Origin of the sequence: Streptomyces odontomachicola (genome assembly GCF_039605595.1) — a bacterium.
In the GTDB taxonomy this organism is placed as follows: domain Bacteria; phylum Actinomycetota; class Actinomycetes; order Streptomycetales; family Streptomycetaceae; genus Streptomyces.
On record NZ_JBCFOK010000002.1, the window covers coordinates 225040 to 335405 of the forward strand.

The following is a 110366-nucleotide window of genomic DNA, read 5'->3' on the forward strand; positions in this document are numbered from 1 at the left end:
CCCACCCCTTCGCGGGTCAGGCGTCGGTGAGCCTGGACCAGCTCCGGCGCGAACCGCTGATCGTGGCCGCGGGGGAGGACGAGCCCGCGGCCAGGGCCGGGCTGCGTACGCTGCTGGGCGAGGAGTCCGCCGCGCTGGACGGCGCGACCGTCGCGAGGGACGTGCACACGATCATCGGCCTGGCCGCCTGCGGGGTCGGCGTGGGCCTGGGCCCCTCGCGCATGCTGGCGGCCCCGCGCCCGAGCGTCCGCTTCTGCGAGGTGACGCCGCGCACGCCGCTGCCCGACCTCATCCTGTCCTTCGCTGACCAGGACCCGTCGCCGCCGCTGGGCGCGTTCCTCGACGTCGTACGCGAGAACTGCCCCGATGTGGGCGCCAGGCTCGACCGGCTCGATCGCGGCGCGGCGGACCGGGGTGCGTGAGCTCCCGCGCCCTCACGCTGCACCCGGGACTGCCGCGCCGCGGTGAGCTCCCGCGCCCTCACGCTGCTCGGCTGGCTCCCTCGCGGCGCGGCAGACCAGGGCGCATGAACTCCCGCCCAGGGCGCATGAACCCCCGCGCCCTCACGCCGAGTTCCCCACCTCCGCCACACCCGGCGTGAGCCGCGCGCGGATGTCGGCGGCCGCCTGCTGGGCCCGGTCGCCCAGGTCAGGGAAGCGTGACTCGGGGACGCGGTCCCTCGGGCCCCAGACGCTGACGACCGCGATGGGGTGCGCGTTCGGGTCGAGTACGGGCGCGGCCACCCCGTAGAGCTGGGGCTCCAGCTCGCCGACGCTCACGCTGTAGCCCTGCGCGCGCACCTTGGCCAGCTCGGCGTGCAGGGCCTCGCGGTCGGTGCGGGTCGTCTCGGTGTACTCGGCGAGCGGCCCCGACAGCAGCGCGTCCACCTCCTCCGCCGACTGCCACGCCAGCAGCGCCTTGCCGGCCGAGGTCGCGTGGATCGGCACCTGGCGGCCCAGCCAGCGCGCGCTGAGCACGGCCGGCGGGACGACCTCGTCGACGTACGTGAGCCCGAGCCGCTGCGCGACGGCGAGGTTGGCGGTCTCGCCGGTGTCCTCGCACAGCCGCTGGAGCACGTCGTGCGAGCGGCGGATGAGGCCCTCGACGCCCGCGGTCGAGGCCATGCGGCTGATCGCGGAGCCGATCGTGTAGCGGTTGCCGACCGGGTCGCGCTCGACCAGCGCGTGGTGCTCCAGGGTGGCGAGGAGCCGCCAGGCCGTGGCCCTGTTCAGGCCGCAGTCCGTGGCGAGTTCGGCGACCGGACGGCCCTCGGGCGCGCTCGCCGAGACCGCGTTCAGGAGCGCGATCGCGCGCTCGAGCGACTGCACCCGGCCCCCGCTCTGCCGCGCCTCGGGGCGCGTCTCCGCCTGCGTGCCCGTGGCTGTGTCCGGGGCGTGTGCCGCGTCCATGTCCGTTGCCTCCTGCCGTTGTGCTGCGCACCTCGCAGCGTAGTCCGCCGCAGGTCCGGGCCGGTGCGCGCCTTGACGGGCGTGAGCCGCCGCTCGTAGCGTCGCATCATGTGAACGGGCGCCGCACATTGTGCGACGCCCACGAAAGGTGGCGACGGCGTCTCCGAGGGAGAGCAGATGGCAGAGCAGACGGCAGCGGGCGCGACGGCCGGCATGGGCGGCGGTGATGCGGACGGGCCGGGCCGCGTGGTCACCCCGTACGAGGGCACAGGACACCGCACATGGGACGACGAGGCGCCCGTACCGGCGCCGCTCGCGCTGCACTCCACCCCGGTGCGGCCCGAGTGGGTCGACTACAACGGGCACATGAGCGAGTCCTGCTACTTGCTCGTCTTCGGCGACAACTCCGACGCCTTCTTCCGCTACCTCGGCATCGGCGAGGAGTACCGCGCGGACGGCGGCTCGCTCTACACGGTCGAGACCCACATCCACAACAAGCGCGAGGCGGCCGAGGGCGCGCCGCTCGCGCTGACGCTGCGCGTGCTCGACCACGACGCGAAGCGCGTGCACCTCTTCCACGAGATGCGGCACGGCGCCGACGGCACCCTGCTGGCCACCGCCGAACAGATGCTGCTGCACGTGGACATGGCCGAGGGCCGCGCGCGCCCGCTCCCCGAGGAGCTGCTGCGCCGCCTCGGGGCGATCCAGGCCGCGCACGACGCGCTGCCGGTCCCCGAGAGCGTCGGCCGCCCTATGGGCATCCGCCGCGACGGCTCCCGCAGCACCCACCGCACCCAGGAGGCGTGACCCCCATGGACTTCCGGCTCACCGACGAACAGCGCATGATCGTGGACACGGTCGCCGCCTTCGTGTCCGCCGAGCTCGACCCGCACGCCGACGAGGTGGAGCACCTCGACGACGTACCGCCCGAACTCGCCGCCTCGATACGCGAGAAGGCGATATCCGCAGGTCTGTACGCGGCGAACATGCCCGAGGAGATCGGCGGCGGCGGGCTCGACGCCGTCTCCATGACCCTCGTCGAACGCGAACTGGGCAAGACGAGCTTCGCGCTGCAGATGCTCGTCGCCCGCCCCAGCAACATCCTCCAGGCGTGCGAAGGCGAGCAGCGCACCCGCTACCTGCTGCCCACGGTGCGCGGCGAGCGGCACGACTGCCTCGCCATGACCGAGCCGGGCGCCGGTTCCGACATCCGCTCGATGCGGACGCGCGCCGTACGCGACGGGGACGGCGACGGGGCCGACTACGTGCTCGACGGCACCAAGCACTTCATCTCGCACGCCGACATGGCGGACTTCGCGATCGTCTTCGCGGCGACGGGAAGCGAGGAGCCGCCACGCGGAGAGGCACGGCGCGGCACGAAGAACCTGATCACCGCCTTCCTCGTGGACCTCGACGCACCGGGCGTCGAGGTGCGCCGCGGCTCGGCCTGCGTCTCGCACCGCGGCTACCACCAGTGCGAACTCACCTTCACCGGCTGCCGCGTCCCCGCAGCCCAGCGCCTCGGCGAGGAGGGCAAGGGCTTCGAGCTGATGGGGGAGTGGCTGGGCGCGAGCCGCCTCCAGGTGGCCGCCACCAGTGTGGGCCGGGCTCGCCGCGTACTCGACATGACCCTGCAATGGGCAGCCGAGCGCGAGCAGTTCGGGCAGCCCGTCGGCCGCTTCCAGGGCGTGAGCTTCCCGCTCGCCGACATGGCCACCGAGCTGGAGGCCGCCGAGCTCCTCACGCTGCGCGCCGCGTGGAAGCAGGACCAGGGCACGATGACCGACAGGGACGCCGCGATGGCCAAGCTGTACGCGTCCGAGGCGCTGGGCCGCATCACCGACCAGGCGCTCCAGACCTTCGGCGGCATGGGCCTGATGGCCGAGCTGCCGATCGAGCGCTACTGGCGCGACGCCCGCGTGGAGCGCATCTGGGACGGCACGAGCGAGATCCAGCGGCACATCATCTCCCGCTCCCTGCTGCGCCCGCTGGGGTCCTGATGAGCGCCCCGGACCAGCAGCGGGACCGGTCCCCCGACCACCGGGACGACCCAGCGGGCGACCAGCGCCTGCGCCGCCTCCTCGCCCCCCGCCACATCGCCGTGTACGGAGGCGAGGCGGCCGCCGAGGCAGTGCGCCAGTGCCGGGCCGTCGGCTACGAGGGCGAGATCTGGCCGGTCAACCCCCGCCGCGAGCAGGTGGAGGGGCTGCCCTGTCACGCGGACACCGCCGCCCTCCCCGAAGCACCGGACGCCGCCTTCCTCGCCGCTCCCGCCGCGGCCGCCCCCGGACTCCTCGCCGAACTGTCCGCGCGCGGCGCGGGCGGCGCCGTGTGCTACGCCGCCGGCTTCGCCGAGGAGGGCCCCGAGGGAGCGCGCCGCGAGGAGCGGCTGCGCGAGGCAGCGGGCGACATGCCCGTGATCGGCCCGAACTGCATCGGCGTCCTCAACTACCTGGACGGCGCCGCGCTCTGGGCCGACCAGCACGGCGGCGCGCGTACGGACAGCGGCGTCGCCGTGATCACCCAGAGCGGCAACATCGGCCAGAACCTCACCATGCAGCGCCGCGGCCTCCCCCTCGCCTACCTGGTCACCGCGGGGAACGGCGCGGTGACCGGCGTGCCCCGGCTCATCGAGGCGCTGCTCGACGACCCCCGCGTCACCGCGATCGGGCTGCACCTCGAAGGGATCGCGGACGCGGCGGAGTTCTGCCGCGCCGCGCTGGCGGCCCTGCGCCGCGGGGTGCCGCTGGTCGCGCTCAAGACCGGGGCCTCCGAGCTCGGCGCCCGCGCCAACCTCAGCCACACCAGCAGCCTCGCGGGCGACGACACGCTGTGCGACGCGCTGTTCCGGCGTACGGGGGTGGCGCGGGTGCACGAGGTGGGCACGTTCGTCGAGACGCTGAAGCTCCTGCATGTGCACGGCGCGCTGCACGGGGCCGACGACCCCGCGGCCCCCGCGCGCATCACCTCCGCCAGTTGCTCCGGCGGCGAGGCGGCGCTGATGGCCGACACAGCGCACCGGCACGGCGTCGAACTCCCGCCGCTGAGCGAGGAGTCGGCGGCGCGGCTCCGCGAGGTGCTGGGCGAGCGGGTCCACGTACGCAATCCGCTGGACTACCACACGTTCATCTGGGGCGACGCGGACGCACAGCGCGCCTGCTTCACCGCGCTGCTCGGCCAAGGCGCCGGGGCCGTGGACATGAACGTGCTGCTCCTCGACCTCCCGCGCACCGACCGCTGCGCCGACCGGCTCTGGACGGTGACGCTGGACGCGTACGCCGCGGCGCAGCGCGCCACCGGAGCGCCGGCCTGCGTGGTCGGTTCGCTGCCCGAGGGCATGCCGGAGGACACGGCGCGGGACCTGCTCGCGGCGGGCCTCGCGCCGATGCAGGGCATGGCCGACTGCGTACGCGCCATCGCGGCCGCCCGCGAGATCGGCGCGGCGCAGGCGGCCCCGCAACGGCCGCTCCCCCTGGAGGAAGCGCCCCCACAACAGGCCCCCGACCAGGGCGAGCTGCTGGACGAACACGCCGGGAAGCGGGAGCTGGCCTCGTACGGGGTGACCGTGCCCGAGGGTGTGGTGGCCGCACCCGGCGAGGCCGCGCAGGCCGCGGCGGAGATCGGCTTCCCGGTCGTGGTCAAGGCGCTCTCCGCGTCCCTCGCGCACAAGAGCGAGGCGGGCGGCGTACGGGTGGGGCTCGCCGACGGCGCCGCGGTCGATGCGGCCGTCGAGGACATGGCCGGGCTCGCCGACCGCTTCCTCGTGGAGCGGATGGTGCCGGACGCCGTCGCCGAACTCCTCGTCGGCGTACGCCGCGACCCCGTCTTCGGCCCGGCGCTGACCCTCGGTGCCGGCGGCGTGCTGGTCGAACTCGTCCGCGACAGCGCCACATTGCTGCTGCCCGCCACCACCGCCGAGATCGAAGCCGCGCTCGCCTCGCTGCGCGTGTGGCCGGTGCTGCGCGGCTTCCGCGGGGGAGCGGCGGGCGATGTCGCGGCCGCCGTGGAGGCGGTGCGGAGCGTGGCCGCCTATGTGCGCGACCACCCAGAGGTGGCCGAACTGGATGTGAACCCGCTGCTCGTACGCCCCGAAGGCGGGGGAGCGGTGGCGGCCGACGTACTGGTGCGGCGCGGCACGCCCGGCCGCACCGAGGACTGAGAGGACCCAGGACTTCATGGAATCCGAGCACGACCCCGTACGCCTCGACGTGCACGACGGCGGCGTACTGGAGATCACCCTCGACCGGCCCAAGGCCAACGCGATCGACACCGCCACCAGCCGCGGCCTGCACGCGGCCTTCGACCGCCTCCAGCGGGACGAAGCGCTGCGCGCCGCGGTGCTGACCGGTGCGGGCGAGCGGTTCTTCTCCGCCGGCTGGGACCTGAAGGCCGCCAACGAGGGCGAGGCCATCGACGCCGACCACGGGCCCGGCGGCTTCGCCGGGCTCACCGAGCTGTTCGGCCTGGACAAGCCGGTGATCGCCGCGGTCAACGGGCTCGCCGTGGGCGGCGGCTTCGAACTCGCCCTGGCTGCCGACCTGATCGTGGCCGACGCGCACGCCGAGTTCGGCCTGCCCGAGGTGCGGATCGGCATGATCCCCGACTCCGGCGGCGTACTGCGGCTGCCCCGTCGGGTGCCGCGCGCCGTGGCGAGCGAACTGCTGCTCACCGGGCGGCGCATGGACGCGGCCGAGGCGGCCCGGTGGGGGCTGGTCAACGAGGTGGCCGAGGCACCGGGCACCGCCAGGGCGCGCGCGCTCTCCCTGGCCGCGACTCTCACCGAGAGCGCGCCCCTGGCCGTGGCCGCGGTCAAGGAGGTGCTCCGCGAGACCGAGGCGCTGTCGGTGCCGGACGCCTACGCGCGCATGCGCGGCGAGGGGATGCCCCGCTATCGCGCGATGCTCACCTCGGCCGACGCGGAGGAGGGCCCCCGCGCGTTCGCCGAGAAGCGGGCGCCGCAGTGGAAGGGCGCGTAGGAGCACGGACGCGCAGCAGCACGGACGCGGGGCCCGGGGCGTGATCGCGCGCCCGGGCCCCGTACCTCCTCGCTCCCCTCAACTCCCGCTGGCGACCGCCTCCTTGCGGTGCCGCGCCGCATACCCCAGCGCGGCGACCGCGAGCAGGATCGCGACCGTGCCCAGGGTGAAGGACTCGAAGGTGAGGCGGGAGACGCCCCACGTGCCGTGGAAGTCGTAGGGCACGCCCAGCAGTCCCTCCAGCGTGCCGGGGAAGAGCGCCGACCAGGAGCCGATGAGGATCCAGGCGTAGACGAGCCCGGCGCTCAGGTGGAACCCCGCGCGGCCGAACGGCACCCGGTACGGCCGCACCGTCGTACGGTCCCGGCGCCGGAGCGCCACCAGCGCGGGCACGACCACGAGGTAGGACAGCAGCAGTGTCGTGACCGCGACGGTGAGCACCACGCCGAAGACGGCCGCCGTGTCCCCGCTGCCCGTCAGGTTCATGGCGGCGAGCATGAAGACGGTGGCGGTGACCCCGGAGAGCAGGTTCATGCGCACCGGCGTGCCCAGGCGTGGGTGGAAGGCGCCCAACGCGCGGGCGAAGAAGCCCCCTTCGGCCGCCACCATCGCCTGCATGCGGTCGCTGACGATCATCCACGCGCTGCCCTGGGTGAGCAGCGCGAAGACGAACAGCACCGCCGCCGTGACCAGCAGCGGGCCGCGCCATGCCCCGTACACGGCGAACACCTGCGAGGCCGCCTCCATGAAGCCGCCGATCCCGGTGACCTTCGAGGGCGGGGTGACGGCGAGGATCGCGAAGACCGGCAGCAGATAGCAGCAGGCGGCGACCAGCGCGGAGATGCCCACCGAGACGGGCACGTCGCGCTGCGGGTCGTGCATCTCCTCACCGGCCGCGTTCGGCGCCTCGAAGCCGACCAGCGCGAAGAGCAGCACGGGTACGAGGGCGAGGAACCCGGCGAGCGAGGGGGAGAAGCGCGCGCCGTCAAGACCCGCGAAGCCGTGCTGGACCCCGTACGCCAGGGCCGTGCCGGTGAAGGCCGCCATGGAGCCGACCTTCACCAGGGCTCCGGCCGTGGTGATCCACTTTCCGCGGCGCAGCGAGACCACGGCGGTGAGGATCGAGGCCCAGATGAAGACGAGCTTGAACGCGTAGTCCGCGACCGTCCCGTGCCCCAGCGGCGACACGAAGCCGTCCCAGGTCTCGGCGGCCAGGAACACCAGCGAACCGCCGAGCCACACCGGGTTGGTCACCCAGTAGAAGAGCGTGGTGAGCGCGGCGGCGAACCGGCCGAACGCCAGCCGCACCCACACATAGGGCCCGCCCTCCTGCGGATAGGCGGCGCCGGTCTCGGCGAACAGCAGCGCGTAGGGCAGCAGGAACAGCAGCGCGAGCACGGCGGTCCAGGTCACGGCCTCCCCGCCGCCGGTGGCGAGCTGCCCCAGCACGTCGAAGGAGATCACGGCGGCCACGCCCATCGCCATGATGTCGAACCGGCGCAGGCTGCGCCGCAGTTGGGGCACGGGGGCCGCGGGGTCGGGACGCTGATCGGCGGCCGGGGCTTCGGCCGGTGGTGCGGCGGGATGGGTGGACATGGGCGTCCTCCTGACCGGTCAGCGGCGGATCTCGCCGGTGGGCAGGGTGCGTACGAGGACCGAGCGCAGCGCCGCGGCGATCTCAGCGGCCTCCGCCTCGCCGAGTACCAGCGGAGGCGAGAGCACCAGGCTGTGCGCCGCGTCCCGGACGATCACGCCGGACTCCTCGCGGATCACGTCGTGCGGCATCCGCTCCGGCCGCACCGGCAGCGGTGCGCGGGTCTCCCTGTCGGCCACCAGCTCCACGGCGAGCATCATCCCGGCCGACCTGATCTCGCCGACCACCGGCAGGTCCCCGAGCTGCGCCTCCAGTTCGCTGTGCAGCGCGGCGCCCCCGGACACCGCCCGCGCGAGCAGCCCCTCGCGCTCGATCACGTCCAGGTTGGCGAGCGCGACGGCGGCGGCCACGGGGTGCCCGTTGTAGGTGAAGCCCATCGGGAAGCCGTCCTCCGCGAGCAGCCGCTCGGCCACGTGGTCGCCCACCATGAGCGCGCCCAGGGGCACGTACCCGGAGGTGATGCCCTTCGCGGTGACGATGATGTCCGGGGTCACCCCGAAGCGCTTCGCCGCGAACCACTCGCCGGCCCGCCCGTACGCGGTCACCACCTCGTCGAAGATCAGCAGGATGCCGTGCCGGTCCAGCACCTCGCGCACCCGCCGCCAGTAGTCGTCAGGCGGCACGAGCATGCCGCCCACGCCCATGATCGGTTCGCCGATCATCGCCGCGATGTTGCCGGGGCCGATCTCCGCGATGCGCTCCTCCAGTTCGCGGATGAGGAAGTCGGTGGGGTCGGCGCCCCCGTACAGCGCGCTGCGGTAAGGCCAGGGCGGCGTCAGGTGGCTGACGTGCGGCATCATCGGCGCGAAGCCCTCGTGGTAGACCGGGAACCCGGTCGCCGTGCCGCCGCCGTAGCCCACGCCGTGGTACGCGTTCCGGCGGGCCAGGATCCAGGTGCGGTCCGGCTCCCCGCGCCGGTGGTGGTAGTAGCGGGCCATCTTGATCGCGGCCTCGTTGCCCTCCGAACCGCCGGAGGTGAAGTACACGTGCCCCAGGCCCTCGGGCGCCAGCCCGGTCAGCCGGGTGGCCAGCTCGATGGCGCGCTCGTTGGAGAACTCCCAGAAGCTGGTGAAGTATTCGAGCTCCCGCATCTGCTCGTACGCGGCCCGGGCGATCTCCTCGCGGCCGTGCCCGATCTGCGCGAGCCACAGCCCGCCGGTGGCGTCCAGGTACGAGCGCCCCTCGGCGTCCGTCAGCCGGCAGCCCGAACCCCCGGTCATCACGACCCGCTCCTGCGCGGAGCCGGGCAGATAGGGGTGGATGATCCGGGCGCGGTCCTCGGCGGCGAGCTGTTCGGCCCGCGAGGTGGCGGCGGTGGGTGCGGTCATGGGTGAACTCCCTGTCGTCGCGGGGTCGCTGAGTGCGTGGCGTGCTGTCTGCGCGTTCAGTAGCTGATCCAGGTCGTCTTGAGGCCCGTGTACTTGTCGAAGGAGTGCGCCGAGAGGTCCCGTCCGTAGCCGGACTGCTTGAAGCCGCCGAACGGCGTGCGCGGGTCGAGCGCGTCCACGGTGTTCACCGAGACGGTCCCCGCGTGCAGCGCGTCCGCGAGGCGGTGGGCGCGGGAGATGTCGCGGGTCCACACCGAGGCGGCCAGCCCGTACGCGGAGTCGTTGGCCAGCCGCACCGCCTCCGCCTCGTCCGCGAAGGGCAGCACGGTGAGCACCGGACCGAACAGCTCGTGCTGCGCCATCCGGTCCCCGGGGCCCAGCCCCGTGACCACGGCGGGCTCCATGTAGGCACCGGTGCGCTCCGGGCGCGCGCCGCCGTGCACGGTGCCGCCCCGCTGCCGCGCGCCCTCCAGCTCCTCGGCCAGGCGGACGACCTGGGCCTCGTCCACGAGGGGGCCGTACGCCGTGGCCGGGTCGAGGGGGTCGCCGGGGGAGAGGGCCGCGGCATGCCGTACGACCTCGGCCGTGAACTCCTCCGCAATCGAAGCCTCCACCAGCAGCCGGGTGTTGGCCGAGCAGATCTGCCCGCCGTTGTAGGTGAAACCCCAGGCGGCGCGCTCGGCGGCGGCTTCGAGGTCGGCGTCGGCGAACACCACGTTCGGGCTCTTGCCGCCGCACTCGGGCCACACCTGCTTGAGGTTGGACTCACCGGCGTACCGCAGGAACTGCTTGCCCACCGCCGTCGAACCGGTGAAGGCGAGCACGTCCACGTCCGGGTGCAGGCCCAGGGCGCGGCCCGCGGTCTCGCCGTGGCCCGGCACGACGTTGAGCACGCCCTCCGGTATGCCCGCCTCCAGGGCGAGCGCGGCCAGCCGCAGCGCGGAGAGCGGGGACTGCTCGGCGGGCTTGAGGACCACGCTGTTGCCCGCGGCGAGCGCGGGGGCGAGCTTCCACGAGGCCATGTCCAGCGGGAAGTTCCAGGGCACGACGGCGCCGACCACGCCGAGCGGCACCCGCCGCACGAGGGCGAGTTCGCCGGGCGGGAGCGGTGCCGTCTGCCCGTACATCTGGTCGGCAGCCTCCGCGTGCCACGCGAAGCACCCGGCCGCGCCCGGCACATCGGCCCCGAGCGTCTCCGCGATCGGCTTGCCCATGTCGAGGGTGTCCAGCAGGGCCAGTTCGGCGCCGTGCTCCTCGATGAGCGCGGCCAGCCGCAGCAGCCGCGCCTTGCGCTCGGCCGGGGCCAGCCGCGACCACCGGCCGTCCTCGAACGCGGCCCGCGCCGAGCGCACCGCGGCGTCCACGTCGGCCGCGTCGCACTCCGCGACCTCGGCCGTGACCGCGCCGGTCGCCGGATCGACGGTCGGGAAGCGGCGCCCGGACGCCGCCTCGCGCTCCTTCCCGTCGATGAACGCGCCCGTACGGGGCCGCAGTCGGGCGGCCAGCTTCCGCCAGTCGGCGTGTGTACGGGGAGCGGCGAAGGGTGTCTCGGGCTCGGGCTCGGACGGGGTGCTGAGGGGCATGCGGCGGCTCCTGTTTCCTGTACGGGGGAGGGGCCTGTTCTTTGATGTGGGATTCAAACAACGGCCCACGGGAGCGTCAACGCCCTTCACATGCAGGAATCCGATCGCTTGCATCAGCTGAACCGCGTACCAGAGAATCGAGCGCCATGGGACGACCGAAGAACCAGGGGGCGCGCCGCGAGGCGCTGGTGGACGCGGCGGGACGGGCCATCTCCGAGCGCGGTCTCGCCGGGCTGAGGATCAAGGACATCGCGGCCGAGGCGGGGGTGTCGGCGGGCTCGGTGCTCTACTACTACCCCGAGCTGGACGAACTGGTGCTGGAGGTCCACCGCGGCGCGGTCGACCGCTTCCTCGCCGGGCGCCACGCGGAGACCGACGGGGTGGCCGACCCGGTCAGGCGGCTGCGCGCCGCGATCGCCTCCGGCATACCGGACGGCCCGGACGACGCGGTGCACGCGCTCCTGTACGAGCTGCACGGCCGCGCCGGGCGCAGCGCGGGGCACGCGGCGCTGATGTCCTCGCTCTTCGAACGTGAGGCGGCGCTGTACGTGACGGTGCTCGAAGTGGGCGCGGCCACCGGCGCGTTCACCCTCACGGCGCCGCCCGCAGAGCTGGCCCGCAACCTCGTGGCCCTGGAGGACGGCTACGGCCTGCACATCCTCAGCCGCAACCCGGCCGTCCCGCCCGAGACGGCCCGCACGCTGGTCAGGGGGTACGCGCGGGAGGTCACGGGGTGCGGGGAGCTGTGAGGGTGCGCGCGGAAACCGGTTGAGCGAAAACCGGTTGAGCGGGGTCTTCTGCGGTCGTACGGTGGCCCGTTCCCCAGTCGCAGGAGGTGAGGTCGTGAAGCTCCGAACCTGGCCGCCCGCCCGGAGGGTCCGGGAGCACGGGCGGCGGTTCCGGAAGGAACGACATGTCCCGCACGGACAAGACCAAGCCGCTGTGGGTGCGCTGCGCCGAACACGCGTCGCACGCTGAGCACGACCACCGCTTCGGCCCCTGCGACCTGCCGCCGCGCCCGTCCCGTGGTGATGGGGAAACGCGCTGCCGCTGGTCCTACGCGTGGTTCGGGGAGACCTGCTGCTCGGGTGCGCACGGCCGGGCCGCGAAGAAGGAGTGGGGCCGCTGGCGCAGGGCCGCCAACCGGAGGGACCGGTACGCGGCGCGTGAGGAGGCGCGGCGCGCGGCACGTGGCTGAGCGCTTTCGCGGCGATTAGGTCCGTTTCGTTGCGCCCCACAACCCTTTGTGGCCCTCGCGTGTCTTCTGTGTGCCCGCCACGGTGGCGGGCGACAACTGCACAGGAGACGTTGAATGGTGAGGCGCATCAGTGTCGCCGTGGCGGTGGTGGGGCTGGCCTGCGCGGTGGTGGCCCCTTCGCCCTCGTACGCGGATCCGCTGCCGGTACGGGGGTGGGGCTGGAAGCTCACCTCGCAGCTCGGGGTCACCTCGCTGAGCCCGTCGCGGCAGTACACGGTCACCTTCGCCACGGCGGCGATGAAGAAGCGCTACACCCCGTATCTCACCGCCGCCGTGGCCCAGGTCAACGCGGCGGGCGTCCATTTGGAGATCGGCGGGGTCGAGCGGGTCGACGTCACCCGCTGCGGCCCCGTGGGCCACATCCAGCTCACCGAGGCCTACCGCCCCCTCGACGGCAAGCCGGGCTACAGCCGCGGCGCCCCCTGCCCGCGCCCCGCGAGGGGCGTCGGCGCGGGCGGCGCCGTGGCGGTCGACTCCGAATACTGGGACGGCACCTGGCACATAGAGAACCACAAGCTCCGCAACACCATCGTCCACGAGCTGCTCCACGCCCTCGGCCTGGACCACCCCAACACCGACCTGGACGGCAACGGCAGGACCACCCGCTACGAGTGCCCGAAGACCCCAGAGGGCGACCACCCCGTGATGTGCAGCCCCAACGGCGGCCACAGAACCCCTCTCGAAGCGGGCCGCCTGCTGCCGTACGACATCAAGGCCCTCAAGACATTGGTGGCCAACGCGAAGAGGCAGGGCATCGAGTAGGCGGCCCGCCGTGCCCATTAATCGCGTGCGGGCCGGCCTTTCGCTGCGTAATCTCCCCGTTCGTGGAACCGCTCAGTGAGAAACAGATCCGTGCTTCGTTTGTGAACTGCACCAAGGGGGATGCCAAGCGGCTTCGGTTGCCTGGGGAAATCGGGGAGACCGTCTGGGAGGAGCTGGACTTTCTCGGGTGGATTGATCCGGGGGCCCCGCTGCGGGGATATGTGGTGGTGCCTCGTGCGGACGGGCCCGTGGGGCTCGCGTTGCGGGTTCCGGCGGCCGGGCGGAGCGGTAGTGCGGTGAAGTCCAGTCTGTGCCAGATCTGTCTGACCGGGCACGCGTCGTCGGGAGTGAGCCTGTTCGCGGCCCCGTTGGCGGGGGCGCGCGGGCGGGAGGGCAATACCGCAGGGGTGTATATCTGCGCCGATCTCGCCTGCCCGCTGTATCTGCGCGGCAAGCGGCAGCCCAAGTTGCGCGGGATACGTCAGGAGGAGTCGCTGACGTTGGAGCAGCGCATCGAGCGAATGACGGGCAATCTGCACGCGTTCGTGGACAAGGTGGTCGCGGGATAGTCAGTCGGATGCCGGGGCCACCCCATGTCGGGATGCCCCGTGCGGGCCTCACTCCGCCAAGCCGGCCAGCGCGTCCACCAATTCGGACTTTTCCCTGGGCCCGATATGCGAGGCGGCGGGGAAATCGCGTACCCGGAAACGATTGCGCCCCGTCGCCGCGTCCGCCTCGGCGATCATGCGGTCCTGGAGCTCGGGCGCGATCGTACGGTCCCTGCCGAAGCGGAGATAGGTGCGCGGCACCCGGCCCCAGCGGCCGGCGCTGCCCACGGCCGCCCCCGCGTACACGGTCGTCGACTCGTCGGTCTGCATCGTGGAGAGGAGCTGCCTGAAGGCGTTGTCGTCCACGTTCGCGCAGATCATCGCCTTGAAGAAGGCGAGCGTCTCCGCCTTGCCCGTACGGAAGTCGAGCCGCAGCACGCCCAGCCGATCCGGATCGCCGACCACGTACGGGCCCGGGTTGAGGGCCCGCTGCCCCTCCGGGCTCGCGGTGCAGGCGTCGGCCGACGGCATCCGGCGGCTGGGGCAGAAGGCGGCCATGTAGCCGATGTGGTGCAGCAGTTCCGGCACCGCCTCGGCGACCCGGCTGACCGAGAGCCCGCCGAGGCTGTGCCCGACCAGGACGACCCGCCCGCCGCGTGCGGTACGCGCGGCCCGGCGCACGGTCTCGGTCACGCGCCGCTCGAAGTCGTCGAGCGTGAGCCGGGCGACGGGCGAGCGCTCCGTGGCCAGCGCCCGCAGGTCCTGGGTCTGATACGCGACCGGCACGAACGCCGCCGCCCCGTGCAGCGGCTGGTCCACCGCGATCGTGCGGTGCCCGCGCAGCGCCAACTCCCGTGCCAGGGGCTCCCAGTAGGCGCCCGCGCTGTGCGTGCCGTGCACGAGCACGAAGGTCGCACCGTGCCCGGAATGTCCCGCCGCGGATGCCGCCTGCGCGCCGCCCGCCACCCCCAGCACCCCGCCCGCCGCGAGCCCCAGACCGCCGCCCAGCACCCGCCGCCGCGAGGCCGCCGCCTGCTCCTTCTCCGTACGCCGTGTCGTCATGAGCAGGACGCTACGAGGCCCCGCACCGCGCCGACATGGGCCTGGACACCCGCCCGGGGTGCGCCCACCTCCACCCCGAGGCGGGGGAGCGCACCCTTCCGGCCACCGCGTTCTCATGCGGCCTTACGCGGCAGCGTCCCCCTCCCACAGCCCGCTCCCGCTCCGCGCGCCGACGACCGCGCTCACCCGCGCCAGGAACTCGCCGGTGGGCAGTGGCGCCAGACGCCGCCCGTCGCGCAGCCGCACGGACACGGACTGCCGCGCGCACTCCTCGGCCCCGATGACGGCCTGGTACGGGACCAGCCTCGCCTCCCGTACGCGCGCCCCAAGGCTCCCGCGTTCCGGCCCGGCGAGCTCGGCGCGCAACCCCCGCGCGGCAGCGTCCCGTACCAGCTCTGCGGCCTGCGGAACGTGCGCCTCCGCGACCGGCAGCACCGCCAGTTGTACGGGGGCGAGCCAGGCGGGCAGGGCGCCGCCGTGGTGTTCGAGGAGCTGCGCGACGGCGCGCTCCAGGCTTCCGAGGACGCTGCGGTGGACCATCACGGGCCGGTGCCGCGCGCCGTCCGCGCCGACGTAGCTCAGCCCGAACCGTTCGGGCTGGTGGAAGTCGACCTGCACGGTGGACAGGGTGGACTCCCTCCCCGCCGCGTCCGCCACCTGCACATCGATCTTCGGCCCGTAGAACGCGGCCTCCCCCTCGGCCCGTTCGTACTCCAGCCCGGCGCGGCCGAGGGCGCCGCGCAGCAGCTCGGCGGAGCGCCGCCACATGGCCGCGCCTGCCACGTACTTCCCAGCAGGTTTCCCCGCAGGCTTATGCGCCGGCTTTCTCGCGGACTTCTCCCCCGGCTTCCTCGCCGGACCCGCTCCGGAACCGGGGCCTGAGTCGGGGAGGGAGAGGCGGTAGCGGGCCGGCTCGATGCCCAGCGCGCGGTACGCGTCGCGGATCATTCGCAGTGCCGCGTCGAGCTCCCCGGCGACCTGCTCCGGCGCGCAGAAGAGGTGCGCGTCGTTGAGGTGGACGGCCCGTACGCGGGACAGGCCGCCCAGTGAGCCGGAGGGCTCGGAGCGGTACATGCCGCCCAGCTCCGCGAGGCGCAGTGGCAGGTCGCGGTGGCTGCGGGAGCGCGAACGGTAGATCAGCGCATGGTGCGGGCACAGGCTCGGGCGGAGCACGACCTGTTCGCCGCCCAGGTCCATCGCGGGGAACATGTCCTCCCCGTAATGCGCCCAGTGCCCGGAGATCTCGTACAGCTCGCGCTTGCCGAGGACGGGCGAGTGCACGTGCCGGTAGCCCGCGCGCAGTTCGGCCTCGCGTACGTACTCCTCCAGCGCGTGCCGCACGGTCGCCCCGTCGGGCAGCCAGTACGGCAGCCCCGCGCCGATCAGCGGGTCGGTGTCGAACAGGCTCAGCGCGCGGCCGAGTCGGCGGTGGTCGGACATGAGGTCTCCTCGCGGTGAGTGCCGGTGACCGGCAGTGCCGGTGATCGCCTGTGCCAGTGATGGGCAGCGACTGCCGGTGGGTGGCGTCTGCCGGTGGGTGGCGGTGAGGAGGCGAGCGGCCGCACGGCGAAGCCCCGGGACACTCGCCCCGGGGCTTGGGATCAGGACATCCGGTCAGGACATCGGTGAGCGCGCCGGGACGTGGTCCGGCGTCGTCGTCCGCTGGGACTGCAGGTGGGACCGCTGGGCGCGCTGCATGCGCCGAAGGTAGCAAGGGGGTACGGGGCGGCGCGCGGCAATTTCGGGGCGCTGCGTGAGGGGGCTCGGCGCACGGCGGTCGACGGCCGGCGCTCGGTGTTCGACGCTTGGCGGCCAGCGGCCGGTGTTCGGCGCATGGAGGTCGGCGGTCAGCGCTCGATGCCCGGCGTTCGGCGGCCGGCGCGTCGCGCTCGGTGCTCGGTGGGGAGCCGGAGCGGCGGGGACGGGCTGGCTGCCGCACCGCTCCGGCGGTGCACGGTCGCGCCCGTCGGGCCTCCGCCATCGCGGGGCTCCGACCGCCGTGGCGGCTGGAGACCCCGCCCTCGCTGGGCGGCCCGCCGAACGCGGCTCTTCTCCGTGCGGGCTGAACAACGGGCGGAGCGCAGAAAGGTTACGTCAAGATCGATGAGACGGACTCAGGCGTCCTCGACGCGCTTCAGCTCCTCGCGAGCGGCGACCAGTTCGGGGCCGCTGAGGGTGGCCCAGTACGGGTGGGAGTAGAGGGCGGCGGAGAGCTCGGCGACCTGGGCTTCGAGGGCGCGGGTGCGGACGTACTGTTCCGCGTCCGCTTCCCCCGCGTACGCCTCCTCGGCTTCCGTTTCCGGCGCGGCGGGCAACGCGGCGTAGTGCAGCGCGAGTTCGCGGCGCGCCTCGTGGAGGGCGCGCTGTGCCGCGACCAGGTCGTCGGGGAAGGGGGAGGAGGCGCCGTTCACGTGAATAGAATACGTGTTCGAGCGCATGTCTGGCGAGCGGTGCTCCCTCCGTCCGCCGCCCGTCTACCGCCTCACCACTCCCGCTGCACGCTCGCCTTGCCGCCGGTCACCAGGCTCGCCGCCGGAACGTCCTCGGCCACGACCGCGCCCGCGGCCACCACGGCGTCCCGTCCGATGCTGACGCCGGGCAGGATCGTGGCGCCCGCGCCGATCCACACGTTCTCCGCGACGTCGATGGGCCCGCCGGTCAGATACAGCCGCCGCTCCTCGGGGTCGACCGGATGCCCACTGGTGATGAACGTGGCCTTCGGCCCGACCATCACCCGTTCCCCGAGCCGGATCCCGGCGTAGTCCAGGAACGTGCAGTTCTGATTGATGAAAACCCGCTCGGCGAGGTCGAGATGGAGCCCGTGGTCCGTGTAGAAGGGCGGATAGATCGTGGTCCTGGCCGGGACGGGTCTCCCGAGGATCTGCTCCAGGAGCGCCGCCTTGCCGTCTTCGTCATCGAAGGGCAGCGCATTGAGCCGCGAGGTGAGCGCGGTGACTTCGAGAACACGGTCCGCCATGGCCTGGAATTCGGGACCGTGAATGCGCATGAGGCGAGTGCTGGGCATGGGGGCCTTTCTGAGGTGTGCGGTACGGCTTCACGATCTCACCGACGTACGCCGGAGCCGACGGGATGTACGGCGATCTTGCCTCTGCCGTTGCCCTCGTCGCCGGCGCCTGGGGCTGTTCCGATCCGCCGTCGTTCCGGCCGCGGCGGTGACGATGCAGGCCGTGGCGAGCCACTGTGGCCAGGCGAGGGTCTGGCCGAGAAGGGCGAGGCCCAGGAGGGCGGCGGCGACGGGTTCCAGGCTGACGAGGATGCCGAAGGTCGCGGGGGAGATGCGGCGCAGTGCGGCGGGTTCGAGGGACTTGGCCAGCACGGTGCTGAGGAGGGCCACGGCCACAGCTCCGTACGACGGCTCGTCCTCGCCGCCTGCAACGGCGCGGGTTTCACTCCCGACATCGCCCACCAGGCGCGCGAGTGGAGCGTCGTCGCGAGCCTGGTCGCGCACGGGCTCGGCATCGCCCTCGTACCGGCGACGGCGGACCTGCCGCCCCAAGCCGGGCTGGTCCGTACGCCGTTGGCCGGGAGCCCCGCGCCCTCTCGGCGGTTCCTGCGGGTCCTCCGCAGCGGAAGCGCGGAACATCCCGCCATCGCCGAGGCCGTCTCCCTCCTCGACGGCCTCGCGAAGGATCGCCGCCGCAGCCTGGAGTGTCCGCCGTCCGCCCAGCTCCGCCAGGCGGATTCGCAGAGGCCGCAGCGGCGGGATGTTGGCGTGGGGCAAGCGCAGGGGCGCCCCAGGAAACGTCCGCCGAACCCGTCCTGACCTCGCAGCCCGCCCCGACCGCTCCCGCCCCTCCCGTACGGCGTGGTCGGACGCGGCGAACTGCCAGGCCACCGCGGCGGCCATGGTCAGCAGCAGCCCTTCTCGTCGGCGGCCGGGCAGGTACGGCCGGTCTTCACGGCCAGCACGGCGGTACGCAGGTCGACGAGCGCGTGCCCGAGGCGCTCGTCGGCGCCGCCGCAGGGCCCGCCATGCCCCTCCCCATGTCCGGCTGTTGAGACGCGAAGAGCGGGGTGGTGCACGTGCGTTTTGCTGTGGGGCGACGCGGGGCAGGTGCCGCTTGGCATGTGCCCCTTCACACCCGGGTCCGGCCCCGCTGCCGGGGGCGGAAGCCCGGGGTGTGAATCTGTACGACCGGAAAGTGCTCGTCGTGACCGGCGGGCCGCGTGTGTCCGCTGAGAAAGAGAGGCCCAGTTCGTGGAGGCCACAGAACACATCGAGGCGATCTATACGGAGATCTGCCGACGCAACCCGGGCGAGCCCGAGTTCCACCAGGCCGCTGCCGAAGTGCTGCACAGCCTGGCCCCGGCGCTGGCCCGGCACCCGGAGTTCGAGGAAGCGGGGATCGTCGAGCGGCTCGTGGAGCCCGAGCGGCAGCTCATCTTCCGCGTGCCGTGGATGGACGACAAGGGCGCGGTGCGCGTCAACCGCGGTTTCCGGGTCGAGTTCAACAGCGCGCTCGGCCCGTACAAGGGAGGTCTGCGCTTCCACCCGAGCGTCGACCTGAGCACCGTGAAGTTCCTCGGCTTCGAGCAGATCTTCAAGAACGCGCTGACCGGCATGGCGATCGGCGGTGGCAAGGGCGGGTCCGACTTCGACCCCAAGGGCAGGTCGGACGCGGAGGTCATGAGGTTCTGCCAGTCCTTCATGACCGAGCTGCACCGGCACCTGGGCGAGCACACCGACGTGCCCGCCGGTGACATCGGCGTCGGCGGCCGCGAGGTGGGCTACCTCTTCGGCCAGTACAAGCGGCTCACCAACCGCTTCGAGGCGGGCGTGCTCACGGGCAAGCCGGTCGGCTGGGGCGGCTCGCACGTGCGCTCCGAGGCGACCGGGTACGGCACCGTGTTCTTCGCGCAGGAGATGCTCGCCACCCGCGGCCAGAGCTTCGACGGGCGCCGCGTGGTCGTCTCGGGCTCGGGCAACGTCGCCGTGTACGCGATCGAGAAGGTGCACGCGCTCGGCGGCACCGTCGTGGCGTGCTCGGACTCCTCCGGCTACGTCGTCGACGAGGACGGCATCGACCTCGAACTCCTCAAGGACGTCAAGGAGGTGCGGCGCCAGCGGCTCTCGGCGTACGGGGAGGCGAAGCCGGGCGCGGTGTTCGCCGCGAACGGCTCGGTCTTCGACGTGCCGTGCGAGGTCGCGCTGCCCTGCGCCACCCAGAACGAGCTGGGCAGGGAGGAGGCGCTCTCCCTCGTCAAGAACAAGGTGCTGGCCGTGGCCGAGGGCGCCAACATGCCCTGCACGCCCGAGGCGGTGGAGGCGTTCCAGGAGGCCGAGGTGCTGTTCGGCCCCGGCAAGGCGGCCAACGCGGGCGGCGTCGCCACCTCCGCGCTGGAGATGCAGCAGAACGCCACCCGCGACACCTGGACGTTCGAGCGCACCGAGGACCGGCTGGCCGCGGTGATGCGCAACATCCACACCCAGTGCCGCTCGACCGCGGCGACCTACGGCGGCGCACCCGACGACTACGTGCTCGGCGCCAACATCGCGGGCTTCCTGCGGGTCGCCGAGGCGATGAAGGCGCAGGGCGTGGTGTGACCCGCGTGAGCCCTCGGGCCTGAGGCCGGCCCGTGAGGGGTCACCCGCTCAACCGTCCGTGAGCGGGCGGCCCTCGGCGTCGGCGGCCGAGCGCCCTCGACCCCCTGGAGCCGAGCGCCCCCGACCCGCTAGACCAGCCACTCTCCGTCCCGCATCAGGAACCGCTCCCGGTTCTCGGCGACCGTTCCCCACGCCTGCACCTCGTACGGGGTCACCTCGAACCACACGTACGACGAGTGATCCTTGCGCGGGTCCCAGCCGTCCTTCGCGGTGAAGGCGTCGCCCACTCCCTCGGGCAGCTCCTCGCGGGTGAGCATGCGCGCGGTGCCGTGCATCAGGACCACATCGCGCGTCTCCCCGAAGCAGAGCCTGGCCTTGCCAGAGGCCCGCAGATTCCTCCCGGTGGGATTGGTGTCCCGCGTCGCCAGCCACACCGCCCTGCCGTCCCACCAGTAGGCGAGCGGTACGAGGCACGGCTCGCCCCGCCCGTCGGCCGTCGCCACCCATACGTCGACGTCCCGGTCGAGCCGTTCCAGTGCTTCGCGCTTGCGCTGCCGCGGGCTGCGCGGCCCGCTGGGATGAGAGTCGCCTGTCGTCATGCGCCGAGGCTAGAGCGGAGAGCGGCGGGCGCAGAACCGGCGCCGGACGTAGGTCTGGAGGCGGAGCCGGCCTCCGCCCCTACGGCCTGCCTCGCGTGTGGCGTGACCCGATCCGATCGGGCACAGGATGTCGGGTCCCGGCGGGTGCGCGCCGCCTAGCTTTGCGGGCGTCAGGAAGGAAGGAGGCCGGGAGTGCTGGACCGGCTCAACGAGGCCATGGAGCACATCGACCGCCGCCTCGGCGGGGAGATCGACGTCGCGGCGCTCGCGCGCGGCGCGGCCACTTCGGAGTACCACCTGCGCCGGATGTTCTCCGCGCTCGCCGGGATGCCGCTGTCGGAGTACGTGCGCCGGCGCCGGCTCACCGTGGCGGGCGCCGAGGTCCTGGACGGGAGCGCACCGCTGCTGGAGATCGCGGTGCGGTACGGCTACGGCTCGGGCGAGGCGTTCGCGCGGGCGTTCCGCGCGATGCACGGGGTGGGTCCCGGGGAGGCGCGGCGCACCGGTGCCCCGCTGGTGTCCCAGCCCAAGGTCTCCTTCCGCCTCACCGTCGAAGGGAGCAGCAGCATGCGCTACCGCATCGTGGACAAGGCGGCGTTCACCGTCACCGGCCTCAAGACCCGGGTGCCGCTGGTGCATTCGGGCCCGAACCAGGCGATCGTCGATTTCGTACGCGGCATCCCGCGGCCGGCCCTGGAGCGCCTGGAGGCCCTGTCCGACCAGGAGCCGTACGGGATCGTCGCGGTCAGCGACGACCTGGACCCGAGCCGCGCCGAGGGCACGGAACTGGACTACTACCACGGGGTGATCGCCTCGGAAGAGCACGCCGGCGACGCCCCGGAGGGCGCCGCCGTGCTGCCCGTCCCCGCAGGCCAGTGGGCGGTCTTCAGCACGTCGGGCCCGGCACCCCGCGCCATCCAGGAGATGTGGCGGGACGTGTTCACCGAGTGGTTCCCCTCCAACCCGTACCGCAGCCGCCCCGGCCCGGAGATCCTGCGCACGCGACTGTCGGAGGACGGCGGGGAGGCCGACGCGGAACTGTGGCTGCCGGTGGAGAGGGAAGGGGAGCGGTAGGCGGGGGATCAAGTCCATTGCGCCACCGGTGAGTTGGTGAGCGGCCGCCCCGTGCCCCTCCGTCGCGCGGGGCGGCCGCGGTTGTGGCGGGCCCCGTCAATCCGGGCGCGGGCCCGCGTCGCGTACCACCGCGCGGAGCAAGGGGCGGGTCGTGGCGCTTGCGGTGGTCATGCCGGTGAAGCCCACGGCCAGGCAGGCGGCCAGGAGCGCGGCGCCCTGGCCGTCCAACTGGGGCGCGCCGCCCGCGAGGGTCAGCGGGGCCGCGCAGAACACGCCGGTCAAGACCGAGACGCCGGTGAGGACCACGGCGGGCAGGACCGTCTCGGTGCGGCGGGCCGCGTTCAGCACCCGGAGCGGGGTGCCCGCCAGGTGCAGCAGGCCGTAGGTGCGGCGCCGGTCCAGCACGCCGCCGGCCGCCGTGATGCCCGCCGAGGCGACGGCCACGGCGAAGCCCGCGCCGAGCACGCCCAGCGTGGCGGTGCGGAAGTCCCCGGCGAACTGCCGCTGCTGCCAGTCCACTTCGTCGCCGGTGACCGGGTACTGCCCCGGCACCAGCCCGGTCAGCGCCGTACGGGCCGCGTCCAGCCGTGCCGGGTCCGCGACCGTCGCCGTCACCTGGCGCTCGTCGCGGCCGCCGCCGACCGCGACCCAATCGTCGTCCGCGCCGACGGCGGCCTCGACGCCTGCGGCGCGCAGCCGCTCAGCGGCCTCCTGCCGTACGGGGGCGACCTGCTCCTTCGGTACGGCCAGGGCCAGCCTGTCCGCGCCGCCCCAGGGAGAGTCGCCGCCGAGGCTGAAGAGCGCGAAGAAGCCCGCGACGAAACCGGCCAGGGCCAGCCCGGAGACCGCGCGCCAGGCCGACTTGGGGTCGTCGAGCAGGCGGCGCCCGGCCAGCAGCGCCGCGGGCCGCCGGGCGCAGGCGGTGACCACGCGGCCGAGCGTTCCCGTCGCCCAGGGGCCCAGGAAGGAGAGCGCGGCGGAGACGGCGGCGAAGAAGTACACGATCATGTCGACGCTCACCTCCCCGTCACGGGACATCAGCCAGTAGCCGACGAGCACGCCGAGGAAGAGCGCGGCGCGGACCAGGCTCATGCGCGGAGTGCGGGAGCGGCGTACGACGCCGAGCGGGCCGACCACCACCTGCCGCAGCCCCGCCAGCGCGCTGACCGTGGTCATCAGCACCACGCCGCCCAGCACCGCGAGCAGCAGGGGCACGCCGACCCAGAGGTCGGCTGCGTACCAACTCCCGCCCGCCATCGGCACCTTCGCGGCCAGCGGCAGCAGCGCCGCATAGCCCGCTGCCCCGACCAGAGCTCCCACCGCGCCCGTCACGGCGGACTCGGCGGCCGTCATCCCCGTGACGCGCCCCGGGGCGGCGCCGAGCAGCCGCAGCGTGGCCAGCCGCGCGTCGCGCCGGGCGACGGAGAGCCGGGCCGAGGAGGCGCCCAGCACCAGCAGAGGCACCGCGACCAGCACCGTCGCGATCTTCATCAGGTCCTGGTACTGCGCCCCGAAGCCGTCCGCGGCCCGCGCGCCCGTGAAGTCGGCGACCGGCGTGGGCGTCACGGTGTCACCCGGGCGGCGCGGGTCGGCGCCGCGCCGTTCGCGCACCTCGGGATCGCTGGGCGCATGCCCGACCACGGCCACCTTCTCGCCGGGGCGGGTCAGCGCCGCGCGGCCGAGCGTCCCCGCGGTCTGCGCGCCGGGCAGCGAACCCAGCGCGGGGGAGGCCCACACCTCGCCGGGGGCGGGGAGGCGGGGCATGCCCGGGGGAGCGGGCGCCGACGTGCCCTTCTTGAGCGCTGCGATGTCCACGACGGTCACCGGTTCGCCGTCCCTGAACGTGGTGCCCACCGCCTGTACGGCCACCGCGTCCTGGGCGCGCGCCGGCACGGGGGAGCGCCAGTCGGCGTGTGCGGCGCGCTGCCCGAAGCCGAGGTTGGCGCCCAGGCACAGGAGCAGCAGCGCCGTGCACACGGCGGAAGCGGCGACCGACAGCCCGAGCCCGAGTAGGCCGTGCCGCCCGCCGCCGCGCAGCAACCGCCAGGTCAGCGCCCAGGTGGTGCGGTCCAGCGCCCGTACGGGGCCGACGGCCCTCATCGCGGGGCTCCGGTCTCGGGCACCGGGTGCGCGCTGTCCGTCGCCGAGCGCGCGGAGCTCGGCGCGTCCTCCCGTACGAGAGTCCCTTTCCGTACGACATCTGGCTCCCGTACGAGATCCCGTTCCCGTGCGAGATCTCCGTCCCGTACGAGCCGCCCGTCCCGCACCTCCACCGCCCGGTCGCACCAGCGGGCCACCGCCGGGTCGTGGGTGACCACCACCAGGGCCGCGCGCTGGGCCGCGGTGACCTCGGTGAGCAGGCGGATCACGTCCTGGCCCGTGGCCTGGTCCAGCGCTCCGGTCGGCTCGTCGGCGAAGACCACCCGGGGCTCGCCGACCAGCGCACGCGCGAGCGCCACCCGCTGGGCCTGGCCGCCGGACAGCGCGCCGGGCCTGCTGTCCTCCTTGCCGGCCAGGCCCAGCGGCCCGAACCACTCCCTCGCGCGCCGCACCGCGGTCCGGCGGTCCGTGCCGCCCAGCATCAGCGGCAGCGCCACGTTCTCCACCGCGGGCAGCTCGGGCAGCAACTGGCCGAACTGGAACACGAAACCGAAGCGTGTCCGCCGCAGCTCACTGCGCTCCGGCTCGCCCAGCGCGTCGATGCGCGCGCCGTCCAGCAGCACCCGCCCGGAGTCGGGGCGCTCGATGGCGGCCAGGCAGTGCAGCAGCGTCGACTTGCCGGAGCCCGAGGGGCCCATGACGGCCAGCGACTCGCCCTCGGACACGGCCAGTTCCGCGTCGGCGAGGGCGCGGGTGGCGCCGAAGGACTTGCTCAGCCCGGTGCCGTACAGCACGGGCTCGGGCGATGCGGGTGGCACGGGCGCGGGAGGCGCGGGGAGGCTCATGCGCCCACCGTCACCGCCCGGGCCCGCCCGCCGCCTCGGTCCGGCGGCCGGTACGCGCCGCGCCGCGTCGTCCTTTCGGCCGGTCCGCGCACCGGCGCGGCTTCGTAGGCTGCGGGGGTGCACGATTCACGGGATGAGCCGGAGACGGCGGCGACACACACGGCGACACACACGGGGGCGGACGCGGCGGAGGCCGGCACCCGCGCCGGGGCCCACGGTCCGGTCCACGACCAGCCCCACGACCAGACCCGCGGCCTGCGGCTCTCCCGCCGCACCGGGCTCACGGCGCTCTGGACGGGCATGGCGCTGCTCTGGGTCGCCGACGTGCTCAGCGCCCAGGCGGACTTCGGTCTCCAGGGCCCGGGCGTGTGGTGGCGCGTGGTGCCGGGAGTGGTCGCGGCCCTCGCCCTGCTGCTGCCCGACGAGCGCGTCGCGCTGCCCTGGCGCGCGGTCGCGGCGGCCGCGGCGTCCGGGGCGCTGACGGCGACGCACCTCGTCGCGGTCAGGACGGAGTGGAACGACTGGGGTCTGCTGGAGACGCTGTGCCTGCTCCTGCTGCTGGCCCGGGTCACACGCGAGGTGACCGGTCCCTGGTCGGCCGCAGGGCTTGCCGCGCTGCTCGCGCTCGCGGTGATCGCCGCGCCGCTGCGGCTCCGGCACGAGGACGGCATCCTCTTCTCGTACCTGCTCACCTTCCTCGCGGGCGGCATCGTCGGCCTCGGCTGCTATCTGCGCGCGCTCGACGGCCGCAGGCTGCGCGCCGTCGCCGCCGTGCGGCAGAGCGAACGCCTCGCGCTGGCACGCGAGTTGCACGACACCGTGGCCCACCACGTCACCGGCATCGTCGTGCAGGCGCAGGCGGCGCGCACCATCCGCTCCACGGCGCCCGAACAGGTCGACCAGCTCCTGACCGGCATCGAGCAGGCGGGCTCCGAGACGCTGGAGTCGATGCGCAAGCTGGTACGCGTCCTGCGCGAGGACGGCGGGGGAGCGGTGCGCCCGGGCGAGCTGTTCGCCGAACTCTCCGAGCTGGTCGCGGCGTTCTCCCAGCGCGACGCGCCCGCCACCCTCGAATTCGGCGCCGAGGCCCGCCGGATGCGCCCCGACCCCGAGGTGGAGACCACCGTGCGCAACGTCGTACGGGAGGCCCTGACCAACGTCCGCCGCCACGCCCCGGGAGCGCCCTCGGTCACCGTGCGGGTCGGCGTCACCGAGCCCACCGCCGGCGGCACCGCGCGCCGCCTCCAGGTCGAGGTGCACAACGCGCCCCCGCCCCGGCACCCCGCGCCGCACGCCGAACCCCTGGGCGGGCGCGGCGGGTTGGGCCTGGTCGGGCTGGCCGAGCGCACCGAGGCGGTGGGCGGCACGCTGGACGCGCGCCGCGCCCCCGACAGCGGCTGGACCGTGACAGCGGCCTTCCCCGTACGCGAGGCTGTGACAGGATCACGATCATGACCGGCACGAACACCGCTGACCCCGTACGGGTCCTGATCGCCGACGACCAGGAGATGGTGCGCACCGGATTCCGGCTGATCCTCCAGGCGCAGCCCGGAATGGAGGTCGTCGGCGAGGCCGCCGACGGCGCCGAGTGCGTCGAACTGGCCCGCCGGCTGCGCCCCGACGTGTGCCTCGTCGACGTCCGCATGCCGAAGCTGGACGGCCTGGAGGTGACCCGGCTGCTCGCCGGGCCCAAGGCTGTCGACCCGCTGCGCGTGGTCGTCGTGACGACCTTCGACCAGGACGACTACGTGTACGGGGCGCTGACCGGCGGCGCCTGCGGGTTCCTGCTCAAGGACGCGGGCCCGGGGCTGCTGGTGGAGGCGGTGCGGGCGGCGGCACGGGGCGACGCGCTGGTCTCACCCGCCGTCACGGTGCGGCTCCTGGAGCGCATCGGGCAGCAGCCCGAGGCGGGCGGCCAGGACGGCGCTGCGGGACCGCTCACCGAGCGGGAGCTGGAGGTCGTGCGCCTGGTCGCGGTGGGCCGCACCAACCAGGAGCTCTGCGCCGAGCTGCACGTCTCGCTCTCCACAGTGAAGAGCCATCTCGCGAGCATCCAGACCAAGTTGGAGCTGCGGAACCGGGTGGAGATCGCCGCCTGGGCCTGGCGCAGCGGCGTGGTGCGCGACGGCTGAGCCGCCGCGCACCGGGGCCCGCACGGGGTTCAGGGCCTGTCCTTCTCCACCACGCCGTAGTCGAAGCTCACCCGGTCGCCGTGCACCCCGGTCACGGAGATGATCATGGGCTTGCGTTCGCCGCCGAACACGGCCTGGCACGTCACGTGGTCGAACTTGGCCGGGCGCAGCCCGCGCGGGCAGCTCACCGACTCGGGCGCGTCCTCCCAGGGCCGGGCGAAGTTCTGCTGCGCCAGCCTGGCGACCTCGGCGCTCGGCACCATGCCCCGGCCGTCCGTCTCGGCCACGGACTCGTTGTCCAGCACGTTCCACGCCGTGACGGCGCAGACGGCCAGCACGACGGCCGCTGCCAGGGCGATGACGATGCGCTTCATGCGGTGCTCCTCGGTTACCGTTCCGGCCGGTTCCCCGCCGGCCTGTCTCCCCGAGCCTCCCGCGCCGCGCGGTCCAGCGGCCTCGGCCCCGCGGCCGGTCGCACGCCCGGTGACCCGGCCAAAGGTACGAGATCCGGCGCGGCCCCCGTGTGCGAGGGCGCGCCCGTCGTCCTCGCGGCGGCCGGGGTCTCGCGCGCAGTCAGGATGCGTTCAGGCTGCGGGCGTCGAGGTCGGGAAGCTGCCCGAGGCCACGCCGGCGTTCTGGATCACGAAGGTCGCGGCGACGACCCTGGGCGGGACGGCGGGGGACCTGTTCGGACGGCCGGCCGCTGAACCGGCCCTTCCGGGGACTTTCTCGTCGCAAACGCCCGCCCCGCGGCGGGACTTCGGTCACCATCGGAGGGGGTGCGCCGCGGGGCCGCCGGGCGTCGGTAGAAAGGTAAACTTTCCCGTGGGTAATGCCGCGGGCCTGCGGGGATGTCCTGTCGAGTCCGGCGCCGGTGTACGCGGCCCCGAGCAGCGGCAGCACACTCTCCCTGGGACGGCTCATCTGTGACTGACGAACCCGTCGGCGGCCCCGACACGGCCGGCACTCCGAGGGTGCTGTGCGACACCGCCTCGCTGGCCTCGGGCGTGCCCCGGGCCACCGGCGCCCTGTGGCGGCTGGACGAGCCGGGGCGGCAGCTGGACGCCAACCTCGTCCACGTACCGCCGCGGGAACGCATCGCCTCGCACACCGAACCCGACCTCGACGCGCTGCTGCTGGTCGTCTCGGGCGAGGGCACGCTGGAGACGGCGGAGGGTTCGCAGTCCTTCGCTCCGGGCGCCCTGGTGTGGCTCCCGCACGGCACGGCCCGCAGCCTCGCCGCGGGCCGGGACGGGATGACGTACCTGACCGTCCACCGCCGACGCGCCGGCATGCAGATCCGTACGCGGCGGCCCGCGGACTGAAATTCGCTGGCGCCCCGTCCACGCCCGCGGTGAGACTGCCGCCGTGCCGTCCCTTCACGCGAACGAGATTCCCGTCGACGAGCCGCTGGTGCGGGCACTGCTCGCGGAGCAGTGCCCGGAGTGGGCGGGGCTGCCCTTGGCGCTCGCGGGTGGTGGTACCGAGAACACCATGTACCGGCTGGGCGAGGATCTGCTCGTGCGCCTTCCCCGTACCCCCGACGCCGACGGGGCGCTGCGCAAGGAGCGGGAGTGGCTGCCGCGTCTGGGGCCGCAGCTCGGCTGCGCGGTCCCCGAGCCGGTGCACGCGGGGACGCCGGCCGCGGCACCCGGCGCGGCCTTCCCGCTGGCCTGGTCGGTCTACCGGTGGATCGACGGCGCCGAGGCCGGCCCCGACACCGTCGGCGACTGGGAGGGCTTCGGCGCCGATCTGGCCGCCGTCGTACGGGAATTCCAGGCGCTCGACCTGATGGGGGCGGTCCGGGGCGACGGCCTCGACAGCTATCGCGGCGGCAGCCTGGAGTCCTGCGACCGGTGGGCCGGGGACTCCCTGGAGCAGTGCCGGCCGATCGTGGGCGGCGAGCTGGACATCGACACGCTGCGGGAGTTGTGGGACTCCGCGCTCGCGCTGCCGGAGACCGCAGGGTCCCCGGTGTGGCTGCACAGCGACCTCAAGCCGAGCAACCTCCTGGTCAGGGAGGGCAAGCTGCACGCGGTCATCGACTTCGGCGGGCTCTCGGTCGGCCGCCCCGACGCCGAGCACGCCACGGTCTGGGACCTGCCGCCCCGCGCGCGGCACGCCTACTGGGAAGCGGTCGGCATCGACGAGCCGACCTGGGTACGCGCGCGTGCCTGGGCACTCGCCGTGGCGGCCAGCGGAATCGCGTACTACTGGGACACCTTCCCCGCCTTCGTCGCAGAGTGCCGAGCGCGCCTTGAAGCGATCCTCGCGGATGCGGCGGCGCGCTGAGGGCGCGGCTCCGGGGCGTTCAGGTCTGAACGGCCCCAGCCCTGCTCAGTCTCAGTCCGCTGTGAGGAGCCGCCAAGCGGTGAGCCCCAGTTGGGCGCGCAGCACCCCGGAGGGCTCGGTGAGGTCGAAGCCCAGGGTGCGGCCGATCTGTTCGAGGCGGCGGGACACGCTGCTGTGGTGCAGGTGCAGCAGGTCGGCGGCGCGGCGCAGGGAACCGGTGGCGCAGTACGCCTCCAGCGTCTCCACCTCCTCCGGGGAGCGGGCGAGGCGGGCGATGGCGGCGACGTCCGGGTTCTCCCGCGCGGTCTCCTCGGGTATCTCGGTGAGCAGCGCCAGCGCGCCGAGGTCGGCGTGTTCGAGTACGGGGCGGTGCGCGGTCGTGAAGCGCAGCGCGGTGCGCGCCTGTTGCCAGGAGCGGTCGGGGCTCGTGGCGGCGCCGACGCCCGCGCGTACCCCGGCGGGAAACCTCTCGCGCTGCACCGCGGGAGCCAGGATGACGCCCTCGGTGGCCAGCGGCGCGGCCTTCACCGGGCCACGGGACGGGCACACGAGCGCGCCGATCTCCCCTAGCGAGGCGGTCGGAGCGTTCCCGGTGGTGGCCTGAGTGGTCCCATTGGCACTCGGCGCCGGCGGACGTACGGCGATGACGTGCAGCGGCACCTCGGCCGCGAATCCGAGCAGGCGCAGCGCCCGTGCCCGCGCCGCCTCGTCGGCCTCGCCGCTGATCGCCAGCTCGACCAGGGCCGGGTCGGCCAGGGAGGTGCGCGCGGGCTCGTACCGTTCCAGTACGGCAGCGGCGGCCAACGCGAGCCGTTCCAGCAGCAGTTGGTCCAGCGAGCGCGGCGGCGTGTCCGCGCGCTCCAGCCACACCACGCCGGCCTCTTCGTCGTCCAGCGTGACCGGCGCCGTGGAGGAGGCCGGCGCCGGAGGGGCCTGGGACTGCCTGCCGTCCGGCGCCATGCGGGTCGACCAGCCCGTGCCGTGCAGCCGGATCCCGGCCACGCACTCGGCCAGCCCCGCCGAGGCGCGGGCGAGCGCGGGCAGGTCCACCCTGCGGCGCATCAGCGTGTCGTAGAACATCACCACGCGCAGCGCGCCCTCGACCTGGGTGTCCAGTTGGGACAGCCGTACGACCAAAGCCTCCATCCCGGGAGGATAGGCGGCTTCCGGCGCGCCGGACGTCGCGCGATCCGGACCCGATGCGCGACGCATGGCGGATGAGCCGCCGCGCGACTGCGGCGAGGATGGCCGCAATGGATCCCGAACTCGAAGCATTCGTCCCGCTGTTCCCCAAGGTCGACCTGGCCGACCCGCTGGTAGAGCGCAAGCACTTCGCCGCGCTGGCCGCCTCGATACCCCCGCCGGACACCACCGGCATGGAGATCGAGGAGCGCACGGTGCCCGCCGAGCCGATGGTGCCCGTACGCGTCTACCGCCCGCACCACGCGCAGGGTGCCATGGGTGACCTGGGCGCTCTGGTGTGGCTGCACGGCGGCGGGTTCGTCATGGGCGACCTGGACACCGAGCACCACTGGGCGGCGCGGCTCGCCGAGGGTTCGGGCGCGGTGGTGATCTCGGTGGGCTACCGGCTGGCCCCGGAGCACCCCTTCCCCGCCGCGCTGGACGACGCGTACGCCGTACTGGACTGGACGGCGCGGCACGCGGCCGAACTCGGCGCAGGAGCCGACCGCATCGCCGTCGGCGGGCACAGCGCGGGCGGCGGGCTCGCTGCGGCGCTGGCGCTGCGCGCACGCGACGAGCAGGGGCCGCCGATCCGCTTCCAGCTCCTCAACCAGCCGGGCCTGGACGACCGGCAACAGACCTGGTCGGCACGGGAGTTCACGGACACGCCGTGGATGAACCGCGACAAGATCGCCGCCTCCTGGCGCCACTACCTGGGCGGCGCCCCCGCCACCCCGTACGCCGCGCCCGCGCGGGCCGAGGACCTGAGAGGACTGCCGCCCGCCTACATCGCCACCGCCGAACTGTGCCCCAGCCGCGACGAGGACATCGCGTACGCGCTGCGGCTGCTCCAGTCCGGGGTGTCCGTCGAACTGCACCAGTGGCCCGGCACCTTCCACGGCTCGCAGGCGATCCTCTCCGCCGAGGTCTCGCAGCGCCAGATCGCCGAACTCGGCGCGGTGCTGCGCCGCGCGCTGGCCGCCTGAGCCGGGCCGCACGATGACTGCCACCGCTCGATGACCGCTTCAGAGAAGGGACGTACGTCATGACAGCCACGCCGATCGACCTGTTCTCCTCCTTCCTCCAGCTCGGCGCCGACGGCCAAGTCCGGGCGGAGAAGCCTGCGTTCGACCCTCGGCGGGAGAACTGGCAGGTGATGACCTTCCATGTCGAGACCGACGCCGATGTGCACGGTGACCACTGGGAGATCCACACCCTCGCCGACGAGGTCGTCTCCTGCCTCAGCGGGGGAATACGCCTGTATCTGCGCCCGGAGGGGGCGGAGCCGGGTGAGTCCGCCGAGTCCGCCGAGTCCGGTCACGGTCCGGGGGAGGGGTACGAGGAGGAGATCAAGCTGTCGCCCGGCTCGGCGACGATCGTGCCGCGCGGCCGCTGGCACCGCATCGCGCTGGACGGGCCCAGCGACATCATGTCCATCACGCTCCCGCGCGGCAGCCGCCTGGAGAAGCGCGCGACGGCGTGATGCGCGACGGTGTGACGAGGGTCGCCCCGCGCGTACGCGATCTTCACAGGAAGCTCATCGCGTACGCGCCGAGGCCCCGCACACTGGGACGATGAGCAGACGCAACATCATCATCGGGGTCGTCGCCGTGCTGGCGGTCGGCATGCTGTGGTCCACGGCGCTCAAGCCGGTGATGCTCCGGCACAACGAGAACCTCCCGAAGTGGGTCAACAACGAGCTGTTCCACGAGGAGGTCACCTCGTACGCGAAGGCGGGTGACGCGCCGCACGGCGAGGGCGACCCCACGGCCGTCCCCGGGTGGGTGCCCGGGGACGCCACCGATGTGAAGGTGAAGGGGCGCACGGACAAGCCCGGCGTCAGGCTCATGCGCTTCACGCTCGCCGGCACCCCGGTGAAGGCGGAGAAGTGGGAGAAGTGCCGGCCGGGCAAGGTCGGCAGCCCCATCGAGCCCTCGCTGAAGGCGAGTTGGGGTCCCCTGGAGTCGGACGACGCCCGCGGCCGCTGCGCGGAGAAGGGCAATTTCTGGGTGCTGGTGACGGGCGAGCGCGGCTATGTGTGGACCAACTCGTCGTTCCCCATCGAGTGAGCGTGCGTGAGTGAGCGCGCTGGCATGAGCGCGTTGTGGTGTCACGTGAGGACCACGCATCCGCGTTCCTCCAGCGCGGCCAGCGGCGGGGCGCCGGGGTCGAGGCCGTTCCAGCGCAGGTCGAGCTTTTCCAGTGCGGGCATGCGCGGCAGCCAGTCGGGGAGCGCGGCGATGCGGTTGGCGCGCAGGTCGAGGTGGCGCAGCAGCGGGAGTCCCGCCAGCGCGTACGGGATGTGGCCGAGGGAGTTCTCGCGCAGCTCCAGATGACGCAGCTCGGCCAGCCCGGCGAACGTGTCGGGCAGCCCGGTCAGCGCGTTGCCGCGCAGCCACAGTTCGCGCAGCTCGCCCAGGCGGCCGAGCGCTTCGGGGAGCGCGGTCAGCCCGTTGTGCTGGGCGCGCAACTCGGTGAGCTGCTCCAATTCGCCGAGCGCGGCGGGGAGTTCGGCCAGCGGGTTCTCGCCGATGTTGAGATAGCGCAGCGCGCGCAGCCGCCCCAGTGAGGCGGGCAGGCGGGTGAGGCGGTTGTCGTGCAGGTAGAGGCAGTCGGTGAGCCCGGTGAGGTCGCCGATCTCGTCGGGCAGGTCCGAGAGCGCGTTGTGCCCGAGGTCCAGGGTGCGCAGCCGGCGGAGCCTCCCGATGTCGGGCGGCAGTACACGGATGCCGGTGTCGGCGAGGATCAGCACCCTCAACTCGCCGCGCTCCCACACCGATGCGGGCACCCGCTCCAACGGCTGCCGCCACAGATCCAGCGTGGTCTCCATGCCGCCTTCCCCCTCCGTACGCGCTGCCGGTCCGGATGTGATCAGGACGTGCGGCGGGCGGTGATCCCCGCGAGGACGAGGTCGAGCCCGTCGAGGAACTGCGCCCTGTCGTCGTGCCCTGGCAGCCGCCCCGCGACCTCGCGGACGAAGGGGTACTCCTCGGGGTCCAGCTCGGCCCACGTACGCGCCACCCCGTCGAGGAACGCTGTGCGGTCCGTGCCCGGCGGGACCGAGCGGGCGTTGTCGGCGTTCTGGCCCGCCACGCCGAGGATGTAGTGCAGCAGCGCCGAGGCCGCCGTGAACCGGGCCTGTTCGGGCACTCGCAGCGCCGTCACCTGGCGCCCGATGCGCTCGAAGATCCCCAGCATCGGCGGCTTCCAGGAGGCCCGCGCCAGCCTCGTACCCACCCACGGGTGCGCGTCGATCGCGTCGAACAGGCCGCGGGCGAGGGAGCGGATCGCCTCATCGGGCGCAGCCCCGTCCTCCTCGGCGACCGCTTCGGCGACGACGGCTTCGGTGGCGGCGGCGAGGAGTTCGTCCTTGCCGGTGACGTGCCAGTAGATCGCCCCGGGCCCGGTCGCGAGGCGCTCCGCGAGCGCGCGGAAGGTGAGGCCGCCCTCGCCCACGCCGTCCAGGAGCTCGACGGCCGCGCCGACGATGCGTTCCCGGGAGAGCGGCTCCCGCCTCCGGTCGCCGCGGCGTCCTCCGGCGTGTCCTGTCCTGGTGGCCATGCGGCCATTCTAGGGACCGTGGAACGACGTTCCAGCTTGACAGCGGCTGGAACGTCGTTCCACTGTGGGAGCGGAACGACTGGAACGCTGTTCCAGTGGAGGTGTCGAGGGAGCCGTCCGCTCCGGGACGACCGGGACGGCCAGGACTGCCGGGAAGGAGGTGCGCCATGACGACTCCGGTCACGATCATCGGCGCCGGACTCGGAGGGCTGACGCTCGCCCGCGTCCTGCACGTGCACGGCATCCCCGCGAGGATCTACGAGGGGGAGGACTCGCCGGCCGCCCGCACCCAGGGCGGCATGCTCGACATCCACGAGGAGACCGGTCAACGCGCCCTGCACGCCGCCGCGTTGTACGAGGAGTTCACGGGCCTCGTACACGAGGGCGGAGAGGCGCTGCGGGTGCTCGACCGGCACGGGACCGTGCTCTTCGACCAGCCCGACGAGGGCGGCGGCGGACGGCCCGAGGTGCTGCGCGGGCGGCTGCGGCGCCTGCTCCTCGACGCGCTGCCCGAGGGCACGGTCGTGTGGGGGCGGAAGCTGACGGCCGCCCGGCCCCTGGGCGGCGGGCGTCACGAGCTGGCCTTCGCCGACGGCTCGACGGTGACGGCCGGGCCGCTGGTCGGGGCCGACGGCGCGTGGTCCCGTGTGCGGCCTCTGCTGTCCGGCGCGCGGCCCGCGTACGTCGGCACCGTGTTCGTCGAGACGTATCTGTACGAGGCCGACGAGCGGCATCCGGCGAGCGCGAAGGCGGTCGGCGGGGGCTCCATGTTCGCGCTCGCACCCGGCAAGGGGATCGTCGCGCACCGCGAACCCGGCGGGGTGCTGCACACCTACGTCCAGCTCGACAAGGAGCGGGAGTGGGCCGAGGGCATCGACTTCGCCGGCGCGCCCGGCGAGGCCAGGGCCCGGGTCGCCGCGGAGTTCGACGGCTGGGCACCGGAGCTCACCGCGCTTCTCACCGACGGTGAGACCGCGCCGGTCCCGCGGATCCTGCACGCGCTGCCCGGCGATCACCGGTGGGGGCGCGTACCCGGCGTCACCCTGCTCGGCGACGCCGCACATCTGATGCCGCCTTCCGGCGAGGGCGCCAACCTCGCCATGCTCGACGGCGCCGAACTCGGCCGGGCCCTCGCCGCGCACCCCGGCGACACGGAGGCCGCGCTCGCCGCGTACGAGGAGGCCCTCTTCCCGCGCAGCGCGGCGGCCGCGGCGGACGCCGCCGAACTGCTGCCGCTCTGCCTCGGCGAGCGGGCGCCGCAGAGCCTGGTCGACATGTTCGAGGGCGCGGGGCGCTCCGGGCGCTGAGCCTCCTCGCGACCCCCGGCGTCAGGGCGTGGGCAGGCCGCCGGGGCGGGCTGGGCGGCCGAAGCGGACGGGGACGCCGGGGGAGTAGAGGACGCTCACCGGCAGGCCCTCGGGGGCCGGCAGGCCGGCCGCGGTCACCAACTCGTCCTCGCAGTGCAGGAGTTCGGCGCGGTGCAGGGGCCAGCGCGGGTGGTGGTTGGGGAGGTAGACCGGGCGGCCGAAGAAGGCGTTGTGCATGCCCCAGCGTGCGGTCAGGAAGTGTTCGAGCGCGGTCGGCTCCTCGATGCGCTCGCCGACGCGTACGTCGATGTGGCAGCGGGCGCCGCGCGGCCCCGGCCAGCGGCGCGTACTCGTGTAGCGGATCGTGTCGGCCTCGCGGCTGATCGCCATCTTCGCCCACACGTACGGCAGCCGGAACGTGCTGCGCGCGATCGCCACCGGCAGCAGCCTGGAGGCCTCCAGCGAGCGGAAGACGACACCGCGGCGGCCGTGCTCGTCCACCGAATACAGCCGCACGTTGGTCTCGGGGAAGGTCCCCAGATACGGGATCCCCGGCACCTTGAACCAGCCCACCCGGTACATCCGGAACGCCACGAGACCGATGTAGGTGACCCCGTCGTGCGTGTCCGGCACGGTCCCCGCGGGGAGCAGCGGCGCGACGTCGGCGGGGTCGGCGGCCCAGTGCAGAAAGGTGAGATCGAGCCAGGACTGCGTGAGCAGAGTCTCCGGCACATCACGCACCGGATCAGGAGTAACCGGCTCAGCCTCCACACGCACACCCGACATCCAGCCACCATCGCACACGGCTACGACGGTTGGGGGTGGGGGGTTGGGGCGGGGAGCGTAGGGGAGTTCGCGGACGCGTGCCGCTCAGTACCCTCGCGCCGCCACCCCCGCGCCCCGACCCAGCAACGTGCAGACCCCGCCCGCCACCAGCAACGCGGCGAGCGCCGTGTAACCGTACGACAGGGCGGTGGCGGTGGCCAGGGCTCCGACCAGCAGCGGGCCGCCCGCGTCGCCCAGTTCGCGGCCCAGTTCCGCCGCGCCCATGGTCTGGCCCAAGCGCTCTCGCGGGGAGGCCGCCGCCAGCGTCGCGAAGCCCAGCGGGGTGATCACGCCCGTGCCCGCGCCGATCAGGGCGGCGGCGGTCAGTACGCCGGCCGGCCCCGGGAACAGTGCGCAGCCCAGCCCCACCGCGGCGAGCAGCAACCCCGCGCCGAGCCCCCCTCGTACCGTCCACCGCCCCTCGTCCAACCGCCGCCCGGCGAACGGCTGGACCACCGCAGCGCACGCGGCCAGCACCGACACCGCGGCGCCCGTGGCCAGCGGGCCCAGCCCGGCCGCGCGGCCGGACACCGGCAGGAAGCCGACCCCGGCCGAGAGTGCCGCAGTGGCCGCGGCCAGCGCCGTCGTCGGCCCGAGGAAGGACGGGTCGGCCAGGCGCCGGGCCAGGCCGAACACCGTCTGCCGCGCCCTGGGCAGCGGCGGAACGGCGGGTACCGCGAGCGCCGCCCACACCGCGACCACCGCGCCCAGCACCGCCAACACGGCGAAGAGGAGGCGGAGTTCGCCGGCCCACACCAGTGCGCCGCCGAGCAGCGGCCCGAGGGTGTAGCCGAGGGACTTGTGGAAGCCGTACGAGCCGAAGGCCCGCCCGTGCCCGGCCGCCGGGTTGAGCCGGGCGACCAGCGCCGAGGCGGCGGGCGAGAAGGCCGAGGCGGCCGCGCCCTGTCCGAGCCGCGCGGCCCACAGCCACCCGGGCCCTCCGGCCGGCGCGTAAGCGGCCGAGGCGGCGGCGAAGGCGATCAGCCCGCCCAGCAGCACGGGCCGCGCCCCCACGCGGTCGGCGAGCGTGCCGAAGAGCGGCTTGAGCAGCACCTCGGCGCCGTCGTACAGGGCGAGCAGTCCGCCGAGCACGAGGAGCGAGGTGACCGCGTCGCCGGAGAAGCCGCCGAGGTTGGCGGCGATGCCGTGCGCGCCGAAGGCGGTGGTGAACCCGGCCGCGTACAACGGCCACATCCGGCGCGCGGAGCCGGAGGCCCGGGCCGGACGCGGGGTCCGGCGGCCGTGGGATTCGGCGTGCGACACGTTCCGGAACGTAGCAGGGGTCACCCCTCCCGGCGTGCGGGATCCGTGTCAGGGAGGGTGCGTCCCTACATATTGTAGGGTCCACGCCGGAAGCCGCACCCGTGCGCTGCGCCGCATGCCCGCGCCCCGTTCGTGGGACATCGGGCGCCGGGAGGGGAGCCTCGTTCGCCCTGGTCAGCGGTGGTTCCCCGACTCAGGGGTGGAGTGAGCGGGCTCGTCGCTGAGCCCTGCCCCGCGCCCGGGCTGCCGCACACTCTCGTGGCATCGCCGCCCCGCCGGCTCTCTCCCGTGCTGTACGATCCGGAAACCCTACAGGCTGTAGGGTTGACGTGTTCCGGCACGGCGAACAGCTCGAAGAAGCCCGGCCAAGGCCGAAGAAGCTCAGCGAACAGCTCAGAGAACAGCGAGGCACGACATGCCGCAGTGCACTGATCCGGTCAGCCCGGCAGCGGCGGAGGTCGCGGAGGTCTGGCCGCGAGACGGGCAGATCCTGGTGCGCCTGGAGCCGACGGCGGCGCCCGGGGCCGAACGGGCCGCGCTCGTCCTGAGCCTCCGCGGCGACTCCGCGACCGCGCGGGAGCTGCCCTTCGAGCGGGTCGGCGACCGCCTGGAGGCGCGCATCCCGCTCACGGCGCTGACTGCGCCGGCCGGTACCGAACCGGGCCGCGCCGCACCCGGCCGCACCGCACCAGAGCAGCACCCCCGCGAATGGACCTGGGACCTGTACCTGGCCCTCGGCGAGGACCGCGGACTGCTGCGCCTGGGGCGGCACCTGGACGACGTGCAAGGGAAGAAGAGGATCTTCGTGTACCCGGCGCAGCACGCAGCGGGCGTCCGCGTGGTGCCGTACTACACGATCAAGGACAACCTCTCCGTCGACTGCGTACGGGACGGTGCGATCGGCGGCGCCGGCGGCGGCACGGCCCACGGTGCGCGGAAGGGGACCCGATGAAGATCCGCTTTATGCTACTGAACGCCTACGCGGTCGGCGGCACCGTGCGCACGGTCGTCAACCAGGCCAACGCGCTCGCCGACGCCGGACACGACGTGGAGATCATCAGCGTGCGGCGCGGGCGCGAGACCCCGCCTTCCCGCTGCGCCCGCGGGTCGGACTCCGCGCGCTGGTCGACGACACCGCCGAGCTCTCCGGTGTACGGCGGCGCTGCGAGGCGGTGCTGCGCGCGCGTCCGAGCGCGCTGGTGCCGCCGGACGAGGTGAAGTGCGCGCGCTTCGACCGGCTCACCGACCGCCGCATCGTGCGCTGCCTGCGCGCGCTGCGCGGCGGCGTGCTGATCACCACCCGCCCCGCGCTCAACCTGCTCTCCGCCCGCTTCACCGACGCCTCCGTCGTACGCGTCGGCCAGGAGCACCTGCACTACGCCCACCACAAGCCCGCGCTCGCCCAGGAGATCGACCACTGGTACGCGAAGCTGGACGCGCTGACCGTGCTGAACGAGGCCGACCTGAGGGTGTACGCGGACCGGCTGGCCGGAGGCGGTGTACGATCGAGCGCATCCCCAACCCGCTCCCCGACACCGCCCCGGCCCGCTCGGCGCTGCGCCGGCCGCTGATCGTGAGCGCCGGGCGGCTGGTGAAGGCGAAGGGGTTCGCGACGCTGATCGAGGCGTTCGCGCCGCTGACCGAGACGCACCCCGAGTGGCGGCTGCGCATCTACGGCGCGGGCCCTGACCGCGACCGGCTGCGCGCCCTCATCCACGAGCGGCACCTCTACAACCACGTCTATCTGATGGGCAACACGTGCGAGTTGGACGCCGAGCTGAGCAAGGCGTCCGTCTTCGCGCTGGCCTCGCGGCACGAGGGCTTCGGGATGGTGCTGGCCGAGGCGCAGAGCCACGGGGTACCGCCGGTCGCCTTCGACTGCCCGAACGGGCCGCGCGAGATCATCACCGACGGCGAGGACGGCCTGCTCGTGCCCCTCGGCGACAGGGCGGGGCTCGGCCGAGCCCTCGGGTGGCTGGTCGAGGACCCCGCGCTGCGCCGGGCGATGGGCGACCGCGCCCACGAATCCGCGCACCGCTTCCGCCCCTGCCGCATCCGCGCCCGGTGGGAGCGGCTGCTCGGTGAGCTGGCGGCGGCCAAGACCGGCGTGCCCGCACAGGTCGGCCGGTCGTACGGGGATGTGGGGGACGCGGATGCGCGGGACGCCGCGCCGGATCAGGTCCCCGACGCCGCGGGCGAGACGGAGGCCGCCGAGGCGCTGGAGGAGAGCGCCGCCACCGTGGACGGGGTCGCCGACGCCGAGGTGTGGCACGGCGGGTCCGGCGTCCGGCAGGAGGACGCCGGGGTGTGGGCCGGCGAGGAGGGCTGCGACGACGAGCCCGAGCGGACCCGCTAGCCCCCGGGAGAGGGAGCGGAAGCACCCGTCCCGCTCCGACCCTACGCGCTGTAAGGTGACGGCATGAGCGGCAGCAACCCCTCCGGCCCGGCCCGGCGCGGCGCCGGAGGACTGGAGAGCGAGGTTCTGGCCACCCTGTGGGCGGCGGAGCACCCGCTGACCCCGACCGAGGTGCAGAACGAGGTCGGCGATCTCGCGTACAACACCGTGCACACCATCCTGAAGCGGCTGTACGACAAGGGCCTGGTGGTCCGCGATGCCGACGGGCGCCGCGGCGCCTACCGCCCGGCGAAGAACGCCGCCGAGATGACCGCCGAGGCCATGCACCAGGCACTCGGGCGCGGTCCCGACCGGATCGCCAGCCTGCAGCAGTTCGTCACCGGCCTCAGCCGCGACGAGGAGCAGGCCCTGCGCGATCTCCTCGCCAGGGGCGGCGAGGGCGACTCCTGAGGACGGGCCCGCCATGAGGATCGACGTCTATCTCCCGCTCGTGCTCTCCCTGCTGCTGGCCGCCGTGGCACCGCAGGTGGGCAAGCGGATGGCGCCTGCGCCCGCCGCCAGGGCGCTGACCGCGGCCGCCGTGCTCACCGCTGCCGCCACCGCGTGGGCGCTGGCGCTGCTGGCCTTCACGCTCCTCGACGTGGTGCCGCCGGTCGCCGCCGAGGCGCACGAGCACGGCCGCTCGCTGCCCGACCCGGTGCCCGAGGCCATCGCGGTGCTCGCGCTCGGCGCGTTCGGCGTTCTCGCGCACCGGTTCCTCCGTGCCCTGCGCGGTGAGTTCGCGACCCGCCGCGCCCTGCGACGGCTGCGCGAGGGGCACCCCGGCGGGAGCGAACTCATCGTCGCCGACTCCGCCGCGATGCGGGCCTTCGCCGTGCCCGGCAGGCCGGGGCGCATCCTGGTCACCGCGGGCATGCTGGGCGCCCTCGACCCCGCCGAACGCCGCATCCTGCTCGCCCACGAGCGCGCGCATCTCACCCACCGGCACGCCAGGATCGTCACCGCGGTGACCCTCGCCGCCGCGGCCAACCCGCTGCTGGATCCCGTACGCGGCACCGTCGCCTATCTCGTGGAGCGCTGGGCCGACGAGCACGCGGCGCACGCCGTCGGCGACCGCTCCCGCACCGCCCGCACCCTGGCCCGGGTCGCGCTGCTCGCCCAACAGCCGTGTCCCGCCCAGGCGCTGGGCTTCTCCGAACACGCCGTGCTGCGCCGCGTGACCGCGCTCCAGTCCTCGCCGCCGCCGCGCCTGTGGCCCATCGGCGCCGCGGTGCTCGCGCTCGGCATCGTCCCGGCCCTGGGCGCGGCCGACGCCACGAGCGACTTCCTCACCCTCCTCGCCCACGCGTTCCTCGGCTGACCGCCGGCAGGTCTGTGCGGCGGATCTGCGCGGGCGGATCTGCGCGGGCGGGTTTGCGCCGACGGGTCTGCGCGGATGGCGAACACGCCCTCCGCCGGCCCCCGTACGCGCCACAGTGCTGCTCATGCCGAACCGCACAGCAGTCCTCTCCGACATCCACGGCGTACTGCCCGCCCTCCGCGCGGTGCTGGACGAGCCCGAGGTGCGCGCCGCCGAGCGCATCGTGCTGACCGGCGACATAGCCGCGGGCCCCCAACCGGTCCAGGTGCTGGACACGCTGGCGCGGCTGGGAGAGCGCGCCGTGTGGATCGCCGGCAACGCCGACCGCGAACTGCTCGAATACCGCCGCGGCGAACGCGACACCCTGCCGGACCCGGTATCCACCTGGGCCGCACGCCAACTGCGCGCCGACCAACTGGACTTGCTCGCAGGTCTGCCGCGCTCGGCCCGTCTGCCGGTACGGGGCTTGGGAACGGTGGAGTTCTGCCACGCCACCCCGCGCGACGACGAGGAGGTCGTCCTGGTCGACTCGCGCCTGGAGCGCTGGCGGGAGGTCTTCGCCGGGCTCGGTCCCGAAGTGGCCGCTGTCGTCCTCGGGCACACCCACATGCCCTTCGTCCGCGTCGCCGACGGCCGCCTGGTGGTCAATCCGGGCAGCGTCGGCATGCCGTACGGACTCCCCGGCGCGCACTGGGCGCTGCTGGGGCCCGGGGCCGAACTGCGTACCACGCACTTCGACGTCGAGGCGGCCGTCCGCGAGGTCCTCGGGGACTGCTCCTGTGCAGAGGCCGCCGAGTGGGCGGACTCCTACCTGCGCTCCTGCCCAAGCGACGCGGAGGCCCTCGAGGTCTTCGGGGCGCTCGACGGGCGTGGTCCTGGCAGTGGCGCTTGACCTTGTCCGAAGGGAAAGGCCCACGGTGGCTTCCGGTCGACGGGCGAGGCAAGGGAGCTGGGTGTGCGGTGCGTGATTCTCGATATCGGCGGGGTGCTGGAACTCACGCCCGCCACCGGGTGGACGGGGCGCTGGGAGGCGCGGTTGGGGCTGGCCGCGGGGAGCGTGGGGCGGCTGCTGGCGGATGTGTGGGAGGACGGGGAAGTGGGGGCGCTCAGTGAGGAGCAGGTGCGCCGACTGGTCGGCGTGCGGCTGGAGTTGGACGCGGCGCGGGTCGAGGACTTCATGGGCGACCTGTGGGCCGAGTACCTGGGCAGCGCGAACGAGGAGCTGATCGCGTACGTACGGGGGCTGCCCCCGCGCTGCCGGGTGGCCCTGCTGAGCAACAGCTTCGTGGGCGCGCGGGAGCGGGAGGCCGCGCGGTACGGCTTCGACGCGCTGGCCGAGCAGATCCTCTACTCGCACGAGACCGGCCTGCGCAAGCCCGACCCCCGCGCCTACGCCCTGGCCTGCGACCGTCTCGAAGTGGCCCCGGATGACTGCCTGTTCGTGGACGACGTCGAGCGCAATGTGCGCGCCGCCCGTACGGCGGGAATGCGGGCGCACCTCTTCGAGAGCACCGAGGGGACCATCGCGCGGATCGCGGAGTTCAGCGCTGATCTCCCGGATGGGGCCCGGTCAGAGGCTGTTGAGCAGCCCGTCCAACGGCGCCGGTACGCGGTCGGGGTCCAGCGCCTCGACCAGGAGGCGCCCGTAACGGATCTTGCGCCCCTTCTTCGTACCGAGGAAGCGCCGCATCTGCCGCTCGGCGCCGCGCCCCTGCTGCGCGGGCTGGCGCAGGAAGATGCGCAGGGCGCGCTCGTCGCCGTGCTCCCGGAGGAGAGCGCGCACCCGGTCCGTGCCGAGCGCGCGGATCAGCTCCTCCTCCAGGTCGGCGGAGCAGACGAAGAAGTCGTGCGGCGGCGCGAGGAGGGCACGCTCCCAGCCGCGTACGTAGTAGCCGCGCTCCGCCTCGTCGCACAGCCCGGCGAGCCGCAGGCCCAGTCCGGGCGGGCCGAGGAGTCCTGCGAAGCGCCCGACGCCCATCGCCCCGCCCATCGGCAGGACGCACACGCCCTCGGCCGCCAGGTCCCGGCCGCGCCGCTCGGCCAGCGCGTCGACGGCGGCCGCGTCGCTGAGCCCTTCGAGGAGGACGGCCGTACGGACGGGAAGCCGGGCGGCCAGCTCGCGCGCGGGGTCCCCCGGCCCGCCGGCCGCCCACGCCAGAACCGCCGCACGGAACGCCGCCATATCAGCCATGCGATGAGTCTCCGCCGCACCCGCCCGCCGCGGTAGCGGTTTTCCACCGGGCACTGTGTGTGCGGGGCACGACTCCTGCGCCGGTCACGACGCGCGTACGGGGTGCGGCGCACGTACGGAGGACCGCTGACCCCCGTGGCGTTACTCCGCCTCCGTCGCGATCTGGATCAGGTTGCCGCAGGTGTCGTCGAGCACCGCGGTCGTGACGGGACCCATCTCCAGGGGCTCCTGGGTGAAGTGCACACCGAGGCCGCGCAGCCGCTCGTACTCGGCGTGCACGTCGTCCACGGCGAACTGGGCCAGCGGGATGCCGTCGGCGATCAGCGCGTCGCGGTACGGCTGGACCGCGGGGTGTCCCGAGGGCTCCAGCAGCAGCTCGGTGCCCGAGGGGTTCTCGGGGGAGACGACGGTGAGCCAGCGCGCCTCGCCCAGGTCGATGTCGTGCTTCTTCTGGAAGCCGAGGACCTCGGTGTAGAAGTGCGCGGCCTTCGCCTGGTCGTCGACGAACACGCTGGTCATGTTGATCCTCATGGGGAGCTCTCCTCCGGTTCTGAGGGGTCTGGCGGTTCTGGGGTTTCTGGCGCCGTCCAGCGCTCGGCGATCTGCCGCAGCGGGGCGGTGTCGATGTCGTGGTACTTGTAGCGGCCTTCCCGCCTGGTCTCGACGAGCCCGGCGGCCTCCAGCACGGCGAGGTGCTGGGAGACGCCCTGGCGCGAGAGGTTCAGCCGGTGCTTCATCGTCAGTCGCGTGCAGATCTCGAACAGTGTCTGTCCCGACTTGAGCGTCAGCTCGTCGAGGATGGTCCGGCGGGTGGGATCGGCCAGCGCTTTGAACAGGTCGTCGGCCACGTACTCACCATAGGCAAGTCTGTGCTTGCCTGTCGATCCTGGAACGGTGCGCGGCGACGTACGGTGGAAGGTGACGAGGGTCAGGAGGTGGCGTGATGCTCGATTCACGACCGACGCTCGAATCGCTTCTCCACGCGTGGCACGACGCGCGGGAGCGCGAGCAGGAGGCGATGCGCCGCGCGCAGGAGTCGGCGGGCTCCGAGGGGGCGGACGACGCGCTGACGGCGGCCGAGCGCGAGGCCGAGGAGGCGAAGGCCGAGCGCATGCGGCTGGAGGAGCTGTACTGGGAGGAGTTCCGGCTCCAGCAGATGCCCGGCTACACCTGAGCCGGACGCCCACGGGCGGCGGGCACACATGAGGGACCTCTGTCCCCGTCGTACGCTGGGATTTCGTGAGCGAGGGGCAGGAGGCTGCGGTGGCCGGTACGGCGCTGGGTGAAGTGAGGGCCGAGCTGGCCGCACTGGAGGACGCGAAGACGCGCGCGGTGAACGAGCGGCACGGCGACGACCACGCCGTGAACCTCACCAAGCTGCGCGCGCTCGCCAAGCGGCTCAAGACACAGCAGGATCTCGCGCGCGAGCTGTGGGCGACGGGGGACTCGGCGGCCAGGCTGCTGGCGATGCTGATCTGCCGCCCCAAGGCGTTCGAGCGCGACGAGCTGGACGCGATGCTGCGCGAGGCGCGCACACCCAAGGTCCACGACTGGCTCGTGAACTACGCGGTGAAGAAGAGCCCGCACGCCGAGGAGCTGCGGGTGTCCTGGATGGCCGACGCGGACCCGGACGTCGCGGCCGCCGGATGGGCGCTGACCACCGAACGCGTGGCGAAGAAGCCGGCGGGGCTCGACCTCGCCGGGCTGCTCGACGTCATCGAGGCGCGCCTGAAGGACGCACCGGACCGCCTGCAGTGGGCGATGAACCACTGCCTCGCGCAGATCGGCATCGAGCACCCGGAGCACCGGGCCCGCGCCCTCGCCGTCGGCGAGCGCCTGGAGGTGCTCAAGGACTATCCGACCTCACCGGGCTGCACGTCCCCGTACGCGCCGACCTGGATCACCGAGATCGTGCGCAGGCGGGACGGCGAGCAGAAGACCGGCTGACCGTACGTGGGCGGCTGGCCCTACGTGGGTGCTTGACCGTACGCGGCCGGCGCCCTGTCGTGGGGGCGCCGCGCCTCGCCCCGCACCCGGCGGGGCGAGGACGGTCAGGACTGCGGCGGGAAGATCTCCAGCAGCCGCTCCTTCTGACGGGCACCGAGGCCCTGGATGCGGCGGCTCTCGGCGATCTTGAGGTCCTCAAGGAGCTGTCCGGCACGCACCTTGCCGATGCCGGGAAGCGACTCCAGCAGGCGGCGCACCGGCGTCTTGCCGACCACCTGGTCGTCGCGCTCCAGCACCTCCTTGAGCGACACCTTCCCGTCCTTGAGCTTGTTGAGCACCGTCGCGCGCTCCTTGCGCACGGCGGCGGCCTTCGCCAGGGCGTCGGCACGCGCCTGGGGAGTCAGTGCGGGAACGGCCATGAGGCACCCCTCCTTGCCTTCTCTTACGAGGTTCGCGGCGGCCATCCTCACCCTCTCCCGGGCCCAATTACCAGCGGTTTCCCGAGAATTCCGGCCCTGAGGGCCAGATTCCGTCCGCATCGCGCCCGCATCACGCGCGGATCCGGGCCGCCGGAGGGCCCGATGGAACCGCGGAAGGGGTCACGGACGACCTCCCCCGGGGCCCACGGGAGCGGATGGATAGCGTGGGTTGCCCTGTACGAGGCGCGGGCGGAGCGGCCCGTGGCAGCACGCACGCAGTGGCAAGACGGAGGTACCGGTGCTCGTTTGGATCATCCTGTTGCTGATCGGGCCCGTGGCGCTGGGAGTCGGCGTCCGCGAGATACGGCTGGAGCGGTGGCTGCGGCTCAAGGGCGTCCGCGTCCAGGGGACCGTGGCCCGGCACGTACGGGGCGGGCCCGGTAACGCGGGAAAGCCGGGGCACCGCACGAGGTCCATGTTCGCGATGGTGGAGTACGTCGACGCCGACGGGAACCCCGGCGAACTCAAGGCCACCTCCAACCGCACCGTGCACTGGCCGGTCGGACGCGAGATCCCCGTGGTCCACCTCCCCGGACAGCCCAAGACGGCCCGCATCGACGTGACATCGGAACGCCGCGCCAGGATCCGCGTATGCATGGTGGTCGGCACGGGCTTCACGGTGGCCCCACTGGTAGCCATGGCCACCGGCACAGGGACCGGGACCGGGACTGGCACGGGTCACGTCTGAGGGCGGCGCGCATTCACCGGCGACCCGCTAGCTTGTGCGCATGTCTTCCGCGCTTCTCGTGGGCTACGACCCCGACGCGTTACCCGGCCACGACGCGGCAGCGCTGAACGCGGCACTCGACGCGGAGTTGAAGCGGTTCGCCGAGCACGGCATCGAGGCGGGCTCGGTACTCGTCGTGTGGGACGGCTCGGCCGAGGGAGTGCTCGCGGCCGCGTTGAGCGAGCGCGCGTGGGACGTCGTGGTCGTCGGCGGCGGGATCCGCAAGACGGAGGAGCTGCTTCCGCTGTTCGAGCAGGTACTGAACCTGACCCGCCGTCATGCGCCCCAGGCCGCCCTCGCGTTCAACACCGGTATCGGGGACAGCGTCGAGGCGGCACGGCGCTGGCTCTGAGCCCCGTACTCTCAACTCCCTTGTGCGCGGCGACAGTGCGTCCGGCGGAAGCTAGCTCCACACCGCCTGGGCTGTCGCCGCTCCCGCGAAGGCCGCGCCCAGGCCGGCCAGGACGGTCGCGGTCACGTTCAGGGCGGCGAAGAGGCGTGCTCCGGACTCGGCCAGGCGCAGCGTCTCGTAGGAGAAGGTCGAGTACGTGGAGAGGGCGCCGCACAGGCCCGCGCCGAGGAAGAGGCGTACGGGGGAGGTGACGGCGCCCGCCGTGACCGCGCCGGTGAGCGCGCCCAGGACCAGGCAGGCGGCCACGTTCACCACGAGGGTGCCCCAGGGGAACGCGCTGTCGTGCCGCTGCTGCACGGCCCGGTCGGTCAGATACCGCAGCGGCGCGCCGATCGCCCCGCCCGCGAGGACGAGCAGCCAGTTCACGCGGCACGCCCCCTGGCCAGCACGCGGCGGGTCACCGTCGCCGCAGCGGTCACGGCCGCCAGCGCCACCAGCAGTGTGAGCAGCAGATACGCCAGTGCGGTACGCGCCGACCCGCCCTGCGCCAGGCGCCCGACGTCGACGGCGTACGTGGAGAAGGTGGTGAAACCGCCCAGCACCCCCGTACCGAAGAAGGGCCGGAGGAGGTGGTGCGGCGACCGCGCCTCGGTGATCACCACGAGGAAGGCGCCGAGCACGGCGCAGCCGATGCCGTTCACCCACAGCGTCGTCCAGGGGAAGGCGCCGGGGGAGGCGGGCCAGAGCAGCGAGGCGCCGTAACGCGCAGCCGCGCCGAGCGCTCCGCCGAGGGACACGGCGGCGATCACGGTCCCCTGCCCGCGGGCAGGGGCCGGTCGCGGTGCGGGGTCTGACGGCTCGGTTCCGGGCCCGGCGGGGGAAGCGGCACCGGAATCGGCGGGTTCGGCCACGTGGGCGTACGGAGCTCCCATGGGGACACGTCTCCTACTCACAGGGCGCCCTCGACGGGCGCTCTCTCGTCAGCAGGGACCGTTGGCGGCGTCCTGTGCCGCGGTTCGGGTGCGGCGAGCCCCACCGCCGCGCGGCGAACTCCCGTGATGGAGACGCCGCTTACTCAACGGTACCCGCCGCCGGAAGGCGCTCCGGCGGCGGGCCCTGTCGTCGTGCGACCGGTCAGATCGCGGCGTTCGCGCGCCGCTCGCGGCAGCGGGAGATGCGGGCCTCGCGCACCTCGCGTGCCCGGGAGAGCGCCGCGGCCTCGCGGTCGTCGCGGCGCGGGGTGTGCCCGGGGCCGACGACGTCGCGGACGCGGGCCCACAGGCCGTGGCGCTGCGAGGTCTTCTTCCCGGAGGTCTCGGAGGGGGAGACGTGCGTCATGGCGTGCTTCTCTCTTGCGTGCGCTGCGCGCGGTCCGTCGTGCTTCCACGATCCGCCGCGCACGCGGTCTCTGGTAGGTGCCGAAGGTCCCGTGACCGCAGGCCACAGGACCGCCGGAGTCGGTCAGGGCCCCGGCGCGGGCCCTCGCGGACCCGCGCCGGGGGAGGGGCGCCCGGTCAGGCGACGGGCGCGGCGTGAGGCGCCGCGTCCTCCTCGCGGGCCGGAACCCGCTCGGCCCCCGCCGCCTTCGGCTTGCCCTGCTGCTTGCCCTTGGGGGCGATCTTGTCGACCATGCCCGGGTTCTTCTTGAGCCAGGCGCGGACGCCCTCCTGCTCATGGCCCTTGCCCGCGCTGCGGACGGCGTTCTCCAGGCTGGTGAGCTGCTTCTCGTTGAGGTGGAAGTTCTTCATCCAGTTCGCGACCTCGGGCTGCTCCTTCGCGAAGCCCTTGCGGCCGAGCATGTGGATGCCGTCACCGCTGCCGAAGGCGCCCTTGGGGTCCTTGAGCTTGGTGAGGTCGAACTTGTCGTACGCCCAGTGCGGCGACCACAGCGTGACCGCGATCGGCTCGTGCTTGCGGTAGGCGCGGTCCAGCTCGGCCAGCATCGACGCGGTGTTGCTGGTCACGAGCTTGTACTTGCCGGAGAGCCCGTACTTCGGCGCGACCTGCTTCTTGTAGATGTCGGTCTCGCCCGCGCCCGGCTCGATGCCGACCATGCGGTTCTTGAACTTGCCCGCCTGCGCCGGCAGGTCCTCCAGCGACTTGACGCCCTTCACGTACTTGGGCACCGCGACCTCGAGGGAGGTCTTGTCGTACCAGGCGCCGAAGTCCTCGAGGTCCTTCTTGTACTTCTTCCAGTACTGCTCGTGCGTCACCGGCAGCCAGGAGTTGGTCTGCACGTCGATGTCGCCGCGCGCCTGGCCCGCGTAGAGCGCGCCGGCCTCGTACGACTGGACCTCGGGCTTGTAGCCGCGCTGCTCCAGGACCTCCTTCCACAGGTACGTGGTGGAGGTGCCCTCGTCCCAGTTGACGTAGCCGATGTTGACCGTCGCGCCCTGCTTGCCGTCGCTGTGCATCAGCGGCGGGACCCAGGCGAAGCCGCCGACCACGAGGAAGCCGACCGAGGCCAGCGAGGTCGCGGGCTTCCAGTGCAGGAAGCGGGCGCCGGCGCTCGCGGTGGCGCGCTCCTTGGCGAGGCTGCGGCGGCCCAGCGCGGACACGCGCTGGTTGAGCGCGGAGATCATCCGGTCCAGGTACATGGCGAGGATGACCACGGCGATGCCGCCCTCGAAGCCCAGCGGAAGGTCGTTGGAGCTGATCGAGTCGTAGATCGTGGAGCCGAGGCCGCCGCCGCCGACCATGCCGGCGATGACGACCATGGACAGCGCGAGCATGATCGTCTGGTTGACGCCCGCCATGATCGTCGGCAGCGCCAGGGGGATCTGCACGCCGAAGAGGGTGCGCCGCGGCGGGGTGCCGAACGCGTCGGCCGCCTCCACGAGCTCCTTGTCCACCTGCCGGATGCCCAGCTCGGCCATGCGGACGGCCGGGGGCATGGAGAAGACGACGGTGGCGACCATGCCGGGCACCACGCCGACGCCGAAGAAGAAGATGCCGGGGATCAGGTAGACCATCGCGGGCATCGTCTGCATGAAGTCGAGCACGGGCCGCAGCAGCGCGCTGACCGCGCGGTTGCGGGAGGCCCAGATGCCCAGCGGGATGGCGATGACCAGGCTGATCGCGGCGGAGACGAGCACCAGCGACAGGGACTCCATCGCGGCGTCCCACTGCTCGATGGAGATGATCAGCGAGAAGCCGGCGAAGACGAGCAGCGCGGGCAGGAACCCGCGCAGCCACCACGCGATGACCGCGAACACGCCCGCGAGCAGCAGGGGTTCGGGCGCCCCGAGGAAGCCCTCCAGGCCGTCGTACATGCCCTGGACGAGCATCTTCACGAAGTCGAAGAACCAGGCGATGTGGTCCCGGAGCCAGTTGACGCCGGTGTTGATCCAGGTCCCGAGTTCCAGTCTAGGCACGGGAGTTCACCTCTTCTCCCTGTGCTGCACCCTTCGCGGACTGCGGACCCGGCTGCGACGGCACGGCCCCGGCCGTTCCGCCGCTCACGGCCGCGGCCTGCTCGGGCGCGGGGTCGCCGAGTACGGACAGCAGCCGCTCGGTGGTGACGGTCCCGGCGAGCTGGCCCTTGCCGTCGAGCACGGCGACCGGCACGGAGCTCCCGGCGCACGGTGCGAACAGTTCGTACAGCGGCGTGTCCTTGGCGACCCTGGCGGGCGCGGAGGTGAGGATCTCCGCTGCGTCCTGGCCGGGTGCGGGCCGCTCCATCACGGCGCCCGCGGTCAGCACGCGGGAGCGGTCGACGTCCTGGATGAAGGACGCGACGTAGTCGTTGGCCGGGCGGACGAGGATGTCCTCGGCGGTGCCGTTCTGCACGATGCGGCCGTCGCGCATGACCGCGATCCGGTCGCCCAGGCGCATGGCCTCGTTGAGGTCGTGGGTGATGAAGACGATGGTCTTCTTGAGCTCCTTCTGGAGCTCGATGAGCTGGTCCTGCATGTCGCGCCGGATCAGCGGGTCGAGCGCGCTGAACGACTCGTCCATGAGCAGCAGTTCGGCGTCGGTCGCCAGCGCGCGTGCCAGGCCGACGCGCTGCTGCATGCCGCCGGACAGCTCGTCCGGCCAGGACTTCTCCCAGCCCTTGAGCCCGGCGAGTTCGAGCGCGCGGGTGGCGCGCTCCTCCCGCTCGGCGCGGGGCACGCCCTGGACCTCCAGGCCGTAGGCGGCGTTCTGCAGCACGCTGCGGTGGGGGAAGAGCGCGAAGTGCTGGAACACCATGCTGATCTTCTGCGAACGGACCTGGCGGAGCGCGCGGGGGCTCAACGCGGTGAGGTCCTGGCCGTCAACGGAGACCCGGCCCGAGGTGGGGTCGAGCAGACCGTTCAGCATGCGCAGGAGGGTGGACTTCCCGGATCCGGAGAGTCCCATGACGACGAATATCTCGCCCTCTTCGACCTCGAAGGAGGCGTCGACGACGGCCGCGGTCGTGCCTTCGGCACGCAGCTCGTCCCGCTCGGTTCCGGCCTCGAGCCGGGACACCGCGTCACCGGCTCTCTTGCCGAAGACCTTGTACAGCCTCTCGGCTTTCAGTTTTGACACATACACCTCTCCGGTCGAGCGGACAGAACCGGCCCCTCTCCCCTGTGGCCGGATTCGGTACGCACTGCATGCCGCACGGCTGCCAGGCCATACGTCATGCGGGGCGTACCGGGAGAAACGCCTCCCTCGCGGGGGCGCCTGACCGGACATCGCGGTCCGGGCCGCACGCGCCCCTGCCCCCGGTCCGCTGTCTCAAACCGAACCGTGGCCTTCCTCACATCCCCTGCGGGCACCCTTGCGGGCACCTTGCGGTCCCTTGCCGCGGCCGGGTTCGTGCGCCGGAGGGCTTGCCAGAGTTATCCATCCGGATAAAGTTATCCGCATGGATAACTCCGTGTACGTACGTCTCCGCGCGCTCTTCCTCGCCGTACTGGCGCTCTCGCTCGCCGCGCTCGGCGTCGCGGCGGTCCTCGGCGGAAGCGACGCCGTCTGGGTTCGCGGCGTGATCGTCACGGTCCTCGCCGGGGTCCTCGTCGCACTGGCGCGGCGGGCCTTCCTGGGCAGCCGCGGCGCCTATCTGCGGATGCGGATCATGACCGCGGCCGGACCCGTCGCGGCCGCGGCCCTGGTGGCGCTGCCGCACGACGGCTTCCCCGGGTGGATGAAGGCCGAGCAGGCTGTGATCGGGATACTGCTGGCGGCCGCGGCGGTCGTGCTGGGGCGCGCCGACGTACGGCGGGCCTACCGCAAGGGCGCGCCGGTGCCCCGGTGAATGCGGCCCGGCGCCGCGCCGGAGGGCTGTCCCGCCGAAGAACCGCCCCGCGTCCGAGAACCGCCCCGCGACCGAGAACCGTCCCGATGAGGAGCAGCACCGCCATGAGCGCCACCCCCCGCCGCGAGGCGACCACGGCCCGCAGGGATCAGATCATCCGGGCCGCCGTGGGCCTGCTGGCCGAGCGCGGGTACCAGGCCACCACCTTCGACGCCATCTGCCGCCGGGCCGGGCTCTCCAGCAAGCGGCTGATCACCTATCACTTCTCCGGCAAGGAGGAGCTGTACGCGGCGATCGCCGGCCAAGTCGTCGCCGAGGCGGAGGAGTTCACCCGGCCCGCGCTGGACGAGGCCGAAGGGGCCCGCGCGACCCTGTCCGCCTTCATCCGCGCGAACGTGCGCTTCATGGCGGACCACCTGGCGCAGATGCGGGCCCTCCAGCAGCTCATCGTCAACGGCGGCGAGGCATGGGCGCAGCCGCACGCCGAGGCGCTGGACCGGCTCACCGGGCTCTTCGCGGAGGGGAGCAGGACCGGGGAGTTCCGGCCCTGCGACCCCCGCGTGACGGCGACGGCACTGCGCGCGGCGCTGGACGGCATGTACGAGCCGCTCGCCGCGGGGGCCGAGCCCGACGCGTGCGCCGGGGAACTGGCCGAGCTCTTCGACCGTGCGGTGCGGCCGGACTGAGCGCGGCGTTGGGGGCGGGATGTGCGGCCTCAGCCGCGCAGGAACGTCAGCAGGTCCGCGTCGAAGGCCTCCTCGAAGTCGCCGGTGAGGCCGTGCGGGGCGCCCGGGTACAGCTTGAGCTGGGCGTCCTTGACCAGGTGCGCTGCCTTGGGGGCCGAGGCCGCGACCGGCACGATCCGGTCCTCCTCGCCGTGGGCGATGAGGAGGGGCACGTCGATGCTCCGCAGGTCCTCCGTGAAGTCGGTCTCCGAGAACTGCGCGACGCAGTCGTACGCCGCCTTCGCCCCGCAGGCCATGCTCATCAGCCAGAACGCGTCCAGCGTCCCCTGCGGAACGGTGGAGCCCGGCTGGTCGGCGCCGTAGAAGACCACGCTCAACTCCCGGTAGTACTGCGAGCGGCTGAGCCGTACCCCCTCCCTGATGCCGTCGAACACCTCGCGCGGCGTGCCCTCCGGGTTGTCCGGAGTCCTGAGCATCAGCGGCGGAACGGCACCCAGCAGCACCGCCTTTGCCACCCGCGCTGTGCCGTGCCGCCCCAGATAGCGGACCACTTCGCCGCCGCCCGTGGAGTGCCCGACCAGCACGGCGTCCTCCAGCCCGAGGGTGTCGAGCAGTGCGGCGAGGTCGTCGGCGTAGGTGTCCATGTCGTTGCCCTGCCAGGGCTGTTCGGAGCGCCCGTGCCCGCGGCGGTCGTGCGCCACGGCGCGGAAGCCGCTCTCCGCCACCAGCCGCATCTGGTTGTCCCAGGCGTCCGCGTGCAGCGGCCATCCGTGGCTGAACACCACGGGACGGCCCTCGCCCCAGTCCTTGTAGTACAGCCGTGTGCCGTCCGCCGCGCTGAAGAAGCTCATGTCCCCTCCGGGCTCCGATGGATACCGCTGGTGAAGCTAGCGCCCCACGGGACACCCGGACATATCTCCAAGAGCACTGCATTCCACCCCAGTTGGGTCCGCCCCCGCCTCCCGCGTACGCCGTACGAAGCCTCCGCAGGTGCCCGCTGCCCACCCCCCCCGGGGGGGCAGGCGCCCGCGGTCCGCGGCGGAGGACAGCAGAGGCGGGAGCGGGCGGGTCAGCCGGAGCGTGCGGGGCCGGACGCCAAGTGGTCCTGGAGCTCGCGGTGGCGGAACTGCCAGGCCGTACCGGCGACGCGCAGGATGCCCAGCCGGTAGCAGTCGTCCAGGAAGCGGCCGAGCCGCCAGGGGAGCCGGCCGCGCGCGCAGAGCAGCAGCGCCAGATACCGCACCGCCGCATGGCCCCCTGCGCCGCCCTCCCCGCGATCCGCGCCCTCGGTGAGCCCGAGCACGATCCAGAAGACGACCATCACGGTGAGCCCGAGCGCGAACCCGGTCTCCGTGCCGCCGGTGAGCCCGGCGCCCACACCGGCGGCCAGCCCCGTACCCACGCCTCCCACCAGCCTGGCGGCCAGATCGCGGCGCACCGGCTCGCGCGGAGTGGTCACCGGATCGTCGCTCCCGGGAACCGTCGCGCCCTCCACGAGCGCCATGGCGAACAGCGTCCCGAGCACCAGCACATACCCGAGTTCCACGCCGATCTCGGCCCCGGCGCCGCCCACGAGCACGACGCCGACGCCGGCCACCAGCATGCGCAGACCTCGGTGGGTACGCAGTCTCCGCAGGGCGATGCGCCGGGGCTGGGGCCACGTACGGCGCCACGCCCCGAGGACGGCGAAGGGCAGCAGCCCCACGGCCACGATCAGGTAGTGGGCGTCGAACAGCAGCAGCGGTGCGAGCGAGGCGAAGACCAGCAGCACGGACAGCGCGCACTCGACCCACCGCACCCGGCGCTCCCCGGCCAGCGGCCACAGCTCGTGCAGCACCAGATCCGTGCTGCTCAGGGGCCGGTCGGCGACCGTGCGCGCCGCGCGTGACGGGGTCTCGGCGTTGGCGTCGAGATAGCGGGCGAGCAGGGTGAGGCGGCGGCGCGTGAGCCCGGCGTCCAGCAGCGGCGGGCGGCCCGTGCCGGTCACGCCGCGCGGGGTGTCGGCGGTGCCGTGCCGCGATGCGGAGACGGCGGCACCGACGTACCGGTCCAGCAGATGCCCGTGCAGCCGCCCCTCGGCGGCGAGGGTGAGCAACTCGGCGGGATCGCGGCGGTATTCGCCCTCGGCCGTGCGCTCCTGGAAGACGGTGACGGCCAGATTCAGGCGCCAGGGCGTGTCCAGCGCGGCGGCAAGGGAGGTGGAGGGAGTGGAGTCCGGGACGGCTTCGTCGTCGTGGCTCGCTCCGGCGGCTTCCGCCAGTGCGGCGAGGACGGGCTGCCAGCGTTCCCGTCCGATGTCGGTGCCCGCGACGCGTTCGGCCAGATAGCCGCGCACGCCGGCGGGGTCGATGCGGGCCAGCGCGAGGCGTACGAGGCCGTGCGGCTGGACATCGGCGTCCACCAGGGCCTGGTAGTGCGCATGACGGCAGGTAAGGACGACGGGGCAGGCGCGTCCCGCGCGCTCGAAGCGTTCGACGGCGCGCAGCAGGGCGGCGGCGCGCGAGCCGTAGCCGGGAACGCCTCCCGCGTCCAGCTCGTCAAGACCGTCGATGACCGGCAGGACGAGGTCGGCCTCGACGAGCAGTTCGGCGTCCCGGGCGCCGAGGCGATACGCGCTGGTCAACTGCGTGTGCAGCCACTCCCGTACGGTGCCGCCCGGCCAGGAGGAGGCGCTGAGCCGCACCGGCACGGGGTCCTCGGCGCCGCGCGTCTCGGCCAGGCCCAGCAGCAGGGCGAGGGCGAGCACGGTCTTGCCGGTCCCGGCGTCGTCGCCGCGCGAGGCGGGGGCGGGGGTTCCTGTGATGAGTACGCGCCCCGGCGGCAGTCCCCGGTAGAACGCCGTGACCTCCTCCAGGGTTCCCCGCCGCGCCTGTCCGGGCTGTCCGGGCTGCTCGGACTGTCCGTGCTGTTCGGCGCCGCCGGGGAGGTGCGCCGTGAAGGCGAGGTCGATCCGTCCGCCGGAGCTCGCGGGACCGCCGCCCAGCAACTGCCGGAACTGGGCGCCCTCCACCCACACCGTCCGCTGCGCGAGTTCCGCTGCGACCAGAGCGGCGGTGCGCTGCTCGCGCAGACCGCGTACCGAGGCCCACAGGCCCCAGCCCCCGCACACCGAACCGGCCAGCCCCGGCCAGAAACCCAGCACGCCCGCGGTGTCGGGATCCGTCAACTCCCCCTGCCCGAGCGCGACCACGGTCCACCAGAGCCCGCCCGCGCAGACCACGCCGCTGAGCAGCAGGGCGGTGCTGAGGGTGGGGCGGCGTGTGCGGGGGTGGGTGAGCCAGTTTCTGGGCGGGGTGGGGAGGTGGGGCGGGGTCTGTGTTTCTTCCGGGGGCGTGGGCTGCGTCTCCGTCTGGTTCCCGGCCCGCCCCTCCGGGCTGAGCAACGGGCCCGCGCGCAGGTCGCGTTGGAGCGCTGCGCACATCGCCGCGATCACCACGACGAAGGGGAGGGCGAGAAAGACCGTCAGATTCCTGAAGCTCTGCAGCGTTTCGGCGCCCCCGCCGCCGACCAGCAGGAGGACCGCGGCGGTCGCGCCGGTCAGCACGCCCCAGAAGGCCACCATCCTCCGGGAAGGGTGCCGGGCGCCGTGCTGCGAGAGCGTGGCCAGCACGGTGGAAGAGGCATGCGCGCTGGAGACGTAGAGGACCCCCAGAAGGATCAACACCAGCAGGATCATCGTGCCGGTGGCCGGATAGGCCCGCAACAGCTCGAAGAACTGCCCTTCGTCATTCGCTGCTTTGGCCATACCCGCTCCGTCGCTCTCCAGCTTCATCGCCGTGCCGCCGAAGACCGTGAACCAGACCAGGCACACGGCGCTGGGCACCAGGATCGCGCCGCCGAGGAACTGGCGGACGGTGCGGCCGCGGCTGATGCGGGCGAGGAACATGCCCATCAACGGAGCCCAGGACAGCCACAGGGTCCAGTAGAAAATCGTGTAGGAGGCCAGCCACGCGGGGAGCTCCCGCCCTCCTCCGGTTCGGAAGGCCGCGCGTGCCGTCATCTGCGGCAGCTCGGCGACGAAGGAGACGAGCGAGGTCGGCAGCAGCCCGAGGACGGAGAGGGCGGGGCCCGCCAGCAGGACGAAGACGGCCAGCAGTGTGGCCAGGACCATGTTGATGTTGGCCAGCCGCTGGATGCCCTTCCGCACACCTGAGACGGAGTACGCGACGACCGCCAAGGTCAGCACCGCGATGACCATGACGAGGAGGAGCTCGTCGACGTGCGGCGTCCAGTCGGCCACGATCATGCTGGAGGCGATCTGGAGCACGCCGATACCGAGTGCGGCCGCCGAGCCGAGGAGGATGGCGAGGCTCGCAAGGATGTCGAGGCACTTGCCGAGGACGCCCCCGGCCAGTCGTCGGCCGATCAGAGGGGTGAAGGCAGCGCTGAGGGCGAGCGGCCTGCCGCGCCGGTGGGTGCCGTACGCCAGGGCGAGACCCACCACGGCGAAGACCGCCCACGGCTGCAGCGTCCAGTGGAGGAGGCTGGTCGCCAACGCCGTGGCCATGCGCGCGGATTCGGGGGCTGCGGCGCCGGGCGTGCCGGGCGGAGGGTCGGTGAAGTGGGCGAGCGGTTCGATGGCGCCGTACCAGAGCATCATCATTCCCATGCCCGCGCTGAACAGCATCGCGATCCAGAGCGTGGTGCTGAACTCCGGCTTCTCGCCATCCCGTCCGAGACGGATGCGCCCGTAGCGGCTGCAGGCCAGCCAGAGCGCGAAGAGCACCGCCCCGGCCATGGCGAAGGTGAAGAACCCGCCGCCCCCCTCCATCACTCCGGACAGCAGCGAGGCCGAGCCGCTCGACAGCGCTTCGGGGAAGAAGGCACTCCACACGATGAAGGCGAGTGTGAGCAGTGCTGTCACGCCGAACACCCACCGATCGGTGCGCGGTCGCCCAGCCCTCCTCGTGTCCTCGGCGGTGCTCGAACCCTCGCTGATCCGTTCCCCGGGCATGCCCAGTCTCTTGCCCTCTTCGGCCGAGGCCCATGTACGGCGTTCCGCGTAGGCGACACGGCCAGGGTGGCGGAGGCTCGGGCCGCCCAAGGGCAGTTGGTGGGCCAGGCGGGCAACCGCCGCTGCTCAGCCCCGCGTTGAGGCGAGGGCCGCCGTGTACTCCTCCTCACTCACCGCCCCCAGCCACGTCGTACCGTCACCCACCACCATCGCCAGGTGGGCCATCAGGTGGGTGTCCGTGGTGCCGTGCCAGTGCTCCTCGCCGGCGAGGCCGATGCCGTCCCCCCCCCCCCGCGAGGTTGTGGGCGGTCGTTCCGCTGGGGCGGAACGGGTGGGCACAACCGGACTTGCGCCCCCTGCTCCCGCGCCACCACGCACCCAACGGGGCCCGGGGCGCAGCCCCGTGGGCGCCCGCGCCGAGCGCGGGACCTGGGTGCGGGGTGGGGTCGGCCTCGCGGCTGGCGGTTCCGGTGTGCCCGCCCGTTCCGCCCCTGCGGAACGACCGCCCACACCTCAGTGGGGGGGGGGCAGCGAGCCCGGCTCGGAGTGGGGGTCAAGTGGTGGCTTGGGAGGGTCGGTTAGGGTGATCTTGGGGTCGGCTACGGGGGCTTGAGGGAGTTATGTTCGGGATGCGGCGTGTGGTGTTGGCCGGAGTGACCGTCCTGCTGATGGCCGGGCTCACGGCCTGCGGAAGTCAGCAGGGTGCGGCCGAGGGCAAGGGTGACGGAGGCGGCGCCCAGGTTCAGCAGGCGGACATGGTGACGGGGCTGCGTGACGGCGTACGGCATCAGCGGCGCAAGACCGTCAGGGCCACCCGCCCGCACCTGGTCAAGAAGTGCAAGCTGGCCACGAAGCGCGTGAAGCACACGAAGCGCAGCGGCGGCAAGCGGAAGAAGACCCGCACCTGGTACACCACCAAGCACGTCAACACCTGCCACAAGGTCCGCAGCGGCACCGAGACGTACCGCCGCGTGGTGCGGCCGCAGCGCTGGTGCGTTCGGCTGGACCACGTGAAGAACGTGCCCGGGAGCGCGCACAAGGCCTACACCGGCACGGACAAGAACGACGTGTGGTTCCGCGTCTCGCGCGAGACCTACAGCGCGGCACGCGAGAAGCCCGATCACGCGCGCCTCAAGTTCAGCCCCCTCGGCAGGGGTTGCTGAATTCCGCATCCCGGAGGCCGTCTGTTTTGCGCGGTGAATACATCTTCGGGTGTGTGTGGGAGCAGGCTTACGTAGCAGCGAAGTAACAAGCGGATGGACAGCGTTGGATCTTCAACCATCCGCGTGTTCGCATGTGCCGATGACGTCCCCAAGCTCATCGAGAGGCTCCACAGGACCGATAAGGAAGGCCCAGAGCGGGCAGTCGGAAGGAAAGGAGACGGAGGAGAAGGACACGGAAAAGAAGGGCACAGAGGAGAAGAGCGCAGAGAAGAAAGACTCGGACGCGTCGGAAAGCGGTGCGAAGTCGCCGGAAGCCTACGGGCGGCACAAGAAGGGCGCGGGTAAGAACAAGCGGATCGGGCCGCGGCTGCGGACCTCGTTCAAAATCGGGACCGCCGTCGTGGTGGTGCTCGCCTTCCTCGCCGTGGGGGACCGCTGGGCGGTGCTGTACGCGGAGGACAAGGCGGCCGAGAAGGTGCAGAGTTCACTCAAGCTGCGCGCCAAGCCCGAGGTGCACATTCCTGGCTTTCCCTTTCTGACGCAGCTCGCCACCGACCGTGTCGACAAGGCCGACATCAAGATCACCGACGCTCCGGGAGGCCGGATCTCGGTCGCCTGGGTCACCGGCACCACCCGGGACGTCCAGCTCACGACGGGCGGTTCGCCGCTCGATGTGAAGGGCGCGAAGCTCGGCGCGATGCGCGGCAACGTGGTGATCGCCTTCGACGACCTGGACCGCGAACTCGGCACCTCGCAGGTGAAGTTCCATCCCGGGAAGCGGCCCGGCACCGTGAAGGCCGAGGGCCAGGTGCCCATCGAGGGCAAGAAGGTGAAGGTGCGCGCCGACGCCCACCTGCACCGCATCGGCCAGCACGGCGTGGGCACCACGGTGTACGGCATGAAGCTGGACGTGCCGGGGCTGTTCTCCTACACGCCGGGCAAGACCGGCGGGCTGCGGCTGGCGAAGCCGTTCGCCGAGAGGGTGCAGCACGACACGGCGAAGGCCAGGGCGCTGTTCCAGGTCCGTACCGTCGCCGAGCACTTCGGGCTCACCCCGAAGCGCGCCGCCGAGGTGCGGCGGAGCGAGGCGGCGCTGCACAGGATCACCGGGCAGCCGAAGTTCGCCGACAAGCTGATGCGGGTGAACATGCTCGACGCGATCGTGCAGAATCCGGCCCTGCTCAAGAAGGCGGGGATCGATCCGGCCCTGGTCGACGCGGTGAAGAAGATGAAGGTGCCGAAGCTCGCCGACCGGCTGTCCTGGTCCATGCGGCTGCCGGAGACCCCGGCGCACGTGAAGCTGCAGAAGATCACGGTACGGAAGGAGGGCATCGTCGCCGAGGTCACCAGCCCCGGAATGAAGGTCGGCGACGCCTGACCGTCTCCGGGTGACCCCTGAGGAACCGACACGGTACGTCGGCTTTCTCCCTCGTACGGGAATCCGCCGTCCCGGACCCGTACGGGCGGACCCCAGCAGTGAGCCACGGTGCTCTGCTGGACGAACTCTCCCCGCAATACCGATGATTGCCCGCAATGACCGTATCCTGCGGTCATGATTGCCTGGTAGCTGTATTTCCCCGCGGCCATCGCGATGGCGGTTCTCCCCGGCGCCAATCAGCTCCTCGGGCTGGCGCGAGGTGTCTGTTCCGTCGCGAGTGCCCGGAGTGGTGGGGCTGCGAAGGTAATTCCTTACGGCGCTGACCAATCCCAAGGCGCTGTTGTTGTTCGCCTCGTTTCTGCCGCAGCTCCTTCCCGCAGGAGCCCCGCCGTTGCTGCTCGTCATGCTGGTCGCCGTCTGTGCTGATTCACGGATCGCTCCCGGACTCGGGGAACGACATGAGGAATTCGCGTACGAGGCGTACCGCGGTCTCCGTGTCGGCCGTGGAGGTCTTGACGCCCGGCGCGTCCGCCTCGATGTCCGCGGCGAGGCTCAGGGTGATGAGGACGCCGTGGGTCTGCGCCTCGATGCGTACGACGCAGACACCGGTTCTGCCGGTCCCGCTGGATCCGCCGGTCCCGCCGGTTCCGCCGAGCGCTCCGGAAGCCATGGCCCCAGGCTCGCGGAGCGCTGTCACCGCCGCGTTGGCCGCGGGTGCCGCGCCCCGTTCCGCGCGGCCGGGGCGTGCGGGAACCGGGCGTCCCGCGCGGTGACGTGCCGGTGACGGCGCGCCCGGATGCTGGGCGGTGTGGCTCCGGCGCCGGCGGGAGCCGGCGAGGAGTACCGACATGGCCGTCATCATCACCAACCTCTCCGTCACAGGACCGGTGCTGGTGCCGCTGACCACCGGCGGCACGCTGCGGCTCTCTCCGGGACAGGCGTCCCCCGCGATGCCGGACACGGCGGTACGGGGCAACGCCAAGGTGGACCGGCTGGTGGGGGAGGGCGTGATCGCGGTGGGGCCCGCGCCGGAGGGAGCTGGGTCGGAAGGCTCCGAGCCCGCGCCGGAATCCTCCGAGGAGGCAGCGCAGCCGGTCGCCGCGACGGAAAGCCCCGTCGAGAAGACCGAGCCCCCGGAGGCCCGCGACGCGGAGACGGCCAGCGGCCCGGGAACGGCCACCGACAAGGGCACGACCGACGACCGGGGCGCGACCGGCGACAAGGCCACGACCAGCGAAAAGGGCTCAGCCAAGTCCCCCTCCAGCGTCACAGGTCAGGGCGCCGCCCCGCCCTCCGCCACCAAACGCACCGCCTCCGCCTCCCGTAAGCGCGCCTCGCTGTCCGGGCCGGGCAAGGGGCGCACGCGCACCGGCAAGTCCCCCGAGCCTCCGGCGTAACGGCGTACGCCGACGCCGTACGCCGTACCGCCGCACCGCCCGCCCTCGCGACAGGAGACCAGCATGCCGACGCTGAGCTATCCGGGCGTCTACATCCAGGAGATCCCCGGCGGCACCCGGCCGCTGGAAGCGGCGACCACCTCGACGGCGGCGTTCGTCGGCCTCGCCGAGATGGGTCCCGAGGCGGCCACCCGCATCACGAGCTGGACGGAATTCCAGCGCGTGTACGGCGCGTTCATCGCGGACAGCTATCTGGCCCCGAGCGTCTTCCAGTTCTTCAACAACGGCGGGCGGCTCTGCTACATCGTGCGGGTCACCCGTCCCGACGCCGACACCGCCAGCGTGACGGTGAACAACCGGGCTGCGGCCCCCGTCGCCGGACTGCTCTTCTCCGCCAAGAACAAGGGCGGCTGGGGCAATTCGCTGCTGCTCCAGATCGAGGACGGCACCCTCGACCCCGGCAACGAGTACCGGGTGAGCGTGCGCAGGCAGAGCGACCCCGCCGCCGTGCCGGCCAACTTCCGGGACATCACGCCGCTGGAGGTCTTCGACAACCTCAGCGCCGACCCGGCCGCGCCCAACTACGCGCCCACCGTGCTCGGCAGGGACTCGGGGCTCGTCGACGTCAAGGTGCTCGACGCGAACAAGAGCGCCGCCCAACGCGGTCTGCACCGGGGCGGATTCGTACCGAACGGCGCGCTGCCGCTCGGCGCCAACCGCTCCTTCCAGATCAGCCTCGACAACGACGGCCTCCAGACCGTCGCGCTGCCAGCGACCGCCGCGGCCCTCACCGCGCTGAGCGACGTGGCCACGGCGATCCGCACCGCCGTCAGCGCGCTCACGCCGAAGAAGGTGTCCACGCCGGCCGCCGCCTTCACGGGCTTCACCTGCACGGTGGAGACCGTGGACGGGCAGCCCCGGCTGCTGCTCCAGTCCGGCACGACGGCCGCCACCTCCTCCGTACGCGTGCAGCCGGCGCCGGCCACCGACGCGACGTCGCAGCTCAAGCTCGGTGTCGGGCAGGGCGGCCGGTCCGAGGACGGGATCGCCGTACGCCGCCCGGCCAATGCCGACGCGGTGCAGGTCGGCGACGCGGCCGCGGTCGCACCCGTCGCCGCGGTGCACGCGGGGACGGACGGCGACCCGGCGGTGCCGCTGGGCGTGGGCGCGTTCAAGGACGCCTTCCCGCGGCTGAACGGGGTGACCGACGTCAGCCTGCTGGCGGTGCCGGGCGAGGGCTCGCCCGCGCTGACCGGCGAGGGCATGGCGTACTGCGCCAACCGTCCGCTCCAGGACCTGTTCTTCCTCGGCGACATGGCCTCGCACGACGACACCCCGGACGACGCGACCGTCTTCCGCAACAACATCCCGGTCGCCAACTCCTATGGCGCCGTGTACTTCCCGTGGGTACGCGCCACCGACCCCTCGGGCAGGTCCGTGAACCCCGTGCTGCTGCCGCCCTCCGGGTACGTCGCCGGGCTCTGCGCCCGCATCGACGCCACCCGCGGCGTGTGGAAGGCGCCCGCGGGAACGGAGGCCTCGCTCAACGGCTCCGTCGGGCTGGCCGTCGAGCTGAGCGACGTACAGCACGGCACGCTGAACCCGATCGGCGTGAACGTCATCCGCCGCTTCCCCGGCTCGGGCGTGGTCTCCTTCGGCGCCCGCACGGTCACCTCGGACGCGGCCTGGCGGTACGTGCCGGTGCGGCGCACCGCGATCATGCTGCGGGTCAGCATCTACAACGGCATCCAGTTCGCCGTCTTCGAACCGAACGACGAACCGCTCTGGTCCCAACTGCGGCTCAGCATCGGTGCGTTCATGACGACGCTGTTCCGCCAGGGCGCCTTCCAGGGTTCGACGCCTGACCAGGGCTTCTTCGTCAAGTGCGACGGCGAGACGACCACCCAGGCGGACATCGACGCCGGCGTCGTGAACGTCCTGGTGGGCTTCGCGCCGCTGAAGCCGGCCGAGTTCGTCGTCGTCAAGATCAGCCAGAAGGCGGGGCTGGCGTCCGGCTGACGGCGGCGCCCGACCGAGAGGAGAGCGGCCGATGGCCAGGGTGAAGTTCAGCGTCAACAGCCAGCGGTTCGACCCGTACCTGGGCTTCCGCTTCAAGATCAAGGTGGACGGCCAGTACGTCGCCGGGCTCAGCAAGTGCAGCGCGCTGAAGCGCACCACCGAGGTCACGCCCTGGTACGAGGGCGGCGACCCGAGCGGCCCGCACCAGATCCCCGGGAAGACCAAGTACGACCCGGTGACCCTGGAGGCCGGCGTCACCCACGACACCACCTTCGAGGAGTGGGCGAACCTGGTGAACAACTTCGCCGGCGACGCCGCCATGTCGCTGGCCCGCTTCCGCAAGGACATCGCCATCGAGGTCTTCAACCTCCAGGGCGCCAAGGCCCTCGCGTACAACGTCTTCCGCTGCTGGGTCTCGGAGTATCAGGCGCTGCCGCAGCTCGACGCGAGCGGGAACGCGGTGATGATCAGCACGATCAAGCTGGAGAACGAGGGCTGGGCGCGCGATCTGTCCGTACCGGAGCCGCGCGAGACCTGACGGCCGGTCACCGGCGCGGCCGGGTGGGAGACGGGTGAGAGACGGGGGAGAGGGGGCAGTCCGTGGGCACGCTGCCGGGCGGTTACTGGGACGCGGCGGGGGACCTGCACCGCGAGTACGACCTCGCCCTCCTCACCGGGCGCGAGGAGGAACTGCTCGCCGCCGCGGGCGCCCGGCCCAGCGCCGCGCTGGTGACCGAGGTGCTGAGCCGCTGCGTACGGCGGCTGGGCGGCATCGCGCCCGTACCGCCCGAGGTGGCGCGGGGGCTGCTCGTCGCGGACCGGCACTATCTGCTGCTCCAGCTCCGCCGCGCGTCGTTCGGCGATCACGTACGGGCGCAGCTCGTCTGCCCCTGGCCGGACTGCGGGGAGCGCATCTCGCTGGACTTCTCGCTCGGCGACGTGCCGGTGGAGGAGGCGTCGGAGCGGGCGCCGCTGCACGCGCTGACCCTGGAGGACGGCGGTACGGAAGTGTGCTTCCGGCTGCCTGACGGGGGCGATCAGGAGGCGCTTTCGGGGGAGTTGGAGCGCAACGAGGGCGCGGCGCTCACCGCGCTGCTGGCCCGCTGCGTCACCCGGCTCGGGCCGCACGAACCGCCTGGCGAGGAGCGCGTCGCCGGGCTGACGGCGCGGGAGCGGTACGCGATCGAGGAGCGGATGCGCGAGCTGGCGCCCTCGGTCGGCCAGACCATGGAGGCCCCGTGCGCGGAGTGCGGCCGCACCGTCGTGGCGCCCTTCGACATCCAGCGCTTCTTCTTCGGCGAGCTGCGCACCGATGGTGAGCTGCTCTACGAGGAGGTGCACTACCTCGCGTTCCACTACCACTGGGGCGAGCAGGAGATCATGAGCCTGACCCGGGACAAGAGGCGCCGGTACATCGAGGTCCTCGCCGACCGGATCGAGGTGCTGAACAGTGGCGCCTGAGGGAGCCCCGCAGGGGCGCGGAAGCGGCGAGGGCGAGGGGTACCTGCGCGGTGTGCTGGCCGACGGCGCGCGGCGCTTCCGCCACCGCGGCGGGGTGCGCGCGCTGCTGGGAGTCCCCGAGGACACGGGCGTGCGCGTGCACATCGTGCCGCCGGTGCCGCGGGTCGCCTTCGCCTATCTGGGGGTGGGGGCGGGCGCGGCGCGTGGGGGGTCTTATGCGCCGTACAGGGCTGAGTACGGGGCGACGTACGAGGCGTCGTACGGGGAATGCGCCGAGGTCCCCGGGGTTTCACCGGCCGGTGGCGCGGAGGCGCGGGACTGGTGGGAGCTGGCGCTGCGGGAGGCGGCGCCGGGGGTGAACGGCGGCCCCGGGGAGGAGCGTGCTTCGGCGGAGGTCGAACGGCCGCTGGCCCATGGGGAGTTCGGTACGCCCCGCGCCTCGGCAGGTGCGGGGGAGTCGCGTACCGGCGGCGGGCCGGAGGGGGTGCCCGAGGTGGCGGAGATCGCAACGGCGGCCGACTCGGCTCCCGTTGCGCCGCCGGGCGCCGAACACCCGGCCGCGCGGGCCGAGGTGAGGCCCGAGCCCTCGGAGTCTTTCGAGCCCTCCGAGCCTTCCGAGCCCGCCGTCCCCGGGCAGGGCGTGCCCGAGGTGACCGTGACGGTGCCCGGGCACACGCCGCGCCCCGCGCGCTCCCCGCGGGACGAGACCGCCCCGCCGCGCGAGGGCGCCGCCGACCGGCCCGCCGTGGCTCCGCCCGTACGAGGCGGAGGAATGGTGGATGAGCCCGCTGCCGGACCCCGCAAAGGCCGGCCCGCCGTGGCCCCGCCCATACGACGTACCGCCGCGGCGCCCCCCGAGTCCCCGCGCCCGCAGACGCGAGGCGAGCCCAACTCGCCGACCGCGTCTGCCCCTTGGCGCCCCGCCGACCCCACACCCGCGCTCCCGGACCCGCCCGCCCCCGTACGCGTGGTGACCCTTCCCGCGCCGCACGGGCAGCGTGCCGCGCGACCGCCCGGCAGGGTCGAGCCCCCGGTGAGCGGGGCGGGTCCAGGTACGGCCGGCGCCCAGGAGGACGCCGCCGCGCCGCCGCGCCCAGCGCAGGCGCACCCACCCGCGAAGGCACCCGCGCCCCCGCCCCCCGAAGAACCCCGCCGCGTGCCCGCCTACTGGGAGCGGCGCCACATGTGCCGGCTGCGCTCCGGCGGGGTGCTGCGATGAGTGCCTCGACCGCGATCGGGATGGTCAGCGCCTCGCTGCGGAATCTGCTGGTCGGCGAGATGCGGCTCCAGCCCGCCATGGACGTCACGGTGCTCGCGCCGGACGAGCCGGGCAGCGGGCGGCGGATCAACCTGTTCCTCTACAAGCTGCTGGAGAACCCGTACCTGAAGAACGCGGACTTCACGCTGCGCCCCGGACCGCCGCCGAAACTGGTCGACGCGCCGCTCTCGCTGACCCTGTACTACCTGCTCACCCCCTATGTGCCGAACGACCCGCTGACCGGCAACGTGACCGCGCACCAGAGCATCGGCGAGGCCATGCGGGTCTTCCACGAGCACCCCGTCGTGCCCAAGACCTACCTGGAACCCGGGCTCGCCGACGCCGCCGAGCACCTCCAGATCGCCAGCCACTCGCTCGACCCGGAGGAACTGAGCCGGATCTGGACCACGTTCTCCCAGCCCTTCCGGCTCTCGGTGCTCTACCAGGTCTCCACCGTCCAGCTCGACCGGCTGCCGGAGACGGAACGCCCGCTGCCCAAGCGGGTGCGGCAGGTCGGCGTGCCCGACATCAGGGCACCGCTCGAACCACCCTCCGTGGACTCCCTCACCCCGCAGGCAGGACCGCCCGGCACGGCGCTCACCTTCGCCGGGACCCACCTGACCGGCTGGCGGGCCACCGTGCGGCTGGGCACACGGGTGGTGGCCGACGGGCAGCCGCTGAGCGGGGGCTCCTTCGCCGTCCCGCTCCCCGACGGGCTGCTGCCCGGCTTCTACGACGTACGGGTGGACGTGTCGGGGCTGTTCCGGCGCACCTTCCTCTTCGAGGTGACGTCATGAGCGTGCACGCCGCGACGCGCGGCAGCCACCGGGTGGAGGCGTACCGGGACGGCGCCGAGCACCTGGCGGACGAGCTGCGGCGTCTTGACCTGCGGATCGGTCTGCTTCTGGAGAGCGCGCGCCTGCACAACCAGGACCACCCTCGGCAACAGGCGTCCCGCACCGTCTACATCACCCGCGAGGAGGTCGACTGGCTGCTGGCGGAGGAGGCCGTTGATCGCGCGGCAGGTCATGACGGGGGAAGCGCCGCGCTCGACCGGCTCGGCGCGGAGATCGACGCGCGCGTGCGGAGCGGACTCGCCGACGGCGTGCCGCTCGCGCTGCCCTCGCTGGCCCGGCTGTTCGGGCTCACCGCGGCCGAGACGCAGGCCGTCGTGGTGTGCCTGGCGCCCGAACTGCGCCGCAAGTACGACAGGTTGTACGCGTACCTCCAGGACGACATCACCCGCAAGCGCCCCAGCGTCGACCTCGTACTGGAGCTGCTGTACCCCGGCGCCGAGCGGCTGCGCTGGGCGGCGCGTGGGCTGTTCGCCGAGTCGGCGCCGCTGCTGCGGCACGGCATCCTGCGGACGGTCGAGGACCCGCAGAGCCCCTCGGGGTCCAGCGGGCTCGCGCGGTTCCTCGCGCTCGACCAGCGGATCTGCCAGTACGTGCTCGGCGCCGAGGCCGTCGACGTACGGCTGAACGGGCTTGCCAGGGTGGAACCGCCGCGCGCCGACGGCCCGTTCAACGCGTCGGGCGGCGCCGTGGCCGCCGGGCTGGCCCGGCTCGCGCGGCACCACCTCGGCGAGGAGCCCTTCGCGCGGCGCACGCTGGTGTGCCAGCTCCACGGGCCGCCCGGCGCCGGCAGGCGGGAGGCCGTGCGGGAGACCTGCGACCGGCTCGGCCTGCCGCTGCTGAGCCTCGACGCGGCCGCGCTGGCGCGCTCCCCGGCAGGGCTGGCGGGCGCCGCGTTCCGCGAGGGGCTGCTGCGGCGGGCGGCGGTGCATCTGTACGGGGCCGACGTGCTGCTCGCTGAGGACGCCGGTGCGCTGCTCGGCGAAGTGGGCGCGGCCGTCGCGGACTTCGGGCGGCTGGTGTTCCTCACCGGCGAGGCGGAGTGGAGCGCGGGCGGCGCCGCCTTTCCCGGGGCCGCCTCTCCCGGGACCGTCTTCCCGGAGGCCGTCTTCCAGCCGGTGCGGGTCCCGGCGCCGGACGTGCCCGGCAGCACGGCGTGCTGGGAACGCGCCCTCGCTCCGCACACGGCGGAGCACGCGGGCTGGGCCGCCGAACTGGCCGCGCTCTTCCGCATGCCGCCCGACGCCATCGCCGCCGCCGTCGCACTCGCCGAGAACGACCGGCTGATGGAGGCGGCGCCGCGCCCCCTCGCGCTCGCCGACGTCGCGGCCGCGTGCCGTCGGCAGACCCGCAGCGCCCTCGGAGGGCTCGCCGTGCTGCGCGGCCCCGTGAGCGGCTGGGACGACCTGGTGCTGCCGCCGGACACGATGCGCCAGCTCCGCGAGATCGGCGGCCAGGTGCGGCACCGGCACCGGGTGTTCGGCGCCTGGGGCTTCGGCACGAGGATCGGCCACGGGACGGGGCTGAGCGCCCTCTTCAGCGGCCCGCCCGGTACGGGGAAGACGCTGGCCGCCGAGGTGCTGGCCGGCGACCTGGGCCTGGACCTGTTCACGGTGGATCTCTCCGGGGTCGTCAGCAAATACGTGGGCGAGACGGAGAAGAACCTGTCCCGCATCTTCGAGCGGGCCGGTGCGGGAAACGCGATCCTGTTCTTCGACGAGGCGGACGCGCTGTTCGGCAAGCGCACGGAGGTCTCGGACGCGCACGACAGGTACGCGAACATCGAGACCAGCTATCTGCTGCAGAAGATGGAGGAGTACGAGGGCGCCGTCATTCTCGCCACCAATCTGCGCCAGAACATGGACGAGGCCTTCACCCGGCGCCTGCGCTTCATCGTGGAATTCCCCTTCCCCGGGGTTGAGAGCCGGGAACGGATATGGCGCACGCTCATCCCGTACTCCGCGCCGCTCGCCGGGGACGTCGATTTCCGCTTCCTCGCGCGCGAATTCCCGCTGAGCGGCGGGAGCATCAAGAACGTGGTGCTGAACGCCGCGTTCCTGGCGGCCGGGGACGGCGGCGTGCTCACCCGGCGCCATGTGCTGGCGGGCACGCGACGGGAGTTCGCGAAGATCGGCAAGCTGTGGACCGAGCCGGAGGCCGACTCGCGGATCGGGGGTGGTGCGGGATGAAGCTGCGGATCGTGGCGGGGCGTGCGGCGGCCGTTCCGGTGGTCGCCCCGGCGCCGCTGCGCACGCGCCCGCACGGGGTGGGTCGGACTCCTGCGCCAGCCCGGGAGGAGACCCTGCGCAGGGGGCTGGGCAACACGTATCTGAGCAACGCACATTGGGGCGGCGGACAACCGCTTCCCCTCGCCGAACGCGGCTTCTTCGAGGCCCGCTTCGGACGTGACTTCCGCGACGTACGGGTGCACACCGGCGTGCGGGCCGCTGCCGCCGCGCGGGCGCTGGACGCGCATGCGTTCACCTCGGGCCGCGATGTGGTCTTCGGCGAGGGAAGGTACCGCCCCGGCACAGCGGCAGGACGCTGGCTGCTCGCCCACGAACTGGCCCATGTCGCCCAGCAGAACGGCAGGCCAGGACCGGTCAGGCGGCTCCGGATCACCCCGGAGGCGAAGGCGGCCGGCACGTGCGGTGAGCGGCTGGTGCAGTGGCGGTGGACGCTGGACAAGCCGGCGCCCGTGGACGGCTACATCGTGCAGCACATCGCCAAGGGCGAGTTCGTGAAGTCCTGCCCCGACATCGCCTTCGGTCCGCCGCACCTGCTCCTGCACTTCTGGGAGGCGTGGCCCGTCGCGGCCGGCGTGAAGGACGACCGCCGGTGGACCGACGGCAGTACGACGCCGGCGCGGCCCGGCGAGAACGGGGTGCAGATCTCCACCGGCACCCTCGCGTACTTCCCCCGCTCGGTCACCGGCGACCTCGGCGACTTCAACAGGGCCCCGGCCGACCCGAAGAGCCCCTGGCGCCCCGGCCTCGGGCCGGGCTCGGGCTCCCTGCCGTCCACGCTGACCCGGCCGGCGTGGTGGGACACGGTCGCGCCGCTGGAGGGCCCGGCGGACCGGGAGGCGAGCTCGCGGTGGAACTGCTGCGACCCGGACCCCGCCAAGCGCACCAGCACCGTGCAGTCCAGACCGTGAGCGCGAGCGTGACCGTGGCCGACCGCCCCGTACGGCGGGGGCGGCGGGGCGAGACACACATCCCAGACGAGGAAAGGGGGCGGCCATGGAGACCCTCACCCGGGTGCCGGGGCGTGAACGGGGCGAGCCAGCCGTGCGCCGCACCCCGCCCGCACGCGATCCCTCGCCCGGACCCGGGCGCACGGAGGCGGCCGTCCCGCCGAGCCAGGTGCCGGTACTTCAACGCGCCCTGGGCAGCGCCTGGTTGCAGCGGGTTGCCGAATGCGGCGGGAGCGCCGGGGGCGCCGAGAGCGAGCAGCGGCCCGGTGCGGCGGGCGGGTGCAGCGGAGGCTGCGGCGGCTGCGCGCTGCGGACGCTCCAGCCCAAGCTCACGGTGGGGGCAGCCGACGACCCCTTCGAGGAGGAGGCCGACCGCATCGCCGAGCAGGTGACGGGGCAGCCCGCGCCGACCGCCGGGGGATTCCGCGCCCCCGCCTTCGACGGCGTACCGCAGGTGAGCAGGAAGCCGGACGCCGCGTCCGGAGGCTCATCCGTGGGCGCGGGCGGAGGACTGCTGGACGCCGCGCTGCCCCACGGGGGCGGCAGGCCGCTGGCCGCTCCCGTGCGCGCCTTCCTGGAGCCGCGCTTCGGGCGGGACTTCCACGCCGTACGGGTGCACGACGACGGCGCCTCGGACGCGCTCGCCACCCGCATCCGGGCCCGCGCCTTCACCCACGGCGAGCACGTGCACCTGCGCGGCGGCGAGAGCGAGCACGATCTGCCGCTCATGGCGCACGAGTTGACCCACGTCGTCCAGCAGCGCGAAAGCGCGGCCCCGGCCCGCACACCGGTGCGGCGGGCCACGGACAAGGAGCTGGCGAAGATCGAGGACCTGCTCTCCTACGGGCTCTTCGACTGGGTGATCACCGACGCCGAGGCCGTACGCGCGCTGACCCTGCTCAAGTCGCTGTCCCGGTTCCAGCAGGCCGCGTTCCTCAGCATGCCGACGTACGCGAGGAGGCTGCGCGAGAACCTGCCCGACGACCGGATCGCCGAACTCGACGCGCTGGCGGCCGATGTGGCCGGCCTCCAGGCGCCCGCCGACACGCTCGGAAAGCTGGACGAGCGCCTGTCCTACGGCCTGTTCGACTGGGCGGTCACCGACAAGGACGCCACCGAGGCCCTCGACCTGCTCAAACAGCTCTCCGGCACCCGGCTGGCCACCGCGCTCGCCGCCATCAACTACCCGCGCCTGCTGGACAACCTGCCGAACAGCCGGCGCCCCGAACTGGTCGCGCTGTACTCGCGCGCCATGGGCACCGGGGGCGAGCGCGAGACCGAGGAGGCCGCGCACCCGGGGCAGCTCCTGCAGAGCATCACCTTCCGTTCCGACCACGGGATGCTGCGCGGCAACGACGACGACTGGAACGCGGACAAGCCCCCGTACGGCGAGCCCGAGTGGTTCGTGGACGCGGCTGGCACCGGCATCGTCGTGAGCCGCCCGCTGAGCCAGACCCGCGGCACCCCCGTACGCCTCGACCTCGGACTGAACGTGGTGCCGGAGAAGGCGCCGCCCGCACCCGTGCGGCTGACCGGGCGCAGCGCGGAGCCCGCGCTGAACTTCGACTTCTCCGGCACCCTCCAGGGCGGCAGGAACCAGACGCTCCCGCTGGCCTCCGCGCTGCCCCTGCCGGACACCGTCACGGGGCTGGAGAACCGGCTGATCGTCTGGGAGATGGAGTGGGGCGGCTGGAAGCACGAACTGGCCCGCTCCCGGCACGACGTCTACGTCACCTCGGGACCTCCGCTGCTGCCGGCCGAGGTCACGGCGAAGCGGATGCGCACCGCGACGCGGCTGGTCGGCGAGGTGGCCAGGCGGCTCGGCAGCCTCGACCCGCACCCGCTGGTGTCCGGGATCATGAGCACCTGGGGCGCGTACAACCTCGACGTCCAGCTCGACAACGCCTGGGAGCTGGCCGACGACCTGCGGCGCGGCGCCCAGTGCATCGACATCGTGCGCTTCGTGCAGGGGATGCTCCAGCAGGTCGGCGTGCCGGGCGTCGCCGTGGCCGTGACCGTGTGGGCGAAGCCGACCAGCCCGGACGTGCCGGAGGAGCACGGCACCCTGGAGGGCGTCGGGCACCCCACCCAGGCCAACTGGTGGGCGGCGCTGATGGACGCCAACGGCTGCGCCAACAACTTCGAGGCGGCGCTGCGCTTCGACTACGGCGGCCTGCGCCGCTACTACCCCGGAGGCGTCTCGATGAGCCGGATCTACTCCACGGCGCTCGACGTCCTGCACGTCTTCCAGTGCCTGGTGTGGCTCGAACCGGTCGCGCACAAGCGGTACGACATCAAGCAGATCCTCATCACGTACCCCGGGCGCCACTGCGAGCTGGGACCGGTGAGCTGTGGCTGAGCCGAGGGCGGTGAACGGGGGAGCGGGCGGCGGGAGCGCGCTGCTGGAGCTGCTGCGGAGGCGGCTGACGGCGCTGTTCCCGGCACAGGGGCCGGGTGCCGAGGGGCCCGACATCGCCCTGCTCGGCGGCGACCAGCTCCTCGTCACGCGCGGCCTGGTGGCGGTCCCGGCGGGTGAGGGCAAGGCGGAGACGTACCGGCCCGGCGTCGACGGCTACCAGGTGTACGTGGCACACCGCGGGCCCGCGGCGGCGCCCACCGGGGCGCAGCGCTTCACCGCGCCCGGCGAACGGGTGGCTGCCGATCCGCGCACCGTCCGGCTGTGGATGCGCGCGGGGGACCCGGCCGCCGCGTGGGCGCTGGACGACGGGCGGGGCGCGGTGCTCACCGTGCGGGTGCACTGCGGTCCAGGACGGGCGGCCGGCGAGGTCAACGCGGTGCTGCGCGAGATCGAAGCGGTGATGAGGCGGTGATCCGGCCATGAACAGCGGCTTTCCCAACAAGCCCCGCATCCTGCGCGGAGCGTTCGTCGAATTCGGGCTGAGCCTGCCGCCGTTGCTGGTGGTGTTCCAGTTCAACCCGGTGCAGCTCACCCGGAACCGCTCGCTGACCTTCAGCTTCCCCGGCGCCGCCGCGGCCGCCCGTACGAAGGAGGACGTGCCGCCCACCACGCTGCGCAGCACCCACGCGCAGGCCGGGAATCTGCTGGACCTCCAGAAGGAGCAGCTCGTGGTGGTGGACGAGCAGACCATCGCCTTCGACATCCGCCTGGACGCCACCGACAGGCTGGACGAACACGACAGGATCACCGAGGAGTTCGGGGTCGCGCCGCAGATCGCGACCCTGGAGCTGATGACCTACCCCAAGGAGGAGAGCCTGCTCGCGAAGGCGGTCGGCGCGCTGCTGGGGAAGCCCGAGGGGTTCAGCTTCACGCGGGGCGCCAATCCGCCGCTGGTGCTCTTCGTCTTCGGCCGCAAGCGGGTGCTGCCGGTGAACATCAACTCCATGAACATCACCGAGACCGAGTTCAGCACCGCGCTCAACCCGGTGCGCGCCACCGTCGCCGTCAGCCTCACCGTGATCGAGGGGGACAGCGTGCCGTACCTGTACACGAAGGCCATGACCGAGGTGATGGCCGCGGTCAACCTCGCGAACGTCGCCGACGCGCGGGACATCGTCATCCCCGGCTGAGCGGCGTCTCGGCCGGGACCGGGAGAGGGAGGGGAGCCGGAATGTTCGGGAAGCTCTCGCGCTACCGCAAGGTGCAGGACGTCGCTGTGCTCGACCCGCGCGGCCGGGTGCTGGCCTCCAAGGATCTGCGGCTGCTGCCGGACACGCCGGGGACCTTCGCGCACACGGTGGAGTCCGGCGACCGGCTGGACCAGCTCGCCTTCACCTTCTACGGGGACCCGGCGCTGTACTGGCGGTTCTGCGACGCCAACCCCGCCTTCCTCTCGCCGCTCGCACTGCTCGGCCAGGAGCCCGTCGTGACCCTCCGCTTCCCGCTCACCGCGCCAGCGGGGGACCCGCCGTGGTCGGCGCTGCTGGTGCAACTGCGGGCGCTGGCCGGGGTGGAGGCGGTCGCACCCGAGGAGGAGAGCACGTTGGTGACGGAGCGTCAGACGGTGGGCGGCAGGACGGTCGCGGTGCAGGTGGAGCACTTCACGCGCTCCGTCACGGTCGTCTCCAACAGGATCGCCGTGCGCACCGACCAGCTCCGCGCGGCCATCGTGCGCTCGGGCTTCACGCCGGGTCCCGCGGAGGAGACAGGGCAGCTCGGCAGGCCCGTGATCATCCCGCCGGCGCCGAGCGGCTGAGGGGAGGCGGCGGCTGATGCAACACGACCACGTGCGCATCGCGTTCGACGGCGCCGAGATCCCCGGCTTCTACGAGGACCTGCTGACGCTGGAGGTGGAGCTGGACGAGGAGCTGGCCGGGATGTTCCGGATGACCGTCAAGCTGCTGCTGCACGCGGACGGTTCGTGGACCTACCTCGACGACGACCCCTTCGGGCTGTGGCACCGCGTGGACATCGAGGCGGGCCTCGCCGACGACGCGCGGCCGCTGCTGACCGGCTACATCACGCATCTGCGCCCGGACTTCGGCGCCGGGCTCGGCTCGGCGCGGCTCGACATCTGGGGCATGGACGCGAGCGTGCTGATGGACCGCGCCGACCGGCTCGTGGCGTGGCCCGACAAGAGGGACAGCGACATCGCGACGGAGCTCTTCCGCGCCTACGAGCTCACCCCGTGGGTGACCGACACGGCCGTCGTACACGGTCAGGACGTCTCGACCGTCATCCAGCGCGAGACCGACATGCGGCTGCTGAGGCGGCTCGCGCTGCGCAACGGCTACGAGTGCTTCGTGGACGGCGACACCGGGCACTTCCACCCGCCCGCCGTGGACGCGCCCCCGCAGCCCGCGCTGGCCGCGTACGCGCGCGAGGAGACCACGCTCAACCGCTTCCGCCTGGAGATCAACGCGCTGACCTCGGAGAACGTGGCTATGGCCCAATTCGACCACATCAGCGGCCAGTTGCTGGAGAGCGCCGTGGAGAGCGGCAGCGAGCCCGCGTACGGGGCGAAGACCGCCGAGGCGCTGCTCGGCCCCGGCGTGGAACCCGCGCTGACCCGCGTGGGCCAGACGGTGACCACCGGTCTTGAGGAGATGGACGCGCTGTGCCAGGGGCTGTTCGACCAGGGCCAGTGGTTCGTGACCGGGGAGGGCGAGGTCGCGGCCAACGCGTACGGGAACGTCCTCAAGGCGCGCGACCCCGTCACGATCAAGGGGCTCGGCGAGACGCACAGCGGGGTCTACTACGTCACCCACGTCACGCACCGCTTCGGCCGCGACGGCTACCGGCAGCAGGTGAAGGTCAAGCGGAACGCGCTGCTGCCCACGGGACGGGAGGACTTCTCCTCGGGCGACGGCGGACTGATCGCGGCCGCGGCGGCGGGCGTGCTGGTGGTGGAGACGGGCCTCGGCTGAGCGGGCCGAGGGGGTGCGAGGGACAGGGACGCGAGGGACAGGGACGCGAGGGGCAGGGACGCGAGGGGAGAGGAGGGGAGCGGTGGATCTGGAACGCACGGTCGCCGGGCTGGTCGAGCGCTCCGAGCTGCGGTTCTTCGGCAAGTACCGGGGCTCGGTCGTGGACAACGACGACCCTGCGCGGCTGGGAAGGCTCCGGCTGAGGGTGCCCAGCGTGACCGGGCCCGAGGTGGTGACCGGGTGGGCCACCCCGTGTGTGCCCTACGGCGGCACGGCGGGCCTCGGTCTGCTGTGCGTGCCGGAGAAGGAGGCCGGGGTGTGGGTCGAATACGAGGAGGGGGACCTGGAGTTCCCGGTGTGGACCGGCACCTACTGGGTGAAGCAGCCCCAGGTGGGCAGCCAGCTCCCGCGGCCGCTGACGGCGAAGGGCGAGCCGGGGAACGAGGTCCAGCGGCCGCCCACCCGCAAGATCTTCACCACCCGCAAGGGGCACACGCTCCAGTTCGAGGACGCGGACGGGGAGGAGGCGGTCGTGCTGCGCGACGGCGAGCACGGGCAGCTCGTGGTCCTCGACGGCGACGGCATCTCCGTGACCGACCGGCACGGCAACACCGCCGTGCTCGACACGGACGGCATCCGCCTCACCGACGCCAACGGCAACGAACTGGCCATGGCGGGCGACGGGTTGACCCTCACCGCCGCGACACCGCTGACCATCGACGCGGCGGGACAGCCGGTCTCGGTGGTGTGCGCGAGCCTCGACATCACGAAGGGCTGAGGGGGCCGAGCCGATGACCGAGAAGCTGGTCGTGGTCGCGAACGACCCGGTCAAGGGCACCGACAAGCACCACGTCGCGGGCACGGACAAGGGCGGCAACCCCTATGCGGGGACGGGCGACTACGCCTACGAGGGCGGCGTGACCGGTGGGCTCAGCGCCTTCGTCCGCATCGGGGGCAAGGCCGTGGCGCTGGTGAGCAGCACCAGTTCGCTGCCGTCGGAGCAGACGGCGGCGGGCGGCAAGCACGACGCGAAGCAGGGCAGCGGATTCCTGCCGCCGACGGCGGACGCCACCACCCTCGCCTTCCTGCCCACGGACCTGCCCGTCGGCGCGGGCACGCCCAACGCCAGGGCGGGCAGCGGCGTGCTGACCGTGGGCGGGACGAAGGTGCTGCTCAGCGGGGACGCGTACGACACCTGCGGACCCGTGAAGACGCCGGCGGGCTCCACGGTGACGGCCAAGGGGCAGGACTTCGTGACCTGTTCGGAGTGAGCGGGGAGCGGGCGCCGAGCGAGCGCGGAGCGAGGGCGGGACCCGGGCGAGGGCCCCGCACGGGAGGGAGGGACGACATGGCGAGCGGCTTCGGATTCCCGTTCGGCACCGACCAGGCGGGGGCCATCGCGCCGGACCCGGACGACGACGCGGACCTGCGCGGCAAGGTCGTGCAGGTGCTGTTCACCGCGCCGGGGGAGCGGATCAACCAACCCGAGTTCGGCTGCGGCCTGTTCGACCTCGTCTTCGACCCGAACAACACGATCATGGCAGCGGCCGTCGAGTTCTCCGTCGGCCAGGCGCTGACCCGCTGGCTCGGCGACGCGCTGGTCGTCGACGGGGTCGATGTGACGGCCGCCGACGAGGCGCTGACCGTCGAGGTCGGCTATGTGCGGCGGGCCGACCTGACACGGCAGGCGGTCCGGGTGCACTTCCGATGAGCCGCTCCGGGGAGCCGCCGCCCGGCACCGCACGGCAGCCGCAGCACAAGCCCGCCGGCCTCGCGCCCGGCAGCCACCAGAGACAGGACCACCGCGATGGCAGAGATCAAGAGGACCGACGGCCGGCCGGTCATCGACTACATGGCCCGCGACTACGACAGCCTGCTGCGGGCGATGCGCGACCTGGTGCCGCAGAAGCTCCCCGAGTGGCGGGACTTCGCGAACGAGGCCGACTTCGGCAACGTGCTGCTCGAACTCTTCGCGCACCTCGGCGACATCCTCAGCTACTACCAGGACCGGGTGGCCAACGAGAGCTTCCTCGGCACCGCGCGCACCCGCGGCAGCGTGATCCAGCACCTGCGCCTGATCGGGTACGAGCTGGGCACGGCCGCCCCCGCCGCCGCGACCCTCAGCCTCACCGTGCCCGCCGAGGTGAACTCCGCCGTCACCATCGCCCGCGGGGACGCCTTCACCACGGCGAGCGGCCGCGGCAGGCCGAGCGTCCGCTTCGAGTACACCCAGGACACCCCGCTGACCGTGGACTTCGGCGCGCTGCCCGTGGTGGGCGGCGTACGGGTCTTCGGCCCTCCGCAGGGCGGCGTGCCGGTCGAGGAGGGGCGGCTGTTCCCGAACGAGCTGCTCGGCGTCTCCGACGGCAGGCCCGACCAGCGCTTTCCCCTCGTACACCCCGGCCTGATCCTGCGGCCTGCCGGGTCGGCCGACCAGACCGGCCAGCCCGGCGGCAGGGACGTGCGGCTCACCACCACGCTCGGCGCCACGGTCGCGGAGTGGAAGCTGCGCGACACGCTCGCCTTCAGCCAGGCGGGGCAGCGGGACTTCACCGTGGAGATCGACGCGGACGACCGGGCCACCGTGGTCTTCGGTGACGGCGGATTCGGCGCGATACCCGACCGGGGCGCGCAGATCCGGGCGAGCTACCGCACCGGCGGAGGGGCGGCGGGCAACGTTCCCGCGGGCGCCGTGACCACCCTCGTCGGCGCGACCCCGCTCGCCCTGCTCAGCGCCAAGGTGACCAACCACGCGCCGGCCACCGGCGGCGCCGACAGGGAGAGCGGCGAGCGCGCCGTGCGCAACGCCCCGGCCGTCTTCCGCTCCCAGCACCGCGCCGTGACCACCGCCGACTACGAGGCGCTGGCCCGCAGCTTCAAGGGGGTCGGCAAGGTGCGCGCCGACGCGGGCGGCTGGAACCAGGTGACCCTCTACGTGGCGCCGGACGGCGGCGGCAAGGTCAGCGACGTGCTGGAGTCCCGGCTGCTCGCCTTCTTCGAGGACAGGCGGATGCTCGGGCAGATCGTCGAGATCGCCGACGTGGACTACGTCCCGCTGCTGGTGACCGCGCAGCTCGCGGTCGAGAGCTTCTTCGCCGTCGACGACGTGCTCGCCGCCGTGCGCGCGGCCGCCCGCGCGCTGCTCGCCTTCGACCGGGTGGACTTCCGCCAGACCGTCTACCTCAGCAAGTTCTACGAGGTGATCCAGGACGTTCCCGGCGTGGTGTTCGTCAACGTCACCGAGTTCCGCCGCGGCGACAGCGCGGGACCGCCGGTCGACCCGCAGGGCCGGATCACCTTCGGGCCCAACGAGATCCCCGTGCTGCCCCCAGCGCCCGACCCGCACGCGGACGGACTGCGGATCGAGCTGGTCAGCCAGGAGGGGAAGTGACATGCGGCTCCTGGACATCACCGCCACCGCGCACCGTGACGGCAACCGGATCGACCTCGCCTGGCGCATTCCGGGCGACGCCGAGGGCCCCGTGTGGGTGCGCGCCGTACGCCGCTCCGGCAGCCACCCCGTGGACCCGGACGACGGCGCCGTGGTCGGGGAGGGCTTCGGCCTGAACGCGGTCTCCGACACCGGGCTCCAGGGCGAAACGGTCTTCTACTACACGCTGTTCCCCGCGCCCGGCGGCCTCTTCCCGCCGGTCTTCGAACCCGACCCGCACAACACCGCCTCCGCGCTCGCCCTCTCCCCGTACGGATTCGCCGAGCGCATGTACGCGCTGCTGCCCGCCCTCTACCTGCGCTACGACGCCACCCGCACGGCGCCGCCGGGCACCGTGCCACCCGCCGACGCGGACAAGGGGCAGCTCCGCCGCTTCCTCGACCTGCCGGGCGGCGAACTCGACCGGATCTACAGCCTCACGCGCGCCGCGCTCGCCCTCACCGACCCCTACCGCACCGACGACCGGCTGCTCCCGCTGCTCGGCGACTGGATCGGCTGGCCCGTCAACCTCGCCCTGCCCGTCGCCGCGCAGCGCAACGAGATCCGCCACGCGCCGCGCCTCTACCAGGCGGCGGGCACCGTGCCCGCGCTGGACGCCACCGTCGCGCGGGTCACCGGCTGGCCGAGCAGCACCAAGGAGTACGTGCACAACGTGGCCCGCACCAACCAGCCCGAGCGCCTGAACCTGTGGTCCGCGATCCGTCCGCCGGGCGGCACCGCGTTCGCCGGGCCCGACCGTCCGGTGTCCCTCAACTCCGCGTACGACGGGCGCCCTTCGGGCCTGCGCAGCACCGACGCGGCGGACGCGCCGGCGGAGTTCTTCTTCCACACCCGCAAGCGGCACGGCTTCGACATCTGGACCAAGCGCTTCGTGGCCGGGGCGTGGGAGGCCAGCGCGCCCGTCGTGGACCGGCCCGGCATCGACAAGTACCCGTCGGCAGCGCGCCAGTCGACCCGCACCTGGCTGTTCTGGCAGAGCTGCGACACCTCGCGCCCGGCCGGCCGGCGCCTGTGGCAGATCGCCTTCAGCACCCGTACCGGCACGGCCTTCGCGCCGCCCGCGCTCTTCCGCGACAACGGGCGCGAGCAGCGGCTGCCCGCCGCGGTCGCCGACGGTTCGGGCGGGCTCTGGCTGTTCTGGCTGGAGCGCACCGACGGTGTGTGGCAGCTTCGCTACAACCGGCACAACGGCACCGCCTGGCAGCTCGCCGAACCCGCCGTCTTCCCGACCGACGGCGGCGCAGACCCGCGCGTCGAGGACGACCTGTGCGCGCTGTTCAGGCCGGGCAGCACGGGGCCGCGGCTCTGGCTCTTCTGGGCGCGCCGCGAGCCCACCGGAGTGGCCGGGCAGACGCGCTGGACCCTCGCGCACCGCAGCAAGCAGGGCCTCGACCCGGCCGTCAACGACTGGTCGGCGGTGCGCACCGTGCCGAAGACCAGCCCCGCCTACCACGACCGCGAGCCCGCGGCCCTGAACACCCCGGACGGCAACATCGAGCTGCTCTGGTCCTCCACCCAGAACGGCGGCTGGTCACTCCAGCGCAACACCCTCGCCGTCACACCGCTCACCTGGGGCGCGAACCAGCTCGTCGTGGGCGGCCCGTACTCCCGCCGCGGCCCGGCCGCCCTCTCCGTACCCGCCGGGACGCTGCTGCTTTACGGGTCCAACGCGAGCGTGCCGTACGACAGTTCCACCTACGGCGCCACCCACACCCTCGACCACCGCTACGCCGGGACGACCACCGTGGACACCGGCGCGAAGGCCAAGCTCGACCTGCGCGGGACCTTCGGCGACTTCCAGAGCTATCTGTACGACACCGCGCAGGGCGGTCCAGAGCCCGCCCGGCACCGCATCGCGCGCGGCGCGGTCGGGCTGTTCCTCACCCCGGGGGACGAGACCCCCGAGGAGATCGCGCGGATCCTCTCGCGACTGGCGGGCGTGCTGCCCGGCTTCCTGCCCGCCGCGACGCGCCCCGTACTGATCACGCCCCGGTCCCTCCGGGACCGCATGACACCTTCATGACACCTACGGAGAGGCCATGGCCGACTATTCGAGGCCGCCGCTGGACGAGCTGGTGGCCAATCAGCAGAAGGGCTACGTCGGGCTCCACGTCGAACAGGGCGTGCCCGTGCTGGACCGGGACCTCAACCTGCTCCACGACCTGATAGCCGCCACCGTGCGCTCGGTCGTCAGCCGCTACATCGGCAACGGCGCGGCCGCCGGGTCCAACGGCTTCGCCATCCAGGCGCTGCCCTCCGACGGCGGCCAGAACAAGCAGGACTTCCGCATCGCCGCCGGCGACAACAACACCCCGGGCAGCGCCCTGGTCGGCGGCATCGAGGTGAGCATCCCCGCACCCGCCACCTACAAGACCCAGCCGGGCCCCGCGCCCCCACCGCTCACCACGCCCACGGCGGCCCAGCCCGATCCGCGGGTGGACACCGTCTACCTGGATGTGTGGCTGTCCGAGGTGGACGGTGTGATCGACCAGGGTCTGCTGAACAAGACGGATGTGGGGGTCGAGACCTCCGTACGGCTGCTGCCCACGTGGGCGGTGCGCGTGGCCGAGGCCGCGACCGCGCCGCCCGCGCCGGGCCCTGGGCACAGCTTCTATCCGCTGGCCAGCCTCGCCAGGCGGCGCGGCCAGGACACCGTCGAGGCATCGATGATCACCGATCTGCGGCAGCGCAGGCTCACCGTCGCGGACGCCGAACGGCGGCTCGGCGTCCTGGAGAAGGCGCTGCTCATGCCCGCCTTCAACCCCGTCACCAACCAGCAGTTCTCGCCGCGCGCCGGAAAGATCGGCCAGCAGATCACGCTGAGCGGCAGCAACTTCCAGTTCGCCCCGGTCACCGTGCGGTTCGGCGACATCCAGGCACGGATCGTCGGCGCGCCCTCGGCGACCGCCATCGTCGCGCGGGTGCCCGGCGGACTCACCCCCTCGGGCACCGTGAGCAGCCCCGTGAAGATCACGGTCAGCAACGCGGGCGGCTCCGTGGTCAGCGACGACAGCTTCGGCCCGCAGCTCGACCCGGCCTTCGCGCCCGACCCCGGTACGCAGTTCGCGCCGGTCAACGGCCCGGCCGGGACCCAGGTGACCCTCAACGGCTTCAACTTCAACGGCGGCTCGCCGCAGGTGCAGTTCGGCGCCACGGCGGCCACCGTCATCGGGACGCCGAGCAACACGCAGCTCCTCGCGCAGGTGCCGGCCGGACTCGTACCGGGCGGCCAGCCGAACGCCGACGTGAAGATCACCGTGACCACCGCGCAGGGCACCGTGCTCAGCGACGACACCTTCCGCGCCGAACTGGCCACGCCCGCGCCGACGTTCGCGGCGCCCGGCAGTCAGTTCAACCCGAAGAACGGGTCGGCGGGCGCCGCGGTGACCCTGTCCGGCAGCAACTTCAACTTCGGGCCCGTCACGGTCAAGTTCGACACGGTCAGCGCGAGCATCGTCGGCGCGCCCTCGGGGACGCAGATCAACACCCAGGTCCCGGCCGGCGTGACGCCGCCCGGCGTCCAGAAGGCCGTGAAGATCACCGTGACCACGGCGGGCGGCAGCGTCACCAGCACCGATTCCTTCAACGTCAGCTAGCCAGGAGGACGGCATGTTCAAGGTCTATCCCGACACCCAGCCCACCCCGCTGCCGCAGCAGGTGGCGTCCGGTGCGACGGCGGCCCTCACCTTCGCCCAGCTCACCGGGCCCTCCAGCTTCCCCGGCATCTACGCGGCGACCATGCACCTGCGGGTGGCCATGTTCGGCGGAGCCTTCGCGCCGGGACTCTCCCTCAGCGCCGGCGGCGGCCCGGCCCTCCTGCTGACCGCCAACTCCACGCAGATCAACACCCCGGCGGGGCGGCTCGGCGACGCCAAGGCCGTGGCCGAGGCCGACAACATCACCCGCATACAGGTCGACTTCGACGCCGAGACCGCGGTGACCTGGCAGCTCCTCATCCACAACAACGACCCCACCGACACACGCGAGTTCACCTTCGTGGTCGCCCAGACCCTCGCCGAGACCGCACAGCCGTGGATCGACCTGGCCCTGCCCGACCCGCTGAACCCCGCGACCCCGCTGACCTTCCACGCGCTCGTCAACGAGTCCTTCGACCGCAGCCTGCGCATCCGCAACCTCGGCACCGCGCCCTTCACCGTCACCGGGCTCAGCACCGCGCTGGACAACCTGACGGCGACCGTGCCGGCCGCCCCCGTACCGCCCTCCGGCACCGGCGACCTGGCCCTCACCTTCACCGCGCCCGCGACCCCTCCGGCGCCCGACGGCACCTTCAACGGGCAGGCCAATGTGGTCGTTTCGCCGGCCGACACCGTGGCGGGCACCGTCCAGGGGCACAACCAGCGCCTCGCGCTGAGCACCAGCACCCAGCAGGTCGAGGTCGCGCTGCTGCTGGACAGCTCAGGCAGCATGGGGTGGGACGCCGTCGGCGGTACGCCGCCCAGTGCGCAGCGCTCACGCTGGGGCGAGCTCGCCGACGCCGTCGGCTCCGGATTCCTGCCGCTGCTGGTCCACTTCCACGACCACGGCCGCTTCGGCATCGCCCACTTCCCCGCGCCCAACCCGCAGGACCCGCACAGCGCGGACATCGTCCCCATCGGCCCCATGCCGCAGGACCAGGCCGAGATCACCAACATCAAGAACAAGGTGACCGCGATCGTGCCGTCGGGCGGCACGCCCATGGGCGACGGACTGCAGTACGTGATGAACGCGCCGACCGGCTATTTCGCCGACGACGAGGTGAGCCGCACCTCGGGACGGCGGTGGCTGCTGCTGATGAGCGACGGCGCGAACAACTCGGGTGTGCACAACCCGCTGGAGTTCATCAGCCCGACCGCGCCGAAGGGCAACTCCTTCGTCGACAAGAACGTGTCCGTCTTCGCCGTGGCCTACGGCATCGACGGCCACACCGACGTCAACCACACCCTGATGAAGAACCTGGCCGCCGGTTCGGTCAACGGCGGGCTCGAGGTCAACGTGGACGAGGAGAACACCACGGCGCAGAAGCTCGCCGACAAGCTCCGCACCCCGCTCAAGAACGGGCTGACCAACGCGACGGCCGGACTCGACCCGCAGGGCACCTTCGTCTTCGGCCAGGACCAGGAGATCCGCCACGAGGCCGTCATCACGCCGTACGACACCAAGGCGGCCTTCGTCCTGGACTGGAACACCCCGGATCCAGGACGGCTGCGGCTCGAACTCATCACCCCCGCCTGCGAGCGGATCACCCCGGAGAACGCGGGGCAGGGCCGCTACGCGAAGGTGACCTTCGTCGGCGGGAACCGCTCGGCGATCTACCTGATCGACCCGGAGTTCCTGCGCGGGGGCGGCGCGGGCGGAGTGGGCGACGCCGGGGGCGAGAGGGGCGAGGGCGGTGGCGAGCCCGACGACCGGTTCGGCACCTGGAAGTTCGTGGTCAGCTCCCCGCCGGTCATCGGTGTGGCAGGGGAGGGCGAGGCGTCCGCGGAAGGCGAGGCGGCCGGCCGTGGCGGCTTCGCCACCGAGGACTACACGTACGAACTCCTCGTCGACTCCACACTCCGCATCGAGGTCACCACCGACAAGGACGTCTACTTCGCGGGCGACCCGGTGACCGTGCGCGCGCAGCTCACCGCCAAGGGCCGCCCCGTACGCGGGGCCGCCGTCTCGCTGTCCGCCACCGCGCCCGAGCGGTCGGCGAACAATCAACTGGCGGCGCTGCGCGTGCCGGAGGAGTTCCTGCGCCGGGCCGAGGAGCTGCTGCACGGCAAGGACGCCAGCCCGCTGCTGGTCAAGCAGGTGGGTGCGCAGCTCGCCGGGCTCGGCCTGCTCGGCGGCGTACGGGAGGACAGGCTCGCCATGGCCGACGCGGACGACGACGGCGTCTACCGGGCCGCCGTCACCGACACCGCCGTCCCCGAGCAGCGCACCTTCTACGTGACCGCCGACGGCGTCACCGGCGACGGCGTGCCCTTCCACCGCGAGGGCAAGGTGGAGACGTTCATCGAGGTACGCCCCGAACCCGTCGGCACCCTGCTGGACATCCGGCAGTCGGCGCCCGGGCTCATCGACGTCACGGTCACCCCGCGCGACCGCTTCGGCAACGTCGTGTTCGTCGATCCGGACGTCACCGGCGGCTTCGGCATCACCGCGCTCGGCGGCAGGCCCAGCGGCCTGACCAGCAGGCTCGACGGCACGTACACGGGAACCGTCAGCTTCGACCCGAAGGTGACGCCCTCCATCGGGCTGCAGTTCGGCGGGGTCGAGGTGATCCCCGCGAAGCCCGTGCCGGACATCGGCGACCTCTACTACGCGGACTGCGTCCTCGCCTACCAGCCCGGCGAGCCGACACGGGGCAACGAGCACACCGAGCCCCGGCAGGCGCTGGGCAGCGTGGAGAACAAGCCGGACGACCAGTTCGTGTCGCTGGGCGCGTTCGGCAGGCTCACGGTCGGCATCGGGCACCACGTGATCCTTCCCGGCGCCAAGGACACGGACGTCACGGTGTTCGTCCACCCCGACGCCGACCCGCGCCCCTACCGCGTGGAGGCGCAGACCGTGGACCACAAGCAGTGGGTGACCCTGGGCGAATCCCCGGGCATCACCGCCTCGTTCAGCCTGCGCGGCGGCAAGGTGAAGCAGTCGCGCGCGATCCGCGTCACCGACCTGAGCGGCCGGGCGCGCGGCGACGACGGCCTCCCGCTGTCCTCGCCCGGCGTCAGCATCCGCGGCATCGGCGCCGAACGGATCAAGAAGGACTCGGGCACCAACAGCGTGTCCGGCGGGGAGGAGGAGAGCGAGGGGACGGAGGGGGCCGGTAGGTGACCGCCTGAGAAGCGGGCGGCATGGCGCGCCGGCGGTACGAGACACCGGCGGCCGGAAACTCCGGCCGCCGGCATCCCCCCCCCCGGGGGGTCTCCCCGCCTCACTTCCGCCGCGGATCCTTCGCGCACAGCGTGTCGCGCTCCGGCAGTCGGCCCGTGCTCAGATACGCGTTGACCTGGGCATACACGCAGCGGTTCGGGTACATCCCGTACACCCCGTGGACGCTCGCGCGCAGCGTGATCATGCGGGAGCGCGGCATCGCGCGGTGCAGGGCCAGCCCGCTCGCGTACGGGGTGCGGGTGTCGCCCGTGGCCTGCACGATCAGTCCGGGCACGCCGTTGCCGGTCAGCACCGGTCGCTCCAGCGGCTCGTCCGGCCAGAAGGCGCACGGATTCGTGCCGTTGAAGACCGGGCCGAACAGCGGCGCCCGCGCACGGCTGCGCTCGACGTTCCCCCGGTACCAGGACAGATCGCGCGGCGCCCCGTTGTCGCCGCACAGCAGCGCGAGTTGCAGCGAGGTCTGGGTGTCCACCGGGCCGTCCGGCGGGCCGAGCGCCTCGGCCAGTTCGGGGGTGGGCTCGACGGTGCGGCCCTGCGCGGCCCGGTGCAGGAGCCGCACGTTCTTCGCCGTCTCCGCGTACGCGCGGTCGTCGGTCATCAACGACACCAGTACAAAGGGCACCTGTTGCCCGTCCGCCGTGAAGCGGCCCACCTTCAGCGGTTCGCGCGCCGCCTGCCGGGCGATGCCCTCGACGGTCGCCCGCACCTCCTTGGCCGAACCGCCCAGCCCGTACGTGCCGTTGCGCCGCGCGGCCCACGCCGCCCAGTCGTCGAGGAACTTCTCGTTCGCCGCAGCCGGGCGGCGGAAGGCCTCCGTCTGCCACAGCGCGGGGTCTAGCGCGCTGTCCAGCAGCAGCCGGTCGACGCGGCGCGGGAACATCTTCGCGTACACCGCGCCGAGGTAGGTCCCGTACGAGACACCGAAGTACGAGGTCCTGCGCTCACCCAGCACGGCGCGCAGCAGGTCCATGTCGCGCGCGGTATTGCGGGTCGTGAAGTGCCGCAGATACGGCATCTTCTGCCCGTACCGCCCCGCCTTTCCCTCCCCGTATTTGCCCTGGCAACTGCGCACCAGCCCCCTGACGAAGCGCGCGTGCGCGCGGAATCCGGCCGCGTCGTAGCCGGCGGAGCGCAGCCAGTGCCCGTTGGTGCCGCAGTGCAGCGCCTCGCTGCGGCCGACGCCGCGCGGGTCCATGCCGATCAGGTCGTAGCGCGCGGCGAGCTTCTTCCCCATGGCGGGCGCGTCCATCAGCGGCATGTCGAGCGTCGGGCCGCCGGGTCCGCCGGAGTTGTGCATCAGCAGACCGATGCGGTGCGCGGTGTCGGTCGCCTTGATCCGCGAGAAGGAGATGCGCAGCGTACGGCCCTGCGGATGGCGATAGTCCAGCGGTACGCGGATCGAGGCACACCGCGCACCGGCCTTGTCCAGCTCCTTGTGGCGGCACGACTGCCAGTGCGGGCGCTGATGGACGAAGGAGCGGAGTGCGGGGGAGTACGTGTCCGCCGCGCGCGCCGTCTCCGTACGGGACGCGGCCGGGCGTGTGGTGCCTGCCGCCGCCGTGAAGCCGGTGAGCCCGGTGACGGCGAGCGCCGCCGCGAGGCCGCCGACGACGGTCGCGCGCGTGAGACCCCGTAACCGCCGTTTCCCCTTCCCTGCCGCTAAGCCTTCCGTGTGCGTGTACCGCCTCACGAGCCTGCTCCTCTCCGGGGCACGGACCGGAAGATCCGTTCCACCGTGTCGACGACGGCCTGCGAGCCGTCGGGATTCTCCGAGACCTCGTTCACCGCGACGATCACCGCGCGGCCGTCCTCGGTGACGCCGCCGCGGGTGCGGGTGCCGGCGACGGTGCCGCCGTGACCCCAGTAACTGCCGCCTCCCGCGGCCTCGTTGAGCGGGTACTGCGCGAGCCCGAGCCCGTAGCGGGCCCCGCGCGCGATGTCGGCCGGGACCGTCGCGCGCATCTGCGCGAGCTGCGCGTGCGGCAGCAGCCGCCCCTCCAACTGGGCCGTGAAGAAGGCGATCAGGTCGTGTGCGGAGGAGACCAGCGCGCCCGCGGCGCCGATCAGCGAGGTGTTGATGAAGGCGACCTCGCGGTGCGCGGGCTCTCGACGCTGGCCGCGCGCACCGCCCCGCCGCACCGGCTCGTACGCCTTCGGGTGCGGGCCGCGCAGGCGCTGTTCGGGCCAGCGCGGCCAGTACGTGTCCGGCAGCCCGAGCCTGTCGACGACCCGTCGCCGCACCTCGTCCTGTACGCGGCGCCCCGTCACCCGCTCGACCAGCAGCCCGAGCACGATGTACCCGGTGTTGCTGTACCCCCAGCCGCGCCCCGGCGGGAACTGCGGCCGCTGGCGCAGCGCGAGCGCCACGACGCGCTCCGGGCGGATGTATCCGGGGCGGTGCTCGGTCAGTTCCTCGGGCAGGTCGGGCAGCCCCGCGGTGTGCTGGAGCACCTGCCGTACGGTCATGCGGCGCCCGTCGTTGCCGTGTCCGCGGATCACGCCCGGCAGATAGCGCTCGACCGGCGAGTCGAGGACCAGCCGCCCCGCGGCGGCCAGTTGGAGCACCACCGTGGCCACGAACGACTTGGTGTGGCTCGCGACCCTCAGCCGCGAACGGTGCGGAAACGGCCTGCCGGTCGCCAGATCCCCCGCACCGGCCCCGACCTCCCACGTACGCCCGCCGGGCGCGACGAGCACCGCCTGCGCCCCCGGCAGCCCCTCGGCCGCGACCAGCGCCTCCAGCTCTTTTCGTACGAGGCCGAGGTCGGGCTGGTGGGGGTGCGGGCGCCGGCTTGTGCGGGGCGCGGCGTGCGCTTCGGCGCTGAGCGCGGCGCCGGGCACGAACAATGCGCTCCCGGCGAGGACCGCCGAGCCCCGAAGGAGGTTGCGTCTGCTGGGGGAACGGGGCCGTGGCCCCGCCGAAGTGCCGGTCTGTGCACCGGTGTTGTCCCTCGTCATGTACGCAACGATCGCGGAGGGGGCGCGGCCCCCGGAATGGCACGCGCTACCGCATTCGGAGGAGGGGACGCCCCAGGCCGAGGGGCGGGTTAACCCCCGGGGCGGGAGCCGTGCCGGGTGTACGTCCATGGTCTGGGCGCGAGTTCACCCGCGTACTTCACGGCGACCGCCGCGCATCCGGCGCTGGCCGACGCGAACCTCGACCCGGTCGAGCCGCGCCCCGGCGCCCCGGGGAGCGGCGGGATCGCCGCGTACTCCGAGCGGGATTTCCTGGCGGGCGGCTGGGAGGAGATGCGCGAACGGGCCGGTGCGCACTGGTGGTCCACGATGCGCCTGGCCGGCCGCGAGGCCCTGCACCGCAGCGCGGTCCACCTGACCCGCGCCGCTCTGCGCGGCCTCCTCCGGGACCTGGAGATCCCCCGCACGTTCCTCCACCCCGAGGCCGACGGCCCCTTCCCCGGCCGACGCGCTCACGGCGTCCGGTGTGCACGTCGTCCCGGTCCCCGACACGGGCCACAACATGATGCTCGACAACCCGGAGACCTTCGCCCGGGCAACGGCGGCGGCGCTGGCGCTGTAGCCCTAACCTGGCACCATCAGCGCAGCTCACCGCATGGATCGAGCCGAAACGGCACATGGCGGGCCAGCACTGCGAACCACGTTCCACCACACCACCCGACCGGGAGGGGAGAACGCATCATGAAGGCCGCCCGATTCAGCCGCTTCGGCGGGCCCGAGGTCTTGGAGATCGTGGATCTCCCCGCGCCGCGGCCCTGCCCCGGCCAGGTCCGCATCGCGGTGCGCGCCGCCGGTGTGAACCCGAGCGACTGGAAGAAGCGCAGGGGCCTGATGGACGAGGGGCTGCCGCAGACGCTGGGCCACGAGGCGGCCGGCGTCGTCGACGCGCTCGGCGAGGGCGTCACCGATGTGGCGGTCGGCGACCGGATGTTCGGCTTCTCCGCCGAGGAGGGCGCCCAGGCCGAGAGCGCGGTGCTGTCCCACTACGCGCCGATCCCGCGCGCCCTCGACTTCCCCGGCGCTGCCGCGCTGCCGGCCGCCGTCGAGACCGCGACCCGCGCGCTGGACCGGCTCGGCGTCACCGGCTGCCGGACGGTGCTGGTCAACGGGGCCTCGGGGAGCGTCGGCAGCGCAGCGGTCCAGCTCGCCGTCGCGCGCGGCGCCCGCGTGATCGGCACCGCGAGCCCCGGCAACCACGCGTACCTGCGCACGCTCGGCGCCGAGCCCGTCGCGTACGGAGAGGGCCTGGCCGACCGCGTACGCGCGCTCGCACCCGGCGGTGTCGATCTGGCGCTGGACGTGGCGGGAAGCGGGGTGCTGCCCGAGCTGATCGAGCTCGCCGGCGTGCCCGAACACGTCCTCACCGTCGCGGACTTCGCGGGCGCGCAGGAGCACGGGGTGCGGTTCAGCCGCGGCGAGGACGGCCGCGCGCTCCACGCGCTCGCCGAGATCGGCCCGCTGGTCGAGTCGGGCCGCTTCGCGCTCCCGGTCGCCCGCGCCTTCCCGCTGACGGAGATCGCCGAGGCACACCGGACAGCGGAGCAGGGCCTCGTACGGGGAAAGCTCGTCCTGCTCGTCGAGTGAGCCCGTCGGTGTCGCATGCCTACGTGGCAGGCGCAGGCCCCGGCGGCAGATGGACCGTCATGATCAGGTGGCAGGTCCCGGTGCCCGCGCCGCGGTAGCCGTGGGGCGCGTCGCCGTCGAAGGTCGCCGTCTGGCCCGCCTTGACCGTGTGCTCCGCTCCGTCCACGACCAGCACCATCCGCCCGGCCGTGACGCTCACGGTCTCCACGACTCCGGCCTGGTGGGGGTGGCTGGGGTACTCCTCGCCCGGTTCGAGGCTCCAGCGCCAGACCTCCACCGGGGCCGGGCCCGAGGTGGTCAGCATCAGCCGCGCCCGGCTGCCCTTCTCGCCGGTCCACAGCGGAGCCACCCCGTCCGCCGCGACCACCCGCACCCGGCCCTCCGGCGGTCCCTGCATCAGGTCGGACACCGAGATGCCCAGGGTGTCGGCGAGCCGGACGAGGGTGGCCAGGTTCGGGTTGCCCTGCGCCTTCTCCAGGCCGACCAGCGCGCCCTTGCTGACCTGCGCGCGCCGGGCCAGTTCCTCCAGGGAAAGGCCCGCGCGCGTGCGGGCCGCCCTGACGTTGTGCGCGACCGTCCGCAGGGCCGCGGCCGTCTCGACCACCCTTGCTCACCATCCCCTCGCCACCGACCGCTGCCGGAGCAGTGGAATGCACCGGGCGGTCGTTTGGTTGACACCGGCCGGTCGTTTTACTGTACGGTCCGGTCGTTCCACCGAATCGTAAGGGATGTGCCGTGATCGCTCTGCTGCTGGCCCTGGGCAGCTCCCTCGCCTATGGCTCCGCCGACTTCCTCGGCGGCCTGGGCGCCCGCAAGGCGCATGTGCTGCGCACCGTGATGGTCGCCGCGCCCGCCAGCCTCGTGGTCGAGCTGCTGCTGTGGCCGCTGCTCGGCGCCTCGTTCACCGCGGGGTCCGTCGCCTGGGGCGCGGCCTCCGGCGTCGCCTCGGCCGCTGCCTTCGCGCTGCTCTACAAGACCCTGGCCCTCGGCCCCATGAACGTGCTCTCGCCGGTCACCGCGCTGGTCTCCGCCGCGCTGCCCGTCGGCGTGGGACTCGTGCAGGGCGAGCACCTGACCGCCGCGGGGCTCGCCGGGCTGCCGCTCGCGCTGGTGGCGGTGGTGCTGGTCAGCGCCGGACACGGGGCGGGCGCCGCGCGCCCCTCGCGTACCGCGCTGGCCCTGGCCTTCGGCGCGGGCGCCGCCATCGCGCTCCAGCTCGTCTTCCTCCACCAGGCGCCCTCCGACAGCGGCGTGGCCCCGCTGATCGTCGGCCGCGCGGTCTCCTCGGCTGTGACGCTGGCCGCGGCCGGGATCATGTTCCGCAGGCTGGGCGCCGAGAAGCCGGCGTACGCGATGTCGGCCACCGCCGGGGTGCTGGACTCGCTGGCGAACCTGCTCTTCCTCCTCGCCTCCCGCAGCGGCGACCTGTCCGTGGTCGCCGTGATCACCGCGCTCTACCCGGCGGGAACGGTGCTGCTCGCGCGCGGCGTGCTGGCCGAGCGCATCCACCGCGGCCAGCTCCTCGGCCTCGGCACGGCGGCCGTCGCGGTGAGCCTCCTCGCCCTGACCTAGAGGCGCGGGCCGCGCCCCCGGCGAACCCCCGTACGGCAGGATGCTGTCCGGCATCCGCGGGCTGCGGCTCGAAGTGGCCGGCGTGCGGGCCAAGTTCAAGTGCGACGACCAGAAGCCGGCCGAGCACCGCAGCGGCGTCGCCGGCCGGCTCGCCGAGCGCGGGCGGGGGCTGGACGCGCCGGCGGCGCACCAGCAGCGCCGCCGCCTGGACCGCATCGGCACCTGGAACGACCGACCCAAGCCGATTCATAAGCCAACTCATAAGCCACTTCACAGAGAGCGGAGCGGAATTCCATGACCACCTTCACCCTCGCCCCCGCCGTCGCCGAGGCGTTCCCCGGCACCCGCATCGCCCTGGTCACCGCCACGGGCCTGCGCGGTCACGAGGAATGGCCGCGGACGGCCGCCGCCCTGCGGCAGTTGGAGGACCGGCTCGCCGAGGGCGCCTGGCAGCCCGCCGACGAGAACGACCCGCGCATCGAGGCGTGGCACACCGCGTACCGCTCCTTCGGCACCAACCCGCGCCGCATCCGCCCCAGCGTGGACGCGCTCGGCCGCCGCCTCGCGAAGAAGGGCGCGCTGCCGCGCATCAACCCCGCAGTCGACTCCTACAACGCGGTCTCGGTCGGCCACGGACTGCCCGCGGGCGCCTTCGACCTGGACCGGGTGAGCGGCGACGTCGCCATCCGGTACGCGGAGGGCACCGAGACCTTCACCCCGCTCGGCGAGCCCGACACCGAGGAGACCCCCAAGCCCGGCGAGATCATCTACGCGGACGGCGCCGGAGTCCTCACCCGCCACTGGAACCACCGCGACGCCCACCGCACCCGCGTCACCGAGGACTCGGCGCACGTGGTCTTCGCCTTGGAGACCCTGCACGCCGACCGCGACGGCCACCTCCTCAAGAGCGCAGCGGAGGAACTCCGGGACCTGCTCGCCCCGCACGGCGAGGAGATCGCGGTGCACTGCCTCAGCGCGGCGGAGCCCGAGATCACCGTGTGAGCGCGGACGGCTGCCTCGTACGCGGGCGTCCCCGGCCTGCGGTCCCCGGCCTGCGGTCCCCGGCCTGGTTTGTGGCCCGGGCTGCGTACGCCTCAGTCCTGGCGGTGCAGGAGTGTCAGGCGTTCGCGGTCGGCCTTGCGGAGACCGGCGATGACCTGCGCGTACGAGTGGTCCACCATCTCGCGCAGCTCGTCGGCGGGCACGCTGCCGTCGAGCAGCACGGTGTTCCAGTGCCGCTTGTTGGTGTGGTAACCGGGCGTGACCGCCGCGTACTGCTCGCGCAGATGCAGGGCCAGGCCGGGGTCGCACTTCAGGGTCACGCGGCCCGGCTGCCCTGGGGCCGGGCCGCTGAGGATCGCGAACATCTTGCCGGCCACCTTGTAGACCAGCACGCCGGGACCGAAGGGCTCGTCCTCCCAGGTCTCCGGCAGGGTCAGCGCGTAGTCCGCCAGCTCTTCGGGTGTCATCCGCTCCTCCGCCTCACCGCACGCACGTACGGGCCACCACCCAACCACGGACCGTACGGAGTGTGGTGCTGCGTCTCCGGGTACGCGTACGCACGAGGCGCCAGTGAGAGGGGTGCCAGCGAGAGGGGAGCCCCGGATGCCCGAGCCCCAGCACCAGTCGGAGCCCCGAGCCGAGACGCAGGGTGAGGAGCGGCTGCCCTGGCGGCGCGATGAGAGCTGGCGCCGCCGCTATCCGCAGAGCCGCCCCGACATGCACGCGGGCCTGCCGCACAGCACCCTCGACCCGTACATGGGCCAGGTCAGGCAGTACGCAACGCTGGGCAACGCCGCGCGCAGCAGCTACCTCACCTCCTGGCAGCGCAAGATGATGGCGGCTTTCGTGATCGGCGTGGCCGTCGTCGCGGTGGCGTCGGTGGCACTGGCGCTGTGGGGCTGAGCTGCGTCTTCGTCGCCCCTTGACCTTGCCCCAAGGGGAGCGCCCAACGTGCTGTCTCCGGCCGGAGGTTCCGGGCGGGGATACCGGCGGAGGAGGGCTCCCATGGACGGTGACCGTGGTCTGCTGGCGGAGCAGTGCGCCTACTACCGGGCGGCCGCCGCCGAGTACGACCGCCCGTACGCGGAACGCCGCGAGCTGCGGGATCTGCTGGCCTCCGCCGCCGAACTGCCGGTGAGCGGCGACGTGGTGGAACTCGCCTGCGGTACGGGGCAGTGGACCGCGCTGCTCGCGGCGCGGGCGCGTTCGGTGACGGCGCTGGACGCGTCGGCCGAAGTGCTGGAGCTCGCACGGCTGCGGGCCGCGGCGCCCCACGTACGGTTCGAGCGGGCGGACGTGTTCGCGTGGCGGCCGGCGCGGCGCTACGACACCGTCTTCTTCGCCTTCTGGCTCTCCCACGTGCCGCCGGCGCTGCTGCCCGCCTTCTGGGAGCGGGTGGCCGCCGCGCTGGCGCCGGGCGGCAGGGCGGTCTTCGTGGACGACGGGCCCGAAGCGGCCGCGCGGGAGGAGGTGCTCGAGGGGCAGGCCGTTCCCGCTGTGGTGCGCCGGCTCGATGACGGCAGCCGGCACCGCGTCGTGAAGGTCTTCCACGACGCGGTGGGCCTCGCCGACCAGCTCGCGCGCCTCGGCTGGTCGGCCCGCATTCGGCCGGTGGGCGCGCAGTTCATCGGGGTCGCGGAACTTCGTGCGGACGCCGCGAGTTTCCCTACGGGCGCCGCGTGTTGGGAGGTGTCGCGCCCTGGCCCGCCCTAGCCGGGGTGGCCGTCTCCGGGCCGGTCGTCCGGCGTGAGCGCGGTGGCCAGTTCCTCCATCCCGCCGAACCAGCCGTCGAAGGTGTCGGAGTCCGCCGGCGGATCGCCGCCCGGCCGGTGGACGTACGCCGTACGCATCCCGCACGCCTGCGCGCCGCGCAGGTCCCAGGCGTGCGTGGCCACCATCAGCGCCCGGTCCGGCGCGCAGCCCGCGGTGTCGAGGGCGAAGCGGTAGGCCGCGGGCGCCGGCTTGTAGGCCGCGATCGCCTGGCCGGACAGGACCAGGTGCCAGCGCAGACCGGAGTGCGCGTGGAGGTCCAGGAGCGCGGAGGAGCTCGCGTTCGAGAGCCCGAGCACGCGGAAGTGCCGTGCCAGGCGCGCGAGTCCGGCGGCGGAGTCCTGCCAGGGCGAGTGCCGCCGCCCCGCCGTGGCCAGCCGCGCGACGGTGTCCGGGTCGGTGATCCCCGCCTTTGCGGCCACCTGCCGGGCCGCCTCGGCGTCCAGCACATCGGAGTCGGCGTACGCGCGCTGCCCCTGCGCGATGCGGTGATGCTCCTGGTCGATGTGCCGTTGCCAGACGGCGTACAGCTCATCGGCCGCCGCTTCGTCGGTGCCGGGCGCGGCGTGCCGGATCGCGGCGCGCAGGCCGCCGGTGTCGTCGACCAGCGTGCCGAGGATGTCGAAGACGACGACGTCGATGTCGCGCAGCTCGGTCATGCGTTCCTCTCTCGTGGTGGGAGCACTCCGTCACCCCCTGAACAGGTGACGGCTGCCCGACGACATTGTCATCGTCGCCGTAACCGGTCAAGATGGTGACGTGGAATTCGCATTCGTCAGCGGCAACCCGGCGCTCGACCTGGCCGCCACCGTGGGCACGCGCCGGGACGCGCCCGTCGACCTGCTCACCGAGCCCGCCGATCTCGAACGGTGGGTGGCGGCGTGCGAGGAGCTGCCCGACCGCGTGAGCGTCGACGCCGCGGGGCTCCAGCAGGCGCATGCGCTGCGCGAGGCGGTCTACCGGCTCGCCCTGGACCGTGTGCTCCAGCGGCCGTTCGAGCCGCGCAGCCTCCGTACGGTCAACGGCGCCGCCGCCGCACCGCCGCCCACCCTCCGGCTCGGCGAGGCGGGTCTGCGCAGGTCGGGGGACCTGAGCGCGGTCCTGTCCGAGGTGGCCAGGAGCGCCCTCACCGTGCTCGGCGACCCGGACGCCTGCCTGAAGGAGTGCGGCCGCACCGACTGCACCCGCATCTACCTGGACCGCTCGCGCGGCGCCCGCCGCACGTGGTGCGGCATGGACGCCTGCGGCAACCGCGTGAAGGCGGCGGCGTACCGGGCGCGGAAGCGGGCGTCGGAGTAGGGGAGTTGAAGGGGCGCGGGGGCGGGAATAGGTCGCGAGCCCTCGCGCGGCCGCCCGCGGTTCCCGCGGAAAGACTCCGGCCCCACCTTCGGCCGCTCAATTGCTCATGGGCGGACGGAAGATGGGGCCGGTCGCGTAGGAGGTGCGGGCCGGAGGGCCGGGGTTACGAGGTGGTGCCGGACGCGGCCTGGGGCTCGCCCGTGCCGCCGGTGCCCGAGCCGTCGTGGTCACCGCTGATCATTCTGCGGTAGACCATCGGCGCGTAGAACCACAGCGCGACGCCGAGCAGCACCACGAGCACGCCGATGATGCCGAAGTAGGGGCCCGACGTGGCCGGGCTGTAGAACTTCGAGATCTGCGCGATCAGGCCCTGCGCCGCCGCGTCCGAGGCGTAGTTGAGGCCCACGACCTGCGAGGCGAAGGCCACCGGCGCGAGCTGCGTGGTGACCGAGAGGGCCACCGGGTTCACGAACAGTTCGCCGATCGCGATGACCGCGAGGCTGATCAGCGGCCAGACCGGATTGACCTTCGTGTGCGCCCCGTGCAGGAGCCACGGCAGGAAGAGCAGCGCGAAGCCGGCGCCGGTCAGCACCAGGCCGATGGCGAACTTGCGCGGCGCGTGCGGCTGGCGGCTCGACTTCGTCCAGAGCACGGCCAGCACGGGGGCCACCACCAGCATGATCACCGGGTTGATGGTCTGCACGAGCGTCGGATCCAGGTGGAAGCCCCAGGCGTTGAGGTCCGTCTGCTGGTCCGCGTAGCTCGCCATGATGGTGAACTGCTGCTCCTCGATGAACCAGAACACCACCATCGCGATGAACAGCGGGATGAAGGCCAGCACCCGCCCGCGTTCGGCCGGGGTGACCTTGCGGCTGCGCAGCATGACCCAGAAGTACGCCGCGGGCACCACCAGCGCGAGGATGCTCACCGCGTTGACCACGCCGTCCGCGCTGAAGTGCCCCGTCGCCACCAGGGCGCCGATCACGAGGGCCAGCACCAGGAGACCGCCGGAGATCGCGCCGTACACCCGCGCACGGTCCCGGGGCTCCAGCGGGTTGGGGGTCTTGAGGCCGGCCTCGCCCAGGGTGCGGCGGGCGCGCAGCAGGTACTGCGCCAGACCGATGGCCATGCCCACCGCGGCGGCGCCGAAGCCCCAGTGGAAGTGGTTGCCCGCGGCGCTGGACTCGTTGGGGCTGGTCAGCACGTCGCCCACGATGATCGGGGAGAGGAAGGAGCCGACCTGCACGCCCATCACGAACAGGGTGAAGCCCGCGTCGCGCCGGTCGTCCCCCTCCTCGTACAGGTCGCCGACGTTCTTGGTGATGTTGGGCTTGAGCAGCCCGGTGCCCATCACCAGAAGGATCATGGACAGGTAGAGGGCGAGGGGCCCGCCGCCCGGCACCGCCAGGGCGACGTGCGCGAACATGATCAGCACGCAGCCCCAGGTGATGGAGCGGCGCGCGCCCAGCAGCCGGTCGGCCACCCAGCCCCCGGCGATGCCGGACATGTACAGGGCGGCGCCGTAGATGGACACCAGGCTCATGGCCAGGTTCTTGTCCAGGCCCAGGCCGCCGTGCGCCGCCTGGTAGTACATGTAATAGAGCAGAATCGCCTTCATGCCGTAGTAGGAGAAGCGCTCCCACATCTCGGTCATGAACAGCGTGGAAAGTCCCCAGGGGTGCCCGAAGAATCTCTTCCGGGACGCCTCGGCGGGGGCGGGTGTGGGGGTTTGTGTCACGGGCCGTGCCTTTCGTTTCGTGCCGCTCGCCGAAGGCGGCACCACGCAGCCCGTTCCGTACACGCCCCGAGGGCATCATGCCGTCACCGCACCGCCGCGTGGCTCCCGCCCCTGAGGCGGCGCACCAGCATCAAGCTTCTCGAAGAACCTCGTACGCGATATGCGATGTCGTGCGTGTGCTGTGGGGGGACAAGCGGGGCCGACTTCCGCCGGGCGCGGCGCAGATGCGCATCGCGGCATGGGCGCGAAGCCATCCGGAATTCGCCGGCAGGGGCGGAATGGGAGGGAGTTCCACGCGCCGGAGGCCGCGATGGGCAGCCAGCGCATGCCGCCGGACGGCAGCCATGAACACCCCCATGTACCCGCATGTGCGAACGTGTTTTCCCCTGTTTTCCGTATGGCATCACGCGGCCCCGAGAGGGTCAACCAGGCACGTTCAAACGGAAGTTAATGAGAAGTAATGTGCTGGAATGATGACCGCAAAGCGCGGCCGCGGGAGCTGCGCATTTCGGATGGAAGGGCTCCGTCGCCGCATCCGCCGATGACGGTCGCGGCGTACCCGGTGGGCGTCCGCGGCCGCTGAGGGGGGCATGGCAACCGCTCTCACTCCACTCCGCTGATTCTGCGGAGCATCTCCAGGAACTGCTTTCGCTCGGCCGCCGAAAGGGGCGCCAGGAGTTCGTCGTTGGCGCGCTTTCCCGCCTCCGTGCACTCCGCCAGGCGGCGTTCGCCCGCTGCGGTGAGGCTGACCCTGTTCTTGCGGCGGTCGGCCGGGTCGGGGGAGCGGGCGACGAGCGCCGCGCCCTGAAGGTCGTTGAGGACGCCGACCAGGTCCTTGGGGTCGAGCGCGACCGTTCTGCCGAGGTCGGCCTGGGCCACGGGGCCCATGTCGGCGAGCGCGGCCAGCACGACGTGGTGCCACATCCGCATGTCGTGCGGCGCCAACGCCTGCGCGACCAGCCCGCGCCCGCGCGCCGCCGCCCGGCCGAGGAGCCAGCTGGGGAGGGCGCGGATGCGGCTCGGCGCCGAGGGGTTCTCCGTCATGCACGGCAGCCTACCGGCAAAACCATTGGGAACCCCAATGACTGTGGCGTATCGTGGGGCCGTCAATCCGTTGGGGATCCCAATGAAATCGAGTGCCCTCATGGCTTCGAGGGCCCGGGAGGGGAGTGCGCATGCGGCGCGTCCGGTACGAACACGGCGGCGGGCCAGAGGTGTTGTTCGCCGAGGAGGCCCCCGTACCCGAGCCGGGGCCAGGCGAACTGCTCCTCAAGACCGAGGCGATAGGCGTCACGCTGCCCGTCGTGCGCAAGGTGCGGGAGAGCGCCGAGCCCATCGCGCTCGGCGGCGAGGTGGCCGGCGAAGTGGTGCGCGTCGGCGAGGGCGTGCGCGAGTACGCGCCGGGCGACCGGGTCACCGGCCTGTGCTTCGGACACGGGTACGCGGACTACGCGCTGCTGCACACCGCGATGACCTCCCGCGTCCCGGCGGGTGCGACGGCGCGGGACGCGGTCGCGCTGGTACGCAGCGGGGTGGTGGCACTGGGTGCGCTGGAGGCGGCGGGGCCGGGGGAGGGCGCGTCGGAGGGCGGGTCAGTCCTCGTTACCGCGGCGGCCAGCGGGGTGGGTCATCTCGCCCTGCAACTGGCCCGGTTGAGGGGTGCTTCGCGGGTGGTCGCCGCCGTCGGCGACCCGGCCAAGGCGGACTTCGTCCGCTCTCTGGGCGCGGACGAGGTGGTGGCCTACGGCGACGCGCACTGGGGCGACCCGGTCGACATCGCGCTCGACGCGGTCGGCGGCGACCTGCTGACCCCGGCGCTGAGGGCGCTCGCGCCCGGCGGCCGGCTGGTCGCGTACAGCTCGGGAGGCGGCACCATCGCCGCGTACGACCTGCTCGTGGGCGGAAAGTCGGCGATCGGCTTCCAGGTCGCGCGCGTGGCCCGCGAGGAGCCGCTGCGCTACGCGGGGTGGATCGCGGAACTGTGGCGCCTGTTCGCCGAGGGCGCCCTGCGGCCCGCGGTCCACGCCGAGTTCGCCCTGGAGGACGCGGGGCGCGCGCATGCGGTGATCGAGGGGCGGGGGAATCGGGGGAAGGTGATTCTGGTGCCTTAGGGGTGGGGTGGAGCGGGCCCGGGATTTGGGGCCCGAGTCCTGGTGAGCGGGACCGGTCTCGGGCCCCGGGACCTACGGCCGGTGGCCGATGCGGGCGTGACCGGTACGGACTTAGCGTGCGGGAGTTGATCCGCAGCGCGCTCGTGTGCGCCGTCGTCGTGGGGGAGAGCCGTGCCGTTCACCGCAGAGAGCCACATCCGCATCGCGCGCCCGTCGCGGGATCTCGTACGCGCCGAGCGTTTCTGGGTGCAGGGGCTGGGGCTGAGCCCGCTCTACCGGAAGCGGACGGAGGAGGGGCACGAACTGCTGATGGTGGGGCTCCCCGGAGCCTCCTGGCACCTGGAACTCGTGACCGCGCCGGAGCAGGTCGCGCCGCGCCCCACGGACGAGGACCTGCTCGTGATCTACCTGGACGACCGGGTCCCCGAGGAGCTGCTGGCACGCCTGGAGGAGCACGGCGGCCACCGCGTACCCTCCCCGAACCCGTACTGGAATGAATGGGGCACCACCGTCGAGGACCCTGACGGGTACCGGTTGGTGCTGTGCCGGCGTGGGTGGTCCAACGCCTAGCCGGTCCAACGCCCGGGACGCTCCCGAGGTTCCACGCCTCAGGCGTCACCTTCCCGCGATTCTGCGGCCTTTACGTTGGAGCGCTCCCGCATCCGCCGCAGCCGCCACGCGCTCTTCCGGCGCGGTGCCGTGCATGCCGTCATACGTGCGGGCCGGGCCGTTTGCGTGGCGCCGCCCGCAGCCGGTGCGCAGCATCCCTGCCGTACGGCCACACCGCGGCGCGGCCCAACTGGCGCAGGGCGAGCGGTACGCGGGCGAAGCGCGGGGGAGCGGGGCGCGGGCCGGCCTGGGCACGTGGCGGGAGGCGCCGCAGGCCGCGGGCCCTCCGTCACTCGATAGAGGCATACGGAGCATGCCCCGGCGCCGGGGCCGGGGCACGACAACGGCTGTCGCGCCCCTCCGTACTCACCGCTGGAGAGACGGAGTTGGGGCCGCCGCATATACGCCGGGGCCGGCATGGCGGAGGCGCCGCGCTCGGGCCACGCTGTTGCGCGCAGTCCGATGCCACGGGGGACGAGCGCATCGGCCGGGCCGCGCGCACCCACCGGCCCGGCGGTGCCCTGCGCCCTCCGCATCCCGGGAGGGCCCATGACGCCACCGGCCGACGGAATCCGCGGCGTACCCCGCAAGGGGACGCGGGGCGGCGGAACGCCCCCTTCCGATGCCGCCTCCGCCGCCTTCCGGCGCGACCCGTTGGCGTACCTGACCAGGGAGTTCGCGCAGGCGCCCGACGACGTGTGGCGCTCCGCCCCGGGGCCGGTGTGCGTGGCGGGCGGCGAGGCGGCGCGCGAGGTGATGGCCAACGCGCAGGGGCACTTCGCCGACACGTCCGACTTCTTCCACACGCGGGAGGGCGTGTTCGGCCCGCGCGCGGCGCAGTTGGAGATCGGCCGCGCCGGTCGGAAGCTGATGCGCCGTCACCTCGCCGCTCACCGGGACCGCCTGCCGCACCTCGTCCGCACCCGGCTGACCCCCGTCAGCTCCTGGCCGGATGCGGGAAACCTGCTGGTCGCCGAGCACCTGCGAGAACTGCTCCTGGCACCGGAAGCACCACCCGCACTGCGCGACACCATCCGGGACGTCATCACCCGCGCCGTACTGGCCGGCGCCCGCGAACGCCAGACACCGCCCGCACGACTGCTGCTGCGCCGCCGGGTGCGACGCACGCTGACCCGCGAGATCCGCGTACGCCGCGAAGCCCTCCGCCGCAAAGGCGCTCCCGGGGTGCCGCGCGATCTCCTGGACGTCGTCGTCGCGCACGGAGGCTCGGACGCCCCGCCGGACGAACTGGCCGAGGTCTACCTCTCGTTCGTGTTCGCCACGGTCGGCTCGATCGGCTTCGCCCTCGGCTGGTGCGTCTACCTCACCGCCACGCACCCCGGTACCGCGGACGAGGAGCCGGGTTACATCGTGCGCGAGGCACTGCGCCTGTGGCCGGTGGCCTGGCTGTTCGCGCGCACCCCTGAGCAGGCGCACGAACTCTCCGGTGTGCCCGTCGGACCGGGCGACGAAGTGGCCGTGTGCTCCTACCTCGTCCACCACAACCCGCGCCACTGGCCGCGCCCCGACTCCTTCGAGCCCGGACGCTGGGCACGGCCCGCGCCCGAGGCGGCGTACCTGCCCTTCGGCCTCGGCCCGCACTCCTGCGCCGGAGCCGGGGTGACACTGCACCTGCTCGAGGACCTGGTCCGCCTGATCGTCCACGAGCTGCGCCCCGAGGTCGTCCCCTCCGGCGGCGCACCCCACCTGGGCCCCGCGCTGGCTCCGCCCCGCTTCACCGCGGAACCGCGCGGCCACGTACGCACCGACCCACCCGAAAGGAGGTGAAGACCGTGAGGAAGCTGTACCGCTCTGCCAAGTCCGCCCTGAACATTCGCCTGGGCTACTCCGCACCGCACTTCTGGTACCTCTACCACCACATCTGATCCACTACCGGGGGCCGCGGCCCGCGGCCCCCGCACTGCGGGAGCGCCCATGACCAGCCCGCACCACCCCACCGACTTCCTGGACGATCTGCGCCGCCGCAGCGCGGCGGAGGACGGCGTCTTCTGGATCGACGGCGATCTGCTCGGCATCTTCGAACCGGCCGCCGCACGCCGGGTGAGCAGCGAGAACTGGCGCGGCCTCGAAATGCAGGACCGCCTCGCCGACATGGTGCTGCGCCGCCGCAGCACGCGGGTGCCCTGGGCCCGCGTCCGCACCGCGTGGCTGACGCAGATGCACGCGCTGAGCACCGCCGACCAGCACGCCCGGCTGCTGGAGCGCATGCGCCGCCTGCTGGACGCGCGGCTGGGCGAGGACGTGGACCTCGTACGGGCCGTCCAGGACGTGGCGGTCCAGTCCGTGCTGCCCCTCGCGCTTTCGGGTCTGACGGCGCGCGAATCCCGCCGCGTCCTCGACGACCTGGAGCAGAAACTCCTGAGACTGCTCGACCGCTCTCCCGGCCACGGCCCGCGCCACCGCCTGCACTTCGTCGCCGTTCAGATCAGGGCCGGGCTCGTGGTGCGCCGGGTGCTGCGGGACCGCGCCCGCGGACGCCGGCCGCGCGAGGCCGACCTCGCCGACCCGGTGGTCGACCTCCTTCCCGACCTGGGCATGGACCGCGCGCTGGACGTCGTCACCGCGGTGCTCACCGCGATCGGCGGCCCGCCGGGCTCGGCCGCCACCTCGGTGCTCTACGAACTGGCCCGCCGGCCCGAGTGGACCCGGCGGCTCACACGCGAGCTCCAGGCCCTGGACGAGGCGCAGTTCTGCGCGGCACCGGCGAAGGCCGCCCCGCTCACCCACCGCTTCGTGAAGGAGGTGCTGCGCATGTGGAGCCCGCCCCTGCTGCTCATGCGCCGCGCCCGCCACACCTTCGACGTCGGCGGCGTACGACTCCCGGCCGGGCGCGGCTATGTGATGAGCCCGCACATGATCCACCGCGACGCCCGGTACTGGATGCGCCCCGACACCTTCGATCCCGACCGCTTCCTGCCCGGTGCCGAACACGGGCCGGCCGGGCGCGGCCACTACGTGCCCTTCGGCTGGGAACCCAAGCGGTGCATCGGCGCGGGCCTCGGCACCACCCAACTCATGGCGCTCTGCTACCTGATGTGCACCCGCTACCGGCTCACCGTCCCCGACCCCGAGGCGGTCACCATGACGTACCGCTTCGCGCCGGTCCCGCGCGAATTCCGCGGGGAGATCGCGCTGCGGTGAGGAGCGCCCGGCCGTACGCGGCGGGACCGGGTGCCCGTTCACCTCTTCTACGCTGCCCGGGTACCCGGCGCCACCGCCGTGCGCGCGTCCCGGGCCCGGCCCCTAGAGGCCCACCCGCCAGGCGAAGGGCGGGAGCTGGGCCGCCCGGCAGTACACCTCTATCGCCCACGGCAGCAGCGCCGCCGTCGGATGCAGCCGGGCGCCCTGCCAGCTCGCGAGCTGCCTGGCGCCGTGCCGGACACAGCCGGTGATCTCCTTTCCGGCACCGTCGATGAGGGTGACCGCGGCGAGCGGCCCCTCGCACGACGTCGGATCCTCCGGGTCGGCCACCGCGCAGCGCGCAGCCATGCCTTCACTGCTCATACGAACCCCCACATGCGATCGAGGGCGGTCGTCCGTCGCTGCATGGCTGCCCGAACTACGCATCGCCACTGGTGAGTTGGGCTTACCATTGCCCAGCCTTTACGGCGGTGCGCCGTCGAGCGCCCCTCCGTACTGCCGTGCGCCGCTGACGGTCACAGCGTTCACACCCTGCAGTCATTTCGGGGACACGGCAGCGGCCGGGAACTCCCGCCGGCCGGGGGTGCCGCGTCACTCCCGCTGGGGCAGTCGGTGCAGTCCCTTCTCCAGCAGCGCGAAGGCGTGCTCGGCGTCCTTCACGGCGCCCGCGTGGCGCGCGTCCGCGTCCTCCCCGTACGCCAGCCGTTCGGCGTTGTCCTGGGCCAGCGCCCACTGCACGGCCACTATCTGGACGGCGGCGATCCGCGCGGTCAGCTCGGGGGTGTCAGCCGTCTCGCGCAGTGCTTCGGCGAGGGCCTGTTCGGCGCCGCTCTTGAACCGCTCCATCCGCGCGACCAGCGGGGGCGCGTCGAGGATCATCCGGTGGAGCGCGCGTATATGGGGCTGGTCGTTGAGGCCGGTGATCGGGTCGCGCTCCTCGAGGCCCTGGAGGAAGTGCCGGCGCAGGGCGGTGAGCGGCGCCGTGCGGGCCGGGCGGTCGCGCACGACCCGGGCCGCCTCGGTCTCGTGGTCGGCGAAGCGGTGCACCACGAGGTCTTCCTTGCTGGGGAAGTACGCGAAGAGCGTGCGCTTGGAGACCTCGGCGGCCTCGGCGACCTGGGCCACCGAGACCTGTGTGAAGCCGTGCTCGAGGAACAGCGTGATCGCCGCCTCGGAGATCGCCGTGCGGGTCCGCTGCTTCTTGCGCTCCCGCAGCCCTGGCTGGATGTCCATGCCGACAACGGTAGCAAAAAAAGTACCCCCAGGGGAGATTTGCACCGGGTATAGTTTTCATCCGAGTGCAGGCGAGTGACGAAGAGGGCGGGTGGAAGGCATGACCGGAGTGGAAGCGGTAACCGGGGTTGAGGTCGAGGTCGGGACCGAGGTGGTCGTGGCGGGAGCGGGGCCCGCCGGGCTGATGCTGGCGTACGAGCTGGCGCTGGCCGGCGTCGAGACGCTGGTGGTGGAGAAGCTGCCGGAGCGGGTCCGGCAGGTGAAGGGCGGCGCGCTCCAGCCCCGCTCCACCGAACTGATGGAGATGCGCGGCCTGTTGGAGCCCCTGGAGAAGCGGGCCATGTCCCGCGACTCGGTGGGCGGCCACTTCGCGCTGCTGCCGGTGCCGCTGGACTACGCCCCGTGGCAGACCCGGCACCCCTATCCGCTCGCGATCCCCCAGTGGGCGATCGAGGAGGAGCTGGAGCAGCATGCCGCCGCCCTCGGCGCGCGGGTCCTGCGCGGCACGGAGGTCTCCGGCGTCGAGCAGGACGACGAGGGCGTGACCGTGACAGCGGACGAGGGGCGCCTGCGGGTGCGGGCGCGGTATCTGGTCGCGTGCGACGGCGCCCACAGCACGGTGCGCAAGCTGCTCGGGCTCCCGTTCCCGGGCAGGCCCGGCACCCATCAGGCGGTGCTGACCGACATCCAACTGCTCGCCACCACACCGCTGGTGCCCCAGGAGATGGGCCACATCAGCACCCTCACCCGGCACGGTGGCGGCTATTGGGCCATGCTCGTCCCGCTCGGCGATGACCGGTATCGCCTCACCTTCGGGCAGGCGGACACCGCGGACACCGCGCGCGAAACCCCCGTCACCCGCGAGGAGATCACCGCCGCGCTGCACGCGGTGTACGGGGCGGAGACCACCCTGGGCGAGGTGGACAACGCGTCGCGGTTCGGCGACGCCACCCGGCAGTTGGAGCACTATCGCGTGGGCCGCGTCCTGTTCGCCGGGGACGCGGCCCACATCCATCCGCCACTGGGCGGCCAGGGACTCAACCTCGGCGTCCAGGACGCGGTCAATCTGGGCTGGAAGCTCGCCGCGACCCTCCAGGGCCGGGCGCCGGCCGGCCTGCTGGACAGCTATCACGCCGAACGGCACCCGGTCGCGGCCCAGGTGCTCCACCACACCTCGGCGCAGCGGGTCCTTGCAGGCATGGACCCGGACGAGGACGTGACGGCGCTGCGCGAGATCTTCGCCGACCTGCTGCGCCTGCCCGAGGCCAACCGGCACTTGGCCGGGCTGATGTCCGGCCTGGCGCTGAGTTATGAACTGCCCGGCTCCCACCCGCTCACCGGCCGGCGCATACCCGACATGGAGCTGCTCACCGAGGCCGGCCCCACACGGCTGCTGGCACTGTTCACGGCGGGGCACTCCGTGCTGCTGGACCTCGCCGGCGTGCTCCCCGCCGACCTCCGGCTCCCGGCCCGCGTCGACCTCGTGCGTGCCGACTGCGCCGAGGAATTGGGCGCCTCCGCCCTGCTGCTGAGGCCCGACGGCTATGTGTGCTGGGCGGCGGAGGACGGCCCGATAAGCGAGGAGACGGTGCTGTCGGTGATAGACGGCGCGCTGACGACGGCGGGCTGAACGCGCGCGGTGCGCTCGATGTCGGTGCGCGTCGAACGACGGGGCACAGCCGGCGGCGAGGCGTGCTCGGGGAGGGGTGCTCGGTGAGAGGCGTTCGCGGCGAGGAGGTGGGCCGACGGGCCAAACCCGCTCCACCGCGCATGACCGGCCGGAACGTCCGCGAAGTGGTCTGAACGCAACGAGCCCCGGCCGGGCAGTGACTGCCCGGCCGGGACAAGGGGGTGATGCGCGATGCCAGACGCGATGCCTGAGGAGTCAGGCGTCGGTCGGCAGCGGGGCCGTCGGGTCGAGGAGCCCGGTCTCGCGCAGGTCGTGCCAGAAGGCGGCGGGGATCTTCTCATCCAGCGCGCCCAGGTCCTCCGCGATGCGCGAGGGGCGGGATGCGCCGGGGATCGCCGCGGCCGTCACCGGGTGCGCGAGCGAGAACTGCAGGGCGGCGGCCTTGACGGAGATGCCGTGCCGCTCGGTCAGCTCACGGATGCGCCGGACGGCGTCGACGATGTGGGCCGGGGCCTCCTGGTACTCGAAGTGCGTGCCGCCGGCCAGCACGCCGGAGCTGTAGGGGCCGCCGACGATCATCTCGACGCCCTGCTCCTGCGCAGCGGGGAGCAGACGCTGCAGCGCCTGGCCGTGGTCCAGCAGCGTGTAGCGCCCGGCCAGCAGGAAGCCGTCGGGGCGCGGTTCGTCCAGGGCGAGGGTGAGCTCGACGGGCTCGACCTTGTTGACGCCCAGGCCCCAGCCCTTGATCACGCCCTGGTCGCGCAGCTCGTCCAGTACCCGGAAGGCGCCGGTGCGTGCCGTCTCGAACTGGGCGAGCCAGCGGTCGCCGTGGAAGTCCTGGGCGATGTCGTGCACCCAGACGAAGTCCAGCCGGTCGGTGCCGAGCCGCTGCAGGCTGTCCTCGATGGAGCGCTTGGTGGCGTCGGCGGTGTAGTCGTCGGTCACCTTGTTGGGGCGGCCGTGCTCGAAGAGGCCGCCCTTCTCGCCCAGTTCGCGGTCGGCGGGGTCCTCGACCTCGTCGTGGATGATCCGCCCGACCTTCGTGGAGAGGACGAAGGAGTCGCGCGGGTGCGCGGACAGCATCTCGCCGAGGCGCATCTCGGCCAGGCCCGCGCCATAGATGGGGGCGGTGTCGTAGAAGCGGATGCCCTGGTCCCAGGCGGCCTGGAGGGTGGCCTGGGCCTCGTCCTCGGGGATGGCGCGGAACATGTTGCCCATGGGGGCGGTACCGAAGCCCAGCGAGCCGGGCAGCAGGTCGGTGAGGCTCATCGGGAGCTCCCTCGTACGCGTGGTGTGAGCCGCCCGGCGCCTCCCCCTGTACGCCCTGCGGCAGCCTTGCTTGCATGCGATGGTAATTGCATACGCGTATTAATGCAAGCGCGCACTAAATGTGCCGTGCCGTCGTGCGTGCCGGCCGGGGGTGCGGGCGCTCGGAGTCCCACGCGCGCCGGCCGGCGCGCCGCGGCGGCGGCCGCTGCTCAGCGGGCCAGGTCGGCGAGAGTGGCGTCCAGGTCGGAGGAGCTGGGGTGGTTGTGCGGGAGCTTGGCGAGCACGCGCGCCATGCCGCAGGTGTCGGTCAGCGCAGAGAAGACCAGGCCGCCGGCGATACCGGCGGACAGCAGGCGGGCCGCGCTCCAGCGCCGCCCGGCGAGCAGGCCGGTCAGGACCAGGGAGCCCGCCGCGAGGCGGACCTGGCGCTCCATGGCCCAGGTGCCGCGCTCGCCCTCGGGGCGCTGCACGTCGTGCCCGAGCTGCGCCCAGGCGCTGGTGCCGCCGGTGAGCGTGGCGGTCGCGACGCCGTGCTCGGCGAGGCGCTGCCCGGCCTGCGCCGACCGCGCGCCGGAGGCGCAGACGAGCAGGAGCTCGGCGCGGTCCGCCGTGCTCTTGAGGGTGGGCACCGCCCGGTCGAGTTCGTCGAGGGGGATGTTGTGGGCGCCGGGCAGGTGTCCTGAGGCGTATTCGCCGGGGGTGCGCACGTCGATGACGGTGAAGGAGTCGAGGCGGGCGCTGGCCTGCTCGGGGGTGAGGGCGGTGATGGCGGACATGGTGGTGCTTCCTTCCTTGCGGTGTGCTCCCTTCCCGAGGATACCCGTAGGGGTATACGGGAATGTGAAGCCCGGAATAACTGATGCGGGTGAAAGGGGAGATGACGGCGCCGAGCCCGTCGGCTGGGCGGCGCCGCCGCTGCCGGGGCAGGCGGTTCAGACCAGTACGTCGATGAGCATGAACGCGGCCACGGCGAGCAGCACGAGCGCGAAGCCGCGCTGCAGCAGCGGGCCCGAGAGCCTGCCCGACAGGCGCTTGCCGTCCCAGGCGCCCAGGACGGCCGCCCCGGCGAAGGGGGCGATCACCGCCCAGTCCAGGCCATGGGCCGTGGCGCCGCGGGTGGCCAGGGAGGCCAGCGAGTTCGCCGAGATGACCAGGAGGCTGGTGCCGACGGCCGCCTGCATCTCGAAGGCCAGCACCGTGACCAGGGCCGGTACGACGAGGAAGCCTCCGCCCACGCCGAGGAGCCCGGTCAGTCCGCCCAGCCCCGCTCCGGCCGCCGCGGCCTTGATGGGCCGGGACGGCTGCGTACCGTCTCCCGGTCCGGCGGTGCGGGGCCGCAGCATGCGGAGGGCCGCGAGGGCGGCGATGAGGGCGAAGGCGCCGGTCAGCACCGGCTGCGGCAGCCGGGTCGCGATGGCTCCGGCGGCCGCGGCCGGGAGGAGGCCGGCGGCGGCGAAGAGGGCGCCGGTCTTCCAGCGCACGTTCCCGGCGCGGGCGTGTGCGTACAGCGCGGTGAGGGAGGTGGCGGTGACGATCAGGAGGCTGGCGGTGGTGGCGTCGGCGGGGGCGAAGCCGAGCAGGTAGATCAGCGCGGGCACGGCGAGCACGCTGCCGCCCCCGCCCAGCGCGCCGAGCGCCAGCCCGACCACGCCCCCGGCGAGCAGGGCGAGAATCAGGTCGGTCACGGCGTGGCACCGCCGCCGGCGCCGTCGCCGGGGTTCCCGCCGGCGACCGGCAGGCCCTCCTCGGCCCAGGCGAGCATGCCGCCGGACATGTCGCGGGCCTCCACGCCGCGTTCGGCCAGCAGCCGGGCGGCGCGCTGCGAGCGCTGCCCCGAGCGGCAGACGGCGACCACCGGTCTGCCCTCGGCGGCCGGCGGCAGCGCGGCGCCCTCCAGCAGGCGGGAGAGCGGGAGGTGGTGGGCGCCGGGCGCGTGGCCGGCGCCCCACTCCGACGCCTCACGGACGTCGAGCAGGACACACCGGCCGTCCTCGGCCCGGCGGTGCGCCTCGGCCGGCGTGAGGCGGGCGGGGTTCCGGCGGGGGCCGGGGTCCCCGCGCAGGGAGCGGGGGAGTACCCGGCGGGGTATCAGGCGGGCAAGACAGGACATGGTGCGATCACTCCGTGTGCGGATACGGGCGGCTGCGGTCGGATCAGCCGTCGGCCCGTACGAGGCGCAACCCGGCCTCGGGGGCGGCGTCGAAGCCGTCGTCCACGGCCACGACCTCGCGGCCCACGGAGTCCAGCAGCGAGGCGGCGATCGCCGCGCGCATGCCGCCCGCGCAGTGCACCCACACCACGCCGGGCGGCACCTCGCCCAGGCGGTCGTGCAGTTCGTGGATGGGGATGTGCACCGAGCCCTCGATGTAGCCGTTGGCGCGCTCGGAGTCGCGGCGTACGTCCAGTA

110 protein-coding genes and 5 pseudogenes (2 of these 115 only partly in view) are annotated in these 110366 nt (G+C 73.1%); 70 read left to right on the forward strand and 45 right to left on the reverse strand.

Features of this window, described 5'->3' with window-relative positions; translation table 11 throughout:
• A protein-coding gene (locus tag ABEE00_RS03745) for a LysR family transcriptional regulator (protein ID WP_345743758.1) crosses the window boundary here: on the forward strand, positions 1-422 show its 3' end. It extends 523 nt beyond the left edge of the window; only the last 422 of its 945 coding nucleotides appear in the window; its start codon lies beyond the left edge, outside the window; the stop codon is at positions 420-422.
• A 141-nt stretch (positions 423-563) separates the two neighbouring features.
• On the opposite strand, the gene ABEE00_RS03750 is transcribed toward ABEE00_RS03745, so the two are convergent.
• The gene (locus ABEE00_RS03750) at positions 564-1409 is read right to left on the reverse strand and encodes an IclR family transcriptional regulator (protein ID WP_345743759.1); all 846 of its coding nucleotides are present in this window, start codon (positions 1407-1409) and stop codon (positions 564-566) included.
• A gap of 177 nt (positions 1410-1586) precedes the next feature.
• On the opposite strand from ABEE00_RS03750, the gene ABEE00_RS03755 reads away from it, so the two are divergent.
• The 4 genes from ABEE00_RS03755 to ABEE00_RS03770 are packed head-to-tail and all read left to right on the forward strand — an operon-like array spanning position 1587 to position 6385.
• Positions 1587-2216 carry a thioesterase family protein gene (locus ABEE00_RS03755; RefSeq protein ID WP_345743760.1) on the forward strand — a complete coding sequence of 210 codons (630 nt, stop codon included), beginning with the start codon at positions 1587-1589 and terminating at the stop codon, positions 2214-2216.
• Between the two features lie 5 nt (positions 2217-2221).
• Entirely contained in the window at positions 2222-3409 is a 1188-nt protein-coding gene (locus ABEE00_RS03760) for an acyl-CoA dehydrogenase family protein (protein WP_345744060.1), read from the forward strand.
• Positions 3409-5568 carry an acetate--CoA ligase family protein gene (locus ABEE00_RS03765; protein ID WP_345743761.1) on the forward strand — a complete coding sequence of 720 codons (2160 nt, stop codon included), beginning with the start codon at positions 3409-3411 and terminating at the stop codon, positions 5566-5568. The genes ABEE00_RS03760 and ABEE00_RS03765 overlap by 1 nt, the downstream gene beginning before the upstream one ends.
• Before the next feature lie 16 nt (positions 5569-5584).
• Positions 5585-6385 carry an enoyl-CoA hydratase-related protein gene (locus ABEE00_RS03770; RefSeq protein WP_345743762.1) on the forward strand — a complete coding sequence of 267 codons (801 nt, stop codon included), beginning with the start codon at positions 5585-5587 and terminating at the stop codon, positions 6383-6385.
• A gap of 78 nt (positions 6386-6463) precedes the next feature.
• On the opposite strand, the gene ABEE00_RS03775 is transcribed toward ABEE00_RS03770, so the two are convergent.
• From ABEE00_RS03775 to ABEE00_RS03785, 3 genes are read right to left on the reverse strand one after another with little or no spacing between them, the layout of a single operon-like run.
• Positions 6464-7981, reverse strand: coding sequence for an APC family permease (locus tag ABEE00_RS03775; RefSeq protein WP_345743763.1), 1518 nt, complete (start codon positions 7979-7981; stop codon positions 6464-6466).
• Between the two features lie 18 nt (positions 7982-7999).
• Positions 8000-9367, reverse strand: coding sequence for an aminotransferase family protein (locus tag ABEE00_RS03780; RefSeq protein WP_345743764.1), 1368 nt, complete (start codon positions 9365-9367; stop codon positions 8000-8002).
• A gap of 56 nt (positions 9368-9423) precedes the next feature.
• Positions 9424-10950, reverse strand: coding sequence for an aldehyde dehydrogenase (locus ABEE00_RS03785; RefSeq protein WP_345743765.1), 1527 nt, complete (start codon positions 10948-10950; stop codon positions 9424-9426).
• Between the two features lie 146 nt (positions 10951-11096).
• Here ABEE00_RS03785 and ABEE00_RS03790 point away from each other — a divergent pair, with 146 nt between their 5' ends.
• From ABEE00_RS03790 to ABEE00_RS03805, 4 genes are all read left to right on the forward strand, one after another.
• Complete coding sequence (locus tag ABEE00_RS03790; protein ID WP_345743766.1) at positions 11097-11699, forward strand: TetR/AcrR family transcriptional regulator; 603 nt, start codon at positions 11097-11099, stop codon at positions 11697-11699.
• Between the two features lie 164 nt (positions 11700-11863).
• Complete coding sequence (locus ABEE00_RS03795; RefSeq protein ID WP_345743767.1) at positions 11864-12148, forward strand: hypothetical protein; 285 nt, start codon at positions 11864-11866, stop codon at positions 12146-12148.
• A 114-nt stretch (positions 12149-12262) separates the two neighbouring features.
• A complete protein-coding gene (locus tag ABEE00_RS03800) occupies positions 12263-12970 on the forward strand; it encodes a zinc metalloprotease (RefSeq protein WP_345743768.1) in 708 nt (235 codons plus the stop codon).
• A gap of 62 nt (positions 12971-13032) precedes the next feature.
• Positions 13033-13539: an FBP domain-containing protein gene (locus ABEE00_RS03805; protein ID WP_345743769.1), complete on the forward strand. Its 507-nt coding sequence runs from the start codon at positions 13033-13035 to the stop codon at positions 13537-13539.
• Positions 13540-13587: 48 nt separating this feature from the next.
• On the opposite strand, the gene ABEE00_RS03810 is transcribed toward ABEE00_RS03805, so the two are convergent.
• From ABEE00_RS03810 to ABEE00_RS03830, 5 genes are all read right to left on the reverse strand, one after another.
• Positions 13588-14580 (reverse strand): alpha/beta hydrolase, encoded by a 993-nt coding sequence (locus tag ABEE00_RS03810; RefSeq protein ID WP_345743770.1) that lies wholly within the window; start codon positions 14578-14580, stop codon positions 13588-13590.
• 123 nt (positions 14581-14703) lie between these two features.
• Positions 14704-16020 carry an aminoacyl--tRNA ligase-related protein gene (locus ABEE00_RS03815; protein ID WP_345743771.1) on the reverse strand — a complete coding sequence of 439 codons (1317 nt, stop codon included), beginning with the start codon at positions 16018-16020 and terminating at the stop codon, positions 14704-14706.
• A 674-nt stretch (positions 16021-16694) separates the two neighbouring features.
• Positions 16695-16991: a hypothetical protein gene (locus ABEE00_RS03820; protein WP_345743772.1), complete on the reverse strand. Its 297-nt coding sequence runs from the start codon at positions 16989-16991 to the stop codon at positions 16695-16697.
• 71 nt (positions 16992-17062) lie between these two features.
• Positions 17063-17605 carry a DapH/DapD/GlmU-related protein gene (locus ABEE00_RS03825; protein WP_345743773.1) on the reverse strand — a complete coding sequence of 181 codons (543 nt, stop codon included), beginning with the start codon at positions 17603-17605 and terminating at the stop codon, positions 17063-17065.
• A gap of 30 nt (positions 17606-17635) precedes the next feature.
• Positions 17636-18049 (reverse strand): EamA family transporter, encoded by a 414-nt coding sequence (locus tag ABEE00_RS03830; RefSeq protein ID WP_345743774.1) that lies wholly within the window; start codon positions 18047-18049, stop codon positions 17636-17638.
• Between ABEE00_RS03830 and ABEE00_RS35745 the strand changes: the two genes are divergently transcribed.
• Positions 17999-18364 carry a LysR substrate-binding domain-containing protein gene (locus ABEE00_RS35745; RefSeq protein ID WP_451918498.1) on the forward strand — a complete coding sequence of 122 codons (366 nt, stop codon included), beginning with the start codon at positions 17999-18001 and terminating at the stop codon, positions 18362-18364. The two genes, ABEE00_RS03830 and ABEE00_RS35745, sit on opposite strands and share 51 nt — an antisense overlap.
• Positions 18365-18450: 86 nt before the next feature.
• Here ABEE00_RS35745 and ABEE00_RS03835 read toward each other — a convergent pair.
• Positions 18451-18555, reverse strand: a pseudogene (locus ABEE00_RS03835) (transcriptional regulator); the annotation flags it as partial.
• 244 nt (positions 18556-18799) lie between these two features.
• Between ABEE00_RS03835 and gdhA the strand changes: the two are divergent.
• Positions 18800-20146 carry an NADP-specific glutamate dehydrogenase gene (gdhA, locus tag ABEE00_RS03840; protein WP_345743775.1) on the forward strand — a complete coding sequence of 449 codons (1347 nt, stop codon included), beginning with the start codon at positions 18800-18802 and terminating at the stop codon, positions 20144-20146.
• Positions 20147-20274: 128 nt separating this feature from the next.
• Here the strand turns inward: gdhA and ABEE00_RS03845 are convergent, their stop codons facing one another.
• Entirely contained in the window at positions 20275-20745 is a 471-nt protein-coding gene (locus ABEE00_RS03845) for a pyridoxamine 5'-phosphate oxidase family protein (RefSeq protein WP_345743776.1), read from the reverse strand.
• 192 nt (positions 20746-20937) lie between these two features.
• Between ABEE00_RS03845 and ABEE00_RS03850 the strand changes: the two genes are divergently transcribed.
• Positions 20938-21819 (forward strand): AraC family transcriptional regulator, encoded by an 882-nt coding sequence (locus ABEE00_RS03850; RefSeq protein WP_345743777.1) that lies wholly within the window; start codon positions 20938-20940, stop codon positions 21817-21819.
• 96 nt (positions 21820-21915) lie between these two features.
• On the opposite strand, the gene ABEE00_RS03855 is transcribed toward ABEE00_RS03850, so the two are convergent.
• Both ABEE00_RS03855 and ABEE00_RS03860 read right to left on the reverse strand, forming a co-directional pair.
• A complete protein-coding gene (locus ABEE00_RS03855) occupies positions 21916-23919 on the reverse strand; it encodes an ABC transporter permease (protein WP_345743778.1) in 2004 nt (667 codons plus the stop codon).
• A gap of 149 nt (positions 23920-24068) precedes the next feature.
• Positions 24069-24764: pseudogene (locus ABEE00_RS03860) on the reverse strand (ABC transporter ATP-binding protein); the annotation flags it as partial.
• A gap of 117 nt (positions 24765-24881) precedes the next feature.
• On the opposite strand from ABEE00_RS03860, the gene ABEE00_RS03865 reads away from it, so the two are divergent.
• Both ABEE00_RS03865 and ABEE00_RS03870 read left to right on the forward strand, forming a co-directional pair.
• Entirely contained in the window at positions 24882-26219 is a 1338-nt protein-coding gene (locus ABEE00_RS03865) for a sensor histidine kinase (RefSeq protein ID WP_345743779.1), read from the forward strand.
• On the forward strand, positions 26216-26896 hold the full coding sequence (locus ABEE00_RS03870) for a response regulator transcription factor (protein ID WP_345743780.1): 681 nt from the start codon (positions 26216-26218) through the stop codon (positions 26894-26896). The genes ABEE00_RS03865 and ABEE00_RS03870 overlap by 4 nt, the downstream gene beginning before the upstream one ends.
• Positions 26897-26925: 29 nt before the next feature.
• Here ABEE00_RS03870 and ABEE00_RS03875 read toward each other — a convergent pair whose 3' ends face one another.
• On the reverse strand, positions 26926-27270 hold the full coding sequence (locus tag ABEE00_RS03875) for a DUF4333 domain-containing protein (protein ID WP_345743781.1): 345 nt from the start codon (positions 27268-27270) through the stop codon (positions 26926-26928).
• Between the two features lie 552 nt (positions 27271-27822).
• Between ABEE00_RS03875 and ABEE00_RS03880 the strand changes: the two genes are divergently transcribed.
• On the forward strand, positions 27823-28221 hold the full coding sequence (locus tag ABEE00_RS03880) for a cupin domain-containing protein (protein WP_345743782.1): 399 nt from the start codon (positions 27823-27825) through the stop codon (positions 28219-28221).
• Positions 28222-28264: 43 nt separating this feature from the next.
• The gene (locus ABEE00_RS03885; RefSeq protein ID WP_345743783.1) at positions 28265-29188 is read left to right on the forward strand and encodes a phosphotransferase; all 924 of its coding nucleotides are present in this window, start codon (positions 28265-28267) and stop codon (positions 29186-29188) included.
• A gap of 51 nt (positions 29189-29239) precedes the next feature.
• On the opposite strand, the gene ABEE00_RS03890 is transcribed toward ABEE00_RS03885, so the two are convergent.
• Positions 29240-30334: a PucR family transcriptional regulator gene (locus tag ABEE00_RS03890; protein ID WP_345743784.1), complete on the reverse strand. Its 1095-nt coding sequence runs from the start codon at positions 30332-30334 to the stop codon at positions 29240-29242.
• 107 nt (positions 30335-30441) lie between these two features.
• On the opposite strand from ABEE00_RS03890, the gene ABEE00_RS03895 reads away from it, so the two are divergent.
• From ABEE00_RS03895 to ABEE00_RS03905, 3 genes are all read left to right on the forward strand, one after another.
• Positions 30442-31356 carry an alpha/beta hydrolase gene (locus tag ABEE00_RS03895; protein ID WP_345743785.1) on the forward strand — a complete coding sequence of 305 codons (915 nt, stop codon included), beginning with the start codon at positions 30442-30444 and terminating at the stop codon, positions 31354-31356.
• 59 nt (positions 31357-31415) lie between these two features.
• Entirely contained in the window at positions 31416-31853 is a 438-nt protein-coding gene (locus tag ABEE00_RS03900) for a cupin (RefSeq protein ID WP_345743786.1), read from the forward strand.
• Positions 31854-31944: 91 nt separating this feature from the next.
• The gene (locus ABEE00_RS03905) at positions 31945-32439 is read left to right on the forward strand and encodes a hypothetical protein (protein WP_345743787.1); all 495 of its coding nucleotides are present in this window, start codon (positions 31945-31947) and stop codon (positions 32437-32439) included.
• 41 nt (positions 32440-32480) lie between these two features.
• Here ABEE00_RS03905 and ABEE00_RS03910 read toward each other — a convergent pair whose 3' ends face one another.
• Both ABEE00_RS03910 and ABEE00_RS03915 read right to left on the reverse strand, forming a co-directional pair.
• Positions 32481-33200: a leucine-rich repeat domain-containing protein gene (locus ABEE00_RS03910; protein ID WP_345743788.1), complete on the reverse strand. Its 720-nt coding sequence runs from the start codon at positions 33198-33200 to the stop codon at positions 32481-32483.
• A 41-nt stretch (positions 33201-33241) separates the two neighbouring features.
• The gene (locus ABEE00_RS03915; RefSeq protein ID WP_345743789.1) at positions 33242-33931 is read right to left on the reverse strand and encodes a TetR/AcrR family transcriptional regulator; all 690 of its coding nucleotides are present in this window, start codon (positions 33929-33931) and stop codon (positions 33242-33244) included.
• Between the two features lie 167 nt (positions 33932-34098).
• Here ABEE00_RS03915 and ABEE00_RS03920 point away from each other — a divergent pair, with 167 nt between their 5' ends.
• Complete coding sequence (locus ABEE00_RS03920) at positions 34099-35238, forward strand: FAD-dependent oxidoreductase (RefSeq protein WP_345743790.1); 1140 nt, start codon at positions 34099-34101, stop codon at positions 35236-35238.
• Between the two features lie 21 nt (positions 35239-35259).
• Here the strand turns inward: ABEE00_RS03920 and ABEE00_RS03925 are convergent, their stop codons facing one another.
• Both ABEE00_RS03925 and ABEE00_RS03930 read right to left on the reverse strand, forming a co-directional pair.
• On the reverse strand, positions 35260-36024 hold the full coding sequence (locus ABEE00_RS03925; protein WP_345743791.1) for a YqjF family protein: 765 nt from the start codon (positions 36022-36024) through the stop codon (positions 35260-35262).
• Positions 36025-36108: 84 nt separating this feature from the next.
• Positions 36109-37257, reverse strand: coding sequence for an MFS transporter (locus ABEE00_RS03930; protein WP_345744061.1), 1149 nt, complete (start codon positions 37255-37257; stop codon positions 36109-36111).
• A 484-nt stretch (positions 37258-37741) separates the two neighbouring features.
• Here ABEE00_RS03930 and ABEE00_RS03935 point away from each other — a divergent pair, with 484 nt between their 5' ends.
• The 8 genes and pseudogenes from ABEE00_RS03935 to ABEE00_RS03970 all read left to right on the forward strand — a co-directional run.
• Positions 37742-38278: a hypothetical protein gene (locus tag ABEE00_RS03935; protein WP_345743792.1), complete on the forward strand. Its 537-nt coding sequence runs from the start codon at positions 37742-37744 to the stop codon at positions 38276-38278.
• On the forward strand, positions 38275-38544 hold the full coding sequence (locus ABEE00_RS03940; protein WP_345743793.1) for a hypothetical protein: 270 nt from the start codon (positions 38275-38277) through the stop codon (positions 38542-38544). Before ABEE00_RS03935 ends, ABEE00_RS03940 begins: the two co-directional genes overlap by 4 nt.
• The gene (locus ABEE00_RS03945; protein WP_345743794.1) at positions 38499-38897 is read left to right on the forward strand and encodes a glycosyltransferase family protein; all 399 of its coding nucleotides are present in this window, start codon (positions 38499-38501) and stop codon (positions 38895-38897) included. Before ABEE00_RS03940 ends, ABEE00_RS03945 begins: the two co-directional genes overlap by 46 nt.
• Before the next feature lie 2 nt (positions 38898-38899).
• Complete coding sequence (locus ABEE00_RS03950) at positions 38900-39682, forward strand: glycosyltransferase (RefSeq protein ID WP_345743795.1); 783 nt, start codon at positions 38900-38902, stop codon at positions 39680-39682.
• Between the two features lie 63 nt (positions 39683-39745).
• The gene (locus ABEE00_RS03955; RefSeq protein ID WP_345743796.1) at positions 39746-40132 is read left to right on the forward strand and encodes a BlaI/MecI/CopY family transcriptional regulator; all 387 of its coding nucleotides are present in this window, start codon (positions 39746-39748) and stop codon (positions 40130-40132) included.
• 13 nt (positions 40133-40145) lie between these two features.
• A complete protein-coding gene (locus tag ABEE00_RS03960) occupies positions 40146-41042 on the forward strand; it encodes a M56 family metallopeptidase (protein ID WP_345743797.1) in 897 nt (298 codons plus the stop codon).
• A gap of 124 nt (positions 41043-41166) precedes the next feature.
• Entirely contained in the window at positions 41167-41934 is a 768-nt protein-coding gene (locus ABEE00_RS03965) for a metallophosphoesterase family protein (protein ID WP_345743798.1), read from the forward strand.
• Positions 41935-41991: 57 nt separating this feature from the next.
• Positions 41992-42579 (forward strand): annotated as a pseudogene (locus ABEE00_RS03970) (HAD family hydrolase); the annotation flags it as partial.
• A 33-nt stretch (positions 42580-42612) separates the two neighbouring features.
• Here ABEE00_RS03970 and ABEE00_RS03975 read toward each other — a convergent pair.
• From ABEE00_RS03975 to ABEE00_RS03985, 3 genes are all read right to left on the reverse strand, one after another.
• Entirely contained in the window at positions 42613-43233 is a 621-nt protein-coding gene (locus ABEE00_RS03975) for a TOPRIM nucleotidyl transferase/hydrolase domain-containing protein (protein WP_345743799.1), read from the reverse strand.
• 141 nt (positions 43234-43374) lie between these two features.
• Positions 43375-43764, reverse strand: a complete 390-nt coding sequence (locus tag ABEE00_RS03980; RefSeq protein ID WP_345743800.1) for a VOC family protein — start codon at positions 43762-43764, stop codon at positions 43375-43377.
• Positions 43761-44081 (reverse strand): ArsR/SmtB family transcription factor, encoded by a 321-nt coding sequence (locus tag ABEE00_RS03985; protein WP_345743801.1) that lies wholly within the window; start codon positions 44079-44081, stop codon positions 43761-43763. The genes ABEE00_RS03980 and ABEE00_RS03985 overlap by 4 nt, the downstream gene beginning before the upstream one ends.
• A gap of 95 nt (positions 44082-44176) precedes the next feature.
• Between ABEE00_RS03985 and ABEE00_RS03990 the strand changes: the two genes are divergently transcribed.
• On the forward strand, positions 44177-44407 hold the full coding sequence (locus ABEE00_RS03990) for a hypothetical protein (protein WP_345743802.1): 231 nt from the start codon (positions 44177-44179) through the stop codon (positions 44405-44407).
• A gap of 89 nt (positions 44408-44496) precedes the next feature.
• Positions 44497-45180, forward strand: a complete 684-nt coding sequence (locus ABEE00_RS03995; RefSeq protein ID WP_345744062.1) for a DNA alkylation repair protein — start codon at positions 44497-44499, stop codon at positions 45178-45180.
• 104 nt (positions 45181-45284) lie between these two features.
• On the opposite strand, the gene mihF is transcribed toward ABEE00_RS03995, so the two are convergent.
• Positions 45285-45599 carry an integration host factor, actinobacterial type gene (gene mihF / locus ABEE00_RS04000; protein WP_345743803.1) on the reverse strand — a complete coding sequence of 105 codons (315 nt, stop codon included), beginning with the start codon at positions 45597-45599 and terminating at the stop codon, positions 45285-45287.
• 298 nt (positions 45600-45897) lie between these two features.
• Here mihF and ABEE00_RS04005 point away from each other — a divergent pair, with 298 nt between their 5' ends.
• Positions 45898-46347, forward strand: coding sequence for a DUF3592 domain-containing protein (locus tag ABEE00_RS04005; protein WP_345743804.1), 450 nt, complete (start codon positions 45898-45900; stop codon positions 46345-46347).
• A 40-nt stretch (positions 46348-46387) separates the two neighbouring features.
• Complete coding sequence (locus tag ABEE00_RS04010; RefSeq protein ID WP_345743805.1) at positions 46388-46738, forward strand: hypothetical protein; 351 nt, start codon at positions 46388-46390, stop codon at positions 46736-46738.
• A gap of 51 nt (positions 46739-46789) precedes the next feature.
• Here the strand turns inward: ABEE00_RS04010 and ABEE00_RS04015 are convergent, their stop codons facing one another.
• The 5 genes and pseudogenes from ABEE00_RS04015 to ABEE00_RS04035 all read right to left on the reverse strand — a co-directional run bounded on the left by ABEE00_RS04015 (position 46790) and on the right by ABEE00_RS04035 (position 51250).
• Positions 46790-47164, reverse strand: coding sequence for a fluoride efflux transporter FluC (locus ABEE00_RS04015; RefSeq protein ID WP_345743806.1), 375 nt, complete (start codon positions 47162-47164; stop codon positions 46790-46792).
• Positions 47161-47670, reverse strand: a complete 510-nt coding sequence (locus ABEE00_RS04020) for a FluC/FEX family fluoride channel (RefSeq protein WP_345743807.1) — start codon at positions 47668-47670, stop codon at positions 47161-47163. The genes ABEE00_RS04015 and ABEE00_RS04020 overlap by 4 nt, the downstream gene beginning before the upstream one ends.
• 202 nt (positions 47671-47872) lie before the next feature.
• Complete coding sequence (locus ABEE00_RS04025; protein WP_345743808.1) at positions 47873-48076, reverse strand: hypothetical protein; 204 nt, start codon at positions 48074-48076, stop codon at positions 47873-47875.
• A gap of 224 nt (positions 48077-48300) precedes the next feature.
• A pseudogene (locus ABEE00_RS04030) lies at positions 48301-50112 on the reverse strand (ABC transporter permease/substrate binding protein); the annotation flags it as partial.
• Complete coding sequence (locus ABEE00_RS04035) at positions 50105-51250, reverse strand: quaternary amine ABC transporter ATP-binding protein (RefSeq protein ID WP_345743809.1); 1146 nt, start codon at positions 51248-51250, stop codon at positions 50105-50107. The pseudogene ABEE00_RS04030 and the gene ABEE00_RS04035, both read right to left, overlap by 8 nt.
• 322 nt (positions 51251-51572) lie before the next feature.
• Between ABEE00_RS04035 and ABEE00_RS04040 the strand changes: the two genes are divergently transcribed.
• Positions 51573-51962: a hypothetical protein gene (locus ABEE00_RS04040; RefSeq protein ID WP_345743810.1), complete on the forward strand. Its 390-nt coding sequence runs from the start codon at positions 51573-51575 to the stop codon at positions 51960-51962.
• Positions 51963-52066: 104 nt separating this feature from the next.
• Positions 52067-52648: a TetR/AcrR family transcriptional regulator gene (locus tag ABEE00_RS04045; RefSeq protein WP_345743811.1), complete on the forward strand. Its 582-nt coding sequence runs from the start codon at positions 52067-52069 to the stop codon at positions 52646-52648.
• A 29-nt stretch (positions 52649-52677) separates the two neighbouring features.
• On the opposite strand, the gene ABEE00_RS04050 is transcribed toward ABEE00_RS04045, so the two are convergent.
• Together ABEE00_RS04050 and ABEE00_RS04055 are read right to left on the reverse strand one after the other, a co-directional pair.
• A complete protein-coding gene (locus ABEE00_RS04050) occupies positions 52678-53499 on the reverse strand; it encodes an alpha/beta fold hydrolase (RefSeq protein WP_345743812.1) in 822 nt (273 codons plus the stop codon).
• Positions 53500-53717: 218 nt separating this feature from the next.
• The gene (locus ABEE00_RS04055) at positions 53718-57512 is read right to left on the reverse strand and encodes a BCCT family transporter (protein WP_345743813.1); all 3795 of its coding nucleotides are present in this window, start codon (positions 57510-57512) and stop codon (positions 53718-53720) included.
• 719 nt (positions 57513-58231) lie between these two features.
• Between ABEE00_RS04055 and ABEE00_RS04065 the strand changes: the two genes are divergently transcribed.
• Positions 58232-58765 (forward strand): hypothetical protein, encoded by a 534-nt coding sequence (locus ABEE00_RS04065; RefSeq protein WP_345743814.1) that lies wholly within the window; start codon positions 58232-58234, stop codon positions 58763-58765.
• 139 nt (positions 58766-58904) lie between these two features.
• A complete protein-coding gene (locus tag ABEE00_RS04070) occupies positions 58905-60143 on the forward strand; it encodes an LmeA family phospholipid-binding protein (RefSeq protein ID WP_345743815.1) in 1239 nt (412 codons plus the stop codon).
• A 427-nt stretch (positions 60144-60570) separates the two neighbouring features.
• Here the strand turns inward: ABEE00_RS04070 and ABEE00_RS04075 are convergent, their stop codons facing one another.
• A complete protein-coding gene (locus ABEE00_RS04075) occupies positions 60571-60813 on the reverse strand; it encodes a hypothetical protein (RefSeq protein ID WP_345743816.1) in 243 nt (80 codons plus the stop codon).
• Between the two features lie 178 nt (positions 60814-60991).
• On the opposite strand from ABEE00_RS04075, the gene ABEE00_RS04080 reads away from it, so the two are divergent.
• From ABEE00_RS04080 to ABEE00_RS04175, 20 genes are all read left to right on the forward strand, one after another.
• Complete coding sequence (locus ABEE00_RS04080; protein ID WP_345743817.1) at positions 60992-61540, forward strand: hypothetical protein; 549 nt, start codon at positions 60992-60994, stop codon at positions 61538-61540.
• A gap of 63 nt (positions 61541-61603) precedes the next feature.
• Positions 61604-63559 carry a phage tail sheath family protein gene (locus ABEE00_RS04085; protein WP_345743818.1) on the forward strand — a complete coding sequence of 652 codons (1956 nt, stop codon included), beginning with the start codon at positions 61604-61606 and terminating at the stop codon, positions 63557-63559.
• 31 nt (positions 63560-63590) lie between these two features.
• The gene (locus ABEE00_RS04090; RefSeq protein ID WP_345743819.1) at positions 63591-64097 is read left to right on the forward strand and encodes a phage tail protein; all 507 of its coding nucleotides are present in this window, start codon (positions 63591-63593) and stop codon (positions 64095-64097) included.
• A 62-nt stretch (positions 64098-64159) separates the two neighbouring features.
• Positions 64160-65020, forward strand: a complete 861-nt coding sequence (locus tag ABEE00_RS04095; RefSeq protein WP_345743820.1) for a T4 family baseplate hub assembly chaperone — start codon at positions 64160-64162, stop codon at positions 65018-65020.
• Positions 65010-66239 carry a hypothetical protein gene (locus ABEE00_RS04100; RefSeq protein ID WP_345743821.1) on the forward strand — a complete coding sequence of 410 codons (1230 nt, stop codon included), beginning with the start codon at positions 65010-65012 and terminating at the stop codon, positions 66237-66239. Before ABEE00_RS04095 ends, ABEE00_RS04100 begins: the two co-directional genes overlap by 11 nt.
• Complete coding sequence (locus ABEE00_RS04105; protein WP_345743822.1) at positions 66236-67075, forward strand: Pvc16 family protein; 840 nt, start codon at positions 66236-66238, stop codon at positions 67073-67075. The genes ABEE00_RS04100 and ABEE00_RS04105 overlap by 4 nt, the downstream gene beginning before the upstream one ends.
• A complete protein-coding gene (locus ABEE00_RS04110) occupies positions 67072-69321 on the forward strand; it encodes an ATP-binding protein (protein ID WP_345743823.1) in 2250 nt (749 codons plus the stop codon). Before ABEE00_RS04105 ends, ABEE00_RS04110 begins: the two co-directional genes overlap by 4 nt.
• Positions 69318-70289, forward strand: coding sequence for an eCIS core domain-containing protein (locus tag ABEE00_RS04115; RefSeq protein WP_345743824.1), 972 nt, complete (start codon positions 69318-69320; stop codon positions 70287-70289). The genes ABEE00_RS04110 and ABEE00_RS04115 overlap by 4 nt, the downstream gene beginning before the upstream one ends.
• Positions 70290-70374: 85 nt before the next feature.
• The gene (locus tag ABEE00_RS04120) at positions 70375-72687 is read left to right on the forward strand and encodes an eCIS core domain-containing protein (protein WP_345743825.1); all 2313 of its coding nucleotides are present in this window, start codon (positions 70375-70377) and stop codon (positions 72685-72687) included.
• Positions 72680-73159, forward strand: coding sequence for a hypothetical protein (locus ABEE00_RS04125; RefSeq protein ID WP_345743826.1), 480 nt, complete (start codon positions 72680-72682; stop codon positions 73157-73159). Before ABEE00_RS04120 ends, ABEE00_RS04125 begins: the two co-directional genes overlap by 8 nt.
• Before the next feature lie 7 nt (positions 73160-73166).
• The gene (locus tag ABEE00_RS04130) at positions 73167-73877 is read left to right on the forward strand and encodes a hypothetical protein (protein ID WP_345743827.1); all 711 of its coding nucleotides are present in this window, start codon (positions 73167-73169) and stop codon (positions 73875-73877) included.
• A gap of 41 nt (positions 73878-73918) precedes the next feature.
• Positions 73919-74503, forward strand: coding sequence for a LysM peptidoglycan-binding domain-containing protein (locus ABEE00_RS04135; protein WP_345743828.1), 585 nt, complete (start codon positions 73919-73921; stop codon positions 74501-74503).
• A gap of 16 nt (positions 74504-74519) precedes the next feature.
• A complete protein-coding gene (locus tag ABEE00_RS04140) occupies positions 74520-75674 on the forward strand; it encodes a phage late control D family protein (RefSeq protein WP_345743829.1) in 1155 nt (384 codons plus the stop codon).
• A gap of 82 nt (positions 75675-75756) precedes the next feature.
• Positions 75757-76452 (forward strand): phage baseplate assembly protein V, encoded by a 696-nt coding sequence (locus ABEE00_RS04145; RefSeq protein WP_345743830.1) that lies wholly within the window; start codon positions 75757-75759, stop codon positions 76450-76452.
• Between the two features lie 13 nt (positions 76453-76465).
• Positions 76466-76945 (forward strand): hypothetical protein, encoded by a 480-nt coding sequence (locus ABEE00_RS04150; protein WP_345743831.1) that lies wholly within the window; start codon positions 76466-76468, stop codon positions 76943-76945.
• A gap of 77 nt (positions 76946-77022) precedes the next feature.
• Positions 77023-77385, forward strand: a complete 363-nt coding sequence (locus ABEE00_RS04155; RefSeq protein ID WP_345743832.1) for a GPW/gp25 family protein — start codon at positions 77023-77025, stop codon at positions 77383-77385.
• A gap of 96 nt (positions 77386-77481) precedes the next feature.
• A complete protein-coding gene (locus ABEE00_RS04160; RefSeq protein ID WP_345743833.1) occupies positions 77482-79065 on the forward strand; it encodes a baseplate J/gp47 family protein in 1584 nt (527 codons plus the stop codon).
• 1 nt (position 79066) lies between these two features.
• A complete protein-coding gene (locus ABEE00_RS04165) occupies positions 79067-81148 on the forward strand; it encodes a phage tail protein (protein ID WP_345743834.1) in 2082 nt (693 codons plus the stop codon).
• A gap of 16 nt (positions 81149-81164) precedes the next feature.
• Entirely contained in the window at positions 81165-82721 is a 1557-nt protein-coding gene (locus tag ABEE00_RS04170) for an IPT/TIG domain-containing protein (RefSeq protein WP_345743835.1), read from the forward strand.
• Positions 82722-82734: 13 nt separating this feature from the next.
• On the forward strand, positions 82735-85944 hold the full coding sequence (locus tag ABEE00_RS04175) for a vWA domain-containing protein (protein ID WP_345743836.1): 3210 nt from the start codon (positions 82735-82737) through the stop codon (positions 85942-85944).
• Between the two features lie 100 nt (positions 85945-86044).
• On the opposite strand, the gene ABEE00_RS04180 is transcribed toward ABEE00_RS04175, so the two are convergent.
• Both ABEE00_RS04180 and ABEE00_RS04185 read right to left on the reverse strand, forming a co-directional pair.
• Complete coding sequence (locus ABEE00_RS04180; protein ID WP_345743837.1) at positions 86045-87694, reverse strand: alpha/beta hydrolase; 1650 nt, start codon at positions 87692-87694, stop codon at positions 86045-86047.
• Positions 87691-88845: a serine hydrolase domain-containing protein gene (locus tag ABEE00_RS04185; RefSeq protein WP_345743838.1), complete on the reverse strand. Its 1155-nt coding sequence runs from the start codon at positions 88843-88845 to the stop codon at positions 87691-87693. The genes ABEE00_RS04180 and ABEE00_RS04185 overlap by 4 nt, the downstream gene beginning before the upstream one ends.
• A 213-nt stretch (positions 88846-89058) precedes the next feature.
• Here ABEE00_RS04185 and ABEE00_RS04190 point away from each other — a divergent pair.
• Positions 89059-89542, forward strand: a pseudogene (locus tag ABEE00_RS04190) (alpha/beta fold hydrolase); the annotation flags it as partial.
• Positions 89543-89661: 119 nt separating this feature from the next.
• On the forward strand, positions 89662-90564 hold the full coding sequence (locus tag ABEE00_RS04195) for an NADP-dependent oxidoreductase (protein WP_345743839.1): 903 nt from the start codon (positions 89662-89664) through the stop codon (positions 90562-90564).
• A gap of 19 nt (positions 90565-90583) precedes the next feature.
• On the opposite strand, the gene ABEE00_RS04200 is transcribed toward ABEE00_RS04195, so the two are convergent.
• On the reverse strand, positions 90584-91168 hold the full coding sequence (locus tag ABEE00_RS04200) for a helix-turn-helix domain-containing protein (RefSeq protein ID WP_345743840.1): 585 nt from the start codon (positions 91166-91168) through the stop codon (positions 90584-90586).
• Positions 91169-91299: 131 nt separating this feature from the next.
• Here ABEE00_RS04200 and ABEE00_RS04205 point away from each other — a divergent pair, with 131 nt between their 5' ends.
• From ABEE00_RS04205 to ABEE00_RS04215, 3 genes are read left to right on the forward strand one after another with little or no spacing between them, the layout of a single operon-like run.
• Positions 91300-92136, forward strand: coding sequence for an EamA family transporter (locus ABEE00_RS04205; RefSeq protein WP_345743841.1), 837 nt, complete (start codon positions 91300-91302; stop codon positions 92134-92136).
• Positions 92137-92176: 40 nt separating this feature from the next.
• On the forward strand, positions 92177-92434 hold the full coding sequence (locus tag ABEE00_RS04210; RefSeq protein WP_451918489.1) for a hypothetical protein: 258 nt from the start codon (positions 92177-92179) through the stop codon (positions 92432-92434).
• Complete coding sequence (locus tag ABEE00_RS04215; RefSeq protein WP_345743842.1) at positions 92431-93138, forward strand: B3/B4 domain-containing protein; 708 nt, start codon at positions 92431-92433, stop codon at positions 93136-93138. Before ABEE00_RS04210 ends, ABEE00_RS04215 begins: the two co-directional genes overlap by 4 nt.
• Before the next feature lie 92 nt (positions 93139-93230).
• Here ABEE00_RS04215 and ABEE00_RS04220 read toward each other — a convergent pair whose 3' ends face one another.
• Positions 93231-93605 (reverse strand): MmcQ/YjbR family DNA-binding protein, encoded by a 375-nt coding sequence (locus tag ABEE00_RS04220; RefSeq protein WP_345743843.1) that lies wholly within the window; start codon positions 93603-93605, stop codon positions 93231-93233.
• Positions 93606-93741: 136 nt separating this feature from the next.
• Here ABEE00_RS04220 and ABEE00_RS04225 point away from each other — a divergent pair, with 136 nt between their 5' ends.
• A complete protein-coding gene (locus ABEE00_RS04225) occupies positions 93742-94041 on the forward strand; it encodes a hypothetical protein (RefSeq protein ID WP_345743844.1) in 300 nt (99 codons plus the stop codon).
• A 102-nt stretch (positions 94042-94143) separates the two neighbouring features.
• Positions 94144-94851, forward strand: a complete 708-nt coding sequence (locus tag ABEE00_RS04230) for a class I SAM-dependent methyltransferase (RefSeq protein WP_345743845.1) — start codon at positions 94144-94146, stop codon at positions 94849-94851.
• Here ABEE00_RS04230 and ABEE00_RS04235 read toward each other — a convergent pair.
• Entirely contained in the window at positions 94848-95567 is a 720-nt protein-coding gene (locus tag ABEE00_RS04235; RefSeq protein WP_345743846.1) for a haloacid dehalogenase type II, read from the reverse strand. The two genes, ABEE00_RS04230 and ABEE00_RS04235, sit on opposite strands and share 4 nt — an antisense overlap.
• Positions 95568-95667: 100 nt before the next feature.
• Between ABEE00_RS04235 and ABEE00_RS04240 the strand changes: the two genes are divergently transcribed.
• Positions 95668-96207 carry a CGNR zinc finger domain-containing protein gene (locus tag ABEE00_RS04240; protein ID WP_345743847.1) on the forward strand — a complete coding sequence of 180 codons (540 nt, stop codon included), beginning with the start codon at positions 95668-95670 and terminating at the stop codon, positions 96205-96207.
• Between the two features lie 163 nt (positions 96208-96370).
• Here the strand turns inward: ABEE00_RS04240 and ABEE00_RS04245 are convergent, their stop codons facing one another.
• Together ABEE00_RS04245 and ABEE00_RS04250 are read right to left on the reverse strand one after the other, a co-directional pair.
• On the reverse strand, positions 96371-98008 hold the full coding sequence (locus ABEE00_RS04245) for a peptide MFS transporter (RefSeq protein ID WP_345743848.1): 1638 nt from the start codon (positions 98006-98008) through the stop codon (positions 96371-96373).
• Between the two features lie 540 nt (positions 98009-98548).
• Positions 98549-98989: a MarR family winged helix-turn-helix transcriptional regulator gene (locus tag ABEE00_RS04250; RefSeq protein ID WP_345743849.1), complete on the reverse strand. Its 441-nt coding sequence runs from the start codon at positions 98987-98989 to the stop codon at positions 98549-98551.
• 131 nt (positions 98990-99120) lie between these two features.
• On the opposite strand from ABEE00_RS04250, the gene ABEE00_RS04255 reads away from it, so the two are divergent.
• The 5 genes from ABEE00_RS04255 to ABEE00_RS04270 all read left to right on the forward strand — a co-directional run bounded on the left by ABEE00_RS04255 (position 99121) and on the right by ABEE00_RS04270 (position 103827).
• Complete coding sequence (locus ABEE00_RS04255) at positions 99121-100056, forward strand: quinone oxidoreductase family protein (RefSeq protein WP_345743850.1); 936 nt, start codon at positions 99121-99123, stop codon at positions 100054-100056.
• Between the two features lie 171 nt (positions 100057-100227).
• Complete coding sequence (locus ABEE00_RS04260; protein WP_345743851.1) at positions 100228-100626, forward strand: VOC family protein; 399 nt, start codon at positions 100228-100230, stop codon at positions 100624-100626.
• Positions 100627-101214: 588 nt separating this feature from the next.
• On the forward strand, positions 101215-102453 hold the full coding sequence (locus ABEE00_RS04265; RefSeq protein ID WP_345743852.1) for a cytochrome P450: 1239 nt from the start codon (positions 101215-101217) through the stop codon (positions 102451-102453).
• Between the two features lie 5 nt (positions 102454-102458).
• Complete coding sequence (locus ABEE00_RS35750; protein WP_474775246.1) at positions 102459-102551, forward strand: hyalucidin A family RiPP precursor; 93 nt, start codon at positions 102459-102461, stop codon at positions 102549-102551.
• A 49-nt stretch (positions 102552-102600) separates the two neighbouring features.
• Positions 102601-103827, forward strand: a complete 1227-nt coding sequence (locus ABEE00_RS04270) for a cytochrome P450 (RefSeq protein WP_345743853.1) — start codon at positions 102601-102603, stop codon at positions 103825-103827.
• 102 nt (positions 103828-103929) lie between these two features.
• On the opposite strand, the gene ABEE00_RS04275 is transcribed toward ABEE00_RS04270, so the two are convergent.
• Together ABEE00_RS04275 and ABEE00_RS04280 are read right to left on the reverse strand one after the other, a co-directional pair.
• Positions 103930-104190, reverse strand: coding sequence for a hypothetical protein (locus ABEE00_RS04275; protein ID WP_345743854.1), 261 nt, complete (start codon positions 104188-104190; stop codon positions 103930-103932).
• Between the two features lie 228 nt (positions 104191-104418).
• On the reverse strand, positions 104419-105060 hold the full coding sequence (locus tag ABEE00_RS04280; protein WP_345743855.1) for a TetR/AcrR family transcriptional regulator: 642 nt from the start codon (positions 105058-105060) through the stop codon (positions 104419-104421).
• 100 nt (positions 105061-105160) lie between these two features.
• Here ABEE00_RS04280 and ABEE00_RS04285 point away from each other — a divergent pair, with 100 nt between their 5' ends.
• The gene (locus tag ABEE00_RS04285) at positions 105161-106690 is read left to right on the forward strand and encodes an FAD-dependent oxidoreductase (protein WP_345743856.1); all 1530 of its coding nucleotides are present in this window, start codon (positions 105161-105163) and stop codon (positions 106688-106690) included.
• 255 nt (positions 106691-106945) lie between these two features.
• Here the strand turns inward: ABEE00_RS04285 and ABEE00_RS04290 are convergent, their stop codons facing one another.
• From ABEE00_RS04290 to ABEE00_RS04310, 5 genes are all read right to left on the reverse strand, one after another.
• A complete protein-coding gene (locus ABEE00_RS04290) occupies positions 106946-107959 on the reverse strand; it encodes an aldo/keto reductase (RefSeq protein WP_345743857.1) in 1014 nt (337 codons plus the stop codon).
• Positions 107960-108168: 209 nt separating this feature from the next.
• Positions 108169-108735, reverse strand: coding sequence for a rhodanese-like domain-containing protein (locus ABEE00_RS04295; RefSeq protein WP_345743858.1), 567 nt, complete (start codon positions 108733-108735; stop codon positions 108169-108171).
• Between the two features lie 156 nt (positions 108736-108891).
• A complete protein-coding gene (locus ABEE00_RS04300; protein WP_345743859.1) occupies positions 108892-109644 on the reverse strand; it encodes a sulfite exporter TauE/SafE family protein in 753 nt (250 codons plus the stop codon).
• Positions 109641-110069 carry a rhodanese-like domain-containing protein gene (locus ABEE00_RS04305; protein ID WP_345743860.1) on the reverse strand — a complete coding sequence of 143 codons (429 nt, stop codon included), beginning with the start codon at positions 110067-110069 and terminating at the stop codon, positions 109641-109643. The genes ABEE00_RS04300 and ABEE00_RS04305 overlap by 4 nt, the downstream gene beginning before the upstream one ends.
• A 43-nt stretch (positions 110070-110112) precedes the next feature.
• On the reverse strand, positions 110113-110366 hold the end of the coding sequence (locus ABEE00_RS04310) for an MBL fold metallo-hydrolase (protein WP_345743861.1). It continues 1117 nt past the right edge of the window; the window shows 254 of its 1371 coding nt (coding positions 1118-1371); the start codon falls outside the window, past its right edge; it ends in the stop codon at positions 110113-110115.

What these genes read in the sequence shown, in the direction of transcription:
- ABEE00_RS03930 (WP_345744061.1), bottom strand. Translation starts at nt 37,257, where the DNA reads ATGTGGCCGTTGTACGCGGCCGGGTTCACCACCGCCTTCGGCGCGCAC.
- ABEE00_RS04115 (WP_345743824.1), top strand. Translation starts at nt 69,318, where the DNA reads ATGAAGCTGCGGATCGTGGCGGGGCGTGCGGCGGCCGTTCCGGTGGTC.
- ABEE00_RS03955 (WP_345743796.1), top strand. Translation starts at nt 39,746, where the DNA reads ATGAGCGGCAGCAACCCCTCCGGCCCGGCCCGGCGCGGCGCCGGAGGA.
- ABEE00_RS03785 (WP_345743765.1), bottom strand. Translation starts at nt 10,950, where the DNA reads ATGCCCCTCAGCACCCCGTCCGAGCCCGAGCCCGAGACACCCTTCGCC.
- ABEE00_RS04025 (WP_345743808.1), bottom strand. Translation starts at nt 48,076, where the DNA reads ATGACGCACGTCTCCCCCTCCGAGACCTCCGGGAAGAAGACCTCGCAG.
- ABEE00_RS04235 (WP_345743846.1), bottom strand. Translation starts at nt 95,567, where the DNA reads ATGACCGAGCTGCGCGACATCGACGTCGTCGTCTTCGACATCCTCGGC.
- ABEE00_RS03845 (WP_345743776.1), bottom strand. Translation starts at nt 20,745, where the DNA reads ATGACGACAGGCGACTCTCATCCCAGCGGGCCGCGCAGCCCGCGGCAG.
- ABEE00_RS03790 (WP_345743766.1), top strand. Translation starts at nt 11,097, where the DNA reads ATGGGACGACCGAAGAACCAGGGGGCGCGCCGCGAGGCGCTGGTGGAC.
- ABEE00_RS04050 (WP_345743812.1), bottom strand. Translation starts at nt 53,499, where the DNA reads ATGAGCTTCTTCAGCGCGGCGGACGGCACACGGCTGTACTACAAGGAC.
- ABEE00_RS04280 (WP_345743855.1), bottom strand. Translation starts at nt 105,060, where the DNA reads ATGGACATCCAGCCAGGGCTGCGGGAGCGCAAGAAGCAGCGGACCCGC.
- ABEE00_RS04045 (WP_345743811.1), top strand. Translation starts at nt 52,067, where the DNA reads ATGAGCGCCACCCCCCGCCGCGAGGCGACCACGGCCCGCAGGGATCAG.
- ABEE00_RS04165 (WP_345743834.1), top strand. Translation starts at nt 79,067, where the DNA reads ATGCGGCTCCTGGACATCACCGCCACCGCGCACCGTGACGGCAACCGG.
- ABEE00_RS03910 (WP_345743788.1), bottom strand. Translation starts at nt 33,200, where the DNA reads ATGGAGACCACGCTGGATCTGTGGCGGCAGCCGTTGGAGCGGGTGCCC.
- ABEE00_RS04250 (WP_345743849.1), bottom strand. Translation starts at nt 98,989, where the DNA reads ATGACGGAGAACCCCTCGGCGCCGAGCCGCATCCGCGCCCTCCCCAGC.
- ABEE00_RS03760 (WP_345744060.1), top strand. Translation starts at nt 2,222, where the DNA reads ATGGACTTCCGGCTCACCGACGAACAGCGCATGATCGTGGACACGGTC.
- ABEE00_RS03800 (WP_345743768.1), top strand. Translation starts at nt 12,263, where the DNA reads ATGGTGAGGCGCATCAGTGTCGCCGTGGCGGTGGTGGGGCTGGCCTGC.
- ABEE00_RS04170 (WP_345743835.1), top strand. Translation starts at nt 81,165, where the DNA reads ATGGCCGACTATTCGAGGCCGCCGCTGGACGAGCTGGTGGCCAATCAG.
- ABEE00_RS03890 (WP_345743784.1), bottom strand. Translation starts at nt 30,334, where the DNA reads ATGGAGGCTTTGGTCGTACGGCTGTCCCAACTGGACACCCAGGTCGAG.
- ABEE00_RS04135 (WP_345743828.1), top strand. Translation starts at nt 73,919, where the DNA reads ATGTTCGGGAAGCTCTCGCGCTACCGCAAGGTGCAGGACGTCGCTGTG.
- ABEE00_RS03750 (WP_345743759.1), bottom strand. Translation starts at nt 1,409, where the DNA reads ATGGACGCGGCACACGCCCCGGACACAGCCACGGGCACGCAGGCGGAG.
- ABEE00_RS04150 (WP_345743831.1), top strand. Translation starts at nt 76,466, where the DNA reads ATGACCGAGAAGCTGGTCGTGGTCGCGAACGACCCGGTCAAGGGCACC.
- ABEE00_RS03965 (WP_345743798.1), top strand. Translation starts at nt 41,167, where the DNA reads ATGCCGAACCGCACAGCAGTCCTCTCCGACATCCACGGCGTACTGCCC.
- ABEE00_RS04255 (WP_345743850.1), top strand. Translation starts at nt 99,121, where the DNA reads ATGCGGCGCGTCCGGTACGAACACGGCGGCGGGCCAGAGGTGTTGTTC.
- ABEE00_RS04270 (WP_345743853.1), top strand. Translation starts at nt 102,601, where the DNA reads ATGACCAGCCCGCACCACCCCACCGACTTCCTGGACGATCTGCGCCGC.
- ABEE00_RS03905 (WP_345743787.1), top strand. Translation starts at nt 31,945, where the DNA reads ATGAGCAGACGCAACATCATCATCGGGGTCGTCGCCGTGCTGGCGGTC.
- ABEE00_RS03795 (WP_345743767.1), top strand. Translation starts at nt 11,864, where the DNA reads ATGTCCCGCACGGACAAGACCAAGCCGCTGTGGGTGCGCTGCGCCGAA.
- mihF (WP_345743803.1), bottom strand. Translation starts at nt 45,599, where the DNA reads ATGGCCGTTCCCGCACTGACTCCCCAGGCGCGTGCCGACGCCCTGGCG.
- ABEE00_RS03900 (WP_345743786.1), top strand. Translation starts at nt 31,416, where the DNA reads ATGACAGCCACGCCGATCGACCTGTTCTCCTCCTTCCTCCAGCTCGGC.
- ABEE00_RS04065 (WP_345743814.1), top strand. Translation starts at nt 58,232, where the DNA reads ATGCGGCGTGTGGTGTTGGCCGGAGTGACCGTCCTGCTGATGGCCGGG.
- ABEE00_RS03855 (WP_345743778.1), bottom strand. Translation starts at nt 23,919, where the DNA reads ATGAGGGCCGTCGGCCCCGTACGGGCGCTGGACCGCACCACCTGGGCG.
- ABEE00_RS04285 (WP_345743856.1), top strand. Translation starts at nt 105,161, where the DNA reads ATGACCGGAGTGGAAGCGGTAACCGGGGTTGAGGTCGAGGTCGGGACC.
- ABEE00_RS04140 (WP_345743829.1), top strand. Translation starts at nt 74,520, where the DNA reads ATGCAACACGACCACGTGCGCATCGCGTTCGACGGCGCCGAGATCCCC.
- ABEE00_RS03765 (WP_345743761.1), top strand. Translation starts at nt 3,409, where the DNA reads ATGAGCGCCCCGGACCAGCAGCGGGACCGGTCCCCCGACCACCGGGAC.
- ABEE00_RS03990 (WP_345743802.1), top strand. Translation starts at nt 44,177, where the DNA reads ATGCTCGATTCACGACCGACGCTCGAATCGCTTCTCCACGCGTGGCAC.
- ABEE00_RS03770 (WP_345743762.1), top strand. Translation starts at nt 5,585, where the DNA reads ATGGAATCCGAGCACGACCCCGTACGCCTCGACGTGCACGACGGCGGC.
- ABEE00_RS03755 (WP_345743760.1), top strand. Translation starts at nt 1,587, where the DNA reads ATGGCAGAGCAGACGGCAGCGGGCGCGACGGCCGGCATGGGCGGCGGT.
- ABEE00_RS04305 (WP_345743860.1), bottom strand. Translation starts at nt 110,069, where the DNA reads ATGTCCTGTCTTGCCCGCCTGATACCCCGCCGGGTACTCCCCCGCTCC.
- ABEE00_RS03915 (WP_345743789.1), bottom strand. Translation starts at nt 33,931, where the DNA reads ATGGCCACCAGGACAGGACACGCCGGAGGACGCCGCGGCGACCGGAGG.
- ABEE00_RS03815 (WP_345743771.1), bottom strand. Translation starts at nt 16,020, where the DNA reads ATGTCCGACCACCGCCGACTCGGCCGCGCGCTGAGCCTGTTCGACACC.
- ABEE00_RS03975 (WP_345743799.1), bottom strand. Translation starts at nt 43,233, where the DNA reads ATGGCTGATATGGCGGCGTTCCGTGCGGCGGTTCTGGCGTGGGCGGCC.
- ABEE00_RS04070 (WP_345743815.1), top strand. Translation starts at nt 58,905, where the DNA reads ATGACGTCCCCAAGCTCATCGAGAGGCTCCACAGGACCGATAAGGAAG.
- ABEE00_RS04075 (WP_345743816.1), bottom strand. Translation starts at nt 60,813, where the DNA reads ATGGCTTCCGGAGCGCTCGGCGGAACCGGCGGGACCGGCGGATCCAGC.
- ABEE00_RS04230 (WP_345743845.1), top strand. Translation starts at nt 94,144, where the DNA reads ATGGACGGTGACCGTGGTCTGCTGGCGGAGCAGTGCGCCTACTACCGG.
- ABEE00_RS03775 (WP_345743763.1), bottom strand. Translation starts at nt 7,981, where the DNA reads ATGTCCACCCATCCCGCCGCACCACCGGCCGAAGCCCCGGCCGCCGAT.
- ABEE00_RS04155 (WP_345743832.1), top strand. Translation starts at nt 77,023, where the DNA reads ATGGCGAGCGGCTTCGGATTCCCGTTCGGCACCGACCAGGCGGGGGCC.
- ABEE00_RS04220 (WP_345743843.1), bottom strand. Translation starts at nt 93,605, where the DNA reads ATGACACCCGAAGAGCTGGCGGACTACGCGCTGACCCTGCCGGAGACC.
- ABEE00_RS04090 (WP_345743819.1), top strand. Translation starts at nt 63,591, where the DNA reads ATGGCCAGGGTGAAGTTCAGCGTCAACAGCCAGCGGTTCGACCCGTAC.
- ABEE00_RS03920 (WP_345743790.1), top strand. Translation starts at nt 34,099, where the DNA reads ATGACGACTCCGGTCACGATCATCGGCGCCGGACTCGGAGGGCTGACG.
- ABEE00_RS04130 (WP_345743827.1), top strand. Translation starts at nt 73,167, where the DNA reads ATGAACAGCGGCTTTCCCAACAAGCCCCGCATCCTGCGCGGAGCGTTC.
- ABEE00_RS04215 (WP_345743842.1), top strand. Translation starts at nt 92,431, where the DNA reads ATGACCACCTTCACCCTCGCCCCCGCCGTCGCCGAGGCGTTCCCCGGC.
- ABEE00_RS04175 (WP_345743836.1), top strand. Translation starts at nt 82,735, where the DNA reads ATGTTCAAGGTCTATCCCGACACCCAGCCCACCCCGCTGCCGCAGCAG.
- ABEE00_RS04080 (WP_345743817.1), top strand. Translation starts at nt 60,992, where the DNA reads ATGGCCGTCATCATCACCAACCTCTCCGTCACAGGACCGGTGCTGGTG.
- ABEE00_RS03940 (WP_345743793.1), top strand. Translation starts at nt 38,275, where the DNA reads ATGAAGATCCGCTTTATGCTACTGAACGCCTACGCGGTCGGCGGCACC.
- ABEE00_RS04040 (WP_345743810.1), top strand. Translation starts at nt 51,573, where the DNA reads ATGGATAACTCCGTGTACGTACGTCTCCGCGCGCTCTTCCTCGCCGTA.
- ABEE00_RS03870 (WP_345743780.1), top strand. Translation starts at nt 26,216, where the DNA reads ATGACCGGCACGAACACCGCTGACCCCGTACGGGTCCTGATCGCCGAC.
- ABEE00_RS03895 (WP_345743785.1), top strand. Translation starts at nt 30,442, where the DNA reads ATGGATCCCGAACTCGAAGCATTCGTCCCGCTGTTCCCCAAGGTCGAC.
- ABEE00_RS04275 (WP_345743854.1), bottom strand. Translation starts at nt 104,190, where the DNA reads ATGAGCAGTGAAGGCATGGCTGCGCGCTGCGCGGTGGCCGACCCGGAG.
- ABEE00_RS04085 (WP_345743818.1), top strand. Translation starts at nt 61,604, where the DNA reads ATGCCGACGCTGAGCTATCCGGGCGTCTACATCCAGGAGATCCCCGGC.
- ABEE00_RS03980 (WP_345743800.1), bottom strand. Translation starts at nt 43,764, where the DNA reads ATGAGGATCAACATGACCAGCGTGTTCGTCGACGACCAGGCGAAGGCC.
- ABEE00_RS04225 (WP_345743844.1), top strand. Translation starts at nt 93,742, where the DNA reads ATGCCCGAGCCCCAGCACCAGTCGGAGCCCCGAGCCGAGACGCAGGGT.
- ABEE00_RS04210 (WP_451918489.1), top strand. Translation starts at nt 92,177, where the DNA reads ATGCTGTCCGGCATCCGCGGGCTGCGGCTCGAAGTGGCCGGCGTGCGG.
- ABEE00_RS04020 (WP_345743807.1), bottom strand. Translation starts at nt 47,670, where the DNA reads ATGGGAGCTCCGTACGCCCACGTGGCCGAACCCGCCGATTCCGGTGCC.
- ABEE00_RS04010 (WP_345743805.1), top strand. Translation starts at nt 46,388, where the DNA reads ATGTCTTCCGCGCTTCTCGTGGGCTACGACCCCGACGCGTTACCCGGC.
- ABEE00_RS03810 (WP_345743770.1), bottom strand. Translation starts at nt 14,580, where the DNA reads ATGACGACACGGCGTACGGAGAAGGAGCAGGCGGCGGCCTCGCGGCGG.
- ABEE00_RS04160 (WP_345743833.1), top strand. Translation starts at nt 77,482, where the DNA reads ATGGCAGAGATCAAGAGGACCGACGGCCGGCCGGTCATCGACTACATG.
- ABEE00_RS04105 (WP_345743822.1), top strand. Translation starts at nt 66,236, where the DNA reads ATGAGTGCCTCGACCGCGATCGGGATGGTCAGCGCCTCGCTGCGGAAT.
- ABEE00_RS04295 (WP_345743858.1), bottom strand. Translation starts at nt 108,735, where the DNA reads ATGTCCGCCATCACCGCCCTCACCCCCGAGCAGGCCAGCGCCCGCCTC.
- ABEE00_RS03925 (WP_345743791.1), bottom strand. Translation starts at nt 36,024, where the DNA reads ATGTCGGGTGTGCGTGTGGAGGCTGAGCCGGTTACTCCTGATCCGGTG.
- ABEE00_RS04195 (WP_345743839.1), top strand. Translation starts at nt 89,662, where the DNA reads ATGAAGGCCGCCCGATTCAGCCGCTTCGGCGGGCCCGAGGTCTTGGAG.
- ABEE00_RS04290 (WP_345743857.1), bottom strand. Translation starts at nt 107,959, where the DNA reads ATGAGCCTCACCGACCTGCTGCCCGGCTCGCTGGGCTTCGGTACCGCC.
- ABEE00_RS04110 (WP_345743823.1), top strand. Translation starts at nt 67,072, where the DNA reads ATGAGCGTGCACGCCGCGACGCGCGGCAGCCACCGGGTGGAGGCGTAC.
- ABEE00_RS03875 (WP_345743781.1), bottom strand. Translation starts at nt 27,270, where the DNA reads ATGAAGCGCATCGTCATCGCCCTGGCAGCGGCCGTCGTGCTGGCCGTC.
- ABEE00_RS03825 (WP_345743773.1), bottom strand. Translation starts at nt 17,605, where the DNA reads ATGCCCAGCACTCGCCTCATGCGCATTCACGGTCCCGAATTCCAGGCC.
- ABEE00_RS03935 (WP_345743792.1), top strand. Translation starts at nt 37,742, where the DNA reads ATGCCGCAGTGCACTGATCCGGTCAGCCCGGCAGCGGCGGAGGTCGCG.
- ABEE00_RS03780 (WP_345743764.1), bottom strand. Translation starts at nt 9,367, where the DNA reads ATGACCGCACCCACCGCCGCCACCTCGCGGGCCGAACAGCTCGCCGCC.
- ABEE00_RS04120 (WP_345743825.1), top strand. Translation starts at nt 70,375, where the DNA reads ATGGAGACCCTCACCCGGGTGCCGGGGCGTGAACGGGGCGAGCCAGCC.
- ABEE00_RS04265 (WP_345743852.1), top strand. Translation starts at nt 101,215, where the DNA reads ATGACGCCACCGGCCGACGGAATCCGCGGCGTACCCCGCAAGGGGACG.
- ABEE00_RS03960 (WP_345743797.1), top strand. Translation starts at nt 40,146, where the DNA reads ATGAGGATCGACGTCTATCTCCCGCTCGTGCTCTCCCTGCTGCTGGCC.